Genomic DNA, 98,086 nt, shown 5'->3' on the forward strand with positions numbered 1-98,086 from the left:
TTCGATTCACTCGACGAACTTACAACGGCAATCGATACCGCTCTTGACCAAATTTCTATCCCAAAAGTGAGCAACTATTTCTAACGTCTACTATACTCTGATTACCGAGATCCCATCGCCGACTCTCGGTAAAGTCAGAGTCAGAACACATCTTATAGACATCAACGAAGCAGCGCATGTGACCTCCTCCTCGCCGTAAACGGAGAGGGATCGAAGATCCCTCAGGCAGCCGGCCGTAGGCCGGCGACGGCGAGGCTTCCCACGGCACCGCGCCGCTGAGTTGGGATATTTACTGGTTGACGACCTGTCGGCATGACGGGCCGATGGCGGGGCCACACCGCCGTTACTCCTATCCCGGCGGGGGACTCGGAGTTATCTTCACCGAGACACCACAGCGGTTCGAGAGGGTATCTCGAACGTTTTGAGCCTCGGAGTCCCGATATTGTGCATTTGAGTGGGCGGTAAGACCGCCTCGGCGTACGTTATGTTACGACACGCTGTCACTTAAATACCCGTATTGCTGCTGAACGTGGGTTGTGGAGGCGTTGTCGGATTCACGCCCGTCCTCAGAACGCGTTGCGTTCTGGTGTGCGAACGAGACGCTTTGCGTCTCGTCAACGCCGTGAACGGCGGGATTCTCCCCTCGAAGAAAGATAGCGACTTCCACAGCGGAAGCTGTGTCGCTCCGGTCGGTTCAGTGCGTCGTTCGATTCCGTCAACCGCCTCCGCCACCCGGTACCGGGCCTCGTTCGTGAGACGTGATCTTCCAGACGGCTCTGGATGTAACAGTGGCGATTGCGATCTCCAGCCCGCCGGCGGCGACAAACGCCGGTAGATACCCGTATAGCTCCGTGACGGTCCCACCAATGATGAACCCGCTCAGCATCCCGAGGCTTCCAAACACGTTGAAGCCACCCATCGCAGCGCCCCGTTCTGTCGCCGGCACTATGTCGGTGACGAGGGCCATCGTCGTCGGAGAGACCAACGCGCCGCAGATACCGACAAGAACCATCAGTCCCGCCGCAATCCCGTACGTAGGAGCGAGGACGACAGCGATGATTGTGACCCCGTACAGCACCGATCCGACGACAACGGGGACGAAGCGACCAATCCGATCAGAAAGCGAGCCGACCGGATACTGCAACACTGCGAACGGTACGAAGAACAACGCCAGTGTGAGCCCCGCCTGTGCGGCGTCAACGCCGAACGCTTCTCTGAAGTAAGCGACACCGGTCAGCGCGAAGAACCCCGCAGTTAACCGGTCAATGTAGCCGAACGCGAACGGGACGAGTAACGTCGGGCGAGTTCGCACGCGGTCAACGACCGTACCCACGGGAAGCCCGCCACCGGAACCCCGGTCGGGAACCGTCGCAGCGAGGACAGCTGCACCAGCGAGGAGCGCTGCACCGCCGTACAGGGGCGCGAGCGGGTCGACGCTCGTCAGTTGACCGCCGACGACCGAGCCGAGCGCCGCACCGAGTCCGATAGCCGTCCCGGCCGCGCCCATATTTCGGCCGTGACCGCCCGAGAGATCCATCAGCATCGTGATCGACAGCGAGAACGCACCGATCGTGAACGCACCGCCAATAACGCGCACTAGTAGTACGACGCCGAACCCGAACCCGAGGGTGGGTGCGGACGCGACTACCAGATAACTTGCTGCACCGCCCACAGCGCCAAGTACGATAAGTGGGGACCGTGTGCCGAGTGAATCACTCACGATACCCCACAAGACGGCACAGACGACGAACGCGGCGAACTCGGCGATCAGGAACCACGTCCCCGCGAGAATGCTCTCACTGCCTCCAAGCACCGAGACGATCTCGTCGAGTCCCGGATAGAGAAAGACCTGTGAAACGAGGACACTCCACACGACGAGCGCAAGTCTGGATCGGTCACTCATAGGGATGAATTCCTCGCAGCGGCTGCGGTCCGATTGTTGGTATCGCTCTCTCGGGTTCGGCTACACCGGTACGGGGAGCCACCCTCAGACGGGAAGTAGCGAATGAGACGAGCGAACACCGAAGGGCCCTGATTACTCGGTATCGACTAACGACCCGAACAGTTCTTCGGCGTCCGCTGGCACGTCGAAGTCGTGGAAGTGCTCGCCTTTCTCTTTCGTGAGAATGTTGAGCGCGGCTGCTGCACCGTCACCTGCCGAGATGACCGCCTGCCACTCTTCGGCTCGGACCATCGCGCCGGTCGCGTACGCGTCTTCGACTGACGTTTCCATCGTCACGTCCACGTCAACGACGTCCGCATCGGTGAACGAGCAGCCTAAGTTATCCGCGAGATCGCGGTTCGCCCCCGTCGCTAACACGACATAGTTCGCAGTGTACTCATCATCGCTTGTGGTGACGCGGAACCCATCGTCGGTTGTCGAAACGGACGTGACCTCGGTGGCTTGGTGTCGGGTGACGCCGAAATCATCGACCTGGTCGCGGAGCGTGGCCATATAGTTCGTTCCGTCGATCGACCCGATGCCAGGGTAATTGAACAGGTGGGCCTTGTGCATCCACGTCTCGTCGGTGTCGAAAACAGTCGTTTCGAGGGCGTTCTTCGCCGTGAACAGCGCGGTACTGAGACCAGCCGGACCACCACCGATAACAAGTACGTCTGCCATAGTAGCTAATTATTCAGTCAGTGCGAAAAACCTTCTCAATCCCATCGACACACGACCGTAAGCAGGGTCGTTTCGGGAGTTTATCTCTGAGCGTGTCCCATCGACGGTCTGGCAATTGGTGCGAAAAAGAGACGGACTAACCAAACCGTTAACTCTCGCAGTCTCCGAGTCCGCACATGGATCTCTCTATCGTCGACCTGTCCCCCGTCCCCGACGACGGCACCGCTAGTGATGCGTATGCGAACACCGTCGAGGCTGCCCAGCAGGCCGAACGGCTTGGCTATTCTCGATTCTGGGTGGCCGAACACCACGGTATGGCAGACTCGATCGCCGGCACGACGCCCGAAGTGCTGCTCGGGCACCTTGCCGCCGAAACGGAATCGATTCGGCTGGGGTCGGGAGCGGTGCTGCTCAACCACTACAGCCCGTTCAAGGTCGCCGAACAGTTTAGCGTGCTGGACGCGCTTGCTCCAGGCCGTATCGATGCGGGCCTTGGTCGGGCGAACGGGTCGCCAGCGGCCGACCGTGCACTCGGAACGGACCGGCGCGTACAGAACCCCGATAAGGACCACTCAGAGAAGATCGAAGCCGTCGTCAACCATCTTTACGACGACTATCCCGACGAACACCCGTACAGTGACCTGCAGATCCCACGTTCCGAGGCGGGAACTCCGGATCCATGGGTGCTCGGGTCCAGTCCGTCGAGTGCGGCGATCGCTGCCAAACTCGGGCTCCCGTACTGCTTCGCAGCGTTCATCCGACCACAGCTCGCCACTCAATCATTCGAGGCGTACCGCGAACAGTTCCAACCCTCATCACTGGCCGGTGGCGTCGACGAACCAGAGGGGATGATTGCGGTGAATGCGGTCTGTGCAGAGACTGACGACGAGGCAGCACGGCTCCGGGCCGTGGCCGAGGCGTCGTATAAACGTATGCAACGCGGTGTCGTCGGAACGAGGCCCTCCATCGAAGAAGCCATCGACGAACTCGGTAGTGTTCCCGAACCGACGCCCGCAACACTCGATGCTGGCGACTGGCCACGAGCGATTTCCGGCAGTCCAGAGACGGTCGCGTCACTTCTCGAACAATTCGCGGAACGCGTCGGCATCGACGAAGTGATGATTCAGCATATCCACGCAACCCACGACGACGCACTCCGATCGCACGAACTGATTGCCGACGGAGTTGGACTCAATTACCAATAGTTCCAATGTCTGACAACAATCATTACGATATAGTGATCGCTGGTGCAGGACCTGCAGGGGCTCAGTGCGCACGCGACCTCGCCGGCCGTGGATATGACGTGGTGGTTCTGGAGATAGAAACAGAAGAAGAGTTCCCGGCACAAAGCAACAAGTCTACGGGTGGCACATTCGCATCGATGATGGCTTCATTCGGCATTCCAGATGACGTAGTCATGCATGAGACCAGCTTAGTAGTTCTCGAGTCCCCTAATAATTACCTCACCCAGGATCAACCAGGATTTATTCTTGACTTTGCAGCTTTCAAAGAGTTCCTGGTCGAAGATGGTCGTAAAAAAGGGGCAGAATACCGGTTTAACGCTCGCGTTAGGGATCCGATCGTCAAAGGTGGGGATGTTGTTGGCGTCCGGTACAATGGTGACGAGGAAATCTACGCAGAGATAATTATCGATGCTACAGGACCAGCTGCACCGTTAGCCAAAAGTTTGAGCATCGTTGATCTTGAGCGGAAAAACCACGCGGTTGGCATTGAGTACCAGTTTGAGGGCATCAACACCAATCCTCCCGGGTATGCCGACCTCACTGACGCGATGATGCTGCGGCTAGATCACGAGTACGCTCCCGGAGGCTATTCCTGGCTCTTCCACACCGGCGAAGACGAGGCAAAAGTCGGTGTTTGCTTCATCCAAAACGAACGATATCGAGAGAATGACACCCACGATCGAACTATAGATGGCTTCCTTGAACACTGGCTTGAGACTGACCCACGCTTTGAGAATGCCAGTCGAATCCCTGATACCCAGGTTCGCGGTTCCGCACACGTACAATCCCCCGGGTCAATGAGTACGACGTCGTTCATGGCTATTGGCGATACGGTCCCTTCGATCGATCCCGTATGGGGTGAAGGTGTGTACAAGTGTATGAAATCAGCTCGTATGGCAGCGCTGACTGCTGATCGCTGTCTCACAGGTTCGGTGGATACGTCTACAAGAGAAATGGCGGTCTACGACGATCTCTGGCACAAGCAGGTCGCACCTCAACAAGATCGTCGTCTGATGATGACCAAGATGCTGTATCTCGCATCGAATGAACGGTACGATCAGCTTATGAAGGATCTAAACAAGATTGACCGGGACACTCTCTCAGCGATCAACAACGGGAACAAGCGCGAGATCGCCAAATTATTGCACCCAAGTGACTTGTCCCTACTCTGGAGATTCTGGCGAGAAACACAGGCTCAGTAGCGGAACCACCAGCAATCCGACAACAATCGTATCAGCACAACGTCTCCGATGCTATGTTTCTCGTCGATGACGCCACCGATCTCGCCGGTACGCTCCGTCGAAAAGGACTTGAGTACCGCGTCGAGATCCACGGCTATACAAACCAAGTTGAACGTGTATTTCGTGGGGTACAACGTACTTCTTCATTATCAAAGTGCTTCAGCAACTCCGGTCCCCTGACCGCAGGAACGTGGTTACAAGCCCACGCAGTCTGGTGGGATCATGCTTAAGTCAACACGACGACCACCAGCGTCGTTGCAGTGTAAATCCATCTGACTCCGGTTTACTTAGAACGAAATCCAAGATCAAGACGCTGTATCAGGTGTTGGATTGCCTCTTGTTTACGATAACAAATCACCGACAATGATGGCGTCCGCCATCAGTGATTTAGTCTCGCTCGTTGATTTCGAGGACCTTCCCAGCCGCGATTGTCTGGCCCATATCGCGGATGGCGAAGCTCCCTAGCTCGGGGATTTCGCTCGATGGTTCGATGCTGAGGGGCTTCTGTGGTCGGATCGTGACGACTGCAGCATCGCCGGATTTGATAAAGTCAGGTTCCTCTTCGGCAACTTCGCCGGAGGAGGGATCGATCTTCTGGTCGATGGATTCGATGGTGCCGGCGACCTGCGCCGTATGTGCGTGGAGAACCGGCGTGTATCCGGCAGTAATCACGCTCGGGTGCTGCATAACGACGATCTGTGCCTGGAAGGTCTCGGCGACCGTTGGCGGGTCGTCAGCAGGACCGACGACGTCGCCTCGGCGGATGTCGTCCTTGCCGATACCGCGAACGTTGAACCCGACGTTGTCACCGGGATCGGCCTTCGGAACTTCCTCGTGGTGCATCTCGATGGTCTTCACTTCGCCGCTGACATCCGATGGCTGGAACGAGACATTGTCGCCGGTGTTGACGACGCCCGTCTCGACGCGGCCGACCGGGACCGTACCGATGCCGTCGATTGTGTAGACATCCTGGATCGGCAGTCGAAGGGGCGCATCCGACGGCGGTTCCGGTTCAGGTAAGTCGTTCAGCGCCTCCAGTAGCGTCTCACCGCCGTACCAGTCCGTGTTTTCGGAGGGCTCGGCAACGTTGTCGCCCTCGAAGGCGGATACGGGGATAAACGAGGCATCGCCGGTATCGAACTGAACTTGCTGTAGCAACTGGGTTACTTCGTTGACGACCTCGTCGTATGTGGATTCCTTGTAGTCGACGAGATCCATCTTGTTTACCGCGATGATCAGTTCGTTAATGCCGAGCGTGCGGCCCAGAAAGACGTGTTCTTGGGTCTGGGGAGCGACGCCGTCGTCAGCGGCGACGACAAGGACGGCGTGGTCAGCCTGGGACGCGCCCGTGATCATGTTCTTGACGAAGTCTCGGTGGCCGGGTGTATCGACGATAGTAAAGTCGTACGTCTCCGTCGAGAACTCTTGGTGGGCGATGTCTATCGTGACACCTCGCTCGCGCTCTTCGGCGAGGTTGTCCATGACATAGGCGAATTCGAACCCGCCTTTACCCTTCTCCACAGCTTCCTCGCGGTGCTGTTTGATGACGTGCTCGGGGACGCTCCCTGTCTCGTAGAGAAGTCGCCCCACGAGTGTACTCTTGCCGTGGTCGACGTGGCCAATGATGGCCAGGTTCTGGTGGGGTTTGTCAGTACTCACTGTATCCCAAACTACGAATTTAGAAGTTAAAAGCTACTAAGTTAGAAGTACGGTAGGAACTACCAGATATGGAAGTGTTGGAGCATACTCGCACAGTTTGGGTATGGGAATGTAGACTTGGTTTCTCACAACATACATTACTACTGAAATCGTAGTAATGCTATGAGCAAATCCGACCGGGCGGAAACGCAACATAACCATAGGATGAGTACGGTTTTTTCCTTACTCGGGAAGGCTCACACGCTGGCGATTCTCAAGGAATTCGTCTTGGACGACGATGCACCGATTCGGTTTGGGGAACTCGAAGATGAGCTCGATATCTCCCCGAATACGCTGTCTCGGCGGCTTGATGAACTCGTCGAAGCTGGATTCTTGGAACGCACACAATACGACGAGATCCCTCCCCGCGTGGAATACGAGATGACACAGATGTTAAACGACCTCGAACCGATGTTCCGAGAACTGGATGAGTGGATGGATCGTTACTGCTCAGAGTAAAGTGAGTATCTTGAGTCCGAGGGTGTATCGCTCGCTGTATCCGGTTTAGTTTCGTTCGGAAACGCGAACTGTATCCGGGGTCACGCTCACCTGGCAGCCGTTATAGTGGAATACAACTGTACTCTCGGGTAAGATGTTCTCATCGAACAGGCCATCAAGGTGTTCCGGATCAATGGCCTCGTATAGCAGTTCAAGGTTCGTTCCGGACGTGTTCATAACGGAGGCGACAGCCCGGATGACAGCCTGGCTGTGTGATTCATCCGCCCGGATCTCGTAGACGTAAGTATCATTATGTGGCGGTCCGGAGGTGTCGTTCCCGTTCTCGTCGGGGGGATGGTCAGTCATTGCGTATTGGAGGAGTTTGTTCTGTCTTTCACCAGGAATCCGTTACTACGGTACTGAGAGTGAAAAGCTACTAAGTTAGAAGTGGAGTAGTAACTACGAGATATGGAAGTGTTGAGGTGTCCTCACACAGTTCGGGTATTGGTGTAAGGGATTCACCCTTGGAATCGAACTTCGATCTCATCTGGCCCGGTAACAGCTATTCCGTTATCCCTTGCAGTGACCGTATACTGACTGTCGGAGATTCGCTCTCGGATCACGTCGAGTGCCTCTGTTTCTGGGAGGACGACCTCGAACCAGGACAGTCCTCTACCGCCGACTGGTTTTGATCGATGATTCCACGTGTTCGCTCCGATGTGGTGGTGATATCCACCCGCCGAGACGAAGGATGCGGCGGGCACGGTCGTCTGCACTTCGAACCCGAGCGTGTCCACGTAGAAGCCCCTGAACGCGTCGAGCGAAGAGACCTCGAGGTGGACGTGCCCGACGTCCGTTCCCGACGGGGCCTGATTACCACCTGTGGCAGCAGATTTGATACTGGCGAGGTCGAGCGGTTCGGTGCTGATCCGAACACGACCGTCGTCGGCGATTGGCCAGTCCTCACGGGGGTAGTCGCGGTAGATCTCAATACTGTTCCCTTCCGGGTCAGTGAGATACAGCGCCTCGCTGACCCAGTGATCGGAGGCACCACCGAGTTGCCACTGGTCCCGTATCCGAGCCAGTGCGTCACCGAGAGCCGCACGCGAAGGGACTCTGAACGCGTTGTGATACAGCCCGGCCGCTGATCGGTGACGCTGGAGGGTATCTTCAGTTCCCTCCAGAACGAGGAGTGGTGTGTCGTCAACCCCGAGAACCGACGTAGTATCGGCTGTACGGAGCACACTGAGGCCAACGACGTCCCGGTAGAACTGGGACATCTCCTCGAGGTCACCGACGCGAAGCGCGGTCCGGCCGATACGTGTCCCCTGCGGAAGCGTGTCTGAATTTGCTGACGTCGATTGCGTGGTCATTCTTGTGTGTCTAAAGGCCGATGTTGAGGGCGTACGGCCATGCGGTGCCACTGAGTGCAGCGACTACGAGCGCAGCACCGAAGAGCGTGGCGTTTTTCAGGAAATCCGTCATTTCAGACTGACGCTGTTCGGGATCGTCGACCGTCCAAAAGTCGTGCATCACCGGCGTCACCACGAGGAAGAACAGCGCAATCGCTGCTGCCCCGAGAAGTGGGTAGACACCGAGCGCGATGGCAAGTCCGCCCATGATGAGCATGAGGCCGGACACGATGACGGCCAGTCGTGGGGCGGGCACGCCCTTGGCGTCGGCATAGCCACTCATCCCGTCGAGGCCCGTGAAGTGACTCAGGCCCATAAACGCGAGCAGAATACCGAAGACAAGGCGGCCGACCAGGAAGGCGAGACCACCAGCTGCAGTTTCCAGCGCCATTAGTTTGCCACCTCCGGCTGGCCACCGGTCATCTGAACGATCTGTCCCCTCACGCCCTGGTTCGAGAGCAGGTGGATCACTTCATCGACGATGACCTCTGGGGCCGTCCACTCCGAGAAGTCGGCGTCGGGCATTGCCTCGCGGTTGCCCGGCACGTCGATGAGGAACGGAGCGACGGCGTTGACGCGGGCATCGAGTTCGATATCGAGTGATTCGGTCAACGTCCGGACCGCGCCCTTCCCAACGTCGTATGCAAGCGTTCCGCCGACAGGGTCAATGGCGCGGTCGGAACTGAACAGGACGACACCACTCTGCTCGCCGAGGTGGTTCGCGAAGGCCTTGACAGTCAGGAACGCCGTCGTCGCGTGACGATTCAGAGTAGCCTGGAATGCATCACCGTCGGTATCACTGACGCTGCCCATCGAGAAACCGCCGGCGAGGCCGACGATGTGATCGACTGAGCCGTGTTCGTCGGCCACAGTCTCAGCGAAGTCTTCGGCTGCCGTCTGATCGGTCAGATCTACTTGGTAGTACGACACTGCGTCAGCGTACTCAGCACGATCCTCGACATCAGCTCTCGCAGTTTCGGTAACGTAGGTGCCGACGACATCGGCGCCTTGGTCAACGAGTTGGTCCGTCACGTACGGGCCTATGTTGCCGGTCGCACCGGTCACGAGCACCGTCGCGTTCTGTAGTTCCATTACAATACCTAGTTTGGTTCCAAACCTATTTATAGCTCAGGCAATAATTGTGTAACTAGGTAATGGCGACCCAACCCCAAACGGCCGACTCCGACCACGAATCCGACGTCGAACAGCGGAATGCAGATGTCTGCAACGTCGTCGGGGCTGTCGAGGAGATGGGGGCGAAGTGGAAGCTCATCGTCCTCAACGACCTGCGAGACGGTGAAAAGCGGTTCAACGAACTCAAGCGCTCAACCGGGGCCAGTTCTTACACACTCTCGCGTGTGCTCGACGACTTGGAGGCGGAGGGATTCGTCGACAATCACAAGGAGTTCGAATCGCCGGTCGCGAGCTATTACGCGCTGACCGAGAAGGGTGATGCCCTCTGTCCAGTGTTCGACGCACTCGACGACTGGGGAGAGGACTGGCTGTAAATTCGGTGAGCCACTCGTGCCAGACGACGATCCATTCGACGATCTCGATGTGCCCGAGGATCCGCTCGCTGACCTCGGCCGTGCGACAGAACAGCTGACCGTCCGGAGTGAAGAGCGTCGATATCGCAAGACAATGGTCATCATCGAAGGGTTCGAAGGTGACACCGATCTCGAATCGCTCGCCTCGGAGCTGAAATCTACACTCGGAACTGGAGGCACCGTCAAAGAAGGACACATTGAGATCCAGGGCGACCACGAGGGGCGCGTCCGCGAACTCCTCGAAGAAAGCGGGTACTCCGTCAAGGGATGACTCGAGTGCTGAACACGGTAGATGTCGAACACCCGCAAGGAGAGGAGACAACTGGCTATTTTTCACTGTCGAACTGAAGGTCCAGCGGGCTCTCACGAAAACGCCAATCATTTCCGGAAAATATGATGTCTATCTAGAATCGATCTCTTAGCTATTCTAAATTCTGTACCGTCGGGAGATGCCAGTCGTACGTAACTGCAGCTAACCGAGTCGCAACGGTCACGATCGCACACACCGCGGCAGCCGTACTCCCAGCGGCCCCAAGAGCTCCCACTATCCAGTATGCACTCCCACCCAGGACTGCACAGCTAGCATAGAAGTCTTCGAAGAGAATGAACGGGGACCGATCGAGAAGAATATCTGCGACCGCACCACCACCGACGGCGTTGATCGTCGCAACAGCAATAATACCGAATTCTGATACACCGGCCTCAGTTGCGACGATAGCACCAGTTGTCGCAAAGGCAGCGAGCCCGATCGCATCCGCAACAAGCGCGATTGGGTGCGTTTCTGGAGCTGTAAGGACGACACTCAGTACGATTGCTAACCCAACGCCAAGCAGTCCCAGGCAGATTTCGATTGGGGACTGAAGTGCTAATGGAACCCGTGTCACGAGGAGATCGCGTGTCACACCACCAGCAAATGCCATTGCCAACCCAACGATAGTAATCCCAAGCACGTCGAATTCTTCACGGATTGCCTTCGATGAACCGACGAGCGCGAACGCGATCAAACCGATCGTATTCATCACCGCAAATGGATCACCAAACAAGACTGCAAGAAGATCCTGATCCATTTACTCGACCTACGAGAACGAGTCCCTTGAGTGCTCTGAGACGACGTTCTCTAGATCCACAAACCCCTCACGTATAGTCACTACACAACCTGTATCGAGCAATCCGAAACTTGAAGCGCTAACGTATGTGGCCTGTTCTATGACACCTCGATACTACCGGTTGACCCCCTCCCCGCGAACGCGGAGGATTCCCGAACGTTGGGATAATTAACGCTAACTGGTTAATCAGCTGTATTCGAATCCTGTGTACAAATTATGGGTTCAAGCTGCTATAAGCCATTCAAAGCCACTAATCGAACAGTTAGTTTTTGGTGTGGGAGTGCATAGTATCGTGTATGACGAGATCAGTGAGCCGTCCCCGGACAGACCGTTCGAGCACTGAAATGAGTATGATTGGGTATCTAGTCGCTGCTCCGTTGGTTATCCTGCTCCTCCCTCTTCTTCCCTTCCTGGTACTCCTCTGGATCGGGGACAAAATTACGACGGGATGAGGAACGGATCAGTCATCAAATCAGGAATCTTAGCAGCCTAGACAAACTATCGGTAGAGAACACATCTAGCTACGATCTCGATTCTAGTGCGACCCATGCGACTGCAATCGCGAAGATAGCGAGGATTCCAGCGAGTAAGAATGCAGTATCGAATCCGGCTTGGTCAACAACAATACCGCCTGCAATCGGGGCAAGGAACGCGCCTGTCAACCCAATACTCGTCTGGAACGCAACCGCTGTCGCGGCGACCCGCGAATCAACCACCTCGCTGACGTACGTAAAGGACAGGCTGAGCGTCAACTGGACCGCAAATCCAGTGAGGAGTAGGAGCACGACGAGCAGGGGCAGCGACCGAAACCGAGTAAAGACGAGCACGAGCGGCGCCGCGACTGCGAAGGATCCGAGGACAATGGGTTGACGACGGCCACCGAAGACACGAGCAGACAGGAGGCCACTACCGATCCGGGAGACGACCCGGATCGTCGGGAACACCGCCACCAAGAGGCCACTCACTGCGAGTGATAGGCTAAGTTCGGCGGTGAGATACGACGCGCCCCAGCTATTATGAATAGCCGAGAAAGCCGAGCAGCCCAACCGACCAGACACTCCGGTTCCGGAGGACCGCGCCGAAGTCCTCGAGAGAGGGAGCGTCCCCCTGGTTCGTTCCGAGTCCGCGACTGGCCGGCCAGAACAGGACGGGGCCGACGACTGTGAGGCCTGTGAATGCGACAAAGATGGCGGGCCACCCGAACTGATAAGCGATCAGTGGCCCGGCCCCCTGCCCGAGCGCGAATCCGATTGGGCCACTCGCGGTGAAGATGCCGACAGCTGTCGCTCGATTCTCGCTGGTCGCTGCCCGACTCACGATGTCGATGCCAGCGTTCCATACGACGACGTAGGCGACCCCACCAAGCGCTCGTGATGCGATTACAGATCGATAATCCCCTGGCTGTAGTAGCTCGAATCCAGATGCAAGTGATGCGACGGATACACCTTCGAACGGGGGAGACGAACACGGTCCTGATGGTCACGGAGGGAAGCGACAATTACTTCGCTCCGATTGGGCTCTTCGTCGAATCCGGCGAAACGGTCACGTTTGAGATCGATAGTGGAAGCCACTCTGCAACAGCATACAAGGAAGGGACTGGACAGGCGTCAGTGACACAAATCCCAGACAGGGCTTAGACCTTCGACAGTGGGATCCTCAGTGACCAAGGCGCAACGTTCGAACACACCTTCGAGACCACGGGAACGTACGATTACTTCTGTATCCCGCACAAGAGTCTCGATATGGTCGGCCGCATCGTCGTCGGCGAGCCTGGTGGTCCAGCAGAGGGGAGTATGCCACCGGACGGGGACGTCCCCGAGAGCCAGACGATTGTCGATCAAAGAGCAGTTTCGTCCAGCGATTTTTCTGGGTGACACCCTATACACTAACTGCACGTTTGCGAAGAGACCGATAAGAATTTTCAATCCACTACGTTTTATTTGGTTCTAGCAAATAGCATTGCGGATTCCCAAAGTTTGGGATTCCGCCACATACTCATCGGCTGTCGATCACACCATTGCTAGAGAGACCCATTCAGAGTGAGCGAACGTCGGTACTGAATCCACCAGCATTCATGACTAAAACGCAACTCGATATCGAAGACGGCCGTACAGATGACAGGAAGTCGGTTACTGAATCCCAGCCGCCTTCATCGTGTCCGGAGTGCGACGGGCAGATTGTGCATGACGATGAGCGCGGAGAAACGACCTGCGAAGAGTGTGGCTTGGTCCTTGACGAGGATTTCATCGACCGTGGGCCGGAGTGGCGGGCATTCACTACCGACGAAAAAGACGATAAAAGCCGCGTCGGCGCACCGACCACGCAACTCATGCACGATAAGGGGCTTAGTACGACGATTAGCTGGCAAGACAAGGATGCGTACGGCCAATCTGTATCCGGTCGGAAGCGAGCTCGCCTCCAGCGCCTTCGCACGTGGGACGAACGGTTTCGGACGAAAGACGCCCACGAACGGAATCTCAAACAGGCACTCGGTGAGATCAGTCGGATGGCATCCGCCCTCGATGTTCCGGACCCAGTTCGAGAGACAGCAGGAGCGATCTATCGACGGGCAGTCGAAGAAGATCTCCTGCCGGGACGGTCCATCGAAGGCATGGCAACAGCCGCACTGTACGCCGCGGCCAGACAACATGGGACACCTCGACAGTTGGCTGAATTCGCTGAGGTCAGTAGAGTCGCAGAAATCCGGATTCAGCGAGCCTATCGGTATGTCTCCAGGGAGCTCGGACTAGAGATCAAACCAGCGGATCCGCTGGAATACGTCCCCCAATTCGCGTCAGCACTCGATGTGAGCGACGAGGCCGTTCGTCAAGCGCGCGATCTCCTCACCACGGCAAAGGCAGAAGGGGCACATAGTGGGAAAAGTCCTGCCGGTCTCGCCGCGGCCGCACTCTACGCGGCAACGCACCTCACGAACGAACAACTGACACAAGAGACGGTGAGCGACGCGGCTCTCGTGAGCATGGTAACGATTCGGAATCGCTACCAGGAACTGCTGGAGGTCTACGCAGAGAGCGGAGGCGATACGTAATGACCGAGCAGAGAGAATCGCGTCACGATGAGGGAGCAACCGCTGACCGAGCAACAGATGTATTGAGTGAACTCGGTCACGAAACCGACCGGGAAATCCTCATGATACTCGTCGCGGAGTCGCCGCTCCATATCATGGACATCGCCCGCACTGCAGATCGCCATCCGATCACGATTGACCAAACGTGTGCCCGGCTCTATGAGCACGGCCAGATCCATCCAGTCGGTCGAGGACTCTACGAGATTACTGATGACGGAAAACGGCGAATTGGAGACGACTCCGAGACGTAATCCCTGTGGGATGACAGCGTTCGCAGGCTGCTTCCACTCCCCGCCTGAGACATCGTAATCGGTTAGCATATCCCGAGTACCTGCCAAATTCAGACAATGGTTCGTGATTCAGCGTCATTTGAGGACGCTCCATCGCTGCAGACTGTCCTTGATGCGCTGAACGACGCCGACTGTCGGGCCATCCTCCGCGAAACAGCTGAACCCATGACCGCAACCGAACTCATCGATACCTGTGACATCCCCAAATCAACGTTGTACCGGAAACTCGAACTCCTTAGCGACGCCTTGCTCGTCCGCGAGCAGGATACGATCAACCCCGGCGGCGGTCGGACCACGAAATACGAACGCGATTTTGACGACGTGATGATCTCTATGGACGAGGACAACGACTTCTCGGTAACGGTTGAGCGACCGCCACGGAACGCCGACGAACGGCTTGCGGACCTCTGGTCGAAGATGGGGGATGAACTATGATTTGGGTGGAAACAGCCATCGTCGTCGTCAAGACGGTGATTCTACTCCTCGGAAGCGGGATCACGTATATCGCGTTCAGAGCCTATCGCAACACGGGAACGCCATCACTTCGAGTGCTCGGCATCGGGTTCGGTGTCATCACATTCGGCGTGCTGCTCGCAGGCATCGCCCATCAAATTCTCTCGGTCTCCCTGGAGATGGGTATCCTGATCAACAGCATCCTCTTGGCAATTGGCCTGGCGATCGTCTTGTACTCGCTCTATCTCGAACGTGGTTGAATCCCTGAGGGGCGACGCGATTCGGTTCCTTGTTTCCATCCTATGCATCCCATCGATTCAACTGAGTATCTGTCTCATCTCTGTACGAGATTGAGGATACATATCGTATCGTGAACAACCCTCGAATCGGGGCGCGCTACCGCGTGCACGAAACCACGTTCTCAAGCCGTTACCGAGAAGGATTTCATCGAGGTCCGGGAATCGGTCCACTGACGGATGTGGATCTAACTGCGGACCCGTGGAGGGAGATATTCCAATCGTAATCATCTGCGATCTGCTCGACGATCGTGAGGCCGAAACCAGTCTCATCCGGCGCTGCCGAATAGCACGATTTACTAACGGATGGTATACTTCCTCGGGGATCTCAGGCCATCGTCTGCGGATCAGTACCTGTGTCCAGCATGCTGACCATCACCGTCACATCGACGTCGCCGTGCTCAACGGCATTACGGAACCGGGTTTTCGAACAGTTCTGCACCCTCAACTGAAAGGCAGAGATGCTTAGTCTGCAGCCTGAGCGCTATCGGGTGGTGAGATCCCAGGGAGATCCGGAAGCGAAAGGTCGACACGCCGAAGCAATTGTGCGTTGATCGCGACGATCACCGTACTGAGTGACATCAACAATGCACCGACAGCCGGAGACAGCAGAATCCCGATCGGAGCCAATACGCCCGCTGCAAGCGGGAGTGCGAAGACGTTGTATCCGGCGGCCCACACGATGTTCTCCTGCATCTTCCGGTAGCTCGCCTTGCTGAGTTTCACGAGCCGGACCACGTCCATCGGGTTGTTCTGGACGAGGATGACGTCCGCCGACTGGACGGCAACGTCCGTGCCGCTACCAATAGCGATGCCGATATCGGCCCGCGTCAGCGCCGGTGCGTCGTTGACGCCGTCACCGACCATTCCCACGAGCTTCCCCTGGTCTTGGAGTTCCTGCACTTTCTTGTCTTTGTCTTCGGGGAGGACCTCCGCGAACACTGTATCGATGCCTAGTTCGTCAGCAACAGCTTCGGCGACGTCCTGGGAGTCACCGGTCAGCATCGCCACCTCGATGCCTAGATCTTTGAGGGCGTCGACGACGCGGAAACTCTCCTCGCGGATCACGTCGGCCATCGCGAACGCGGCGATCAACTCTCCGTCGCGAATGAGATACACCACGGTCTGGGCGTCCTCGCCGGCCTCGTCAGCGAATTGTTGAAAGTTGTCTGGAATCTCGCTATCGAGTTGGGTTAACAGGTTCGGCCCGCCGACGTACACCTCGTTTCCGTCGACGCTCGCGCGGACACCCTTGCCTTTAATCGCCTCGAAGTCACTCGCATCAGATGCGCTAAGACCACGCTCGTCGGCTGCCTCGCGAATGGCTCGCGCGATCATATGCTCGGAGTCACTCTCGACGGCTGCCGCCAAGGCGAGTGCGTCGTCCTCGTCGACGCCATCGCCGGTCGCCATATCGACGACGCCGTGCTCGCCCTCGGTGAGCGTCCCGGTCTTGTCAAAGATGATGGCGTCCAGATTCCGAGCGTCCTCCATCGCGATCCGATCACGGACGAGGATCCCGTTGCGAGCCGCGAGTGACGTATTGATCGCGACGACCAACGGGATGGCGAGTCCGAGGGCGTGTGGGCAGGCGATGACGAGTACCGTGACGACACGTTCGATCACGGTCGCATCGAACGAGACTGCGACTGTCCACGCGAGTGCCGTCACGACTGCCGTCCCGAGCGCGACGTAAAACAGCCACCCCGCCGCTCTGTCAGCCAACACCTGAGTCTTGGATTTGCTCTGCTGGGCTTCCTCGACCAGTCGCATGATGCCCGCGAGCGTGGTCTCCTCGCCGGTCGCACCGACGCGCACGCGGAGACTGCCGTCGCCGTTGATGGTACCGCCGATGACCTCGTCGCCAGGTTCTTTCGAAACCGGTTTCGACTCACCCGTGATCATCGACTCGTTGACGTCCGAATCACCTTCCTCGACGGTGCCGTCAGCAGGGACACTTGCGCCCGGCCGGACGAGCACGAGATCGCCTTCCGAGAGCTCCCTGACGGGAACCTCCTCGGTTTCTCCGTCGTCGGTAATACGCTCGGCGGTGTCTGGCATCAGTTTCGCCAGTTCGTCGACCGCGCTGGAGGCCCGCCGGACCGACCGCATCTCGATCCAGTGGCCCAGCAGCATGATGTCGATCAGCGTGACGAGTTCCCAGAAAAACGCAGACTGCGTCGGGAAGACCACGCTCGCGAGACTGTAGACGAACGCGACGGTGATCGCCATCGAGATCAACGTCATCATCCCCGGCGACCGGTCTTTCAGCTCCGGCACCGCCATCTGGAGGAACGGCATCCCACCGTACGCGAAGACGATGACCGCGAAGACGGGGTTGATCCACTCGCTGCCCGGGAACGCGGGGACGGAGAACCCGAGCCACTCCTGCAGCATTTCGCTGTATAGCAGGACTGGGATCGACAGGAGCGTCGAGACGAAGAAGCGCCGGCGGAACATCTGCTCGTGGCCCTCGTGCATCCCGCCATGCCCCTCACCGTGGCCCTCATGGGAACCGTGGTCGTGTCCTTCGCCCTCGTGTCCAGCGTGCTCGTGCTGCTCGTCGAGCACCGTCTCACTCTCCGCAGCAGGGTGTGCCTCTTCTTCCAGTAGCTCCTGTTCTACCCGCTGCTCGTCCGACTCGGCGTCCGATTCATCCTGCTCGCCGTGTTCGTGCTGGTGACTGCTGTCGTCCTGCTGGTGTTCCCCTCCAGGGGGATTCTCATTTGTATCTTTGTGGTCGTCCATAGCCCATATTCTCTGTAGAGGTGGATCCGCTGGCCCCCTGAATCTTCCCCACTGAAACTGTACAGCAGGACCAGCGTAGCGAAGCTTCAAAGACAACGGTTGGCCGTTGTCTCGGAGTGGTCCGCGCGATTCTCAGGCGTAAGCGGTGTACCCGGCGTCTTCGACGGCCTCCACGAGAGCTGTGACATTTGCCTCACCATCGACGCTCGCCTGTTCGCTCTCCCTGTCGACGGTCACGTCAGTCACGCCGGATACCTCTTCGAGGGCCTCTTCGACCGTCTGCTCACAGTGACCGCACGTCATGCCTTCCACGATGATCGTCGTCGTCATACAGGGATACACACGGCCTCCTCTCTTTAGCGGATTTCCCCTTCGATCATACTGATATCGTGGGGCTCAAACTTTAGATTCAAAGTGATACCTGCGGCCGTAACGAACTAGACATCGGATGCGCCAGGTGTCAATAGCGAGGTGGCTCAAGTATCGTTGTGACGCTCTCTGTACGTCTTCGCCGCTAAAAAGACATAGAGTGCGCCGATAGCCCGAATGCCCAAGCGGAATCGCTCGTTCCATTCTATCGACTCTGGACGCTCGTACAGGAACGCGGTGGCAAATCTCTGATACAGGTCGGGAAATAAGAGGACTATCGCACCGAACACGCCGGTAAGATTCATCAGCAATGCGTATGCTCGCCCGTTAAAGAGTGAAAGCGCAGCTATCAGAACACCCTCCGACCGGACTGCTGGACGTATCCACCCTCTCACTGTTCCCTCGTCTGGATTCGAAATGGCGAGTTTCTCGAAGAGCTCGACGATTTCGTCCGGGAACAGCGCTGAGATAGCGCCGAGGACACCGACGAGTGTTCGAATCATACGATATGGTACGACCGATATGGATATAACTCCCACTGCGACGCTACACTATCGAGAACGAGGGGAGTCCGAACAGTAGCGGCTTCGAACCGGGCACGACGCGCAGAGGCCGCTTGTCGAATGGGCGTCCTGAATCCTTATGGATTCGGGGCATACAGGGCGTAGAGGATAGACAGCATCCCGGCTGCGGTGACGAGTGCTGCGACGAATCCTGCTTCGAAGATCGACACCTGGAGGAGTTCGAAGAGGACGCCTTCAAGGAGGCCGCCAAGCCCGACCAATGCGAAGCCGGCGGCGACGTACAGGAGTAACTGCGTGTGATGTCGTTGGTACCCGCGATAGGCCTGATATGCGATGACCAGTGCTAACGCGGTCGTGAACAGTTTGCCGATGACGAATAGCGTGTGGTCCATGATTCAGTCTCCCCGCATTTCCTCGAAGATGGTCGTAATCCGGTCGGCGGGGTCAGGCTGGATGTCGATGTTGACGTCGAAGCCCTCCGCCTGCAGGAGGATTTCGATGCGTTCGAGGCGCGCCTCATACTCGCTGTAGTGCCGTCCCCCGGGGTCGACGTGCGTATACTCCTCGAGGAGGCCCTGCTCGACGAGGCGGGTGACACGGCGCGAGACGGTCGGGCGTGACATGTCACATTCCTCGCTGAGCTCCTTCGCAGACAGGCGGTCGGTCTTCGTCGCCACGAGGATGTCGCGGGCGTACTCGTCGTCGAGTGTCGCGAAGATTTCCGACGGGTCGGCCTCCTCAGTCACACGTCTCTACTCGCGACAGGAGCGTAATATAGCCCGCCGATTTTCTGACCCAGAACGCCGGCTCGCCGTTATATCGTCTCTGCCTCCGTACTGATAGTTGAAGGTGCAATAACTATGTCCACACTCGACTCCGGCATGAATCAGCTCGAGAGCAGAGTCGGCGGTCTGACCGTCGGCGGGAAAGTTCACAGTCTCAGTGCGTGGTTCGTGCTCGCGCTCCGTCTCATGATGGGCTACGCGTTCGCGTACTCCGGGTTCACGAAGATCACCGGCGAGTTCGCCGCGGGCGGTTACCTCACGAACGTCGCGGCGACGAACGGCAACCCGCTCGCGGGGATGTTCGCGTGGATGGGGAGTACGCCGTGGTTCGTCGAGTTCGCGAACGTGGCCGTCCCGTGGGGCGAGCTGTTCATCGGCCTCGGCCTGCTCGTCGGCGCGTTCGTCCGCCTCGCGGCGTTCTTCGGCGCGCTCATGATGCTCATGTTCTACTTCGGGAACTGGGACATGAGCCACGGGTTCATCAACGGGGACTTCGCGTACATGCTCGTGTTCCTCGCGGTCGCCGCGTTCGCCGCGGGCCGCATCCTGGGCCTCGACCAGTACATCGAGAACTACGACGTCGGTGGCGAGACGCTCGTTGAGCGCTACCCCGCCCTCGAATACATCCTCGGCTAACCACGCCGAACTCTCTTCAGGAGTACAATAATGCAAAATCCAATTCAAGCACGCGGGATTCGTTCTCTGGGACTCATCGTCATCGGAGCACTGACGCTAGCCGTCATCATTGGAATGACTCTGACGCACGCTGCTGTTCCAGATACAGTGATGTGGGACTGGCATGACGGGATGTGGAATGATGGTCACATGGCCGGGTGGGGAATATGGAGCTGGGGGATGATGTTGATCGGTTTGCTGTGGATGGCACTTCTGATCGCCCTTCCCGTCTACATCGTCTACTGGCTGACAACGCGGTCGCCATCGGACGGCCCCACCGAGGATAGCGCACTCGCTGTCCTCCAGGAACGGTACGCTCGCGGCGAAATCGACGACGAGGAGTTCGAACGCCGGCGCGCCCGACTCACGCCTGACGGCGGCCGTTACTGACTGTTCTTCCCCTATTCGTCGACTTCCGTCTTCACGACGGTCGCTGGGCGGGTCGTCAATCGAAGGACGCGGTCGGTCACGCTTCCGAGCAAGGCCCGGTATTCTTCCGGCCGGTGTTTCGTTCCAAGTACAAGTAGATCCATATCTTCGGCATCAGCATACCGTACAATCGTCTCAGCCGGTCGGCCGTGCTCAATTGCTTTGACAACATTGACACCGACCTCCTTCGCTTTATATTGGATGTCTGCGATTGTTTCCGTTCCAAGTTCTTCGAGGCCATGTTCTGGGCCTTCGGCTTCATCAACGTACTCGTCACCGCTGTATGCTGTTACGACGTCCTCATCGACTACATACAGAACATGAAGATCGGCATTATGGGCCTCTGCTAGCGCGATAGCATGGGATTCAGCTTCCTCAGAAGCAACTGTCCCGTCAGTCGAGAGCAAAACCGTATCGTACATTTCTCTTTACATATTGAGACTAGATTATAAAAGCCAGCGCTCTTGGATAGTGGCGTAGCTGGTAACACTTTTTGTAACTTCACAAAGTTTGGAGATTGTCGTCTCTCAGGGTTGAAGAGTGGAGGATTTCTATGACGACCAGCTGATGCTAAGCTATTTCCTGTTATGAGTCGTACTGATTAGCATGGGTACCAGACCAACTGACCTCCGGATGGACATTGGTCGTATTGCTGATGAGTCGGTCGCCCGTGTCACGCCTGACGCCACGGTTGCCGAGATCGCTCACACGATGATCTCCCAATCGCGGTGTGCCAGGTACGTGGTCGTCGAAGAATCCGATCAGATCTCTGGTATCATCACCGACCGAGACCTGATTGCTAACCTGCTCACCGAGGAAAGCGAGTTAAGTGTGCTCACAGCCGAGACTAGTGGAGACGACGTACGAGCTGCTGACGTGATGACGCGTGACCCACTTACTGTGCCAGCAGATGCTGAGATTCCAAAAGTCCTGAGACAAATGAACGAAGCGGGTGCTCGACACGTCCCGGTTGTTGAAGACGGGAGCGTTATCGGGATGATCACTCTGGACGATTTAATTACGCATGTTGCTGGTGAGAGTGCACACGTTTCAGCTCAGATGGATAACGTAGCGGGCATCATCCGAACAGAGTCTACGCACGATTGAAACGCTAATTTGGACTCAAAGTTATTCGTGTTGCTTGTGCTTCCAGAAATAGAGTCAGTTGAGAGAGATTATCGCGTGAGGAGCCGTCTAAGGACGTAGTGGAGGATGCCGCCGTGTTCGATATAGGTCACGGCGGCCGGCGTGCCGACCTGTGCTGTGACCGGGAACTCGACAGTCGACCCGTCCGCGCGCTCGGCGATAACGGTCAGTTCGTCCATCACATCGAGCCCGTCATCGAGGCCGTGGATCGTGAAGATCTCAGACCCATCCAGACCGAGAGATTCCCACGAGTCGCCATCATCGAACTGCAGGGGGAGCACACCCATGCCGACGAGGTTGTCGCGGTAGATGCGCTCGTAACTCTCGGCGATGGTTGCGCGAACACCGAGTAGGTCCGTTCCTTTCGCCGCCCAGTCCCGGCTGGAGCCGGTACCGAACTCTTCGCCTGCCATCACGACGAGCGGGACTCCCTCCTCGCGGTAGCGCTGGCTGGCTTCGAACACGGTCGTCTGCTCGTCGGTTGGGTGGTGGATCGTATAGCCACCCTCGACATCGTCGAGCATCTCGTTCTCGATGCGGACATTGGCGAACGTTCCCCGCATCATCACCTCGTGGTTGCCCCGGCGCGCGCCGTAGGTGTTGAACTCGTGCGGCTCAACGCCGTTATCGAGCAGCCACTGGCCGGCAGGGAGGTCAGATCCGAAGGGGCCAGCAGGGCTGATGTGGTCGGTCGTAACGGTATCGCCGAGTGTCAGCAGGCAGCGTGCATCCTCAATATCGGCGACGCCGGGTTTCTCTACCGGGAAGTCCTGGAAGAACGGCGGCTCTCGGATGTATGTCGAGTTGTCGTCCCACTCGTAGACGTCACCTGTGGGCGCGTCGAGAGCAGCCCACCGCTCGTCACCCTCGAACACAGAGGCATACTTCTCCTCGAACATCTCAGGAGAGACGTTCTCGTGGATTGCTGCCTGCACGTCCGCTGCGTCGGGCCAGATGTCCGCCAGATACACCGATCCCCCCTCCTCGTCGGTGCCTAGCGGCTCGTTCTCGAGGTCGACGTCCATCCGCCCTGCGAGGCCGTAGGCGACGACGAGCGGCGGGCTCGCGAGGTAGTTCGCGCGGATCTTCGGGTGAATACGCGCCTCGAAGTTCCGATTTCCGGAGAGGACGCTCGTCGTCCAGAGGTCGTGGTCGTCGATCGCTTGCTCGATGGGATCGGGAAGTGGTCCGGCGTTCCCGATACAAGTGGTACAGCCGTAGCCGACGACCGCGTACCCGAGCTCTTCGAGATACGGAAGCAGGCCCGATTCCTCGAGGTACTGCGTGACGACGCGACTGCCGGGTGCGAGACTCGTCTTGACGTACGGCGGGACATCTAAACCTTTCTCGACGGCGTTCTGGGCAAGCAGACCAGCAGCGATCATCACCGACGGGTTCGAAGTGTTCGTACAGCTCGTGATGGCGCTGACGAGGACGTCTCCGTGTCCAATTTCCACTGTCTCACCGTCGAGGTCGACCTCGACGCGTTTGGTTAACGGGTGCAGTTCCGATTCGGGTTCGACCTGAACACCGCCGTCGGTCTCCGCACCAGCTGCATCACCTTCGCCGAGCCACCGCTGTAGGGCGTCTTCGTCGACATCATCGAGGTCGTCTTCGAACTCCCCGTGGAGAAGTCCCCGGAAGCTCTGTTTCACGTCCCCCATCGGAATCCGGTCCTGTGGCCGCTTATGTCCGGCGAGACTCGGCTCAACAGTCGAAAGATCGAACTCGACCACCTCGGTGTATTCCGGTTCCTGTTCTCCGAATAGCCCTTGCGCTTCGAGGTACTCGCGAACAAGGTCGATGTGGGCGGGGTCACGCCCGGTGAGTTCGAGATACTCGAGCGTCTGCTCGTCGACCGGGAACATACTGATCGTCGAGCCCTGTTCGGGCGCCATATTGGCGATCGTGGCCCGGTCGGGGACTGTGAGATTCTCCACACCAGGACCGAAGAATTCGACGAACCGGTCGACGACGCCGACCTCGCGGAGCCGTTCGGTGATGTGGAGCACGAGATCCGTCGCCGTCGCGCCCTCGGGTAATTCGCCTTCGAGGCGGACGCCGACGACCTCGGGAAGTTTCATCGTGACCGGCTGACCGAGCATTGCCGCTTCCGCTTCAATGCCGCCGACGCCCCAGCCGACCACACCGATGCCACCGATCATCGGGGTGTGGCTGTCCGTACCGACGAGTGTGTCCGGTAGGAGCCAGTTCTCACCGTCTCGCTCGCGGGCGTGGACGACCCGGCCCAGATGCTCGAGATTCACCTGGTGGACGATGCCGGTCCCCGGCGGGACGACGTTGAAGTTCTCGAAGGCGTTCTGCGCCCACTTGATCGCGCGATACCGTTCGGCGTTGCGCTCGTACTCCAGTTCGACGTTCTTCTCGTAGGCGTCCTCGGAGTCGAAGTAGTCGACTTGGACGCTGTGGTCGATTACGAGATCAATAGGGATCTCTGGTTCGACCAGGGTCGGGTCCCGATCTTTGCGGTCGACTTCGGATCGAAGGGCCGCCAGGTCGACAACTGCGGGCACGCCAGTGAGATCCTGTAGGACGACTCGTGATGGAGAGAACGGAACCTCTGCGTCCGGTACGTCTGGCTTCCAGCCAGCAGCATTCTTGACATCCGCTGCAGTAACAGTTTCGCCGTCGGCGTTCCGGAGCACCGACTCAAGCAGAATACGGATGCTCACAGGGAGCGTGTCGAGGTCACAGAGCCCCTGCTCTTCGAGTGCTCGAAGATCGGCCATCTTGTACGTCGTCCCGTCGACGTCGAGCTCGCGGACGGCATCGAACGGAAGTGTATCAGTCATAGTATCTACACCTGGGATTGGCAGTCGTATCAATCCCTCTCCGAATCCGATTCGACGAGAATCGGGATTTGTTACGCAGAGGCATCGTATCCAGCGTCTTCGACCACAGTCACAAGCTCATCCCGTTCAGCGGACCCCTCGACCGTCGCGGATTCTGAGTCACGATCCGCAGTAGCAGACGTAACCCCCTCAACTTCTTCGAGTGCCTCTTCGACGGTCTGCTCGCAATGTTCACAGGTCATTCCTTCGACGGTGATTGTCTGAGTCATATCCATTCGTAGATAGGGGCGAGTATTCTATGTGGTTTTCTGCTTAGAATCCAATGTTGTCGCAGCCCTGGATCACCGATTTCGAAGGTGTGTTGTGGGCAACAATAATGTATCCTGCGAGACGAAGCGGTCGTATGCGCAATTTGGATGAAACCGACTTAGAAATCCTCTCGTTACTCGCTGATGACGCCCGCCGCCCGTTCAGCGATATTGGCGAGGAGGTCGACTTGTCGGGGCCAGCCGTGTCTGACCGGGTAAAGCGATTACAGGAAGCTGGCATCATTAACAACTTCACGATTGACGTCAACCGGGCTCATCTCCGAGCTGGTGTACCGGTATTTATTCAGGCCGAAATCGGCTCAGCGTCGTTGGAGGCCGCCCGCGAGCGGGCTCGAGAGTCAGATGGCGTTGAACACGTCTTCACGACCTCCGAAGGAGATCTTTGGTTCTATGCCCGTGTTGAAGCCCAGAACGTACGTCAGTGGGTAGATGGACTCTTTAACGAGATCGATGTAGCAGATTACACCGTCACGCTAATTGACGAGCTTGAATGGACGCCGTCCGTTGATGGCGTCGAATTTGCACTCACCTGTGCTGAATGTAACAATACCGTTGATAATCAAGGTGAAACGACGAGAATCGACGGAGAGATCTATCACTTCTGTTGTCCGTCCTGTCTCACACGGTTCGACGATCGGTATCAGCGACTCGAAGAGGGAGCGTAACGCTGTCTTTGGAATCCAAATTTTCCTGCAGTCGAAACCCCGCCTCTCGAAGCAGTAAATCGCCTAAACCTAGACCCCGTATAGTAGAACAAGCATGACAAGCCAAACAATCCATCTTGATATCACGGGAATGTCCTGCGCCAACTGTTCGGCGACGATCCAGGACACTCTCGAATCGCTCGACGGGGTATCGGAGGCGGATGCGAACTTCGCCACCGACGAGGGTTCCGTCACCTACGACCCTGAAGAGGTATCGCTCAAAGAAATCTACGACGCGATCGACGAGGCCGGGTACGGCGCAGTCTCTGAGACGGTAACGATTGCCATCTCCGATATGACCTGTGCCAACTGCGCCGAGACCAACCAAACCGCTCTTGAAAATATTCCGGGCGTCGTTAATGCGGAGGTCAATTACGCAACCGACGAAGCACAGGTCACCTACAATCCTGCGGAAGTATCTATTGGTGCGCTGTACGATGCTATCGAGGAGGCTGGCTACTCGCCCGTCCGCGAAGATGGTGCCGACGAAGAGTCGGGCCAGGACGCACGAGATGCCGCCCGTCAAGCCGAAACTCGGAAGCAACTCAGGTTGACCCTCTTTGGGGCAGTGTTATCGGCACCGTTGCTCTTCTTCCTCATCGACAATTATCTGCTCGGTGGCGCGATCGTCCCTGAAGCCGTCTTCGGTGTGGAACTTGGCTGGGTTGAGTTCCTCCTCGCCACGCCGGTACAGGCGATCCTCGGCTGGCCGTTCTATAAGAACTCGTACAAGGCGATCGTGAAGAACGGCCGCGCCAATATGGACGTGCTGATTGCGATCGGTTCAACAACGGCCTATCTATACTCTGTGGCAGTCCTTGCTGAACTCATTGCAGGTGGACTTTATTTCGACACGGCAGCCCTCATCCTCGTGTTCATCACGTTGGGTAACTATCTCGAAGCTCGGTCGAAGGGCCAAGCGGGTGAGGCCCTCCGAAAGCTCCTCGAAATGGAAGCCGAAACGGCGACCATTGTCCGCGAGGACGGCAGTGAAGAAGAAGTTCCGCTTGAAGAGGTCACAACTGGTGACCGGATGAAAATTCGTCCAGGTGAGAAGATTCCCACAGACGGTGTCGTTGTCGACGGTCAGTCTGCCGTCGACGAGTCAATGGTCACTGGCGAATCTGTGCCTGTCGAGAAAGAGGAGGGCGATGAGGTCGTCGGCTCGACGATTAACGAGAACGGCGTCCTTGTCGTGGAGGCGACGAAGGTTGGAGAAGACACGGCCCTCCAACAGATCGTCCAGACAGTCAAGGAGGCCCAGTCGCGCCAGCCCGACATCCAGAATCTCGCCGACCGCATCTCCGCGTACTTCGTGCCTGCGGTCATCGCGAACGCCCTTCTCTGGGGTGTCGTCTGGTTCCTGTTCCCCGAGGCTCTCGCTGGCTTCGTCGACTGGCTCCCGCTGTGGGGTCAGGTTGCTGGCGGCCCGGCCCCGGTCGGTGGGACCGTTTCAGTCTTCGAGTTCGCGATAATTGTCTTCGCGTCCTCGATCCTCATCGCCTGTCCCTGTGCGCTGGGGCTGGCGACGCCCGCAGCGACGATGGTCGGGACGACGATTGGTGCCCAGAACGGCGTCCTGTTCAAGGGCGGTGACATCCTCGAACGAGCGAAAGACGTCGATACAGTCGTCTTCGACAAGACGGGCACACTCACCGAAGGGGAAATGGAACTCACCGACGTGGTCGTCTTTGATAGCGATGGAAATGTGGTGACTGACGGTGGCGAGCCGACCCCAGATGGTGGACAGCTCAGCACCCGTGAGCGCCTCTCAGAGGATGATGTGCTTCGACTGGCGGCGATAGCTGAAAGCGGCAGCGAACACCCGCTCGCCCGTGCAATCGTCGAAGGGGCCGAAGAACGCGGCCTGGACGTGACTGAGCCTGACGACTTCGAGAACGTTCCGGGCCACGGGATCAAAGCAGTCATTGGTGACAGCGAGGTGCTGGTCGGCAACCGCAAGCTGCTGCGGGACAACGGGATCGACCCCTCTCCCGCTGAGGAGACGATGGAACGCCTCGAGAACGAGGGGAAGACGGCGATGCTGGTCGCCTACGAGGGGGAGCTCGTGGGTGTGGTCGCCGACGCCGACACAGTGAAGGAAAGCTCCAAGCAGGCTGTCACAGCACTCCAGGAGCGGGGAGTTGACGTGATGATGATTACGGGCGACAACGAGCGAACTGCCCGTGCGGTCGCTAAACAGGTGGGTATCGACCCGAAGAACGTCCGCGCAGGAGTCCTTCCTGAGGACAAGTCCAACGCGGTCGACAGTATTCAAGACGAGGGCCGGCAGGCGATGATGGTCGGTGACGGCGTCAACGACGCTCCGGCACTCGCGGTCGCACACGTCGGGACAGCAATCGGCTCCGGCACCGACGTCGCCATCGAAGCTGCAGACGTCACGCTGATGCGAGACGACCCGCTCGACGTGGTAAAGGCGATCCGAATCTCAGACGCGACACTCCAGAAGATCAAACAGAACCTCGTGTGGGCGCTCGGTTACAACACGGCGATGATTCCGTTAGCGTCGCTCGGCCTCCTCCAGCCCGTGCTCGCTGCAGCAGCAATGGCGTTCTCGTCGGTGTCGGTGCTGACGAACAGTCTCCTGTTCCGGCGGTACACCCCCGATCACGACTACAAGCTCTTCGGATTTCTTCGCTAACCGTCACCTCTAGATCAATGTCGAATATTTCCCGGCACACGGTTCGAAGGTACCTCGTCGAGACAGCCAGTAGCGAACCGACATACCTCCGGGCTCGCGAGATTGCCAGCGACCTCGACGGATCTCCCAAGGCAGTCGCGCAGTACCTCAGCCAGCTCCAGGACGAACTCACAATCGTTTCACTCGAACAGTGGGGGCGCTCGAAAAGCACGACGTGGCGATTGGAGGTGAACGGGTCGTGAGTACTGTCACCCGCCGCGTCGAGACTGTCCTTCCGGAGACCGGCTCACGCGAGTGGTGGGCGCTGTACCTGCTGGCCCCGCTCGTCCTTCTCGGTGGGGGCATCCTCGTGTTTCCGACGTTGGTCTACGACCGGTTCATCTGGCAGTATCTCTGGGGACCAGTCGTCGCCGATGCGGCCGGTCAGCCAGTCACGCACGAGGGGATTCGTGCTGTCCAGGGCTACAACGCGGTGAACACGGTAATCTACCTCGCGGCAGTCGTATACAGCCTCCCCGGACTACGTGCGTATCTCGACCAACTCGACGTCACGTTCGACGCACGACTGGCCTACGGGTTCGCTCCGATCATCATCGCAGGTGGGGCGATGCGCGCCCTCGAGGATCTCGGGCTGCTCGGGGACTACGCGGTGTGGTTCATCACGCCATCGATTTACATCGTCGTCACCGCTGTCACCATCCTCGCGCTCGGTGTCGGTGCACTCTTGCGTGACCAAAATATCGGATCTATCCCGCTAACAGTCGGGCTCGTCGGGTCGGTGTGGGCTGTCGGGGCCGTCTGGTGGGCTGTTTGGCACGGCCTCTCGACATCGACCCCACTCCGCCTATGGGTTCCTGTCGCGACGACGGGGATAGCGCTCGGCGTAACCGCACTCTACTACTGGGGCACGAGTTTCGCCAATATCACCCACCTTCGACACCCGCTAATTCTGCTGGCCGTTTTCGGCCAGTTGTGGGACGCTGCGCAGAATCTCATCGGTGTGACGTTCCTCGGCTACTCCCCAAAGCTGGTCGTGACGAATCTCGTGTACCAGGCGACTGGATTCTCCGGATCGACGTTCGTGCTGAAACTCGTCGTGACTGTCGGCATCGTGTGGTATCTCGCCGATGCGAAAGAGGAGATGAATCACACGTGGTGGTGGCTTATGACGTTCTTCATCGGAGCGATCGGACTCCCGATGGGCGTTCGTGGGTCACTTCGGATGCTGTTGGGAGCTTAACGATGGCCTCAAAGATTGGCAAAAACCGATGACTCGAACGTCCAAAATTGCGGTAATAGGTGGAGGGATGGCCGGGCTTGCAGCAGCTGCTGGATTCGACGAGTCGTCCGCCCGAGAGTGTTGGTGTAGTGTGTCATTGTGATCGTTGAGTCAGTAAGTCGAATATCTATCGTGTCAGACGAGGATCCGAACAGGGATCGTTAGCAGCCGTACCCCTGTCCGTTCATCCCCGTCGCGGTGTGATTGTCGTCCGCCATATCTTGGGCCATCTCGTCGACGGTCACGCCCATGTGCGCTTCCATCTCGTCAACGGCATTCGGGCCCATGTAGTCGGTCATGTGACCTTCCATCCAGGCCGCCCAGTCTGCTGCACTACCATCGGCTGGCGTCCCTTCAGCTGCCGTCTCGTTCCCCTGGATCGGTTCGTCACCGTGTGCGCTAACTACCGGGGCGGCAAACGCGAGTCCGACAATCGCGAGCACCACGAGCAGCCATCGTCCGAGGTTTCGGTTGGTCATTGTTTTTCGCCTCAAGTAGTCATACGGTGGGTTCGGAGTTATCTTCGTGGGAGTGAACTCAAACAGGAGAGCGTTCAAGAACGTCTATAACGCCATCTAAACGTTTTCTACTGACGGGATCGTTCATACCTGCCGAATTCGAAAGGATCAGAGGAATGGTGAGAGCAAAGGGGATCCGTCGAGACTGTTCACCTCATTGCGGCGATCCAGACAATAACCACGGTTCAGGCGGCGAGGGAGGCTCGGGTATTGCTGACCACGAACGAGATGGATCAGTTCCCTCGGAACTGGTGATACTGCCTCGTGAGTGCCTGACGATGGTAGAGGATTCCAATTGTCATGAGGAACAGAACGGTCGCAATTTCGTAGCCATACGCACCAAGCAATAACATCGTTGAAGAACCACTCAGTCCGCCTGCAAGTAGTACGGCAAACAACGGGCTAACGCAGGCAGGGCACGCCACAATCCCGACTATTCCTCCGACTGCCGACTGCGAGAAATCAAGCAATGCATCATAGACGAGATACGCCAGCGCGAACAGGCCAACCGCTTGGTAAGGAATGAGCGAGACCGTGATCAGGTCACCTGTATAGACGAAGACCGGACTCCATCCCAAAGATCGACCCCACGTTATTCCGAAGCCGCTTGGTCCAGTGAGCTGCCCGAAATGAGAGGTGCTCGGTCCAAGTAATCCTGAAAAATAAAACATCACGATGAGATATAGAGCAACGACAAGTGCGGCACCAATACGATACACTCGACGTTTCGTTACAGGTCGAGTGTGCCAGATCACCCAGACTGAGGCGGTGAACCAAATAAATGGAAGGACGAAATGGGTCCACCGGCTCCCCATATCTCCTGTGAAATATGCGTACACCAACCCGGCGATCAACTGTGCGGCGAGGAGGAGATTGAGCCACGTGCTTGACTTGAGAACCCGGCTAATGCGATCAGTTTCGAGTGTTGCTTGTGACATGATGGGTAGTGTTAGTATGAATTTCTACGTCTGTTAGTTCTGCAGGTCATCACTCGGATACACGCGGTAGGTTCGACCCTGTCGTTCCCGATACAGCAGCCCGCGCTCCTCGAGTGAACTCACGGTCTGGCTCACTTTACTCTTTGAGAACTCAGATCGATCCCGAAGTTCGATCTGCGTGATTCCAGGCGAGTTCAGGACGGGTTCAAGGACGCGTCGTTCATCATCCGGTAAGAGATCGAGAACGCGCGCTTGCGGATCCGATTCAGGATTGATAGGCGTCGCCGGCGAGGCGTCATCGTCTATCGATGTAGGCGTTGCCTCCGATACCTGATCGGGGTCGATGTGATCCGCTGAGTCGGTTGTCGAATCGATGAGATTCCCTCGAACCACGTAATAGATGCCACCGATACTGCCTGCGACCAGAAGGGTTCCAACCACGTACCAGAGAGGATCTGGACCGTGAATCGCCCCCATAGACGAGTCCATCATCGGCCCCATCGACTGCTCGATAGCGCGACGCTGTTGATAGGCCCGCCAACTGAGTAGTCCGCCAGCCAAGAGGACGAACCCAAGGAGCACACCAACGACGGTATCCGCTGGACGTTGGTTCATATGACATCCCCTTGTTTCGATATCTGACTGCTCATACAATCAATTTTGGCGCGACAGGTGTGACAATTGCGGATTGAAGGTGCGATGATGAAGTGCTTCACAGCGGATGAACCACAGTACATCTATCAGTGATCGTGATCGTGGTTTGTTATCTGCGGGCTTTGATCAGCAAATTCCGTGGGCTCTTCCTCGAATGCCCGCTTACAGGTCTTCGAGCAAAAATAGTACGTCATCCCATCATTGGACGCACTCGGCCCCTCATCGTCGGTCCGCATGCCACACACCGGATCACGATACTGACCTGGTGCGCCGATTCCACGTCGGTAGACATACAGGAGGAACCCGGAGAGCGCGAAGGCGATAATATTGAGGTAGAACGTGTAGTTGAGCTCGAAGTACGTCTGTTCGGTCGCCGTCTCGCCACCGGCCAGATCTGGTACGATGCCGAGGGCGTCGAACAGCAACTCCATGAGGAAGCCAGTGAACGCCATCGTCACGAAGAAGACGCCAAGGATGTACAGCATGATCTTCCAGCCGTAGTACTTCCGGTAGACGTTCAGCACGGGCACGGTGATGAGGTCGGCGTAGACGAACGCGATGATCCCGGCGAAGCTGACGCCACCGCCCCACAGCGCGACGGCGAACGGGACGTTGCCCATACTGCCGACGAAACTGAGGACGGCGATGATGACGCCCATGACGGCGTTCTCGGCAGTCACGAGCAGGCCGTCGCCCTGAATGAACAGCGTGTTCCACACCCACTGCGGGACGAAGACGATGACGAACCCAGAAATAAGGAAGCCGGCGACGATGTCTTTCCAGATCATCGACCACTCCTTGCGGTACTGATTCCCGACCTTGTACCAGCCACCCCACGACAGCAACTCGTCACGCCACCCGCCGCTACTCGACGTCTCCTGGCGATAGGTCTCCATACAGCCCTCCGAGCAGAATTTGAGCGTCTCACCGCCGTCGGTCGTGAGCGTGTACTCGTCTTTCCCCTCCATCCCGCAGGTGGGATCTTCCGTGACGCCCGCCTGGCGGTCGCGCTCGTTGAGCTTCTCGCGGACTTCGTTAAACAGGTTTTCGGGAAGCGTGAGGTGGACGATGGCGGCCATGACGGCGATGAGAATCAGGCCGCCGAGCAGTTCCGCGACGAGGAACTCCCAGCCAAGCAGGATGAGAATCATCAGCCCTAGTTCGACGATGAGGTTCGTCGACGCGAACATGAACGCGAGGAAGTTCACCGCGTGCGCCCCCTTCTTGAACAGGCCCTTCCCGATGGCGACGGCGCCGAAACTACAGCCACTGCTTGCTGCTCCGAACACAGTCGCCTTGGTAAGTCCAGTTAGATCGCCCTCACCCAGCACCTGTGCCATCCGCTCCTTCGAGACGTAGACCTGGACGAGACTCGTAATCGTGAGGCCCATGATGATCGCCCACGCCGCCGTCCAGAGAAATCCGACACCGATACGAAGGGATTCAAGAACTCCGTCGATTATCGTCGCCTGCATAGGTGTATCATTGTAGGGATCATCTATTGCGGTTTTGGTTAGAATATACTGCCTATGAGGGTATCAGTACTATGGCATCGTAACCGTCGGCCATAGATGATCTATCGTGAAGAGGGGAAAACATTGCAAACCTCCACAAGCTCCACGGAATCCGACTTCAGATTCAAAAGGGGAATCTGATTAAATCACGCCGACGTATTAGAGGCTAATGGGACCAGTAGAGACCGATGATATCCCAAATGAGGGGAACACCACCTGGAAGAACAGCCTTCGCCGGCCTGCTCGGTTGTCCAGTACGGTAACTGTCACATCCACTTCCTAATTTACGATGGCTGTCGATCTGGCAATCCATGATGCACTCGTTCTCACAGCCGACGAGCGGAACCGCCTGTACGAGCGCGGCACAGTATGCATCACCGATGGCTGTATCGAAGAAGTCCGACCATCACGTGCAGGAGACGGAGAATTAGAAGCATCCACCGTTATCGACGGGAACGGGAAACTGGTGATGCCGGGGTTGGTGAACGCCCACACGCACCTGGAGATGACACCGCTCATCGGTGCGTTTAGCGAACTCGAGCTGACGGAGATGCTCGGGAGTGGGACGGCCTTGTTTAACAGACTAGGGAACGGCGAATTCGAGTACCTCGTCGAGGCAGGCGTCGAGCTCGCAGCGCTCAATTTCCTCCTGGGCGGTGTCACGACCGTGAACTCCATGGACGCACGGCCTGCCGCAGGTGCGGAGACGTTCGGGGAAGCAGGGCTCCGCGGATTTTTCGGCCCGGCGATCTCGGACCTCTTCTGGGACCAACCAGTCGATCAGCAGTTCGCCCGTGCTCGCGAGTTCGTCGAAACGTACCACGACACGTACGACGGCCGAATCAGGGCGACGATCTGCCCGCACGACGACTGGTCGTGTACCCGGCAGCTGTGGGAACGGACCGCATCCCTCGCCGCAGAGTATCCGGACCTGCTCGTCCACACGCACTTGCTCGAACTCGAGGAGAGTAACACGATGGCACGAGCGAACGGTGGCGAGGACTCGGTAGGATTGCTCGACGACGTTGGACTCCTGGACGACCGACTGGTCGCTGCTCACTTCCGCCTCGGCGACGAAGAGGACATCCAGCGAACCGCCGAGGCGGACGCGGCTGTTGCGCACTGCCCGTCCGTCTTCTGTTACTGGAATCCGGACGGGGAGACGCAGTGGACGCCCGTTCCCGAGCTTCGAGCCGCCGGCGTCGACGTCGGAGTAGGGATTGACGACCACTACTGGCACGACTCGTACAGCATGTTCGGTGAAGCGCGGCAAGCTCGGCTGGCGGCAAATCTCAAGCGTTCAGCCGGGCAGTTCGACTCGATGGAACTGATACGAATGCTCACTATCGAGGGCGCACGCGCGCTGGGGATGGGCGACGAGATCGGCAGTATCGAAGCGGGAAAGCGCGCGGATATTATCCTCCTCGACGTCGACAAACCGAAGTTCACGCCACTGACCAACGTTCCCGCACACGTCGTGAACAACGCGGTCCCGGCCGACGTCGAGACAGTGATCGTTGACGGCGACGTCGTCCTCCGGAATGGTGTGCCCGAGACAATGGACTCGGACGACGTGCGACAGCGAGTAAATCAGGCTGTCGAACGCTTCATGGACGAGACAGGCTGGGAGTTAGACATTGGTGGTAGTGAACCGCCGACCAGCATCGAGACTGTACGGGACCTCCCAAAGCGTGGCCCTGCGCGACTCCTGACTCGCCTCGCGATGCAATCCGCGCGTGATCGGTTCTCCTTCTAAGACCCTGCCAGCGTAGGGGTGGTTCCCCCTCAGGAATTTCTGTGGGCGCGAACGAACGCACGTCGCAGGACGGTCAGAAGAACGTACGTCTCGTACTTCTGGGTCTGGCAGTGCTCGCAGGGCTGCATATCCTCGACGATCTCCTCAATAGCGTCGTCGTACTCGTCGGTGAGCGTAGTGAGCGCGTCCGTGATCTGGGGCTGGGCAGCGTCGATCATCTCCTCGACGGCGGCGTCGGCCGAATCTGGTAGTGAGTACGAGAGGACGATCGTGTTCGCGTGGTAGTACTTCGTCGTCCCACCACGCCCCTCCTCGAAGCGAACGACGTCGACGAGGCCCGCATCCCGGAGCTCGTTGATGTGATGGCGGACCGTGTTCTCCGTCCGGTCGATGCCGCGATCGTCGAGGCGTTCGTGGACCTCGGTCGCAGTTAGGGCTTCCTCGGACAGAATGTCGAGGACCATCGCCCGCATCGGCTCGTCGATGGCGTCCGAAATCCGAGTGTCTCGCACCGCGATGTCGTCGAGACGGTGGTCGGTATCGGAATCACTCATACGAGGACTGAGCGCGAGCACGCGGGAAAAGGTAGCGGGGCAGGAGTCGGGTAGGTGTCTGTCGAGGTATCCAGTACAGGATGGACCCGCGATAGCGAAAGCCCTAGACGACCCGTTTGACTGTTCCAACGACTCGTATCCGAATTCAAACATATCATATAAAAAATACTTATTGAGGTACGGGCACTATCTCAAACTGTAATGAGCGACACAACCCAATTCCGCGTCCTCGACTTCGACTGCCCGACCTGCGCGAGTACCGTCGAACGCGCCCTGTCGAACGTCGACGGCGTCCAGCACGTCGAAGTCCACTACGCGACCGGCCGCGTCGAGATCGAGTACGACGACAGCGTCGCTGACCCCGACGCCTTCGCAGAGACCATCGAAAACCAGGGGTACACTCCCCAGCCCGCCTAACACTATGAACAAACAATCGATCACGCAGTACTACCGGAACCACCGGAAGGCCATCGTCACGGCGACAAGCGGCCTGCTGTACGGCGGTGGCTGGAGTCTCGGCTACCTCACGAGTTTCGAGATGGCAAGCGCCGCCATCCTCGTCCTCGCGACGGTCGTGGGTGGCTACGACATCGCCAAGACCGCTTACCACGAGGTCACCAACCGGACGCTCGGCATCAAGACGCTGGTGACGCTGGCCGCCATCGGTGCTATCGTCATCGGGGAGTACTGGGAAGCCGCCGCCGTCGTCTTCCTGTTCAGCCTTGGCAGCTACCTCGAAGGCCGGACGATGCGGAAGACCCGGACGGCACTTCAGGAGCTACTGGAGATGACGCCCGACACGGCGACCGTCCGTCGCGACGGGACACTCCAAAAGGTCTCCGCCCGCGATGTCGAAGAGGGCGAAGTCGTCGTCGTAAAGCCGGGCGGGAAGATCCCGGTCGACGGAACCGTCGTCGACGGCGAGAGCGCAGTCAACCAGGCGCCGGTCACCGGCGAGAGCGCGCCCGTCCACAAGGCCGACAGCGACGAGGTGTACGCCGGGACGGTCAACCAGGAGGGCGCGCTAGAAATCCGGACGACGGGAGCGGGATCGGATACGACTCTCGAACGGATCATCCGTCGCGTCGAGGAGGCCCAGGAGGCTCAGTCGCCCACGGAGAGTCTCATCGACCGGTTCGCGAAGTACTACACGCCGGCCGTCATTGCCCTGGCTATCGGCGCGTACGCGGTCACGCAGAACGCGATCCTGTCGCTGACGCTGCTGGTCATCGGCTGTCCGGGCGCGCTGGTCATCGGGCCACCGGTCAGCATCGTCTCGGCCATCGGTAACGCCGCCCGGTCGGGCGTGCTGATGAAGGGCGGCGAACACCTCGAACGCGCCGGCAAGATCGATCTCGTCGCCTTCGACAAGACGGGGACGCTCACGAAGGGCGAGACCACCGTCTCCGGTATCGAGGGGTTCGGCGTCGCCGCCGCCGACGTCCTCTCGCTCGCAGCGACCGCCGAGAAGAAGAGCGAACACCACCTCGCGGACGCCATCGTCGACATGGCCCGCGAACGCCAGACGGCTGCGACGGACGGTGGAGCGACGGTCGCCCAAGCGGACGATACGGACGTGGGGCGCAGGTCGGTCCCCGATCCCGACGACTTCGACGTGGTCGCCGGCAAGGGCGTCATCGCCCATGCCGATGGCCAGGAAGTCGTCGTCGGCAACCGCGCGCTGCTGGACGACCGCGACGTCGATGTCCCCGATCGGGTCGCCGACTACGTCCGCGAGCGTGAGGGGCGCGGCGAGACAGTCGTCCACGTCGTTCGGGACGGGGACATCATCGGCGCGATTGCGATGCGGGACGAGCTCCGGGAGGCCGCTCCTGGGGTCGTCGCGGCGCTCCAAGACGCTGGCATCGAGACGGTGATGCTCACCGGCGACAACGAGCGGACGGCCGCTGCCGTTGCCGAGGAGGTCGGTATCGACGAGTACCGTGCCGAACTCCTCCCCGAGGACAAGCAGTCCGTCATCGAGGGCTACCAGGCCGACGGCCACGTCGTCGCGATGGTCGGCGACGGCATCAACGACGCGCCATCGCTGGCCACTGCCGATGTCGGCATCGCGATGGGTGCTGCGGGAACGGACACCGCTATCGAAACGGCTGACATGGCGTTGATGGCCGACGACCTCGAACGCATCCCGTACGCGGTCAAACTCAGCAAGGCGACGCGCTGGAACGTCCTCGAGAACGTCGGGCTCGCGGTGCTGACCGTGACCGTCCTCCTCACGGGCGTGCTCACCAGCTACGTCACCCTCGCGTCGGGAATGCTGGTCCACGAGGCCAGCGTCCTCCTCGTCATCCTCAACGGGATGCGACTGCTCCGCTACTGACCACGAGACACGATCACAACCACAACTCATGACATCGAATTCGACTGCGACTGACACGACCCAGACGAGAACCAATTGGCAGGTCGACTACGACGCCGACCCGATCGAAATCCGCGACCCCGTCGCGGAGGCCCTCGGCGTCCTCGAACCGGGCGAGCCGTTCGTCGTCACCTACCGGGACGCGGTGAAAGAGGCAGGACACTCCTGTCCGACTGCCTCGGGCGCCTACCGGATCGTCCAGCTCGGGCTCGACGCCCTGTATCCCGACGACTATCCAGTCCGGAGCGAAATCGAGGTCCAGACGGCCGGCCCGCAGGAGGATGCTGCGTACGGCGTGATGAGCCGTATCATCTCGTACGTGACTGGCGCGACCGGCGATGACGGATTCAGCGGGCTCGCCGGCGGCTATGGCGGCCGCCGCGACCTCCTGTGCTTCGACGGGTTCGACCCGGACACGGCGGACCCGACGTTCCGGTTCCGGCGAACCGACACGGACGAGACCGTCGAAGTGGCCTACCACGTCAGCGACGTTCCTAGCGGTGGACCCGCAATCGGGAACCTCCAGAGGATTCTCGACGGATCGGCAAGCGACCAGCAACGGGAGGCCTTCGCTGACGCTTGGCACCGCCGCGTGCAGGCTGTTCTCAGAGACGCCACCCTATTCTCCGTCGAAGGGGTATGAACGCGGCGGTGTACCCCTCACACTCGTAATGAGAGTTACCGCGATATACTGTTGGGCTCCTTGGGTACCTTGGTAGCGCCATCACCTAACTCGCCGACATCGATATGAGAGTACCCCACGCAAACCATCCCCTCAGAGTTGTCCAAGTATCGAGCTACAACCGCCAACCCAAATACTCAAACAAGAATCTCGCCCATCCCGCGTCAACTGCCATATGGAGCAAGGTAATCGTGTTTCCAATGGTCGATATCGATCTCCACAGCCTCTGAAGTCGTTGGAGAACCGACCGTGACCCATCAGTCATAATCTGCGGCAACGTCTACGGACACATCTATGCCGTTGTATGAGTCGTCGGAGCGCCCTGTCGGTGCCGTCGATATTGACGGGGTACAAGAGGTCAACTATGATTTATTTCCAGTTCATTTCGAACTGATTCGAAGGCACGCATCAAATCTATCCTCCGAGGTTGTGGGGGAGTTCACAGTATCGGAAAGTAGAACGCTACCAATCGCTTGGTTTCCACCTCTATCGGCTCGAATCCATCCTCTCGTCTCTGTTCGGCACTTTTCATACTTGATCTGACGCCTGTATTCGGGACAATATGAGGGAGTCGCGTCTATGACAAAGATATGGGATTTTCAGCAAGCGAGTCACTGTCGACCACATTTCCAACACTACCCCTTTCCGACCCGGAAGAGAACGAACAGCCATGCCCAGCGATTCCGACTCGAACGGTGTCCGCGTCTGGCTCGTCGAGCGGACGTACTCCGACGACGAGCAGAATCTCATCATCCTCACCTATGCAACCCCAGACGGTGAACGATACTTCCGGAAAGAACGGGCGCTCACTTCCTTCACCGACGTCCGCGACACGACGGCCGCCGTCGACGCCGACCCGGACAATCTCGGCTCGGTCAATGACGCCGATCTGCAGGAGCAGTACGCCGCCGAGGCCCAGCGAATGCGGGAGGAACACGACCCCGACGACGTGATCTGACTCCAGTCGACACGATGGCAGCACCGAGCCCACGTGTTATATCCAGCCGCCCTCTACGCGTGGGTATGCGCGAACTCGTCTTCGCCCTCGAATACGAGCCGGGGTGTAACAGGGTGGCGGACGCCCTCGCTGACCACCCCGACGCCCGCGTCCGCTCGCTCTCGCTGCACGCCACTGCGGAGCAGCTCTGGCGAGTCGACCACGCGACCGGCATTCCGGACGCACTCGACGCCATCGAGGACGCCTTTCTCACCAGCGACTACTACGCCGACTGTCTGGCTACCGAGGACTGCGGCGCCACACAGACCACTCGCGTCCTCGACCGCACGGACGACACGCTCGTCCTGTACTCCGACTGGGAGCGCACCCCCTCCTGCGCGTCCGTCCCCCACATCGCCCGCGACCATCTCGGCAAGAGCGTGTTGTTCGAGACCCGTCACGAGGGCCGCCACTACACGTGGCGACTCATCCACTCCGGAGAGGGCGACGTGGCCGCGTTCTTCGACGCCCTCGAAGTCGCCGTCGGGGACTGCGCCCGGATGGAGATGCTCCGAACCGCGGACACGACTGCGTCGGTGGGGGGAAGCGACGAGACGCAAAGTGGTCTGTCGCCGGAGCAGGAGGCCGCACTCCGGGCAGCCGTCGAACACGGGTACTACGAGTCCCCACGCGAAGTCGACGTCGGCGAACTGGCCGAGCATCTCGACGTGCCGCGGTCGACGCTCACCTACCGACTCCGCCGGGCGGAGGAACACTTGGCGAAGCAGCACGTCGCCGACGAACGGTTGCCCGAAGATCCCCCGGCAACACGCTGAACCTCGATTTGGAATATTCCAACAAAGGCTTATCGAACTGACGCCCCTACTGTGAGGTGATGACAGAGAATCCGGACGCAGCGGGGGAGACGAGCGGGGGCGGGCAGCGACGGGAGCTGACCGCCCGCCTCGTCGTCCCCGAGATGGACTGTCCATCCTGCGCCCAGAAAGTCGACAAGAGCCTCCAGCGCGTCGACGGCGTCGTTGACGCCACGCTCCAGCCGACCACCGGTACGGCCAACGTCACGTACGACTCAGACCGCATCAGCGAGGCCGATGTGGTCGACGCAATCGAAGGCGCCGGCTACGAGGTCGTCAGAGAGTCGGATTCCGACCACGATGAGTCAGAGGATGCGGCCGGTGGCGCCGACATCGCGCCACCGTCGGAGGTCTGGACGAGTCCTCGCGCGAAGAAGACGTGGCTCGGCGCGGCGTTCGTCACGCTCGGCCTCCTCTTCGAGTTCCTCCTCACCGGGCAGAACGTCACGGTGGCGAGCGTCCTCGAGTACCCGCTCCACATCGCCGACGTCCTGTTCCTCGGCGCTGTCGCCGCCAGCGGCATCCCCGTCGTCCGCAGCGGGTACTACTCCGCGAAGAACCGAAGCCTCGACATCGACCTGCTGATGGGGACGGCGATCATCGCGGCGACCGGTATCGGCTACTTCGTCGAGGCGGCGACGCTGGCCGTCCTGTTCAGCATCGCCGAGCTGCTCGAGGATTACGCGATGGACAGGGCGCGGGACTCCCTGCGCGAGCTGATGGAACTCTCGCCCGACGAGGCCACCGTCGTGCGCGACGGCGAGGAAGTCACGGTGCCCGCCGACGAAGTGGAGGTGGGTGAGACCGTGGTCGTTCGCCCCGGTGACAAGATTCCGTTGGACGGCACGGTCGTCGAGGGCGAGAGCGCGGTCGACCAGTCGCCGATTACCGGCGAGAGCGTCCCCGTCGACAAGACCGCCGGCGACGAGGTGTACGCGGGCGCGATCAACGAGGAGGGCTACCTCGAAGTCGAAGTCACGTCGACGGCGGGCGACTCGACGCTCTCGCGCATCATCGAGATGGTGCAGGGCGCACAGGCGAAGAAGACCGACACCGAGCAGTTCGTCGACCGCTTCTCGGGCTACTACACGCCGGTCGTGGTCGTGTTGGCAATCCTGACCGCCGCCATTCCACCGTTGGTCATCGCCGACCCCGTCTCGGTGGACGTGGCCGGGTACGGGTTCACCTTCGCCGGCGACTGGCAGACGTGGTTCATCCGCGGACTCACCCTGCTGGTGATTGCCTGCCCGTGCGCGTTCGTCATCTCGACGCCCGTCTCCGTGGTGTCGGGGATCACCAGCGCCGCGAAGAACGGCGTGCTGATCAAGGGCGGCAACTACCTCGAAGCGATGGGCGAAGTCGATGCCGTCGCGCTCGACAAGACGGGGACGCTCACGAAGGGCGAACTCGCCGTCACCGACGTCGTCCCGGTCGGCGACACCACTGAGGACGATCTGCTCCGTCGCGCCGCCGGGCTGGAGCGGCGCAGTGAGCATCCCATCGCCGCAGCGATTCTCGCCCGTGCCGACGAGGCGGGCGTGGGCAACCTGCCCGACCCGACTGGCTTCGAGAGCCTCACCGGGAAGGGCATCCGCGGGGAGATCGACGGCGAGACGTACTACGCGGGCAAGCCCGCACTCTTCGAGGAGTTGGGCTTCGACCTCGCTCGGGCACGCCGCGAGACGGACGGCGGCGTCGTGGCGGAAGAGGCGGCCGAGTCCGACGACGGGGCGTTCGCCGAGGACGCGCTCGCCGCGCTGGAGCGGGAGGGCAAGACGGTCGTTATCGTCGGAACGGAGTCGGAGTTGCTGGGTGCCATCGCCATCGCCGACGAGGTGCGCCCGGCCTCGAAGCGGGCCGTCCAGCGCCTGCAGGAGCTTGGTGTCGAGCGCGTCGTGATGCTGACGGGCGACAACGAGGGCACCGCCCGCGCCATCGCCGAGCAGGTCGGCGTCGACGAGTACCGCGCCGAACTCTTGCCGGAGGAGAAGGTCGACGCCGTCGAGGAGTTGCAGGCGGAGTACGGCGAGGTGGCGATGGTCGGCGATGGCATCAACGACGCGCCCGCGCTCGCCACCGCGGAGGTCGGTATTGCGATGGGAGCCGCCGGCACCGACACCGCGCTCGAGACCGCCGACATCGCGCTGATGGGCGACGACGTCGGGAAGCTGCCGTACCTCTACGAACTGTCGCACACGGCCAACGGCGTCATCCGGCAGAACATCTGGACGAGCCTCGGCGTGAAGGCGCTGCTTGCCGTCGGCGTGCCGATTGGGCTCGTCAGCGTCGCCGTCGCTGTCGTCGTCGGCGACATGGGGATGAGTCTCGGCGTCACCGGGAACGCGATGCGGCTGTCACGGATCGAGCCCGACCGGTTCTCCGACACCTGACGGCCTCCTTCACTCTCCAAGTCTGCTGTACTCCCGGAGCTGTTCCCGGAGGCCGTCTTCCTCGACTGGAGGATCGAACTCTCCCTCGTTCTCTCGTGCCCACTCCGTCAGCTCCCCGACGTCTTCGTCGAAGTGCCGGCGTAACGCTTTGATCGTGCGGTACCGCTCCGTGAGACCTGTGTGGTCGAGGTAGAGGCGGAGCTTTGCGCCCGCCTCGGTCAGGCGGTATGCGTGGGAGGTGCCGCGCCCCTCGATTTCTCGGCGCTCGTACAGTCCGAGTTCCTCGCCCTCCCGCAGGCGGGTCGAGACCGTCGACCGGCTGACCGTCGATTCCTCCACTAACCGTGTGAACTGGCTCCCGTTTGGTTCGATTTCACAGAGCAGTTCGACCGCGCCCTTGGCCTCGAGGTAGGCCGACAGGGGTGCGTCCGAGCCGTCTTCACCACTCATGGCACCAATAGTACAGTACATACTATACTAATACTTGGGGATTGTGCCGCCGCTGAACGGTGCAGAGCGGATAGAATACCGACACGCGTTTACGCGTCCCTCCACTTCACAGGCATCAGTCACCGACGGGGTCTGCTTCCCGGAAACACGGAAACGACACGCCCTCAGTTTAGTACAAATCATACCATTGATCGGCAAAATGATGCTCGCGAACGCGGCGGACGCGGCGACAGCCGACCCGAGGAGACACCGAGTCGTCACCGTCTCGAACCCTCCATAGATGCCGCTGGACGACTCCCTCCGAGACGCCGTGAACGACGTGCGGCTGCAGGCGGAGGAACTCTTCCCCGAACACGGCAATCTCACGTACGTCATCGGAAAGATCGTCCTCCCGACCCACCTCCTCGCGGACGGACACGACCACCAGACCAACACCCCCTTCGACTTCGAGGGGATGCTCAAACTGGCCATCTACAGGCGCGTGACCGGGATGAGTCAGGAGGCCATCTCCGACCAGCTCGAAAGCTGGCCCTACCTCCAGCAGCGGTTCGGCTTGGACGGTGCCCCGTCGCAGGAGACCATCTCCTACACGAAGCGACACCGGTTCGAGGATCTGGACACGCGCCATTTCCTGCGGGCGGTCGCCGACGAGTTTGCCGAGTTGACCGAGGAACACGACTCCACGTACAGCCCCGACCAGCCGCCAGACAGCGATCCGTCACCGGAGGAGGTCGCGGCGAGCGGCGAGCCGATTCACCACTACGTGGATCGGCACGCCAAGCACGTCATCACCGGGGCGCAAAACGAGGTCTGGCCGGTGCTTGACACCGGCCGCGCCGACAACACCAAGCACGCCGACAGGCGGGTGTGGGAACACCAGACCGCGATGAGCCTCTCGAAACGCGCGGGGACGCACAGCGTGTTCCGGACGTTCAACAAGTTCCGCCGGGACGCACTCCACCACGACACCCACCTGTACGCAGTCCAGATGCTCGGCCTCCCCGACGATCACGACTACGACCTCTCCGAGTACCCCGGAGCCCGCCTCCCCACGCCCGACTGGCGAGACGTCGCCTCCTCTGTCACGAACCAGTTCAACGCCGCCGTCGACAGGCAGATGGCCAACATCGCGCCGACCGCGCTGTTCACAGAGCCGGTGGTGGCCGCCCTCGACACGACCCACGACCCGTTCAACGTCTCCCCGTGGAAGGACGAAGAGGACATCGAGCCGGAGGACGACCGGATCGCGGTCGGCAGAGACACGGGAAGGACGAAGGTGCCAAAGGACGACTACCCCGAGATGGTGAACGGCGGCGAGGACAGCCACACCTACCAGTACGAGTACGCGACGCTCACGGTCGTCGGTCGGAACGCACCCATCGTGCTGGCGGTCGAACCCGTCCGTCACGACTCGACGTGGGAAGGGGAGGAGGGGGAGACCGTCAGCTGGGCCGAAGTGGTCGACCGCTTGCTCACACAGGCGCGGAAGCACGTCGACATCCAGCTCGTGATGGCCGACCGGGCGTTCGACGGACACGCCGTCGGCCACGTCATCGACCAGTACCACGGCGTGAACTACCTGATTCCCAAAAAGAAGAACGCGACCGTCGGGGGCGAGAACGTCGCCGACAAGTTGGGCGACGTGAAGGAAGACATGACGCTGCGGAGTCGCGTCGAACGGGACGCGTCCCTGTACCTGACCTCGGACACCCCGTACGTGGACGTGGCGGACGACCCGACCGTGGGCGAGGACGGCTACAGCCACGACGCGAGCTTTCTGTACGTGCCGGCGGAGGACGAGGACTGGGCCGTGGACGAGGACAACGAGTACGCCGTGTTCGTGACGAACGCGGACGACGTGTCGCCGATGGAGGCCATCGGGCTCTCTGACGAGTACTCCAAGCGGTGGGACATCGAAATCGAGTACAAGATGGTCAAGCCGCTGCTGCCGTCGATCCGGTCGACGGACTACCGGATGCGGTTCTTCACGTTCGCGTACAGCCTGCTGCTGTACAATCTGTGGCGGATGGTGGATCACTCGCTGAAGACGTTGGTGTCGGAGGTGTACGACGAGTACGGCCGAGGGCCGCACGAGGAGCGGTTGGATCCGTTGCTGACGCTGGCCGACCTCCACATGACCGTGGTGGCGTTGATGCTGTTGCCGGACGGGGTCGACCCGCCGTTCTGACGGGGGCAACTTTCTAGTAATTATTCTGACCGATTAGCGACTCGTAGCTCTGCCACACTCCGTTTTCGCCGGTATTTATCGGAAAGAGTATGTTTTCGTCGGTGGTGGCCGGAGCAAGTCCCGACTGACCTCCCAAATACCGATTCACCCCCGATAATCGGTTGATTCGGTTGGTAGCTACCCCTACTTTCCGAAACTATGGGGGAGTTGAGACTACAACGGTTTTAGAGGGACTGTGATGCGTGGTTTCGGACGAATAGATGAGCAGAAACTGATTCAGATCGCTTTCTGACCGAGCGTTATTGTTGGATAGTCAACTAAGCCAGCGTGTTTCCGAGACCGTGGGTAGTGTAGCCACTCAGACGCCATGCTACCACGGGTAGAGGGCCTTACTATCCGATTCCGGTTTCCTTCTTCAGCAGCGTCAGCGTATTGTCGGCTGTTACGATCGGCGAATGTTCGTACTCACCAGTCAACTGTACCTGCACGAGTAGATCGACCGCTCGCCAGATCGAGTACAGGAGACAGGCGAACGCGAAGTAGAAGAATCGCAGTCCAAAATGCTTCGAGGTCGTCGCACCCATGAACCGCTTGATCGACTTGTACCCACTCTCGATCTCCCATCTGTACCCGTACTCTGTGAGATGCCCGGTTCCCGTATTCGTCATGAACAGGGGCCCACATATCGCTCTACTCGCGGAAGTACTCACCAGCTGCCAAGAATACCGTGCGAGATATGTGGGTGAATTCATCAGTGGGGTCAGACCATATTCTGCGACCATTTCAACGACTATGCCCTCTGGAATCACGAATCCATCTTGTTCTTCCACATTCAGTGAACTTATTACATACGTGAGGCTCTGAAGAGCGCTACCCTCGATTCACCACAGAGATAATATATGATTGCCTGAAAATAAGGCTATGCGAAATGACGACCCAGATGAAGTTGGCAACACAGTCTACCAACTTCTAACAAAATTCGACCACACATCACTTACTTATTTAATTGAAAATCTGTGTCAACTTCAAGGGCTAGTGACGGAAATGACAAAAGGAGACCCATCTACAGGCGGAGACTTAGTCGTCCGTAACGTGCTCCCATACCCTCAGTCGATTATTATTTCAAATCAAATTGATACACGAGTTGATGAAGCGTCGCTGCAGGACCTACTCGCAGAGTCTACACAGAACTACGAGACAAAGTATACTGTGGTCACTACACAGCAGCCTACTGAGAGTGCGCTTGCTTTTGCGAGCGACCACGATATTGGGATAATTGGTGTTGGGGATCTTGTCGAAGTGGTTCTCACACAGGGTGCAATTGAGTTGGTTGTCGAGTATGCTAAGGAAGATGACCATATCGTATCGACGCACGAAGACCTGCTTTTGGCGCTTGATGATGTTTCACAGGGATTTACTGACGAACAAGGTCCAGAAGAGACAGCCACTGGTGAAGAGTCGGCTAAACGCCCCCGAAATCGTCCGATTTCGGAGAATGACCGGCTAAGCCTTGGTCTGGTCGGCTATGATATGTACGCGCCAGATGGCACTGTCGAGGGAGTGCTGATTGCCGTCAAACTTACAGCCAAGGAAGAAACCGAGATCAACGCATCAGCGTTCTCGCTTACATTCGCTGACGGAACAACCGTAGAAACCATCAGTGAAGCAGAATCGCCGCTGGTCAGCAAACTAGAGGGTATACTTCAGCCGGAATGGGCGGTGGGAAGTGTGTCAATCGGTGAGAACGAAAGTCGCCGATATATCCTGTATGTACCTACTACTACTGAATCACCGCCAGAGACGCTTTCATTCAAGGATCTTCAGTTACCTATGCAGCCACCGATTAGTGCACAGACATTCCGAGGTCTTCCCGGCTCTGTCGTTGGTATTTTCAATGATATATTGGGAAGTTCACTAACAGAAGGGCACGAAGAGAGTTACGTCAGCTACGGACTCGACGACCAAACGGGCCATACGAATCGAGAAGAACAGAGTATAATGGCTCAGAACGACATTCTCAGCATTTCGCTTATCGGATATAAATATGTAGAGGATGATGAATTCAAAGGCGTTCTTGTCGGTATCGAATTGAAATCAGAGGACTATAACTTGAGAGTGACACCCGACGACTTCGAATTTCACTCTGCCGACCAGTTCACGTATTCGGGGACAGGCCCATCGGGTGTTGACGTGACCGCAAGTATCGCAGATGAACTGCCGCAGAAGTGGCGAACAAGTAAGGCCAGTATCTCTGGTGGCGGACGAATCAACTACTTGGTGCTCTTTCCGACGGAAGAGCGACCTGATTTTTCAAAGCTCAGCTATTCCAACGAGGTTTATGACCTGGTGAATATTCCAAATAGGGATATGAAAGAAGCGACTGGCTACGAGTGGGACGATATGATCAGTCTTGAATTACCCCTCTCCGAGGAATCTCGAATGCAATACCACGGTGCATTGCCGGAAGCAGTCATAGACAACATACCCACATAGTTACGACGAGTCGCTCCCCACTTCTAAGACCGGTAGTGGGTATTCATCTATCGGTTTATGAAGTAACTGTTTGATTTCAGGGTCGTTCAGGGGAGATCAACTGACTGGTCTCTGGTATCGGTGTGTTATGGGTTGTTTCACCCCATATAAATTTTCACCTGTCTTTTCTCTTTGGTGTCCGTTAGGTCCAAGAAATGTGTATTCTGCGTAAACAATTCATATTCGCTGAATGAGAATCAACCCAGTTGCGAGATACGCGATGTGTATGCAGCACGAGGTCACTCATTTTATTCATATCTGACAAATTATGTAGCAATAGCTACGCAGTCCTTCCTAGCGGGTGTTTCATACACAAAGTAGTGAATAGAATGTGTGGGTCAAATCTATCCTCAGAGATTCTGAGTAGTTGTGACAGTGCAATCACCCACTCTACTATTTTGATTTAGCACCAAAAATGCCAATAGTGGCCAGCGTATTTGTTGGAATGCCACTAATGGAGCGAGATAACTTCGACGAGACGGCTCCCGGTGAAATCGTTCCCACGACGACACCGAAGGGATGATGGGATACTTGAAGAACTCACCGGGAAAAAGCGTAATCGGTTCTATCGGGCGATCGAAGCCTTCAAAATAATCAACAAGCCGATCGACCAACTCTAGATATTTGACCTGATCAGAGCGGGCCATATGCATTGAGAAGGCCGGCCTCAACTACTGTTGAGAAAGACTACGAAGACGGTTGATCGGTTGGACACCCAAATTCCCTTTAGTCAGCCCATCATACAGCCGGTAATGACAGAGATACCTAATTCACTACGCCTTCTCTATGAAACAACACTTGAAAAGCACGATGACAAGTACACGATTTCGATCCCGAAGGAGATAGTCGACGGAAGCTCACTTACCACTGATGATGTCTACCGAGTGGCGTTGCTCGCCTCAACAAACGGAGCTCAGGATGAAGCGGCCTCAGACCTCGCGACCAACGACAGTGATCCGGATCGCCACGACACCGGGGCACCGCCGGTAGAAGAGGGAGAAGTACGGTCAGTGACCATTGATACGCTAGGTGACCAAGGTGATGGAATCGCGAAAGTCGAACGAGGGTTCATCGTAATTGTTCCCGGGACTCAACCCGGCGATAAGGCTGACGTCGAGATCACGGACGTGAAGAATTCGGTCGCTTTCGCCGAGCCGGTGACCGAGCCCGAGGTTAGATAACGACATCGATCCCTACGACGCCCCCGAATTCACTAGTATCGACTGGTAAATGAATCCATTGTTTACTCCCAATATATACATTCATTAGATATGTTCATTGTATGTATTCATTAGTTGTGTTCATTGATTGTTCTAGGCACACGATATAATGAACAACAAAGATGAATGAATACACAGAACTTTAAAGATGAATTGGGTCTATTACGTGAGTATGCTAGCGTACTCAACGTACAGTGAAGCTGGTGGGGTAGGCAAGACGACGACGGCCGCAAACTTGGCAGTGGCACACGCACGGGCTGGTCTGAGACCGCTCGTCGTGCCGCTTGATCCCCAAGATGGGGACCTATCCCGGTTATTCGGTGTCGACACTGACCGCACGGAATCTGTCGACAACCTTGTCCGGCATATGATTCGTCGACCAAGCGGAGATTTCGACGATCTCGTCCGGACCGTCGAAGGCGTCGATATCATTCCGGAACATAATATGCTCTCAGACCTCGCCGAGTATCTCCAGCGAGAGAAGGATCAGGCAGAGGCGATGGGAGAGGCATTCGGAATGCACGCACAGTTACTCCGCGTTCTCCGTGAAGCCGGTGTCCCTGACAAATATGATGTGCTCATTTGTGATCCGCCAGCGACAGAGGGACCCCACCTCTACAATGCGATCCATGCCACTCGATCACTCATAATTCCCGTTGAACCGAGCGCGAAGGGGAGAGCTGCCGTTGAAGGCCTTGAATCGCTTGTTGCAGGTCTTGAGGATCAATTGGATGTCGAAGTTGGCGTTCTTGCTGCGGTCCCAATTGGATTCAAAAATACACGAGATCAGCGGACGATTCTGGATGAGATCGACTATCCAATTCCAGAAGTTATCGGGGAGCGTGCGTCGTTGATGGAAGGCTGTTGGATGCAGCAGTGTTCGGCATTTGAGTACGTTCGCGAACACCGAGACCGGCAGCGAGAGTACGAAATTGAGACGCTTGCACAATTCGACCGTATCGCGCGTCATATCGAACAGCAGGGAGGGATTGAAGCGCCGAATCCACCGGAACCTGGAGACCTCGAACACGAGGTGCTATCCGTATGACGGGTATGAAAGAGGGTGCCGGCGAAGATCCCTTCACATCAAGCGATGAAGATACAGATAAAACCGGTGAATCAACGTCGGCTGAAACGTCCACGAACGAGTTGGAAACCGAGACAGCTGAGTCTACCCAGTCGTCTCAACAGCAGCGATCAGTACAGATCCCGTACAAATTTCGTCGAGACGGTGTTCAAGATGGCCGTGAGCGCGTTCCATTGTTCCTCCAGAGTGAAACCAAGAGTGCCGAACGCGACGCCCAGCGAGAACTCGAAGATCGTTTCAACGACGACGTCTCGATCACCGACCTTCGGGAAGCTCTGATGAAGGCTGGTCTGGACCATCTTGATGAGGTCGAAGCACATCTTGAAGAGTGGGGATACGGGATGACGTTCGAAGAGTAGACCAGACATAGGATGAGATTGCGTCGGGAAGAACAACCTACAAACTAGAGAGGATGGCACATATGAGGAAGGATCCGATCTAAACTTTCTCACCGTAAAGCACGTCGTCATCGAGTTAACAAAGACCGATATCCCGAACGCCAGACCGATGTGCGCGTGAACGCCGTCCATCCTGGGTCTATCGAAAAACTCTCCTTCGAGGAAGACGGAATCACCGGGATCCCAAAGTTCGTAAGCAGATCGAGAGCTACAACGTGGTGAAGCGGCTGAGAACACCGAAGGGCGCAAGGTGAGGCATTAGCCTGTGACGTCAGATAGTCCTTCCACCAACAGTCTACACGCCGTATTCCAGGGAGAGGTGGTGATCAATATGTGACATCCCTATAACTGAAAAAATACGTTCAGAGTGGCTACTGGCGGTATATTCAATTATATGTAGTCTCAATAATAGAGTGAAATGGCGGAATTCCGCCGAGCAGGTGACGAACGGGTCAACGTCTTCGTCGTCGACGATGTCCATCTCTTCAAGCATTTCTTCGATGACGACGAGGTATTCGATCGGCTGAAGCAGTACTACAACAACCACCAGTATCGGTTCGAAGTTCCTGCGAACGAGTTTGAAGAACTCCGGGAATTTCTCGAGGAGCACGGATATGGACTCGTGGACGTCGACGTGACCGAGGAGTTCGTCGTGGTGGTGAAGAAATATACCGATCATCCAGACAATATCTTCAAAGAATCCGTCGTCCAGCGGACAATCAATGGCTACAACTGTTTTCTAATGACCGATCAGTCGGCTGTCGAAAACGCAGTCCAACAAGGGGCCATTCGACTAACGCAAACAGATCTAGCGAACCCGTTTTGAAGGAACACTATCGTGCCAGACGACTGTCTAGAGCTGGTTGATCAGATTGTCCAGTACAAGCAGTGTGGCGTCAGTATGGAGGAACCGGTTCTGGTTCCCACATTGAGAGTCCATTATACAAGCGGGACAACCACTCGTTCCGTTACAGTCACACTGGCTCACTCGCTCGCGAGTCCGTTCAGCGATCGTCGCTGTTTGGTCAAAGATTCGTTTGGTAAAGCCGAGCCCTCCTTCGACGGCGTCGTGGATGAACCACGTTGGAACGCCCGTCTCCGGGTGCGCGATAGTACTCAAGCCGCCAAGGTCGGATTTGTCCATCCGCAGTTCGAGGGGTGTGAGCTTGATCATTCCGTGTTCGGCGCCGTGGAGGCCACCACCAAAGACTTCCATTACGTCGCTGTCCGTTAGCGTCGAAGAATCTTCACCCGTGATCTCGCGAAGGACGTCATCCTGCAGTGACGGTGGAGTTTCGATCCACATCAACTGTGTATTGAGTTCGATCGGCGGAAGGCCCGTGGGTCGTAACGGTTGGGTCGCTGAGCCAGAATTGATGTCCTTCCGCCGAAAGTGGGTATAATGGATCTCGACGGTACCCGTTCCCCAAGAGAGCTGGTATCCGTTCCCGAGCTCTCGGGTCGCCTCCGGATCGATATTACGAACGGTCTTTTCGGAGATCGTCTCGGTATACTCGTTTGTCCGAACCTCTTCGACGGTGATGGAGGGGTTCGGAACGTCTTCGACGAAGTCAACGACCTCGTACTGGACCCCGTTGTGGAGAAAGAGCGCGCCTTCGTGATGGTCTCGATATGCTCGTTCACGGTCGATCGGCTCCATATCGATGTCCCGATCCTGACAGCGGACGTCGAACTGGATATCTGAGGACGTATACATCGAGATGTCGGATTGCGGTCGCGGAGAGCCGGTATAGCGGACGCTTCGCGACAGATCTCCTGCGAGTTTTCCGGCATCGATCCACATCTCGACGGCACGATCGAGGCGATCTCCATCGAACCACTCCCGATCGGCGGCCGTCAGCGGGTGTTCTTGTGCAGCGCACAGGATATGCTGTGCGTAGACAGGGTTGTTCTCGAGCCCAATGACGGCATCCTCGATCGCATCGCCGAGAACGTACGCAGGATCATCGAGGATGTACTGGTCGATCGCGTCTGCACGAGCAACGAACACCGAGAGGGCATCAGAATCGCCACGGCCGGATCGTCCGATCTGCTGCCAGAACGACTGTCGGGTACCCGGATATCCCGTGAGTATCGTTGCATCCATCGAACCGATGTCGATCCCGAGCTCGAGGGCATTCGTCGACGTGACGCCGTCAAGTTGCTCGCTCTTGAACTGGTATTCGGTTCCACGACGTGTCTCCTTCCCCAGGCCGGCGTGGTACGGTTCGACGCTTAGATAGCCGGAGTTTGGGTGAGAACTCGCCGCGTTACTGGCGTATTTCGCTCCGAGCTCCGCGTTCTTCCGACTCCGAGTGAACATCAGCGTCTGGGTGCCGTTGAGTCCAAGATGCGCAAGAACGGAACTCGCTTCGCGAACAGGATTCGTTTGCGCCTGTTGAAACTCCTCGAAGTCGGCATCAGGACCCAACAGCCCGTCGTCGACGGGTGGCTTCCAGAACGCGATGTCACGCTTGCCTCGAGGCGAGCCGTCTTCATCAACGACGGTAAACGATTTCCCGGTCAGTCGCCGCGAGTGTTCAGAGGGATTCCCGATCGTTGCGGAGGTACAGACGATCTGCGGGTCACTGTCGTAGTGTTCCAGGATCCGTCGTAATCGGCGGATCGTCCACGCAACGTGCATCCCGTGGACGCCCGTGTACGTGTGGGATTCGTCGATCGCGAGAAGGTCGCAGTTTGCCCAGAACGTGTGCCATCGCGTGTGGTGTGCCAAGTAGACGTTGATCCCGACGAAGTTCGTGATGATAACGTCGGCCGTTTCCCGAATCTGCTTTCGGCGATTCTGGGGAGTATCGCCGTCGTATACTCGAACGGAAATGTTCAATCCCAGCGTGCTGAAGAACTCGTTGAGTTCCTGTTCCTGATCTCGAGATAACGCCTTCGTCGGGTAGACGAGAAGTGCCGTCGAATCCGGATCCGCGAGATAGTTCCGAGCAATTTGAAGGGCATAGACGTAGGTTTTTCCCGATGACGTCGAGGTTGCGACACAGACATCATCACCATCTGCTAAGTGACGGAGGGCAGATGCCTGGTGGGTGTAGAGATCCCCCACAGACTCACTGATCGAATCAGCGAGCCCAGCACCGAGTACTTCGTGCGGATCAACGTATGCACCGGCTTGTGCAGATACGGATTCGGCGTGTTGTAACTGACCCTCGTACTGGGGAAACGTTCGTTCGAGTCCTCGAGCAGTAATTGGGGCGTACTCCGGTGGGTCTGGATCTGAGCTCATAGTTACCAATCAGAGAGACGTTGCTGTGTGGTTGTTTCCGTGATATCGCGAGATGGTTCGTTGGTCGATACGATACGGTTACTCTTCGCGAGTGACTCATAGATCACAGCGAGTCCGCGGACATCGTCTTCACAGTAGGACTCGAATCGGTCCCAATCCGGCTCCGTCGACGGGGATCGGTCCGCCATCCATTGTTGATATGTCCTGGCAACTGCAGCTCCAGTCAATCCGGTCTCGTCACGTTCGTAACCAAGCGCTGCGGCGACATCTTCGAGTTTATTCGTGCGGCCAGGAAGGATCGCGTTCTGCTTCTCAACTGCCCACTGGTAGGGATCGAAGCGATAGGTACTGTTCCAGTCGTCCTCGTAGTGTGGGCAATACTCGATGATGTGATCAAGAATAACGCTGAAGTCGAACTTCCAACCACGGTACGCGACGAGAGGACGATGGCTCGCATTCGCTGTATACCACGCTAGAAAGTCCTCGATCGCCCGGCCTGGCTCGTCAGGGTTCGTCTGGATAAACGACAGATATCGGCCATCCGTTGCTGTGCCGTCCAAGACACCGATAAGCCACGTGATCGTGGGAGAGAGTCCATCCGTTTCGATGTCGATGTACACAGGATCTCCGTTTGGAAGCGGGTCGTCAGATTTGCGTACGATCTCGTCGTGAGCGATCGCCGTTGCGCTTTGCTGGATGCGGTCGGCGATCGTCTGCCCGAGCCCAGGAAGATCGGACAGCGAACTCGTGGAGGTGCTGGCAATATCTTCACGACTCGTGAAACCTGCTTCTCGGAGCTGTTGTGCACGTTTTCCTCCAACCTGATCCAACGCTCGAAGCCCGAGTTGCGATCGTGTTACTGAACGCGTGAGTACACGTCCGTCATCGCGACAGTCAAGTGCAACCAGAGGAGTGCCGGCATATCCCGAATCGATCCCCCCACCAATAACGGAGAGCCCATCCCACTCACGGCGGTAGTCAGCCGGAAGGGACGCCGAGATGTGGACGTACTCACCCTCAAGTTGGTTCGTTTGAAGGGACGAGACATACTCTTCGCGACCGACAAGTGTGGTCGAAAGTGATGTTGTATCCACATCCAGTTCGAGGAGTCCACTAAGGACGAACGATGGCCGATCGACATTGAGATCTCGGTGTTCATACTCACGGAGTTTGCAAAGGGTCTGTTCAGTGGGAGAGAGTACGAACTGAACACCATCGATACGACGTGGACCACTCGCTGGTGCGTCACTCGCAGGATGATACAGAAGAGTTTCTGAATCGAGTTGTCGTCGAAGATGACTTGCAGCACGCGGTTCGGGAGAGCGGCCCGTTAAGAGGACGATCGACGGATCGTAGTAGGTGAGCCAGTCATCCAGTAGCGATGGCTCAGCCTGGTCAACAAATTGTGGAGATGCACACGCGATACGAGCTGAAGCAGACATCGACATTGCTAGAGAGGGAGTGGGTATTGATACGGGATCCACGGTCTTGAGTGTCTGGTTCAACGAAAATAGCAACCATACGTGAAATCGGCAGTGCTGTCGAGCGAGGTGAGTGAAGTACCTCGGGGTCAAGCCCAGTGCTTTCTCCTTGAATTCTGTTAACTCAACAGATTAGGACAGAACATATCTGCTAGTCACTGGGTCACCAATCTTCAACTGACATATACAGAAAAACCAGTGTGTTCAACTCATTCTTATTGAAATTTTCCCCTCAATGTTGCATAATAGTTATCAACAATCGCGGTGTGTGTTCACATATGAAGAGCATTGCGAGAGAAGACGCAACTAAATACGAGTTTGGTCGTGACATGGAACCCCTTCTGGAAGTAAGTCCAGGTGAGTCATTCAGAGTTGAAACGTGGGATGCATTTGAAGGAGTACTCTTTGACCACGGATTCGGAGAGTTCACAGCCGAAGATGTACCCAATATGCAGGCACCACCGCCAGTGTTCGATGCCAATCCCCTAGCTGGCCCCATCTACGTGGATGGTGCCGAACGAGGCGACACCCTAGCAGTAACTGTAGAAGAGATTCGCCCCCAACGAGGCGTAACAACGACAATGGAAGGATTTGGAAGTCTCGCAGGAAGGAGTGGTTGGGAAGAATGCCCAGTTAACCACGCCCACGAGGTGACGCTCAAGCCAGGTCCAAGTGGAACAACAGCTGATGGAACTGCTCATCTTGAAATAGAAGATCACGAATGGGCCTGGGATCTGAATCCGCACATCGGAACGATCACCACTGCACCGGGACGAACCGTTCAAGAGTCAGTTACCTCCCAAGGTCCCTGGGGTGGTAATATGGACGTCCGGGATCTCAACCAGGGAAGTACTGTCTATCTCACATCGTTTAACGATGGTGGGCTACTCTTTGTCGGAGATGTACACGCTTCGCAGAGTGATTCCGAATATACCGGGATTGCAGTTGAGTCAACTGCCGAGATTGTACTTAGTATCGACATCGTCGAGACACCTGTCCCCGGTGTCTTTCGAATTGAAGACGACGAATCAATAATCCACGTTGATTCTGCGTTGAATGCTGGAACAGTTGAAGAAGCGGTTAACGGTTGTTTTGTTGCTATGATGGAGGAGCTAGTCTCAGAACACGGGTTGAGCAAACGCGAGGCATATGTTCAGATGAGTGTGAATCCTGCAGTTACTGTTCGTCTCTACCAGTTTGTTTATCCCGGGTTTGCAACATTTGGAGTCAAGCTAGACAAGTCGTTCCTCGATCAATTTGCGTGAACAAATCGGAGGGTTTGCTAACTTTTGAAGAAGAAAATTTCACTCAGAGACTGCCCCCTTGTATTCCCAGTCAAGACTTCCTCCCTGTCGACGGACGATGTACTTGTAAGGACCGTGTAAATTGCCTTGTTGGCATTTACAACCATCTTTGCCACAGCTGACTTTCTTGATCACGACTGTCCCGTCGCTTGAGTCCTCAACTGCTTCGATCGATTCATTCTCGGTAACGTCGATCTCGTCAGCATTGACATCGTGGCGGTATGCGAGAAGATCGTCGATCCATTCCTGGAGGTCGTGGAGAGTGGGATTGTCCTGTTTGGGGATTCCCTCAGCGAGATAGTTCGGTAATGAATCGGGCGCCGGTGGTTGAGTAGACATTATCTTACCAAACAAACAGACGTAATCGTAATTAAACGTTAGGTAAGACTAGAGGTTAAGCACTCCGCAGTTTCCGAAGCTTATCTGGTTAAGAAGACCTATATCGAGGAATAGACAACGATCAGGTTGCTACGGATACAATGGTACTCCGGAGCGACTCAATACGCGAAGAGTTGCAAATATCCTCGAAAGACGGCGAGACACACCACTGTTTCCGAAGCTCTGGAGTTTGGTATGAGCTGCATCTTCGGTCAACGTGTGTGAAAACGAACGATTAGACGTGTTGAGCGTTTCTTTGAACAGGTACTCTTTGCCGAGAACTTCTCTGGGACGTGATTCTCGTATCGAATTATGAGTTACCCTCCACTGTTTCCTAAGCTTTTCTTGACGAAAGACGACTAAGACCCTCACTCCACTGTTTCCGAAGCTATCGTCTAGAGAAAGAGGGTGAGGGCGTAGGATACAGAAGATATTGCCGGAGAACGTTGAATCATCTCGGATCCTAATATAATAAAATAAATATATTTTATTTATTACTGTTCTTTTCTAGGGTACTACGGACACTGTTTCTAGCATAGTATCTTAATACTTTCCCTTATTAACTGAGTTCGTCAGAGGGGTGGGTGCGTTTCAACAATAGCTTCGGAAATAGTGGAGTGAGTGTGTTATAAAAAGAAAGGTATCTTAGGAAACGGTGGTGGGTGTTTGTTTATATACTACCGAGCTTGGGACGCTTCGGAAACTAAGGAAGCGGTGGTTTTATAGCATCGTGGTGTGAGGCCACCTTTCATGGGGATGTTTCAGCGAGATCGTCAGGTGTTTGCGGATGCTGAACCCCTTGACGACTCCTACGAGCCGGAAGACATCCGTGAACGCGACGAGGAACTCGAGAAGTACAAGCGTGCCCTCCAACCGATCATCGACAATCGCCCGACATCGAACATCTTTCTCTACGGGAAGACGGGGACGGGAAAGACTGTCGCGACGAAGTTTATGCTCTCCCACCTCGAGAACGATGCGACCGAGTATGACGATGTCGAGCTCTCGACTGTCTGGGTCAGCTGCGAGAATCTCTCCTCATCCTACCAGGTGGCGGTTACTCTCGTTAATGAACTCCGAGAGAGCAAGGACAAAGACCGCATCAGTACAACAGGGTATTCGCAACAACGAGTCTTCGATATTCTATACGAAGAACTCGATGAATTCGGTGGAACTGTCGTGATCGTCCTCGACGAGATCGACAATATCGGTCACTCCGACGATATCCTCTATGGTCTCCCCCGAGCACGATCGAACGGCTACGTCGAGGATGTCCGACCGGTGATCGTCGGAATCAGTAACGATTTCCAGTTCCGAGAAAATCTCTCACCGAAAGTTAAGGACACATTAGCTGAAAAGGAGATTCTCTTCCCACCGTATGACGCGAATCAGCTTCGATCGATCCTTAACCCGCGTGCCGAGAAAGCTTTTCACGACGATGTCCTCAATGACGATGTCGTTCCACTTTGTGCGGCGTTTGCTGCACAGGATACTGGGTCCGCCCGGCAAGCGATCCGGCTTCTTCGCGAAGCCGGCGAGCTAGCCCAAGCAGACGATACTGAAACTGTTTCTGAAGAGCATGTCCGGAATGCCCAGGACGAACTCGAAAAGAACCAACTCTACGAGGGGATGCAGGAACTCACGACGCAAGGCCATGCAGTGCTTTGTGCGCTCGCATACCATCAGGCGATTGGTGAGGTTCCAGTGCGATCTCGTGACCTGTACCAACGATATGTGAAAATCTGTGAACGTCTCGACGCTGATAACGTCAGTGAACGCCGTGTTCGCGATCACCTCTCCGATATGAACATGCTTGGTCTCATCAGCGTGTATGAACGGAATGAAGGACTCTCCGCTGGTCGCTATCATGAATACGATCTGGATGTTCCATTGAAGGCCGTTCTGGAGGTTCTTCTCTCGACGAACCGTTTTGAAGGACCTGCAAAGATCATCCGGTCGACAGCTGATGAAAACAACCTCCTGCAGTCCGATATTTCCGATTATTGAATCTTATCCATGGATTAATGTTGTTGTTAGGATATCAATTTTAATTGACTGTTTAATCTGGAAAAAGCTCCGGAAACGGTGGAGGGGGTTGGTTCTCTCGAAGCTTCGGAAACAGTGGAGGAGACGGATGTTGTGACTTGAGGATCTCTCTAAGTTGGAGTTCTCGGTCTGCGATTGAGTTAAGCAAAGCTCCGGAAATAGTGGAGTGTTCCAACCTCCGAAAGCTCCGGAAACAGTGCTGTAGTTCGGTGGAGCAGATCTTTCGGATGAACGAATATCCATTTACGATTTTTGAGTGCCACCACACCACTACGTCGAGTGAAGAACAGGCTGTGAACTGCTCTACTAGCCGATTTCTGATTCAAACCGCAAAAATATGATCGGTTCTTATCTAACAAATCTAATCAAATAACCAGGCGTTGTTTGGTAAGAAATTCTCTTCATAGACGTCGAGATCTTGGCTCTCTGTGAGTATCACGCATACCCGGGTCCTCCGATAATCACATCGCGAAAAGCTTCGGAAACAGTGGAGGGTGTCTACAGAGATTCAGCGAGAGTGCCGCGGGGTTTGCTTCCTCGGTATTTCACGCAAGACGTTGACGTCTGGGGGCGTTCAGTATGTGGATTGACCTTCGGTATTTGTGATTATCCTCTATGGAAATGTAACCAATCGGTGCCCGGCCATCCTGATGGTAGCTTAAGTAGTCAACAAGCCGTGACAGATTGAGCTGAAATCACTCAGTAGTAACTGCCAAGATACGCAGTTCTCCGTTGCCGTGATCCTCAATACTTCGATCGACACCAATATTTTCAAGTTTTACTTCAAATGCCCGTTGGGATATGTCCGTTCCCGCTTCACACACACCAAGTCGATTCAGTTGAGATTACCTCTGTGGCGGCCGAATATAGAGCATCCGACCACACGACTACCTTATTCCTACTTAACACGGCTCACCGCAGTCAAATATTTATTATACACTAGATACTCAACCCGTAATCGTGGATCTTAGCTCAATCCCAACCGATCCAGGTGTTTATTGTATGTTTGACCTAGACGATACGCCAGCATACGCGGGTCAAACTAGTAACCTTCGCAACCGACTACGCCAACATTTCGTTCGCCAAGATTCGAGTGTCTCAAGCTATGGCCGACTCGATCCCTGGGACATTGCTACAGTCGCTTGGTGGATCACGGACCAGACTGACCGCGCAGAACAAAAGTTGCTAGCCGATTTCGAACCGTATCTGAACTTTGCGGATGGGAACAATATCACGGTTCAGATAGATACGATCGATACTGGAACACCAAATGGTACTTTCGCACTTATGTCTAAGGATGAGCAATCGTTCCGCCGTCAGCCCTACAATCGCGTCAAGCAAAAGATCGAGCATATCAATCGAATGGTAGACAAGATTAAATATGCAAATCACAGCGACGATACTCGGCGAACTCTGTACGAACACAAAAGGATCTTAGAGCAGAACCTTGAGGAATTTCTTGGAGTTGAGGAATCTGACAACTAAAAGTGGGATCTATTTTTTGAGAATCTATATTTTATTTAGTTTAACCAAGAGGCTCGAGTTCTTCTCCTGTGCTTGTCTAAGTGTATTGGGCTGCATTATTCAGAGGCTTAATGTTCGTTTGAGGTTCCAGTGATTTCTCCTAGTATAGACTCTCGAAATGTTTGAACATACTTTGTTGAATCCGATGAATGCGTCGAGATTATTGTTTGACGTTGAAGACGGCGGCACGTCAACACCGTTCACAGAATTCGCGATACCACCTACGAAGATGGACCGTCTAAATTGATGCTTGATAGACGGAAATGGAAGCAACACAGATTACGTGTCAGCCGGAAAGAGGTAATGAGAATACGTTTATTTAAATCGATCGCTTTACACGATTTTTACTCTAATTCCCCCTCATCATACAGGGACTTCATATCCTCCCACCATTCATCCAGAATTATTTCTGGACGCATATTCCCGTCTAAATACTCAGTAGCCCATTCGGCTGCATCTACTCTATTGAGGTCGTACACCTTCTTTTCCGTCAGCTTTCCACCATCAGTAGAAATGTCTGATTCTAAAAGCTCATAGAAGGTTTTATTCTTAATTTTTTTCCCGAGAGAGCCATTCTCGGACATCTTCTGGAGATCGTTGCTATGGAATAGCTCGTCTTTGTAGTAGTAATCTGAACCCTCGGCGAAGGTACCATCAATATGTCCTATCTTCCAGTCAACTCGACGATTTCCTTCCATCACAGTCTGAACAGCGTAGACAGTTCCTTTACCCTTATGAGAAACATTGGTATTGATCTCAGTTTGGATCTCCTCGGTCTTTGATTCGTCTTGATCGTCGGTCGGCAGTTCTGTCATACTAACTTGGATTGGCAGATAGGTAATAATACTTGTTGCACTATATGGACGCTTGTTCCAGCTTTTAATTCATCAAACCGCGGATAAACAAAATTTTGAATCAACAGCTCAATTGAAATCCTCAATAGTTGATAGTCTTCTACACCCTCGATTGCTGAGAAGGAACAGATGCTATATTATTTTAGCATCCTTGCGAAGTGTGGATCTGATTCAAGTAACCTTGAACTGCCGGAGAGCAATTGGCGATTGGATCAACCGATATGATATATTAGAGCCTCGAAGATATCAATAATGGGCCCAGCGATTACTGGGGTGGTGTCGATGGGAGCACGTCATTTAGGTGCTCAGATAGCTCTTCAAGATTAGTTGCTCTGAAGTGTTCAGTGAGCGCGCGCATTTTCGGATCTTTTGGAAGGACAACGCCATTTCCGTACTCGGAGAACGCTTGCTCTATTATGGTGCGGTAGGTTTTGCTGGTCGCATAGCCAACAATGGCATCGAACTGTGAGCCGTATTCCTCGAGGTAGGAGACCAAACGGTCCGCGACGAGTTGTTTGCGCTGTTTCTCAGCGTTTGTCAGCACGTACTCGTATGATTTAATCTGCGAGAGACTCTCGTACTGCTCGGGTACGGGGCCGTACATACCGGAGACAGTTACTTTGTGAATCTTACTGCTCCACTCAGCGGTTGCGTCTGCCACGACACGGTGTGTTCGGGAATTAGAATACGGCTTAGTTTGGCTACACGGGAGAACGAGTAGTACGCGCTCATCACCGACCTGGTAGTCCTTCCGTTGAAGAATGTTGAAGTCTTCCGGTGTGTGTTCAAGCGAGATCTCTTGGTCATCGACTGGAATATCCAAATCAAGCCGTTCCTGCTCTGCATCACTTTGATCGGCGGTTAGTCGATTGTAGCCGCGCTCACGGAGCTGCTGTGCCAATTCACGGTCTCGGACTGTTGCCCGTTTTAATGCCCGCTTGATGTTCCCCACATCGTTGCGAGCCATCTTGGCAACGTATTCAAGCAACTTGCCGTCACCGTCGTTGATCAGCTCCCGCACATAATTCATTTCATCTTGGTAAACACAGAAGTTATGATAACTCATTAGTGCATAAAAATCGCTCTTCATATACTTTCCATCTGGATCATACGACTCGCTGTCGTACATCGTGACCTGTAGTTGCTCGAAACCTATCCGCCGTAGATGCTCACATGCGGGACATTGACAGCCCCAGTCGTCGGGAATCTGATCCGCAGTGAATTTCGACCAGTCCGCTACCCATCGTGCGTCGGCTGTCCGGTCGACATCGACACCAAAATCACCCAAGTCGTGTGTCGAAGCGTTCGGATTCCGGACGAATTTCTCATCTGAAACTCCAATCTCTCGATTGATGAATTTCTTGAACTGTGCTGCTTGCATATAGCTTGACGAGTCAAATGAATCCGCGCCAAGAAGCGTCAGGAGCGCCGTGAACTTCCCACTAATCCCGAATAAATGAAGCCCGAGATCATTTTTTCTATCCGCAGGAATCGCATCCTTCGCACCTTGCACGATGTCAACCAGCATTTCGACGTTCGTTCGGAGTGGGACGAGTGACCCGATTGCAAATCCCTCAAATGACTTGTCAATGTGCGTCGCACGGTCAAGGAATGTCCCAACGTACCAATTGATCGTTTCGTAGTCGTGACCATGAATAGCGACATATACCGCGGGCGGATCTGACTGATCCTCCAAGAGTTCAAGACAGCGTATGGCGCTGTCAATACTGTCTTCCATTCGTTGAGTCGTCTCCTCATCGTTCAGATTCGGTGGGATCGGGTAGTCTAGGGTAGCGATAATGTCAGCGCCATAATCGAGCTGTAAGTCTAGAATACTCTCTGGATTCGTGTAGATGGCCCACTCATTGTCATCGCCTCCCTCCGTTGGCGGGTCACCGAACGTGTCGGAGTTTAGAAGCTTGAATCCGCCTGAGTCTACAAACAACGGCTTGGTGAAATTCTCCGGCTGTGAGTGATACGGCTTGACCGGTTTATGATCAGTGAAGTGATTATGGATCGGTTTCGAGCGCCAGTTCTCAAGCGATTCGGGAGTGATATTGAAATCCAAAAAACTCATCGCTTGGAACATCGCACCTTGAAACTCGGGTTCTCCGAAGAGATGATTCCTCAATCGACTCCAAATTCCGCCGGACTTTTCGTTGGGTCCACCGATGAAATTGACTACGGGAAAGAACGCTGGTGTCTGAACATCGCCGTGTGGTGTGTGGATAGTACCGCGGCGTGCGTTGCCAGCATCGTCAGTCGTGTCGGTCTCAAACGATGCCATTCTCTACACTCCATTGACGATGGGATGTGATAAGTTCGGTCGTTCCGCGATGAGACGGTCTCAATTGGATCTGCTACAGTCTGTCCTGAACCGTGACAATATGGATATTATGCCGACGACCATTATTATATATCAGTCGGTTCTTCTCGAGGTCAATCGTAACCTCTCCACTATGATATCCTGAACGCTCAAGCTCGCTCAGCTCATCGCGGTCGCCGTACGACCAACAAATGATTTTATCGACGCTCTCAAGCGGTTTATCTGCCTTAAAATGATCTGTGAGCCGACGATGGATCGAACTCGCATAGAGGTTGGTATCTTGACGCACCAACGCATTGACCTCTGCATTTGGGTCGTAATCTTCAATTGTAATCTCCGGCTCAGCTCCAAAGCGGTTCGAGCGCTCTAATCCAAGGACGACTTCGGCGTCGTTCGATGGCGTGAACCGATCACGCTCGTGAATCCGTTGCTCGCGCTTTTCGATGGAAGATTGTTGGGATTCTGCGCGACGGGTGAGTTTCGCCTTACGACGGTGGGACAAGTAGTCTTTGAACCACGGATCTGATGCGATCTTCGAAAGGTAGTGACTGAGTTCCTCTACGATTGTCTGATACACCGGGCTAGACTTGTTCCGTATCTTTTCGCGGTTTGCCGACAACTCAAGGTCTTGGCAGTTTGCAATGAAGAAGAAATGGAGGAACTCGTTGTCGTGTGAGATGGTGTCATTGACTCGTTCAACTTTGATATGATCTTTTGCCAGCCAGACGCCGAACTGTGCCGAGTGCTTCCCGTAAGTAGGAAGCTCGTTACGAGCGTCTTTACCTCCTACCATTCCAACCACTTCTACAGTTGTTTCAGTTCCATTTTCGGTCTCGGCGGTGAGTTCCCGTGGCGGGTAGTGTTTACACATCCGCGATTCCGAGAATTGGCCTTCTCCGGGCTCCCGCTGCTCGGACGGGAACTCAAGCTTGTTGTTCATTACCAGTCGGTCTCGTGTGTCATCAATCTCGTCTCCGAGGATGACCGTTATCTCCATTTCTCGGAAATCATCTGTGAAGAAGTGACCTGTTGATCCGGCGAGCGTCTTCCATTTCAGGTAGTGCTCGATCTTGTTGTAGGTAAGCGATGCTGGCGAGAAACCGTAGCCGGATTTAAATCCGGTAATACGAATATGTGTCCCGGAGTTCCCTTCTTTGACTGTCTCCTCATTCAGCACATACTCGGGCATAGTCCGGTTATTGAGCTTTTCCCACGGCTGATCCATCTGTGCGCGTAAGTTGGTCCCGTTCTTCGTGGTATTGACGAGTACCTCTTCGCTTTTGTAGAAAATTTTTGTTCCGTGACCTTTGTACCCGATCGAGCCGTTTTGGTGGCCTCGTTTCGTGGAATTTCCGAGATCAAAGAACGACTCAAGATCAGCGTGATCCATTCCCTCTCCGTCGTCTTCGATAACGATTTCTGATCCAATCGATCGGTCTCGAATGGTAATTTCCACTTCCGTCGCACCGGCATCATAACTGTTCGACAGCGACTCGCGGATTACTTCAAGTGGGTCCTCAAAGTCGCTAGCGATCTCTAAAAATTCGTTTACTTCGTTTACTTGTGGTGTTTTCGTCGTTGACATTCAGAAGTACCCCCCGAGTGATTCGTTTACAACGCGATGCGCGTGCTGTTGCATCGACTTTTCTCGGCCCAGAGACTGCTCGATATACGAAATCAGCGCTTCGTCTCCCGGAGTTTGAATTGCGGATTGGATACGTTTTATTTCCTCTTTTTGGATGATCAGGTTATGCATTGCAACGGTACCGAGTTTGTCCTTCTGGTACTCCACGTTCCCTTCCATCCGATTAACTAACACGTCATCACTACAGACCTGACAGTCACATTCTGTAAAATCGACTTCGTCTATGGGCTCTGAATTGTACAATGATGTATCGTATTTCCCGTTAATCGCGGAGTGAATATATGATGATGAATCAAACGTGTCTGCACCGACTGCTGCCAAGAGAGGAATCGCACTAGATGAGATCCCAAGCACGTGGAGTGGGAGTTCCTCAAACCCCCAGTCACTCAAAACTTCACGGCAATCACTCACTGCAGTGATCAGCTTCCCCTTATTATCTTTGAGTGGAACGAGACTCCCGAGGGCGACCCCATCAAATTCACGATGGACACGGTCCTGACCGATGACTTTCTCAATTTCTGTGAGAAATGTATCGAGCATTGAATAGTTGTACCCATGGAGTGTCAGATATCGCGTGTCGTCTCGAGTTGTGAGGTTAAGGAACTCGTCGACGTTTTCGGCTGTAAGTCGTGCTTTCTCGACACGAGTCAAGTAGTCATCGTCCGGCTCAATTGGTCGATCAAGATTTACAAGAACGTCTCCACCAAGTTTCCGTTGTATTTCAACGATTGCTTCTTGATCGACTTCGACCTCAAAGTCGCTGCCATCTAAAGTTCCGTCTCCGAGAAATTTGAACCCACCTGAGTCAAGGAAAAGGGTGCCATTAAAATCGAACACATCGCGGTCTCTGATTGGTTCGGAGATGTAGTCTTCGTACCGTTCTCTTGAGATACCGTAGTCCGTGAGTGACGAAACAGAGGTCATCACACCATCGAAATATCGACTGTAATCACCACCGTTTACGACATCGTCGCCGTTTATGAACTCCTTTATTGTACGGTGGATCCCACCGCCGTAAAGGCTGGAATCGGTGCCACCGGCGTAGAAGTTCACCACCGGTAGCAGGTTGGGTGTTTCCAACTCGGTATCGTCAATCCTGAGCACACCGCTTCGAGCGTCTCCAGCCTCGCTAATAATCTCGAACAGTCCGTCATCAAGACGTTGTGAGCCGGAAGGGGCCATCAGGTAATCACCGCGGGAACAGTGTCCGACCGAACGAATCGCTTCAGCTGTTTTCCCTTCTCCCCGATACCGTCCCCTTGGACTGTCGATATGTCGACATCACACCGATCGGATAAATCACCAACCGCTTGTAGGTACTCCTTTCCCAAGTTTAGGACAATCTCGTCGTATCTCTTTTCTTCGATACGTTTACGAATAGCATCGGTCACCTGATCTCGGAGTTCCTCAGCGCGAGAAGTGGTCATCCGTCGGTCGTACGTAGTTATCGCGTCCTCAGTGTCGATGATTCCGTATTCTGCAGAGAGTATACAGATGTCGATATCGGGATCGAAGGCCTCCTCTCGTTTCGCCTTTTTGATAATTCTGAAAAAGTATCCGTCGTAGACGTCTAGTGCCTGTGTCGGCTCCGTCACCTGATTCTTTGTGGCCGAGCAGGACTGTACCAGCAGTGAAGGCATTGAGAGTTTATCCAACGCGGGGGACCTAAAATCTTCCCACGTACCGGCCCGGCGACTAATCAAAGAAGTACGCCTGTTCATAGAGTTCCTACGGGAGGGCGTTTCCTACCCTCCTACTAGTTACTTTACTGTCATCTCCTAACGACTGAAACTTCAGATGAACGATCCGTATATCATAGTCGATATAAGCCGAGGCGTCCGTCGTTCCCGTTGGTCCGAACTTGTCGAGAACGTTGAGGAAAGTCTCTAACCGGTACTCTTCGGCAAACTGATCGCTTTCCTTGTCACGCTTTTTGTTTACCATATCGTGTCCACCCGCGCGTTTCACATAGCGTATTGGACTCGAATACCGGATCTAGAGGCTCACACCAATAAGTGCTCTCTTGATGAGTATCCCAGTTAGTACCAACGAGTTCTCGGAGGCTCCGGCACCCGAACCGAGCCTTCAGATACGAGGACGAATCCGTAGTCGACTCAACGACGTTCTTCATCCTGTCGCGAACGATCTTCCTCGGTGAAGTTCGACATCGTTCCAGTTGAGCGAGCATCACTGATACGCTGGGATGTCGAGTCGTATGCGGCTCTGGCACCATCTCCCGAATGGGCCATATCAAGAGATTTGTTTGCATCAATACCCATTCCTTCAGCAGTTAGTGCAGCATCCTGGTTCGCGCCGATAAAAAGAAACTCCCAACTGTCCACCTGCTTCCTCGTTTCTATCTGCTCTCGAATGGCACTCTGAGGTATTTCTGAGGCATTCTCTTTTCCATCAGTCAGAATCACGATAGTGATTATTTCGGGTCGGTTCTCTGGGTCGATATCGTCGATGAAGCTTGCAGTATTTTCGATTGCAGTGTAGATCGCGTCGTAGAGTGCGGTCTGACCGCCTGGCGTATACGTATTTTTCGACAACTCAGGGGCACTTTCTATTGTCGTCCCGCGATACGTTATATCAACTGTCGAGTCGAAATCGACGAGCGAGACAGTTGCACTCCCCTTTTCATTGCGCTGATCCACGAGGAATGTATTGAACCCACCGATGGTATCTTCTCCAATGGCTGACATTGATCCCGACGAATCGAGGACAAAGGTGATATGTGCATCCATAGTGCACTCGGCGGAGGGTAATTATATCCCATAAAAAGATATTCGCAAGTATCTCCTGGATGATATTAGTGATAAATTTCTTTGAGCGGATGTTGACTATCCGTCTCGTGGGACGTAATCACCTGCAAATACACCAGTTTGTGCTCTACTTTCTAGATCAGATAAGCAAGTGATTGCTTGGCCGTCAGTTTTTAAATCGTGCCTACCAGTTAATATATTGAAACTGGATGCCGGTAACCAATCAGTCTAGTGTGATCGATAACAACTTGAACTCAGAATGACCCGAGAAAGGGGGGACACATCTCCGAATATGAAGCCCGGGCCTAGAGAGATGCGTTCAAAAGCTCGAGGGAAGATCTCGAAAGCAGCGTTCACGAACCGAGAGGCCGGACCTTTCTCGAAAGAGTATCTCTCAGGGAGGTCTATCTATGCGCGTCTCCAAAAGGGCGAGGTCATCCAATATCTTCTTGTCAACAAGTCTGATGGTGTTATGGTCCATTCAGCAGACGGCGCGGAAAGTGAGTCGATAACCGCTGGTTCCAACTATCGGTCGGTTATGGCTATTACTGATCGTCGAATCCAGTTTGCGCTTGGGGGACACGAGGACACTATATTAGAAATCAAGGACAAAGAAGTGACTGGGGCAGATTTTCAAACCAACCCATGGGAAAGAAGTATTACTGTCACAACAGAGTCGAAACAGTACAAATTTCCCGTTAGCATAGAGGAATCATCAGATCACGAAGACGCTGTCAAGTACATTCAGGATTACCTTGTTCTTGAGACATCTATCACAGAAACCGGCGTCACATCAGATAGCTCTTCTACATTGGTTAGCGAAAGTAAGGTATCTGAGCCGCAGTCTCCCCCCGACAAGATCCCCCCTGGAGAACTGCAAGAAGTGAACGGCATAACCGATACGATTGAAAGATCACTTCGCGGATCTGGATTCGAGACTCGGAGCGACCTGAAGAAAGCGTCACTAAACGACCTCGCCGAAGTCGCGGATATCAGCGAACAGGTTGCGATGCGAATCAAACTTGACGTCGGCGGAGAATCGAGAGAGTGAAGAAATATAATCATAGAAACATATCGTAGTAATTATCGAAACTATCCCAATGCACTCACCACAGCGAACACTCGACTCCGCGATTGACCGTGCAGCAGAGATTACCTGGTGGAACCGCCAGATGACTCGGCTCGACGAAGTCGTCGGCGAGGATGAAGCAACATCGTTCGTTCGGAATGAAACCGTCGAACAAAAGGGTCCATACGTCGAGTTCGTCGACGCTCCGAAGTTCCATACGCGATCAGCAGTAGAGTTCCTCGGTGATCTCGACTACAGTGACGAACTCATCAACGCGATCGTCGATGACCTATTTGATGGCGACTCGAGCGGATCACTCTATGAACATCAAGCAGAGACGATCGAGTCGATTTCGGCTGATTCGAGCGACAACGTCTTGGCGGTACCAACTGCGACGGGAAAGACGGAGTCGTTCTTTTTCCCGATCCTTGATCACTGTATCTCCACGGACGAACCGGGGTTAAAGTCGCTAATCATCTACCCAATGAAGACTCTCGGTGTCGACCAGCTCAACCGGTTTATTTCGTACCTTGACCGGATCAACCGCCACCGTGACCCCGAAGACAGGATTACGATCGGGATTTGGGATTCCGACACACCGACTCGAATCGGGACCCGTGAACACGAAATAGAGGAGGGCTCGTACGTCCGAGGACTCGAATGTCCACGAGAGGCGGGTGAGAAACTCCGGATGCTTGGCGATATGACGGTGGGAACGGAAGATAACAAATATTCGTGGATCCGAGTAACACGAGACGCTATCAGGAACGGCGCAGATATCCTGCTCACGAATCCCGAGGCGCTCGACCATATGTTTGTGAGCAATAACTCGGAAACGCGTCAGATACTCGGGGAAGACCCAGGTCAACATCCCGTGGAGCACGTTGTCTTCGACGAAGCGCACATTTGGAGCGGAATCTCCGGTGCCTCAGTTCGCCTCCTCTCGGAGCGGCTCAAATCGTTCTACGCGGAGAGAGATCCCCAGATCACGATGGTCTCTGCCACCGTGGACAACCCCAGGGAGCTCGCGCACAAACTCACTGGAACGCCCGAAGCCGAAATCAACTCAATCGATTTCACGCCACGGAAGTTCTCGATCCAATCATCGCCCTCGTTCGATCGGTTTGCGCCGTGTGACCTCGGTGAGGTTGCCGCTGTACTCGCCCTCGCCGACCTCGGCGAATTCACCCCAACTGACCTTGCCGAAGCCGGGCTCGGGGACGCCTACGAGACGGTCAACAAGATCGGTCTCGTGTCTGTCAGTGCTGCTGATCTCGTGACTCTCCCAACAAGTCTCGATTGGGTTCGGAACCCCATCGCTGACGAAGTCGATGAACTTCTCGCGGACAACACGTTTGACTCGGTGGCGGAGATTGCGTCCACTGAAGCGGGACAAAATCATCTTGCCGAAACGCTGCTTAAGACCGGCGGTCTCGATAGCGAGTGGTTCGATTTCGTCAGCTCTGAGGTGCCAGAGGCTGCTGCGTTCGCCAGTTGGTTCGACGAAGGAACGACCGGTGACGTTGGGTTCAGACACTACGACGGCCTCTTGGCAGAACTCGCCGACGAAGGTGTCGACGAGACTGCCGGGGTGCTGGACGCAGTGATGGCGTTCGGCCGCCTTGCGGGAATGGTGACGGAGAAGTACCACGTCTTCCTGAAGCCGCCGACTCAGGCGTACCTCTGTGAGTGCTGCAGCGACGTTACGCGGGATAAACATTGTACGTCGTGCGATACACGAAACGCGGAAATCCAGTTCTGTAAGCGGTGTCACTATCCGTTTGTCGAATACGATACGGATGACGACGAGGAGCATTTCCGACCCTTCGACCAGGCTGCTCCCGTTGACGACTGCCCGGGCTGTGGTCAGTGGCCCCGGCTCACAGATATCGGCGTACCGACGACGAGCCTCCTGTCGTATATGTTGACGGAGATATGCCGAACGAGCCCGTCGAAGAAAACGCTCGTCTTCTCGGATTCTCACAGCGCCGCTGAGTCTGTAGGTGACAGTATCATCGGAACAGAGTACGGCTTGATGGCGGAGACACTCTACGTACAACATCTGATCGAGAACGGAGGCAGCGCCGGTAACTACGAGGCGTTCCGTGCAGTCGCCGACGAACTCCGGGAAGCGTACTGGGAGCCACTCATTCAGAACGAAATCGACGAGGACGGGACAGCGTACAACTTCCTCCGCACGCTTCTTGACGATATCGAGGCTCACGCGATGCTTCACAACGCGGAAAATCTTCTCGATAGCGCACTTGTCACCGCGGAGTCTGTCACGCAGTTCGATGATCCGGTCGAACGTGTCGTTGCGCACGAGGCTTACAAGCTGTTCGTGAAGGATCCTCGGGTGGGGTTCTCGAAGAACACCATCGAGATCGAGGGGCTCTCGCTCCCCAAAATTGCCGAGCGAATTTCGTCTCGCTCTGGCTACGATACTGACACCGTCCACAACGTCCTCCCTGACGTCCTTGATGCGTTGCTTGACGATTCGATCGTCGTCGAGCAATCGTGGGAAGAGGTCAGGCAAACGATAGCGAACGCGAACGTTAGTGAAGACCGGAAAGAGGAAACCGTCGAATACGTCGAGCGGGTCCGCGACGAGTTCAACGAGGCCGAAATTCGTGACGAGGAATCAGAAACGGGAATTCTCACCCGTGTTGTACGCCGCGACAAGTCGACGCTTACACTCCTAGAGCGGGCGTCATTCTGTACTGACTGCTACCGCTCGTACCCCATCGGCGACGCCTCACTCTCGGCTTGTCCCGACTGTGGGACCCCGATCGAATCGTACCAGCGGTTCACTCGTGACGAGGACGGAATGCTCGTCGCCGACCCTGGATACGCGGACGTCGACTCTGGCTGGTCGTATGCCGTCGACCACTGGGCTCACGACGTCACGACGCCGATAAGGAATGGTGCCGATCCGGAGTTCATCAGTGTCGGCATTCACAAGGGAAACGTTCCACACACGCTTCGCGGAGCGATCGAGGAGGGGTTTCGTAAAGACGACCCGGACGTCAACATCGTCAGCGCGACGCCGACGATGGAACTGGGAGTCGACATCGGGAGCCTCGATACCGTCGCCCAAGTGGGTATTCCACCCACGCTTACGAACTACGTCCAGCGAAGCGGTCGAACCGGCCGGACACGCGGGAGTTCCTCACTCGTCGCCACCGCCATTCGGGGTGAACACCCGGTGGACGGGCATTACTACGGAAATCTCGAAATGTTTCTCGATGACTTCGAACCCGTACGTGTCCCTGATCCTTACGAGTTTGAAGAGCTCCTCGCTGGTCATATCGTGACTGAGACGTTCGCGTATCTGGCCCGTAACCCACACCCCTCCAACGTCTTCGAGAGGAAATACCTCCTGAATGAGACCAACCAGAACTTGGACGCGTTCGTTCACAGTGTCGAGGAGAGTCTCGACATTCTACAGGAGTTCCTGCTTGCAGAACGCCGAGAAGCGCTCGAGCGGCATCTGCAGTCAATCTTCGGGCAGCAGGGTATCGATGCGTTCGAGTCGGTGTTCGTCGACAGTGGACCTCTTTCGATGCCTCACCGTATCGAAAAAACATTCTCACAGATCATATCGATGTCGGGGTCGGCGGAGACCAACAAAGCGTTCACTGAATCAAACAACCGCCTCGATCAGTGGCTGGGCCGGCTCGGTTATTTAGCGAACTACCGCAGCTTCGGCCAGCAGTTCCCTGTGAAGTTCTCTGGACGTTCCGAGGGGATCGAGTTCGAGGGATCCGGTCGACTCTACGATATGTTCCCCGGCCCGGAGAATGACTTGGGATCGCTCGTCACCCTCCACGGTACGGACTATATCGTGGATGACGTCCGCGGAAGTTCGACACCGCTCACGACGGTTATGGTGTGTACGAACGAAGACTGTGAACGTCCGTTCGAAAGCTATGAACTCGACACGGAACGGTGTCCGTACTGTGATACTCCCCTCGAAGAAACGAACGTTCATGGGGTGAGTTCGGTCGAGTGTAAACCGGCACGTGGGGGACAGAAGCGGTACAACACCCAGGGACTGATGACGACTGCTGTCTCCGATAGCGAAATTCCCCCCGAAAAGACTGCCTCGATGACTGTGTTTGGACTGGATTGCGAGGCGAGCTACGGGGAACTTGACGTGACGGACTTCGTGTACGCGTACGAGCGCCGTCACTCGGCGAGCCCCGACAAGTCGATCTTCCGGTCGCAAGCACTCATCGAGCGCGACCCGTCTTCATCGTCGCCCGACAGCGGGAAGTCGTGGGAGGACCGCCTCGAGGAGAGCGAGACCGAAGAGTACGCACCGGTCGGCCAGCAGTATCACACGCAGGGTCTGACTCTCGAATTCGGACAGAAGGACGTTGCCGAACGACTCGATGTCGCTGGCGATGACGCGATATGGCCACAGGCGCTCGTCAGCCTGAAACAGGCCCTCGAGAAAGCGATCGCCGTCGTGGCACAGTGTGAACGAACGGATTTCCGAGTCGACACAGACAAGACTGAATCGACGATTACCGTTCGCGTCGTGGATAGCCGCCAGGGTGGGAACGGGATCGCTTGGCAGGTCTGGAACGCGCTTGATGACATCCAGGCCCGGGTCGGAGAGGTCGCCGACTGCGACCGATGTGAGGACTTCTGTGACGAGTGCTTACTCCTTTCGCGCACGCCCGCCTACTACCTCGAGAACGACTTACTCGATAATCAGGTGCTCAGTGCCCTAACCACCGTTCCCTCCAACATATGACGAAGCCATCGACGTTCAATCGGCTCAGGAACGCCGATATCGCAGCCGTCCACGACGACACCGGACAGACGTACTGGTGGATGCTTCGTTCGCTTCCGGCCATCAACTATCTCGGGTTCCAGACGTTCACCTACCCTACGTCGTGGCGCTCGCTCAACACCGGTGGGGAGTTCCCGTCGTACACGAATCAGTACGACTACCTCGACTATGACTACAAAGTCCTCGGGCAACTCGAAGAGGACGCGTTTCGCAACGATTTGGTCGTCACGACGAGCGAGTATTATGAGAGGGAAACCCAGTACTCAATCGACCATCTCGTCAGCCGCTACGCAACTCGTTCAGAGACGCTCATCGTGGTCACGGACTCACATCGGTTCACGCCACGCGGTGGGCAACGTCCGCTCTACCAGGAACAGTTCGTCGAAAACGTTGGCTCTTATCAGCGTCTGTACACTGCATTCGAGCAGGTCTACGAGGACGTCGGGTGGAATCTCCCGCTACTGGACACAAAGAACCTCTTCATCCATGACAACGCGAACCTCTATGAGTTTATCACCGGGGAGGAACTCGAGGATACCGAAGGCCTGTTCAAAGTTCTTCCTGATGCACCGTTCCTGCCCCTTTACACCGTATTTGGGCAGATCTTTGCGCGACCAGACGAGTATGGTTCCGTTCCACTCGACGAGGATGACGTGACGGGCCTTGAACGGTGGCTACGCCGGCGTATCGAGTGGGATCGGGAAACTGCGTCCGGGGTCGCTCGAAGCCTCAACCGTGCGGTGAGCGACGATGGACAGACGTTCGACCCGTCCTACGCGGCACGGACGCCGATAGTTAAGGATGCCGCAGACAGGGCAACCGAAATCAACCCCGACGAATCATCAATTCATAAACGATACCATACCTGGTTACAACAGCCTAACAGATGAGTAGTAGCGAAGGATATCTCCTCAACGCGATTCAGACGCCGGGACCACTCCTCCCAGTATATCGATCGATCAGTCACGGGAGCGAGACGAAGTCTCACATCAAGAGCGACACCCAGATTGACTCTGGGCTTGATTCCATCCTAGACGGGCTTAGGCTCCTTCGAATGATCGGCAAAGAAGAAGAAGCGTACTACGCTCGTGACTATGAGTGGGATGTGGGAGACGAGCGCTGGAACTTCCGACTCACCGCCCTCCATAACCTTGCACAAGAATGCCAACCAAGTGACTGGGGCAAGCAAGCCTCCGTCTTGCTCAACTACAAGTACTTACTCGATAAGGATATCCAGCATTTCGAAAATAACGAAGAACAGGTTTACTCCGATATCGACGACTGGTACGCCGAAATCAATTATCGGCCACAGTCCCAGCAGGGACTAATAGTACATAATGATAATAAGTTCGCAAACTGGACACGGCTCGTTCATTTCCTCGGACTGGTTCATAAAGTGAGTGGCCGAGAACATACTGTCTACCCTGACCCGACTTTGATCCGACACTCGCTTGAACTCGCTGCTGAAGACAGAGGGATAAATATCGATGGGACGCCCGGCATCGTAATTGGACAGTATCTCCGCTGGCTTCGTGAGAATCTGATCTATGTCGAAATGACATCTGACGGCGTGATCCCTGAAGGGATTGCTCGTATCCTGTTCGAACTCATTCGGGACGGTGAAATCCGGGCAACCGAGTACGGAGACGCCGGTGCCGTTGGCCTCGGTGGTATCCCTCCGTACGACGGAATCGACGGCGAAGCAAACGCAATCAAACTGATCTGATATGAGTACAATTCAGGAAGATACAGAGCTCCAGTGTCCGCACTTCGAGGCAGTCGACGAGAAGACGCTTCGGCAACTGTTCTCGAAAGTCGCAGCGGTACGCTCAGACAACAAGGACCTATTCGAGTACACACACCGTCCGATCAAGGTATTTCGGTCGCCGCAGGGAACTCGCTCAGAAGAAGAGGTCGTCGGGGAGGAGGAAGTGTACCGCGAATTCACCGACCAACGAGTCGGGAATTTCTCCGTCGTTATCGAGGGAGAGGTCGGAACCGGAAAGTCAGAGTTGTGTGCTTTCTTATCACACCAGCTTGAGCAAGACGGTCGACCAATCCTTCACGTCGATAAAGACGACGACCTAATGACACTCCTCTCGGAACGAATTCCCGAGTTCTACGAGAAGCATTTCAATGAAGAACTGCCCGGTGCATCGAACTTTCAGCAACTCCGAGAAGATCTCAAGAAAAACGGGAGTGTCGTCGCCAACAATGCAACGTCCGGTGCGATTCTTAACCTCAGTGCGCGCGGTAACGAAGTTGACGCAGAGGGGAAAGAAGAGAAGATCCGAGAATTCGTTCAGGACCAACTCTCACTCCTCGTCGAGAAGGGTGAATATGCGAAAGAGATCAAGTTTGTTACCGAGCAAGCGTATCGCCGGAACGATTTCCTGCAGGTCATTGAGGACTCGATCGATGTCGAAGACGCAGTTGAAGCGTTTAACGAGGAGCTCTGGCGGGAGATTCGAGAGCGATATCAGACGGCATCCCTCGGCGATGTCCTTGAACGTGTGGGCGACCGGTTCACGGATACGCGGCCGGTAATCATCTTTGAGGACTTCGCTATCACGGCAATGGAGGGGAAGCGGCTCCGGAACTATATGGAACGCGATAAGCCAAGCGACAATTGGGACTTCGTGGTCGCTGGCACTCGAGACTCGACAGACGTTCTCCACACGCAGACTGCTGAGGACCGTTTCGAGTTTTATCGAACGAATCGTCAGAACTCGAATAGCGTCCTCTTCCTCGACGAGGACTCCGCTGTTGGTTTTATTCGGCCGTATCTCGGCTACTTCAAGTCCTTCGACGGGAGCGTGGAGTACGACCGTAGTGGGGACGGGCTTGACCTCTCGTTAAACCCTGCTCCTTCTGAGTCTATCTGTGCTGACTGCGGGTTCTGTGATGAATCATTTCGAGATCTCTTCCCGTTCAACGAGCCGTTCCTTGAACGCGTCTACGCTGGGCTCCAAGACGACGAGCAGTCCCCGCGAGAGTACGTTATGGCTGTATTCGATGTACTCCGTGATTACTACGAAGGGTACATCGACGCGCCGTCGAGTGCTGATCGTCTAGCAGTGTTAACTAACAAAGTTGATCCAGCCACCCCAATCTACGAGAGCGCAGAATCTCTCGCAAACCTTGCGCGGTGGTACGGGGTTCCGACAGCTGACGGGATTGAGGTTGACGCCAGGTTCATCTCTGCCTTCGGAGAATCCAAGGCAGTGGAAGAAACTGACGGGGTCACCCGTTCGGATGGTATTGTCACAATTCCGACTGACCTCGGATCCACGGATCCACCTGGACCGAAACCTACAGGACCGAAACCGCCTGACCCGCCAAAGCCCAGCAAAGCTGAGCGGCTAATCCAAGACCTCCAACCGAACGTCCAGCCGTGGCAGAGCAATCCGGGGGAGTTCTCTGATATCACCCGATACCTCCGTATCGGTCTGCGTGCTGCAATCAAACATCTCACCGATGACTTCGAACTTTTCGATGGGATGGGACTGCGGTATAATCTGAGCAGCCAGAAAGATCCGTTCGTCTTCAGGAGTCAACAGCAGTCCCCTGATCAAAATCAAATCGTCATCGATCCGCAGGAATTTCGGCTATCCGATCTGAAGAACCTCCTAGAGTTCGGTATTTACCGAGAGGAGAAGAGATCACAGGCTGACTTTGACGAGTTGCTGCGAGGACTCGGAACGCAATTGACAGGATATGCACGACAGTGGCAGCAGGAGATCATCGAACAGGACCTTCGTTCGGATCTAAAGTTCTTCAAAAAGAACGCGGGGCACAAATTCGAAGACTTCGCTCTCGCGGGCTACGCGTATGTGGTTCTTCTAAGCTCTCCGTTCGAGGAAGTCACCGCCGAGAGGTTGAGCGGACGGTTCAGCAAGTCCGGTTCGTACACCCTCGATTCGGAGCTTCGAGAAGCATTGAAACAAGAACTCTCGACAGATGGGTTCAATAATCTCGTCAAGTTTATGAACCAAGCTGACCGGTTCGAAGAGATGGTCAGTGCCTTCTTCGGGGCGAACGCGAACACGCTCGATGTGGCTCGTGTTCGTGAACGGCTCGAAGAGCATCCCCCTACTGCCGTCTTCGAAGGGCTTGGTCGGGGTCGAATCCAGCGTGTCTCCTCTCGTGTACGTTTCGATACGGACAGCAAAATCAGGGATATTGCTGATGTCTCGTACGACCTCAACCGCGTGTTTGAGGAGCTGGAAGACGAGTATAGAGAGAATACGATCACCACAATCTCCGATGAACTCGCGTCTGTCTCTATCTCGAATATCACTAGCATTCTCGAAACACTTCGGACGTATGACCATGTGGACACTGATATGGTTGAGTCACTCGGTAAGTTCGTGGCGTTAGATCAGCAAGCTATCGACGAAGCCGCGGACGCCGCTCGTCTCGCTAGTGACCTTGAGAACAGGTCAGATGACGAACAGCTACAAGCAATATTGATTAGCCTAAAACTAACGACAACCAACGTCTACAAGCGTTACAACAATATTTCCATTGTCGGCGGCGGCACCGGACCCGACTTTGCGAAGAACTTCCTCGAGATTGGAGGATATTATGTCGACTGACAGTGAGTCGCTCGAAGCCAAGCTGCAAAGCGTACAGAAGCAGTACCGACGTCAGCACCTCGCTAATGAACTTGACGAACTAGCGGAAACGATGGAGGAAACACTCCTTCAGCGTGAACTCGCAAGTGCGTTCTTCGACGAGTGTGTCGAGATCGATACCTCGGCGCGCCAGTCTGTCGATGAGGTTATGGATCTACTCGAACGAGGGGAGTACGAAACCATCGAGGAACGTCTCCCGGGGCTCGAATCAGAGGTAGAGAGTGCAGAGACGACAGTACAGAACCGGATCCAGGAGCTTCGACTGAAGCATAATTCAACGGTTACCGCGATGCAGCGGCTGAACGATCGCGTCGAACGCGTGGACGAGTTGCGTCTCCGAGCTCTCGGCGGCCTCCTTGACGACTGGCGGTGGAAGGAGCACGTCTATTCGAAGGAGGATGTGACGTTTGAAGAGTTATCTCAGAATGCCCGCGAATACGGTCAGGAGATGCGTGAGGCGTTTGATGAACTTCAAGAGACGTTATTTGGCCACTATCCTCCGGATATCAGGTCGCTGATCGAGCGGATGATCGATGACGAACGCCTCTCGTACGCCGATCTTAAACCCGAACAGCGGACGCTACTCGCTGAGTCAGATATCGGCGAATATATAGAGCTGACACTCTCGTAGGCTCTTCCCTCCCGCCGTTACAAGGTGTTAGTAAGCTTGAAGAACGGGCGGGTGAACGACAATAGTATCCCCCTCTTCTTATGCAATTCGTAGATCGGAACACGAAGCCATCTCGACTGAACGATGATATTCAGCCACTGATCGAAGCGATACTTCATAACCGCCGAATCTTCAGGACGGAGCAAGATGATCCTCCGTTCGTCACAGAGGCGCTCAAGTACAGGCGTGAGCGGCAGAAGCGACGACAGACGAGCCCGTACACCGGGTCCGATGAATTCGTCCAAGAGATCATCGACCTGTTCGGATTCGATCCACTCGACTTCCAAGTCGAGAGTTGGCAGACGGTCGATGAACTCGACCGGGAACGTCGAGAGTTGAATCAGAACAAGGCCGCTGTGTTTTCTGCACCCACCGGATTCGGCAAGACGGAGGCGTTCTTGGGTCCACTCTACCAGCTGCTTCGTGATGGACGACAGGAGTCGACGGCCATCGTCTACCCGAGTCGGGCGTTGCTACAGGACCAACTGGGCCGTGTCCTCGAACATATCCACCAGATCAATTCAAACACCGACGATCAGCTCTCCGTCGGTGTCTACGTCGGTGGTATGCCATACAAAATGAACGAGGTTGAGGGTGACCGGACCTTCTTCACCGGTAATAGCGGCCGCCCTCGGTTCAAACTTGCCAACTGCTGGTGTGGCGAGGAAGGCAGTCCGAACGCGTTCGAGTACCACGGAACGTCCCAGAGTTACACGCTCCGTTGTGAAGCCAACCCGGATCACTCGTTTACCGATCGTGAGCTGATCTTGTCGCGCCACGATATGGTATTCAACAACCGTCCCGACATCGTTCTCACGACACTTGAGTCACTGGAAGGGTTCGCCCTCAAACCTCACTATTCGCTGGTCGATCACTTCGAAACAATCGTCCTAGACGAGGTCCATATGAACACCCAGATTCGAGGGGCTCATGCGTCGAAGATTATCGATAACGTCAACGCGATCACCGATCAGCCCATCCTCTGGTTGGGGTCGAGCGCTACCATCGACAGTGCGGCTCGGTTCGGAAAGCGCCTCTTCGGTGTGTCGAACGACGACATCCGCACGGTCGAACCTGGCGCATCTGATTTCGATGACGATCACGACGATTACGAACACTACTACTTTATGCTCGCCGCGCCTGACGGTCCGGGGGCGTCGTCGATGTCGATCCAACAGCACCTTCTCCTCGGACACAGCCTCCTTGAGAACTCTTCCGGGCAGCGTGGGAAGATGCTCGCCTTCATCGATAGTATCTCGCAAATCAATCAAAAATATACGCAGCTTCTCGACGCGGACCACAACCGAGAGCTCTGGCGCTACCACCTCGGCGACGGCGATGATGATGTCGAAGACTGGGCGGCCGTTGCTGAGGCGATGGATCACAGGTTCCTCAATGAACACCTCTCGTTTATGCCGGTCTCTGCCGAACACGGTTTCGACTCGGGGGACGTCGGTGCCAGCGATGTCCTTCTGTCCACGTCGTTCTTAGAAGTGGGAATCGACGTCGGCGAAATAAAGACGATTACGCAGTATAGGACGCCTTGGGATCTTTCCTCGTTCAAGCAACGTGCCGGTCGCGCCGCGCGGAAGGAAGGGATGGACGCACACGTTGCGGTGATGCTCTCGAGTCTCACTGGGGACTCGAATATGTTCTACCGGGCGGACCGGTTCCTCGACTCTGATATCCGTACACCGCTCAAGACAGACAACGATGTCATTGAATGGGTCCACTCACGGTTCCGTGAGTACTACGAGGTATCACTCGGGATCGCAGACCAGCCCAATCTCAGCCTTCGTGACCCCGGTGAACAGTTCCTCGACGAATATATAGGCGATCGACTCGAGTTCGACGCCTACCGTGATTTATTGCTTTCGCCGGAAGAATTCTTTGACGAAGAGTTCGGAATCGACGTCGCTCCACAGCCCTTACTCTCAGAGGAACTCGTAGGCGAGGCGCGTACGGCGCTCAGGTCACACCTCGAAAACCAACGTGAGACGTTCGAGGAGATTGAGTCATTCTTCGAGCTCGATGACGGAAACGTAGTACGGGGCGAGGAAACGGTCAACACCTATGTCCATAAGGTCCAAGATCAGGTACTCGAACTGATCAACGCCTTTTCCGGGCAGGTATCGGGTTATGAGAACGAACTCGAGGCGCTCGGGGAAACGGGATATGAGGAGGAAGTAGCATCGCTTGAATCGAGTTTAGCAGACCTTCGAGAGACTGCGTCGGAAATCCCTGAGGGAGATACACAGACCCAGATACGACATTTCGATGACTTGCTCGCGGACCTGTTCAGCCTGACCGGTCCGCTGATGAAATTCCGGAGCCGGCTTGATCGTGCTACAGATCGGACGATACCACAAGTTCGGACGGACAGGCTTAGTGACGTACAAGACGCGGCTATGCAGCTGGGCAGTCTAAGCGATGATGAACGGATCAAGGAGTACTACCGCACACAGAAACGTATCCACTACCTCATCGAGGCACTCGACGAATTAGAGGAATACGTCGCGTTTAGCAACCCCCACCTCAGTCTCTACGCCGTCAAGCGGCTCCTTCGGGGTGCGTATTACTTTGAACAGTACCTCGGTGTGACCGACCGTAGCCTCGGGGAGGTTTGGTATATCCCCCAGAACTACTTCGGTGGTGCTGGGCGCTTCTTTAGCGTCTTCAATCCCGATAAAGGCGACAGCACTGATGAGTCGATTGACAAGCTCGTCAGTACATACACGCCATATCGTTCGGAGTACCAATCGGAGACCAACCAGATGTACGCGTTCCTACCGCGTACTCGCGTTACAGAAGACGGCGTCGAACTGGACTACTCCCAGCACGTCAGTGGAGAGATTCAGGACGGCATCCTCATCCCTGACTCAATCGAGCTGTCCGCGATGGCCGATTTGAGTGAGGATGCGATGAATATCGTCCGGTACTGTCCCGTCTGCTACCAGGTAATCACCGATATCGATAGCTGCCTACGCCACAACAAAAGTGAACTGGGAAAAATTCATTCTAACCCTCAGGTGAGTACGAACGTCGAACTCCGCTCGGAAACGGAGCGGGCAGGTTCGGTAACGCTTGCAGACGTCTCCTCGGAGGTAACACTTGACGGAGTTACGTTGAGTATTCGTCCTGCTCAGTCATGGGGGACAGAGGTGAGTTTCGATCAGCGGGACCCGTTCGAGGTAGAACTCGACAGCCCGGAAGAGAAACTCGGCTTCCAAATCGATACACGAGGACTCGTGTTCAATCTCGAGTCGTTCCTTGAGAGAGTCGCCGACGAGGATGTTCGTTCGCTCGTCGAACGCTACCACGAGTTTGAGGAAATCGACTACGAGTACGTCGCGTATCACACGGCAGCACACTTCTACCTCCAGATCGTTTCGGATATCAGTGCCGTTAACACCTCGATGCTGTTCTACGGCTTCGACCGCGATGCAGGCGAGGTGTACATCTTCGAACGAACAGAGGGTGGCCAGGGAATCGTCGACTTGGTTTTCGAGGACCTCTCGAACGATCCTGGGACAGTGCTGGAAGCGATTAACCGGGTTGGATACAATTCACAAGTTATCAACGAACGCCTGTGGGCAAGTGAACCCTTCGTCGACCAGCTCTGTACATCGACCGCTGAATCCGATGTTGAGGCGGCGGTTAGAGAAACACTCGATACCCCGTTCGAGTCAGTCGTGGACCGGGTTGTTCAAGAAGTCCTGTCCAGTGTTGACAAAGCCGAACAGTTCGCAATCGACGAGGAAATCGACGCCACCGACGCGTATCGGGTCAAGCAGACAATCGCTCAGAAGCAAGTGTCCGGCGTGGACGAGTTCCCCGATACTGCCGTCGATGCGCTAAGTGTCGATCTCTCCGATGTCGATCGAGCAAAAACGGTATTCTTCTCCCCCGATATCGACGGCTGCGTGGAAAATCTTCACCTCGGAGACTGCATCGCCGCGACGGATCAGAGTAACTCACTCAGTTACGTCCTGCTTGAAGCCCTTCGAGAGGATATTACTGAAACAGTTCCCGCCGACCAGACTAGCACCGAAATGTTCGACCGAGAACTTCCCCCAGCAGGTGAATTCGATGACAAGAGCGTTTTCCTTACCTTCTGAGAGCCTCTCGTACTTCATTGGGTTCACGCTGCTGCATTGCGACCCTGTCGTTGTGGTCTCGCCTTGGCTGAGCGACGTCTCCCTCAGTCTCCCGATCAACGACCGATTCGAGTCTCGGGAGGTGTCCCTCGTTGAAGCGCTGGAAACGCTCTCAGAGAAGGAGATCCATCTTCTGGTTCGTTCTGGGGAGTCACACAACGATTACATCAAACGGAGACTCCCTGAGCACGTCCACGTTCAGGAGATTGAGGGCCTTCACGCGAAGGCTGTCGTCTCGGACTCATTTGTCTACCTCGGCTCAGCAAACATCACACGTGGCGGTCTGACCCTCAACCGTGAACTTTGTGAGATAATAGAGAACGAGTACGGTTCAGCGACCGAGTACGTCAAGCTGACACTCGATCTTACTGTGTGACGGGCGCGATCGGTTCCGTTGAGAGTGGCAGGTGATTTGGCTCTGTTAAAATACACGGGATCTGATAGAGCTTGGTACAAGATATCGAGAATGTAGTCAACACAAGAACTTCGTTATTTTTCCCAAACAAATCCTGAATCAGCCGATAGAATGTGCCTGTGAAGCTACCGATAGAGGTGGTGTTCCCCGCCTATGAATGACCCACAATAGAGGTCTGATTTTACTACTTAGACTGCCAAATCACGAAATAGGCACCTGCTATAGGAGGTATAATTCCAAATGTCCAAGTTGGTATGATATTAGGGATTGAAGAGGAGAATACGAACGGCACCACCCCGAGAGCAGCGATATACAAACCGATTGTCGCATCAAAGTTCTTTGAGATCAGATTATGCCAAGTATAGGAGAGAATAGTACCCAATGCGGCGACTAAGCCGATTGCAATTACAGACAGACCTCTACCTCCCTGTACCATATCCGCCGCACCATCCAACCAGAGGGAGACTGTTCCCTGGGGCGAAAAGGGGGAACCATCAACTAAGGTCTGTAGTAGAGTAGTAGCGGAATTTGTGAGCAGAAAAGCGGAGATAATCGCCAGAATGAAGGCTTTCCACCCCCGACGGATCGCCTCCCGAATCCAGTCCCCAATATTCATATCTAGTATTTATCTGTTTAAATATATTATTAACGGTATATGAGCCACTCGTATAACCGCTCTATCAAACACCATTTCCGAGAACTCGGGGGAGCCAGTAAATACAGAGGATAGATGTAACACCACCGCCGAAAAATATCTCCGGCTGAGGATTTCAATAGAACCGGCCATTTAGAAGAAGACCCCGAGATGGAACCAATTCACGAGGTAGAAGAACCAAATGGTTGAATCTCATCGACGACTGAGAGGTCTTTTGGGTGGACAATCGTGATCGTCCACTCCTCACCCTTCGCGCCTTTGAGAACCTCGTTGATCTCGTCCGCGAGATCGAGCAAGTCATCTCGGTCAGTCGTGGTAAACACGCCCGAACTCTCCTCAGCCTCTGCTGACCAGAGCGCAGCATCGCCAACGACGCTTCGATCCTTGTCGTTCGGAATAACGTTCTGCAGCGCGAACAGTACGGTCAATCCTGGCTGTTGGTCGAACAAGCCGTCCGGAACGACTTCATCGGCAAGATAGCAAAGTCGACGCTCGATCGAACGAAGTGTATGGCGGAGATCGCGTTGGATCTTACGCCGGTCGTCCAACTGAGCAAGCTTCATCTGGATGTTTCGAATGTGTCGCTCATCGTTCGCCTGAAAATATGGACGCCGTGACGCCGGATCATACTCACCGATCTCTTCCGTGTCGTCGATAAGGTATGCGAGGAAGTCCTCGTAGATGTGTTCACGGCGTTTCCGGACCTCCTCGAGTTCGTCGGCGACGGTTATTCCGACGACAACCTCAACATCGTCACTATCGAATAACGGAGACGTGTGGTCGCGTTCAATAACCCGCTGGGCGTAGTTGAGAAGGACACTCGTATCAACGAAGACGTTGTCGGGACTCAGTGTTCCCACCCCTGCATTGTCATCTCCGATGCCGGACATATTCTCTCATTCGAGATATTGTGTTGATAAATCGTGTAGTCTTTCGGCCAGGACACTATCGTCGATCGGTTCGTAGTCGCCCGGTGCCGGGAGAAGGTCGACCGAAGCGAGATCGGCCGAAATTGTGCTTCGTTCGTCGAGGACGCGATCGTCAAACTCTTCGAAGGCGGCGAGCTGCTCTGCCCGCAAGTGGTCGGCCTGAGAGCCACTCGCGGTGTTCGCTGAGATGAGGAGACAGGGATATTTCCAGACGTAGTAGTAGAAGAAGTCCTGAAGGCGTTCGATGGCCGACCGGTGTTCAGGAGTGAGATCCGCCGTCGAATGTTGATCGAGTCGTATTACGGCATCCTCGATGAGGTTGGTACCCTCAACAACGATATCGAGAGTCTGACTGAGGCCGTCGTGGCGACCAATATAGTAATGGAGGTCAGAAATCGAGAGTCCGATAGACTCCCGAACCGAAGCGATCGACCGTTCCGGGGTGCGGCCCTCGATGAAGGCGTCAATCGCGTCGACGAGGTCAGCGAGATGCGTCCGGAGATGTGTGCTCTCGATATACAGCAGACGGTACTCATCAGGAGCTGTCTCTTGGTAGAAGTTTTGGAGAAATCGCATCGTCCGTTCGTGCCAGAGGTCGGGGATCTCTTGGCGGTAGAACGATAGCAGATCGCTTCGGGAGACGTACGTTTCGAGGTCCGACGAGGGCTCCGAATCGAATTCTGGTCTTGACGAGTCGGTAAACAGAATCGGATCGACCGTGCTCACGTTTCCAGTCGCGTCCTCAGAATCCGTTTCCGGAACCGATGGACTGCTTGGTCCTGTCGGTCCGTCAGCCGTTTGTAGTGCATCCGGACCGATCGACTGATCAGGGACGACAGCACCGGCGAGATACCAGCTATGAGTGACCGGGATCTCGAACTCGTCGATTGCGAAGTACAGGAGCTTTTGTATTTTTGTCTTGTTCGCGTAACTCTCATCGATTTCTGAGAGTGAATCTATCGCCTCCTCAAGGATGTCGAGAAGTTGATTAACGAGTTCGGATTCAGTTTCAGTGAGATCAATCATCAGTTCTCGACGGTAGTGGTGTTTGTGCCGATAATCGCATCGAGGGTGTGCAGCAGTAAATCTCTTCGGTCGTTTAGTCATCCTGATCGGAGGTTTTCGGGCAGGTACCGTTCAGTCAGTCGAGAGGGCACACTCCATTTAAACTGATAGCCAACGAAAATGACTGGTCTTGGCGTTCAGTCTTCCTCCCAGGAAGTGCGACCCAGTCGCCGACACGCTTCGGCGAGTTCAGTGCGTTCTTCCAACGAACGATTCAGAGCATATCGACAGACTGCAGTACGAACAGACGGTGTTTCGGTTCGGTGCGTATATTTCTGTGCTTCTCTCTGACACAATCAGCGACATAGACGCCCACCTGAACGAGCTGGAGAACGCTATCCCGAGCGTGTACGAGTCTTCTGGTTTCGCACTCACATCTGATTCCGCTTGAGGGTTCGAATACTGGTTTCGGTTATCAATTTAAGTCAGATACTGCTGCTCTGTCGTACCGGGCGACCCGGTATGTAGTGTGCCTCTGACAATCGCCCACCCTTTCACGCGTCGAACGAGGGTAAAACTAAAGAGAACGTCGGACTCATAACAGGATAAGCACCGAACTGCTGCATCAGCAGCACCGGCTTGTTGGCACCGACAACGAATTCCCGTCAGCCCCAACGTCTTGCCAGTAGTGCAGCTTCGGCCACAACAGCCGGGCCCAACCCCAGAAATCGCAGTGAAACCACTCCGGGGACAAATTGCCCGGATTGCGTCGACGGCAAACTCGTTACGGACGATGGAGTTACTTATTGTAACGGCTGCGGCGTCGTAGTCGAAGACTCCCCGATCGAGCACAGCGAGCCCCAGTGGCGCGACTACAAAGACCGCCGACTCGGGCCGGAGCAGAGTCAACAGTGGGCGAACACCGGCACAACGATAACTCGATCTCTTAACGGTGACACGGACCGACTCAGCCGGTACAACGAGCGGCTGCAGAGTGATGAACGTTCACTCGTAAGCGGCCTTCGTGAACTCCGCGATATCGCGGCAGCAGTCGAACTATCTCAGCCGATCCGTGAGCAGGCAGCGTACTGGTACCGAAAAACCGTCCAGAAGGGATTACTAAAGGGCCGATCAATTGAGGGGTTCTCCGCCGCGTGTGTGTTCCTTTCAGCACGAGAGAGTCGACATCCCATAACGCTCAGCCGACTTGCTCCATACTCTCCCCTCTCGGAGTCAAAAATCCGTAAACACGTGAGTGTCATTCGCATCGAGTTCGAACTGTCGATTCCCCCCGCCCGACCACAGGATTTCCTCCCCCGTATCGTCTCTGAGCTTGAGTTTGGCCCAGACGTCGAACGCAGCGCAGGCGCATATCTCACCCAGGCAACTGACGAGGAACTACACGTCGGTAAACATCCCGCCGCAGTCGCTGCGACAGCTGTGTACGCCGCCGCAACCGGCCTAGATCTGCCGGTTAACCAGCAGGCAGTAGCGGACGCGGCTGACGTCTCGGCGGTCACCATTTCACGTCAATACCAGGAAATCCAAGAGCTCTCCCCGTTAGAGTCCACTTCCTAGTTCGATAGCACCGTGCCGATGTTCGTTGGGAAGTTGTTCAGGGGGATTTCAGACGCTAGCTGACTTGGTTCGCATCTCGGATATCTATTTAAGTAAGGTGCTGTTCGACTAATGTACTGATGACGAAAGATCTATCTCAATATCCGATCGAGGGGCACCTTACACCGGTTGGTGCACTCACGTTTAGCAAATCCGGTGGGTGGTGGCGCGCTATTGTCCATTCCGAGGACGAATACGGGAACGAGAAGGTTCGATTGTATCTCTGGCACGACAACGACGCCAAGGGATGGGTTACAAAACATAAGTGGAACATCGACCCAGAGCACTGGCCAGCGGAACGACGCGTCGTCGCAGATCACGTCGGTGCAGCCGTTGATGCCGATACACCCTACTTCCCTGTCCAACACTACAACGTGGTCGGCGGGCAGACGGTCAAAAAGACGGACGAGTGGTGGACTGCCGTCGTCCAGTACGAGGACAACTACTCATCAACGCATAAGACGCGTCTGTATATGTGGCAACTCGAAAATGACGATGCCAAAGGGACTGGCTACAAATGGAACGTTCGCAGCGACACCTGGCCGGAGGAACGTGACGCCGTCAATCGCTATGTAGAGCACCTACAGTGACAGCGATAGCCGCGAGTAAGAGCCAGCAGGCTCTTAAACGACACATTTCCGACGTATGAACAACTCTCAGCGCACGACTGTCAGTCCGAGTGCAATCGCACAGTTCTACAAGCTTCAGCAGTGTCCGATGTACCTCTACCATCGCTACGTCGACGAGAACCTCGGTTCCATCTCCGATATCTCCTTAAGCCCTCTTCTCGCCGCAACAGGCCAAGCGTTTGAAGCCGGGCAGCTCCGTCATCTTCTTGATGCCGACATTTACAGCATCGGTCCGGTAGATGAGGACCACCCATTCGACGAACGCTGGAGCGGCGATCCAGAGACGGACATCGAACGGCTTCGAGCGGTCGTCGAAGACCTTGCGACAGGCGATAGGACGAATCCAATCGTCTTCTTCCAGCCACGGATCGAGGGAACTGTCGGTGCGTGGCCCATTCGTGGTGATGCGGATATCGTCATCGCAAGCCCGGATACAACTGCCCCTGGTCCCCGCAGCGTGGAAGTGCGCGTCGTCGAACTCAAGTCTTCGAGTTCGGTGAAAACCCACCACCAGCTGCAAGCTGCCATCTACTCGCTTCTGCTCGAGTCTCTGTTGGCGGATATTAATACGAGCGTCTCAGCGAGTATCGTTTCACAGGAACCGGAACGGAACGACCTCGCGGACCTCGTGACATCCACCGGCAATCTCGACCTGCGACGAGTCGGCACCTTCGACTTAAGCACGCGCCAGAACGATATCCAACTCCTCCTTGAACCCGACGGTGCACTCGACGCTGAGCTCCTTGACGGCGACGAGATGCGAGAACCCGGCAATCCGCCCACCTACCGAATCGATGCCCGTTGTGACGCCTGTGCCAAGCAGTCGAAGTGTATCGCCCACTCGGTGACGAACCACAACCTCTCCTTGCTTGGGCTCAGTGAGGGCGTACAGGAGTCTCTCAATAGTCTCGGCATCCAAGATCTCCACGACCTCGCAACGCTCTATGACTGGCCGATCGAGGAGCGTAATCGGAAAGCGACTTCTTATGTCCACCCACGCCCTAGGGAGCCGGAACTTGTCACGCGCATCCTACGGGAAACGGAGATCTCGAATCTCCGCGATACCGCACAGATCGCCCACCGCTTCCTGCGACAGATCGATCCAGATTACGAAGATCAGTGGCAACAACAATCTGACAAGGCTGGTCCGTGGGGGGACTACCTCATCGGCTCCGGCCGAAACCTTCCCGATGATAACCCGCCGGAGAGCTTCAACCTCAATTATCCTCGAAAGTCGCTCGTGCGAGTCTACCCCTACGTCCAGTACGATTTCGTACGCAATCGAGTCGTACTCCTCGCGGCGAAGGTAACGTCCAGTCAATACGAGGATGAGCACGACACTGGGCAGTTCATCATCAGCCACCCAGATGAGCTTCCGAACCTAAACAACGAACGCAAAGATCAAGAGGAGCGCCGGTTGATCGAGCGGTTCTTCGAGCGGCTCTCCTCTGCGGTCAACGAGGTTCGCCCTGACCTCCGTGAGGAAGGGTATAGCGATACGGAAGGTTTTATTCACATATATCCATATGGAGACTCCCAGCGGCGGACGCTTATTGACGCTGTCAAGCGTCATCCAGAATCGGCTGCCGCACAGGCAATTCGGACGCTTCTCGGGTACCGTGAAGAAATCGATCAGACGAGTGTGAGTGTCCTTCGTGACGAGTTCCGCGACAGACACGCGTTCCGATACCCGGGACTAGGCGTTGTTCAAACGGCAGCCCAGTTCTACTCGGGAGATACTGAACTCGACTGGGAACGTCCACGGGACACTGAAGAGGTGCCACTCAAGCAGGTATTCGCCCTTGGCTTCTTTGAGACGACTGTTTCATACGATCAGATAGGCTCCCGCATCCTCCTCGATTTTGATGATGGTCTCCAAATTGCCTCGGACCACTTGAGCGGTGAATTCCCCATTCTCGGTCGGAACCAAGACACGATTCCGCTAGAGTACATCTACGCTACCGAGGAATTTGATCTCCTCAAACCCAATCTGGCTGAGGATCCTGAGATGCAGTCACAGATCGAGCGATACCGTCATCACACCGATGCGGGGTCCTCACGAGTGACACTGGACGACGTTGAGGACATCGTTCACTCCATCTGTGACGCCTATGAGCACATCGAGCGCTCGATTCGAGATAAGGACGCGACGATGACGAAACAGCCGATTGAGCTTGAGGACCTCCGCGAGAATACGCTCGGCGTATCCGAGCTTCAGTCGACCTGCCTTGAGTATCAGGAACTCGAATTCGGCGCGAATCGACGCGAAATCGTGTCCCACTACCGGAAACCGCTCAGTCAACGCACGGCAGCTGGCCGGGCGATCCCGTTCGAGGTTACCGAACCGCCTGAAGAAGGCGATGATGACTCAGAGTCACGGATGTGGCTCAGTGGCTCGATACTTCGGTCGCTCGGAGACGATTCACAGGATGGGATTCAGGCCGACACCCCCCTCTCGCTTGAAGAAAGGAGTTTCGTCGTAATGACGCCGTTGAAACGTAACGGCGACGGGACCCTAACAGAGGACGTGAGACCGCCACGGCGGATCGCAAATCAGGTACTGGGACGACTCACTCGTGTTGATACCGAGACGGGCGCGGTCCGGGTTTCATTCCTTGGATCCCAAAGCAGGTCCAGGGAGAAATTCAAACCGAACCATTCCGGCTGGACGACCGACGAGGACGACGAGTGGGACCGACAACTCATCGAAGAAGGGATGCAGTTCGTGCTGGACCCGGCACTCGATGACTTCGTCGCCCACCGTGCTCACGCCGCGTTGGAACATGCCGGCCAAAACGACGTACATAATCGGCTGGTCAATCTGTACGACGACGAGATCGCAGACGCGCTCCGACTGAACTCCCCGCAGTTCGACCCTACAACCGTCCGATCCTTCCTCGAGAAGTTCGACCAAGTAATGCCAGAATCGACGAACTACGACCAAACCGCGTTCGTCTCACAGACAGATCACACGGTTGCCGCGCTCCAAGGACCGCCCGGAACCGGGAAAACGAGGTATGCATCTGCTCCGGCGATACTCGCACGTGCCAACGCGGCGACCGGATCGTTTTCGGGGATTGCAACGGCCCATTCACACAACGCCGTCGACGAACTCGCCAGGTCCGTTGCGGACGCCCAGCGACGGCTCGCCGAGGATGGAGTACTTGAGAACGCACTTCTCATTCGGGTGCAATCCGGATCTCATTCGGGTGACCTCCCCGGAAACGTCCGAGAGTATAGGGCCTACGACGACCGTGACGAACTGCAAGATATCTTTGAGAAATACGTCCTCGGAAACGAGGCGCCTGGTTCCCTCATCGTGTTCACGACGCCGGTAACCCTTCGGAACTTCGTGAACGCTGTCCGCTGGACTATCGACGACGAGGCTGATTCGGTCGAAGATTTCATGACTGATGGCCGTTGTCGGCTCTTCGACTTCGCCCTCGTCGACGAGGCGAGTATGATGGATCTCCCCCTGCTATTTCTCGTCGGCGCGTTCCTCGGACGAGACAAGCAGCTGATGCTCGTCGGTGACCACCGTCAGATGCAGCCTATCCAGGCACACGACTGGGAGAGCGAGGATCGCCAGACTATCGAAGAGAACACGCCTGCAGTCTCCGCGCTTGATTTCGTCCGGTTCCTCCGCGGTGACCAAGACAGTAACTTCGAACGGTTCGATCGTGAACCGCCGACTTGGAGTGAAAAGGATGCGGTGCTCCCGATGGACCGCCTGAAACGGACCTATCGGCTTCCTCCCGCAATGGCCCGTTTCGAAACCGAGTTGTTCTACCACCGGGACAACATCACGCTCGAGTCAGCCGGGTCGGCACAAACGATTCCGGATGTCCGCAGTGACGATATCCCTCCCTGGGTGAACGCCGCACTTGACCCGGAGACACGTGTTACTGTCTTGCTGCATGACGATAACGTCTACACCAAAGACAGCCCTGTCGAGGCGTACCTGGCTGACAGGATGTTAGATCCGCTTCCAGTTGTCGCCCAAGAGCCCGAATCAGACGAACTGAGCGCGGGTGTCGTGGTTCCCTTCCGCTTGATGCGTCGGCGAATGCAAAATCACGTTGACTTAACTGTCGATACCGTTGAACGGTTCCAGGGTGGCGAACGTGACGTAATGGCGCTGGCGATGACTGCCGGCAACCAAGGGTACGTGAATCAGATTTCTGAGTTTCTGCTGGATGCGAATCGGTTTAATGTCGGTGCCAGTCGGATGAAGCGGAAGCTCTTCATCGTCGTCTCGAAATCTCTGTTTCGGGCTGTCAGTAGCGATCCCGAAAAATACGAGCAACAGAAAGCATGGAAGCAGCTCTACCAAGCGCTCATCGCTGACCGAGACCCCGTCGAGACGATACACCTCACCAACACGGAGGTTCCCGAACTCGACGGACGGACCGTCTCTGTACAGGTGTATACAGGATTCCGAGATTGACTGAATCTAGTCTGTTCCAGTTTTAGAATACGCCTTGCTAGCACTCACACTAGAATTTATCATTCGACTAAAACATATTCAAAACAATTCTTTGACTGTAGAGCTAAGCGGGCCGTTCTACGAATTCTGTGACGGCGTAGAACGGGAGCGTATCGATCAGTGCGACAAGCAGTTTCACGATGTACTGTCCGACGACTATTGACACGAGCGCCCAACCCCACGTCGGCTCCCCACCAAGGCCGAGTGACGGAAAAATAGCGAAGCCGAGTATGATGAACACAACCGTGTCCACGCCTTGACTAATTGCAGTGGACCCGCAGTTCCGGAGCCAACGATGACGACCAGCAGTGCGAATCTTCAGATTGGCGAAGAGTCGGACGTCGAGATGCTGGGCCACTGCGAGCGCCACGACTGAGGCGAGGATGATCGATGCGGAGCCTCCAAGCGTCGACACGAACGCTTCTTGGCCGTCGTAGAACGGCGCAGTTGGCATCCAAATTGCGAGGAATACGAGCGCATACGCGATGACGAGCGTGACGACGGTTCCGTTGACCACGGTCGCAGCGTATTCTTTTCCGTGGTACTCGACGAGCAGGTCTGAAGCGAGATACGCGACGCCAAAGGCAACAAAACCGGCGGGGACAGCAACACCGCCAAGCCCGGGCAGTTCGATCCACGTCAGTTTCGCTGCGAGGACGTTTGCGAGGACGATTGATCCGGCGAATACGGCGGTGAAGATCGCACGCGTATCGTCAGTCTCCATCAACTGTCACCACCGTCTGTGACCATACAAGTACGCGCAGTGCTGCGTTGCGACTCGGCCCGGTTGGATGCCGGTGGGCAACGAGGGACCTGGTGGAGATGGGATAATTGTGAGTGTGAGTGGTACTGCTGTTCCATCGATTGAGTAACGAAACTCAATATTTATATATTCTCCGAATATTCTCCGAATATGGGTCGAAGTTTATCGAGAGACGAATCCGAATCAGATGTGCTTCAGGAAGCAGGCCAATGCACACTCCAAATCGGGGAGGACAACCCAATTCGGATCAGTTCGGGCCATCGCATCCTTCAGCACGACGGGAAGTGCTCGCGGCCACACGGTCACAACTACGAGATTACCGTCGAAGTGACCGGCCAACTCACCGAGGAGGGGTGGGTCGTCGACAAAGGGGACGTCACAGCCGTCATTGACGCGTGGGACCACCGGTTCCTCGTTGAAGAGGGTGACCCCCTCGTCGACGCATTCGAAGCGGCCGGCGACGGAGATGCGCTCGTCGTCTTGGACCACCCACCAACGGCAGAGGTAATGAGCGTCTTGCTCGAACAGCGAATGCGTAAGTCGTTCCCGGACACCGTTTCGGACGTGTCGGTGTCGGTGAGCGAAACCGGCGAGCTCTGTGTGACGTACTGATGCCGGTTGCAAGTGACGTCGAGGAATCTGCAACGGACACTGACGCGGCTGGTGAGGGGCTCCCGATCAATGAGGTGTTCTACTCGCTGCAGGGCGAGGGAACGCTTGCTGGCATCCCCTCGGTGTTTGTGCGGACCTCTGGGTGTAACCTGCGGTGCTGGTTCTGTGATTCGTACCATACGTCGTGGGAGCCGACCGGGGCGTGGCGCGACGTCAACTCTATCCTGGAGGAAGTCCAGTCCCACGAGCAGGCCAATCACGTCGTGCTTACGGGCGGGGAGCCACTCATCCACGAGCAGTCAGTCGAGCTCTTAGAGCGACTGGCTGCGGAAGGTTATCACACGACGGTAGAGACGAACGGGACGATCTACCGGGATGCACCCATTGATTTGACGAGTATCAGTCCGAAACTGGCGAGCAGCACGCCGACGCCGGATCGTGACCCGAAAGGCGACGGTGAATGGGAAGAGAAACACGAAGAAAATCGGATCGATATGGATGCGTTGTCCCTGATGGTGGATGCGTATGAGACGCAGTTGAAGTTCGTCGTGACCGACGAGTCGGACCTCCTGGAGATCACGGATCTGGTTGAGCGGGTGCGGGCGGCGACGGCAACGACCGTGGCGGACGATGACGTGTTGTTGATGCCGGAGGGTATGACGCGGGAGCAACTCGATGGGACGCGCAGCGAGGTGGCAGAGTTGGCGATGGAGTACGGGTACCGGTACACGCCACGGCTCCACGTGGACTTGTGGAACGACGCGCCGGGAACATAAGTGTCGCCCAAGGACAGCCCGGTCGACGGAGTGCGGTGTCGCGGGTATGGTGCGGACGTCACACGCGGCGTGGTGAACAGAGCAACAATTAATTCGACGCAACTGAGCAGATATGAGCAACAAAAGCGCGGTAATTCTGGTTTCCGGCGGGATGGATAGTGCGACAGCTGTGTACGAGGCGATAGAGCAGGGGTACGAGCCGTACTTCCTACACACGTCGTACGGGCAGCGTACCGAAGACAAGGAGTACGAGTGTGCGAAAGCGCTTGCTGAGGAGGTTGCTGCAGCTGACTTCCTGCATATCGAAACAGGGCACCTCTCGCAAATCGGCGGGTCGAGCCTGACAGATGAAGAGATGAGCGTGGCTGACGCGGATCTCGAGAGTGACGAAATTCCGACCTCGTACGTCCCCTTCCGGAACGCAAACCTGTTGTCGATGGCGACATCGTACGCGGAAGCGACTGACTCGAAGGCTCTGTTTATCGGGGCGCATTCCGAAGATTTCTCCGGGTACCCTGACTGTCGGCCAGCGTTCTTCGACGCCTTTCAGAACGTGATCGACGTCGGGACGAAACCGGGGACAGAAATCGAGTTGAAAGCGCCATTCGTCGAATGGTCAAAAACCGAGATCGCTGACCGTGGACTGGAACTCGGCGTGCCGTACGAGATGACGTGGTCGTGTTACCGTGATAAGGAGCCGGCGTGTGGGACGTGTGATGCGTGTGCGTTCCGGCTTGAGGCATTCCGAAATGTCGAGTCGCGGGACCCCATCACGTATGCAGAGCGGCCGAAGTTCTCGTGACTCGTCAGCTAATACGCGTCTCACTTTTGTAGCGGTGCTGTGTGGGAGCGGCCTATGGGTGAGCCTATTGCCCTGTGCGACACTATGAAGATATTCCTCTACGAATACACGTGTATGCCGAAGGTAAGCGTTGAAATTCCCCAGGAACTGCTTAATGATCTCGATGAGCACGTCGGTGACGAGGGAAAATTTGTCAACCGAAGTGACGCAATTCGTGCATCGATCCGCAAAACACTCGATACGCTCGATCAGATCGATAAACGACATGGACGGGTCAACTCATCTGAGAGTGAAGACACCGAGCTAGAAAGTACCGAGTGAGTTTTCGGACGTTTCCGGAAATGGTGTATTTCCACGATCAGAATCAAGGGACAGCAGAGCAATAAAAATAGGTATTCAATGGCGATCAGAGCCTTTCCGGAATCTACCCAGTCACACTTTTATCGTTTACCCAGAGAATAGTTACCCACCGACAGATGATCCGCGATGCTCGTGTCCTCCGTGCCGGATTCGTCCCTCGAGAGGTTGAGCATCGCGACGCCGAAGTAACCACCTCTCTAGCGTCCTCGATCCCATCACGAATGGAGAACCAGCCGACACAGCTATCTTCACCGGACCCAGCGGGACGGGGAAGACGTGTATCTCGAAATTCGTCACGGAACGGCTGCGTGAAGAGGTCCTCAACGACCTTGGCGCCACGATCGATATCCACCGGCAGTCGACGCCCCACGACGAACTCGTCGATCGCCTCCAGCAGCACGACGGCCCGCGAACCGTCGTCATCCTCGACGAGGTCGACCAGCTCGAAGACCCGAGCGTCATCTACGACCTCCACAGCCTCCCGCAGTTCGCGATCATCTGCATCGCGAACAAGGAAGAGGAGCTGTTCAGCCGCGTCGACGACCGCCTCGTGAGCCGCCTGCGCTCCAGCGAGCACGTCCGGATGGACAAGTACCACGATGAGCAGCTGTACGATATCCTGAGTGCGCGGGCGAAGTGGGGGCTCGACGAGGACGTCATCACCGACGACCAGCTCTACCGGATCGCCGACGCGGCCGCCGGCGACGCCCGCCTCGCAATCGGCATCCTCCGAACGGCTGCCGGCAAGGCCGATCGCGAGAACCACGAGCGAATCGGTGACGACATCCTCCTGGACGCTGCCGAGGATGCTCAGGTCCAGATCAAGCAGAAGAGCCTCGACTCGCTCACGCCGCACCAGCGCGTTGTCTACGACATCGTTCGCGAGCACGGCCCGATCGGGCCGATCGAAATCCACGAACGCTATTCCGAGGACGTCGATGACCCACGGACGAAGCGGACTGTTCGGGCGTATCTATCAAAGATGACTCAATACAACCTCCTTGAAGCAGATGGGTCCAGCCGAGATCGGGAATACACAGCCATCGACCAACTATCTCCCACGCTCGCTGAGTAGGTGGCTAAGGAACTGATAGGTCCCGTTTTGGTGAACGGAAAATGCACCCCCGTGATTTATTACTGCAGGAGCGATTATGT

General features: G+C 55.9%; 85 protein-coding genes and 5 pseudogenes. 51 read left to right on the top strand and 39 right to left on the bottom strand.

What is annotated here, in order from left to right; translation table 11 throughout:
- Window positions 1-715 precede the first annotated feature (715 nt).
- Window positions 716-1,903 (bottom strand): MFS transporter, encoded by a 1,188-nt coding sequence (locus tag BLW38_RS10805; protein WP_092817261.1) that lies wholly within the window; start codon window positions 1,901-1,903, stop codon window positions 716-718.
- A 132-nt stretch (window positions 1,904-2,035) separates the two neighbouring features.
- Entirely contained in the window at window positions 2,036-2,623 is a 588-nt protein-coding gene (locus BLW38_RS10810) for an NAD(P)/FAD-dependent oxidoreductase (RefSeq protein WP_092817262.1), read from the bottom strand.
- 176 nt (window positions 2,624-2,799) lie between these two features.
- Here BLW38_RS10810 and BLW38_RS10815 point away from each other — a divergent pair, with 176 nt between their 5' ends.
- From BLW38_RS10815 to BLW38_RS16945, 3 genes and pseudogenes are all read left to right on the top strand, one after another.
- Window positions 2,800-3,828, top strand: coding sequence for an LLM class flavin-dependent oxidoreductase (locus BLW38_RS10815; RefSeq protein ID WP_092817263.1), 1,029 nt, complete (start codon window positions 2,800-2,802; stop codon window positions 3,826-3,828).
- Between the two features lie 5 nt (window positions 3,829-3,833).
- Window positions 3,834-5,069, top strand: coding sequence for a digeranylgeranylglycerophospholipid reductase (locus tag BLW38_RS10820; protein ID WP_092817264.1), 1,236 nt, complete (start codon window positions 3,834-3,836; stop codon window positions 5,067-5,069).
- 32 nt (window positions 5,070-5,101) lie between these two features.
- A pseudogene (locus BLW38_RS16945) lies at window positions 5,102-5,338 on the top strand (IS6 family transposase); the annotation flags it as partial.
- Between the two features lie 157 nt (window positions 5,339-5,495).
- On the opposite strand, the gene tuf reads toward BLW38_RS16945, so the two are convergent.
- Window positions 5,496-6,767 carry a translation elongation factor EF-1 subunit alpha gene (tuf, locus tag BLW38_RS10825; RefSeq protein ID WP_092817265.1) on the bottom strand — a complete coding sequence of 424 codons (1,272 nt, stop codon included), beginning with the start codon at window positions 6,765-6,767 and terminating at the stop codon, window positions 5,496-5,498.
- A gap of 162 nt (window positions 6,768-6,929) precedes the next feature.
- Here tuf and BLW38_RS10830 point away from each other — a divergent pair, with 162 nt between their 5' ends.
- Window positions 6,930-7,265, top strand: coding sequence for a winged helix-turn-helix transcriptional regulator (locus tag BLW38_RS10830; protein ID WP_218143054.1), 336 nt, complete (start codon window positions 6,930-6,932; stop codon window positions 7,263-7,265).
- 45 nt (window positions 7,266-7,310) lie between these two features.
- Here BLW38_RS10830 and BLW38_RS10835 read toward each other — a convergent pair whose 3' ends face one another.
- The 4 genes from BLW38_RS10835 to BLW38_RS10850 all read right to left on the bottom strand — a co-directional run bounded on the left by BLW38_RS10835 (window position 7,311) and on the right by BLW38_RS10850 (window position 9,748).
- Entirely contained in the window at window positions 7,311-7,610 is a 300-nt protein-coding gene (locus tag BLW38_RS10835; protein ID WP_092817267.1) for a HalOD1 output domain-containing protein, read from the bottom strand.
- A 152-nt stretch (window positions 7,611-7,762) separates the two neighbouring features.
- Complete coding sequence (locus BLW38_RS10840; RefSeq protein ID WP_092817268.1) at window positions 7,763-8,617, bottom strand: VOC family protein; 855 nt, start codon at window positions 8,615-8,617, stop codon at window positions 7,763-7,765.
- Between the two features lie 10 nt (window positions 8,618-8,627).
- Entirely contained in the window at window positions 8,628-9,047 is a 420-nt protein-coding gene (locus BLW38_RS10845) for a DoxX family protein (RefSeq protein WP_092817269.1), read from the bottom strand.
- Entirely contained in the window at window positions 9,047-9,748 is a 702-nt protein-coding gene (locus tag BLW38_RS10850; RefSeq protein ID WP_092817270.1) for an SDR family NAD(P)-dependent oxidoreductase, read from the bottom strand. Before BLW38_RS10850 ends, BLW38_RS10845 begins: the two co-directional genes overlap by 1 nt.
- A 62-nt stretch (window positions 9,749-9,810) precedes the next feature.
- On the opposite strand from BLW38_RS10850, the gene BLW38_RS10855 reads away from it, so the two are divergent.
- Window positions 9,811-10,164, top strand: coding sequence for a winged helix-turn-helix transcriptional regulator (locus BLW38_RS10855; RefSeq protein ID WP_092817271.1), 354 nt, complete (start codon window positions 9,811-9,813; stop codon window positions 10,162-10,164).
- A gap of 16 nt (window positions 10,165-10,180) precedes the next feature.
- On the top strand, window positions 10,181-10,474 hold the full coding sequence (locus tag BLW38_RS10860; RefSeq protein WP_092817272.1) for an SUI1 family translation initiation factor: 294 nt from the start codon (window positions 10,181-10,183) through the stop codon (window positions 10,472-10,474).
- Between the two features lie 151 nt (window positions 10,475-10,625).
- Here BLW38_RS10860 and BLW38_RS10865 read toward each other — a convergent pair whose 3' ends face one another.
- Entirely contained in the window at window positions 10,626-11,270 is a 645-nt protein-coding gene (locus tag BLW38_RS10865) for a trimeric intracellular cation channel family protein (RefSeq protein ID WP_092817273.1), read from the bottom strand.
- Between the two features lie 335 nt (window positions 11,271-11,605).
- On the opposite strand from BLW38_RS10865, the gene BLW38_RS16950 reads away from it, so the two are divergent.
- On the top strand, window positions 11,606-11,761 hold the full coding sequence (locus BLW38_RS16950) for a DUF7535 family protein (RefSeq protein WP_449404969.1): 156 nt from the start codon (window positions 11,606-11,608) through the stop codon (window positions 11,759-11,761).
- A gap of 69 nt (window positions 11,762-11,830) precedes the next feature.
- On the opposite strand, the pseudogene BLW38_RS16850 reads toward BLW38_RS16950, so the two are convergent.
- A pseudogene (locus BLW38_RS16850) lies at window positions 11,831-12,707 on the bottom strand (MFS transporter); the annotation flags it as partial.
- A 254-nt stretch (window positions 12,708-12,961) separates the two neighbouring features.
- Between BLW38_RS16850 and BLW38_RS16530 the strand changes: the two are divergent.
- The 5 genes from BLW38_RS16530 to BLW38_RS10895 all read left to right on the top strand — a co-directional run bounded on the left by BLW38_RS16530 (window position 12,962) and on the right by BLW38_RS10895 (window position 15,400).
- Window positions 12,962-13,183, top strand: a complete 222-nt coding sequence (locus tag BLW38_RS16530; protein WP_245710178.1) for a plastocyanin/azurin family copper-binding protein — start codon at window positions 12,962-12,964, stop codon at window positions 13,181-13,183.
- 200 nt (window positions 13,184-13,383) lie between these two features.
- Entirely contained in the window at window positions 13,384-14,358 is a 975-nt protein-coding gene (locus tag BLW38_RS10880; protein WP_092817274.1) for a transcription initiation factor IIB, read from the top strand.
- Window positions 14,358-14,648, top strand: coding sequence for a helix-turn-helix domain-containing protein (locus BLW38_RS16535; RefSeq protein ID WP_245710168.1), 291 nt, complete (start codon window positions 14,358-14,360; stop codon window positions 14,646-14,648). Before BLW38_RS10880 ends, BLW38_RS16535 begins: the two co-directional genes overlap by 1 nt.
- Before the next feature lie 96 nt (window positions 14,649-14,744).
- Window positions 14,745-15,122, top strand: coding sequence for a winged helix-turn-helix domain-containing protein (locus BLW38_RS10890; protein ID WP_092817275.1), 378 nt, complete (start codon window positions 14,745-14,747; stop codon window positions 15,120-15,122).
- Entirely contained in the window at window positions 15,119-15,400 is a 282-nt protein-coding gene (locus tag BLW38_RS10895; protein ID WP_092817276.1) for a DUF7521 family protein, read from the top strand. The genes BLW38_RS10890 and BLW38_RS10895 overlap by 4 nt, the downstream gene beginning before the upstream one ends.
- Window positions 15,401-15,901: 501 nt before the next feature.
- Here the strand turns inward: BLW38_RS10895 and BLW38_RS10900 are convergent.
- The 5 genes from BLW38_RS10900 to BLW38_RS10920 form a co-directional block, all read right to left on the bottom strand.
- Complete coding sequence (locus tag BLW38_RS10900) at window positions 15,902-18,184, bottom strand: heavy metal translocating P-type ATPase (RefSeq protein ID WP_092817277.1); 2,283 nt, start codon at window positions 18,182-18,184, stop codon at window positions 15,902-15,904.
- Window positions 18,185-18,316: 132 nt separating this feature from the next.
- Entirely contained in the window at window positions 18,317-18,514 is a 198-nt protein-coding gene (locus tag BLW38_RS10905; protein WP_004594582.1) for a heavy-metal-associated domain-containing protein, read from the bottom strand.
- Window positions 18,515-18,660: 146 nt separating this feature from the next.
- Window positions 18,661-19,056: a hypothetical protein gene (locus tag BLW38_RS10910; protein ID WP_004594583.1), complete on the bottom strand. Its 396-nt coding sequence runs from the start codon at window positions 19,054-19,056 to the stop codon at window positions 18,661-18,663.
- Window positions 19,057-19,193: 137 nt separating this feature from the next.
- Window positions 19,194-19,469 (bottom strand): DUF7521 family protein, encoded by a 276-nt coding sequence (locus BLW38_RS10915; protein ID WP_004594584.1) that lies wholly within the window; start codon window positions 19,467-19,469, stop codon window positions 19,194-19,196.
- A 3-nt stretch (window positions 19,470-19,472) separates the two neighbouring features.
- Window positions 19,473-19,823 carry an ArsR/SmtB family transcription factor gene (locus tag BLW38_RS10920; protein ID WP_092817278.1) on the bottom strand — a complete coding sequence of 117 codons (351 nt, stop codon included), beginning with the start codon at window positions 19,821-19,823 and terminating at the stop codon, window positions 19,473-19,475.
- A 114-nt stretch (window positions 19,824-19,937) separates the two neighbouring features.
- Here BLW38_RS10920 and BLW38_RS10925 point away from each other — a divergent pair, with 114 nt between their 5' ends.
- Together BLW38_RS10925 and BLW38_RS10930 are read left to right on the top strand one after the other, a co-directional pair.
- A complete protein-coding gene (locus tag BLW38_RS10925) occupies window positions 19,938-20,498 on the top strand; it encodes a DoxX family protein (RefSeq protein WP_092817279.1) in 561 nt (186 codons plus the stop codon).
- Window positions 20,499-20,528: 30 nt separating this feature from the next.
- Complete coding sequence (locus BLW38_RS10930) at window positions 20,529-20,927, top strand: SHOCT domain-containing protein (protein WP_049986209.1); 399 nt, start codon at window positions 20,529-20,531, stop codon at window positions 20,925-20,927.
- Between the two features lie 11 nt (window positions 20,928-20,938).
- On the opposite strand, the gene BLW38_RS10935 is transcribed toward BLW38_RS10930, so the two are convergent.
- Window positions 20,939-21,388 carry a universal stress protein gene (locus BLW38_RS10935; RefSeq protein ID WP_092817280.1) on the bottom strand — a complete coding sequence of 150 codons (450 nt, stop codon included), beginning with the start codon at window positions 21,386-21,388 and terminating at the stop codon, window positions 20,939-20,941.
- A 184-nt stretch (window positions 21,389-21,572) separates the two neighbouring features.
- Here BLW38_RS10935 and BLW38_RS10940 point away from each other — a divergent pair, with 184 nt between their 5' ends.
- Window positions 21,573-22,073, top strand: a complete 501-nt coding sequence (locus BLW38_RS10940) for a CBS domain-containing protein (protein ID WP_004594590.1) — start codon at window positions 21,573-21,575, stop codon at window positions 22,071-22,073.
- A gap of 68 nt (window positions 22,074-22,141) precedes the next feature.
- Here the strand turns inward: BLW38_RS10940 and acnA are convergent, their stop codons facing one another.
- Window positions 22,142-24,925: an aconitate hydratase AcnA gene (gene acnA, locus BLW38_RS10945; RefSeq protein ID WP_092817281.1), complete on the bottom strand. Its 2,784-nt coding sequence runs from the start codon at window positions 24,923-24,925 to the stop codon at window positions 22,142-22,144.
- Between the two features lie 71 nt (window positions 24,926-24,996).
- Complete coding sequence (locus BLW38_RS10950) at window positions 24,997-25,194, bottom strand: heavy-metal-associated domain-containing protein (RefSeq protein ID WP_049938510.1); 198 nt, start codon at window positions 25,192-25,194, stop codon at window positions 24,997-24,999.
- 134 nt (window positions 25,195-25,328) lie between these two features.
- Between BLW38_RS10950 and BLW38_RS10955 the strand changes: the two genes are divergently transcribed.
- The 4 genes from BLW38_RS10955 (at window position 25,329) to BLW38_RS10970 (ending at window position 29,860) form a co-directional block, all read left to right on the top strand.
- Window positions 25,329-25,919, top strand: coding sequence for an AsnC family transcriptional regulator (locus BLW38_RS10955; RefSeq protein WP_049986206.1), 591 nt, complete (start codon window positions 25,329-25,331; stop codon window positions 25,917-25,919).
- Between the two features lie 94 nt (window positions 25,920-26,013).
- Complete coding sequence (locus tag BLW38_RS10960) at window positions 26,014-28,620, top strand: heavy metal translocating P-type ATPase (protein WP_004594598.1); 2,607 nt, start codon at window positions 26,014-26,016, stop codon at window positions 28,618-28,620.
- A gap of 17 nt (window positions 28,621-28,637) precedes the next feature.
- Entirely contained in the window at window positions 28,638-28,862 is a 225-nt protein-coding gene (locus BLW38_RS16955) for a DUF7123 family protein (protein WP_004594599.1), read from the top strand.
- Window positions 28,811-29,860 (top strand): DUF63 family protein, encoded by a 1,050-nt coding sequence (locus tag BLW38_RS10970; protein ID WP_245710169.1) that lies wholly within the window; start codon window positions 28,811-28,813, stop codon window positions 29,858-29,860. Before BLW38_RS16955 ends, BLW38_RS10970 begins: the two co-directional genes overlap by 52 nt.
- Before the next feature lie 200 nt (window positions 29,861-30,060).
- Here the strand turns inward: BLW38_RS10970 and BLW38_RS10975 are convergent, their stop codons facing one another.
- The 4 genes from BLW38_RS10975 to BLW38_RS10990 form a co-directional block, all read right to left on the bottom strand.
- A complete protein-coding gene (locus tag BLW38_RS10975) occupies window positions 30,061-30,378 on the bottom strand; it encodes a hypothetical protein (protein WP_004048656.1) in 318 nt (105 codons plus the stop codon).
- A gap of 272 nt (window positions 30,379-30,650) precedes the next feature.
- On the bottom strand, window positions 30,651-31,355 hold the full coding sequence (locus BLW38_RS15895) for a DUF7546 family protein (protein WP_123624180.1): 705 nt from the start codon (window positions 31,353-31,355) through the stop codon (window positions 30,651-30,653).
- Between the two features lie 33 nt (window positions 31,356-31,388).
- Entirely contained in the window at window positions 31,389-31,970 is a 582-nt protein-coding gene (locus BLW38_RS10985; protein ID WP_004048657.1) for a helix-turn-helix transcriptional regulator, read from the bottom strand.
- A 125-nt stretch (window positions 31,971-32,095) separates the two neighbouring features.
- A complete protein-coding gene (locus BLW38_RS10990) occupies window positions 32,096-33,484 on the bottom strand; it encodes a permease (protein ID WP_049986199.1) in 1,389 nt (462 codons plus the stop codon).
- Window positions 33,485-33,812: 328 nt separating this feature from the next.
- On the opposite strand from BLW38_RS10990, the gene BLW38_RS10995 reads away from it, so the two are divergent.
- The gene (locus BLW38_RS10995) at window positions 33,813-35,279 is read left to right on the top strand and encodes an amidohydrolase family protein (RefSeq protein ID WP_004594621.1); all 1,467 of its coding nucleotides are present in this window, start codon (window positions 33,813-33,815) and stop codon (window positions 35,277-35,279) included.
- A 29-nt stretch (window positions 35,280-35,308) separates the two neighbouring features.
- Here BLW38_RS10995 and BLW38_RS11000 read toward each other — a convergent pair whose 3' ends face one another.
- Window positions 35,309-35,833, bottom strand: a complete 525-nt coding sequence (locus tag BLW38_RS11000; protein ID WP_004048660.1) for an ArsR/SmtB family transcription factor — start codon at window positions 35,831-35,833, stop codon at window positions 35,309-35,311.
- 201 nt (window positions 35,834-36,034) lie between these two features.
- Here BLW38_RS11000 and BLW38_RS11005 point away from each other — a divergent pair, with 201 nt between their 5' ends.
- The 3 genes from BLW38_RS11005 to BLW38_RS11015 are packed head-to-tail and all read left to right on the top strand — an operon-like array spanning window position 36,035 to window position 38,856.
- Entirely contained in the window at window positions 36,035-36,250 is a 216-nt protein-coding gene (locus BLW38_RS11005) for a heavy-metal-associated domain-containing protein (protein WP_004594622.1), read from the top strand.
- A 4-nt stretch (window positions 36,251-36,254) separates the two neighbouring features.
- Complete coding sequence (locus BLW38_RS11010) at window positions 36,255-38,174, top strand: heavy metal translocating P-type ATPase (protein WP_092817282.1); 1,920 nt, start codon at window positions 36,255-36,257, stop codon at window positions 38,172-38,174.
- 28 nt (window positions 38,175-38,202) lie between these two features.
- A complete protein-coding gene (locus BLW38_RS11015) occupies window positions 38,203-38,856 on the top strand; it encodes a hypothetical protein (protein WP_092817283.1) in 654 nt (217 codons plus the stop codon).
- A 35-nt stretch (window positions 38,857-38,891) separates the two neighbouring features.
- Here the strand turns inward: BLW38_RS11015 and BLW38_RS16540 are convergent.
- A pseudogene (locus BLW38_RS16540) lies at window positions 38,892-39,169 on the bottom strand (site-specific integrase); the annotation flags it as partial.
- Between the two features lie 396 nt (window positions 39,170-39,565).
- Between BLW38_RS16540 and BLW38_RS11020 the strand changes: the two are divergent.
- The 3 genes from BLW38_RS11020 (at window position 39,566) to BLW38_RS11030 (ending at window position 43,097) form a co-directional block, all read left to right on the top strand.
- A complete protein-coding gene (locus tag BLW38_RS11020) occupies window positions 39,566-39,853 on the top strand; it encodes a hypothetical protein (protein ID WP_092817284.1) in 288 nt (95 codons plus the stop codon).
- A 65-nt stretch (window positions 39,854-39,918) separates the two neighbouring features.
- Complete coding sequence (locus tag BLW38_RS11025; protein WP_092817285.1) at window positions 39,919-40,668, top strand: helix-turn-helix domain-containing protein; 750 nt, start codon at window positions 39,919-39,921, stop codon at window positions 40,666-40,668.
- 59 nt (window positions 40,669-40,727) lie between these two features.
- Window positions 40,728-43,097: a heavy metal translocating P-type ATPase gene (locus tag BLW38_RS11030; RefSeq protein ID WP_177167484.1), complete on the top strand. Its 2,370-nt coding sequence runs from the start codon at window positions 40,728-40,730 to the stop codon at window positions 43,095-43,097.
- A gap of 9 nt (window positions 43,098-43,106) precedes the next feature.
- On the opposite strand, the gene BLW38_RS11035 is transcribed toward BLW38_RS11030, so the two are convergent.
- On the bottom strand, window positions 43,107-43,547 hold the full coding sequence (locus BLW38_RS11035; RefSeq protein ID WP_162498094.1) for a winged helix-turn-helix transcriptional regulator: 441 nt from the start codon (window positions 43,545-43,547) through the stop codon (window positions 43,107-43,109).
- Between the two features lie 280 nt (window positions 43,548-43,827).
- Here BLW38_RS11035 and BLW38_RS11040 point away from each other — a divergent pair, with 280 nt between their 5' ends.
- A complete protein-coding gene (locus tag BLW38_RS11040) occupies window positions 43,828-45,735 on the top strand; it encodes a hypothetical protein (protein WP_092817287.1) in 1,908 nt (635 codons plus the stop codon).
- Between the two features lie 392 nt (window positions 45,736-46,127).
- Here the strand turns inward: BLW38_RS11040 and BLW38_RS11045 are convergent.
- Window positions 46,128-46,409, bottom strand: a pseudogene (locus BLW38_RS11045) (transposase); the annotation flags it as partial.
- A 247-nt stretch (window positions 46,410-46,656) separates the two neighbouring features.
- On the opposite strand from BLW38_RS11045, the gene BLW38_RS15905 reads away from it, so the two are divergent.
- From BLW38_RS15905 to BLW38_RS11075, 5 genes are all read left to right on the top strand, one after another.
- Window positions 46,657-48,228, top strand: a complete 1,572-nt coding sequence (locus BLW38_RS15905) for a restriction endonuclease (RefSeq protein ID WP_143040864.1) — start codon at window positions 46,657-46,659, stop codon at window positions 48,226-48,228.
- 791 nt (window positions 48,229-49,019) lie between these two features.
- Window positions 49,020-49,448 carry a TRAM domain-containing protein gene (locus tag BLW38_RS11060; RefSeq protein WP_092817290.1) on the top strand — a complete coding sequence of 143 codons (429 nt, stop codon included), beginning with the start codon at window positions 49,020-49,022 and terminating at the stop codon, window positions 49,446-49,448.
- 211 nt (window positions 49,449-49,659) lie between these two features.
- Window positions 49,660-50,535, top strand: coding sequence for a ParA family protein (locus BLW38_RS11065; protein WP_092817322.1), 876 nt, complete (start codon window positions 49,660-49,662; stop codon window positions 50,533-50,535).
- A complete protein-coding gene (locus tag BLW38_RS11070) occupies window positions 50,532-50,933 on the top strand; it encodes a hypothetical protein (protein WP_092817291.1) in 402 nt (133 codons plus the stop codon). The genes BLW38_RS11065 and BLW38_RS11070 overlap by 4 nt, the downstream gene beginning before the upstream one ends.
- A 457-nt stretch (window positions 50,934-51,390) precedes the next feature.
- A complete protein-coding gene (locus BLW38_RS11075; protein ID WP_092817292.1) occupies window positions 51,391-51,798 on the top strand; it encodes a hypothetical protein in 408 nt (135 codons plus the stop codon).
- Window positions 51,799-51,825: 27 nt separating this feature from the next.
- On the opposite strand, the gene BLW38_RS11080 is transcribed toward BLW38_RS11075, so the two are convergent.
- Both BLW38_RS11080 and BLW38_RS11085 read right to left on the bottom strand, forming a co-directional pair.
- Window positions 51,826-54,225 carry a DEAD/DEAH box helicase gene (locus BLW38_RS11080; protein ID WP_092817293.1) on the bottom strand — a complete coding sequence of 800 codons (2,400 nt, stop codon included), beginning with the start codon at window positions 54,223-54,225 and terminating at the stop codon, window positions 51,826-51,828.
- 2 nt (window positions 54,226-54,227) lie between these two features.
- A complete protein-coding gene (locus BLW38_RS11085; protein ID WP_177167485.1) occupies window positions 54,228-55,667 on the bottom strand; it encodes a ribonuclease H-like domain-containing protein in 1,440 nt (479 codons plus the stop codon).
- 317 nt (window positions 55,668-55,984) lie between these two features.
- Here BLW38_RS11085 and BLW38_RS11090 point away from each other — a divergent pair, with 317 nt between their 5' ends.
- Entirely contained in the window at window positions 55,985-56,971 is a 987-nt protein-coding gene (locus BLW38_RS11090) for an acetamidase/formamidase family protein (RefSeq protein ID WP_092817295.1), read from the top strand.
- A 39-nt stretch (window positions 56,972-57,010) separates the two neighbouring features.
- Here BLW38_RS11090 and BLW38_RS11095 read toward each other — a convergent pair whose 3' ends face one another.
- Window positions 57,011-57,349 carry a DUF6788 family protein gene (locus tag BLW38_RS11095; RefSeq protein ID WP_092817296.1) on the bottom strand — a complete coding sequence of 113 codons (339 nt, stop codon included), beginning with the start codon at window positions 57,347-57,349 and terminating at the stop codon, window positions 57,011-57,013.
- Between the two features lie 789 nt (window positions 57,350-58,138).
- On the opposite strand from BLW38_RS11095, the gene BLW38_RS11100 reads away from it, so the two are divergent.
- On the top strand, window positions 58,139-59,395 hold the full coding sequence (locus BLW38_RS11100) for a Cdc6/Cdc18 family protein (RefSeq protein ID WP_092817297.1): 1,257 nt from the start codon (window positions 58,139-58,141) through the stop codon (window positions 59,393-59,395).
- Between the two features lie 1,041 nt (window positions 59,396-60,436).
- Window positions 60,437-60,919: a GIY-YIG nuclease family protein gene (locus BLW38_RS11105; RefSeq protein WP_092817298.1), complete on the top strand. Its 483-nt coding sequence runs from the start codon at window positions 60,437-60,439 to the stop codon at window positions 60,917-60,919.
- A gap of 383 nt (window positions 60,920-61,302) precedes the next feature.
- Here the strand turns inward: BLW38_RS11105 and BLW38_RS11110 are convergent, their stop codons facing one another.
- The 7 genes from BLW38_RS11110 to BLW38_RS11140 form a co-directional block, all read right to left on the bottom strand.
- The gene (locus BLW38_RS11110; protein ID WP_092817299.1) at window positions 61,303-61,773 is read right to left on the bottom strand and encodes a hypothetical protein; all 471 of its coding nucleotides are present in this window, start codon (window positions 61,771-61,773) and stop codon (window positions 61,303-61,305) included.
- Window positions 61,774-62,077: 304 nt separating this feature from the next.
- On the bottom strand, window positions 62,078-64,099 hold the full coding sequence (locus BLW38_RS11115) for a tRNA-guanine transglycosylase (RefSeq protein WP_245710173.1): 2,022 nt from the start codon (window positions 64,097-64,099) through the stop codon (window positions 62,078-62,080).
- 73 nt (window positions 64,100-64,172) lie between these two features.
- Window positions 64,173-65,723, bottom strand: coding sequence for an ATP-binding protein (locus BLW38_RS11120; RefSeq protein ID WP_092817301.1), 1,551 nt, complete (start codon window positions 65,721-65,723; stop codon window positions 64,173-64,175).
- Window positions 65,724-66,965, bottom strand: a complete 1,242-nt coding sequence (locus tag BLW38_RS11125) for a tRNA-guanine transglycosylase (RefSeq protein ID WP_245710175.1) — start codon at window positions 66,963-66,965, stop codon at window positions 65,724-65,726.
- Window positions 66,965-67,423, bottom strand: a complete 459-nt coding sequence (gene yaaA / locus BLW38_RS11130; protein ID WP_092817302.1) for a peroxide stress protein YaaA — start codon at window positions 67,421-67,423, stop codon at window positions 66,965-66,967. The genes BLW38_RS11125 and yaaA overlap by 1 nt, the downstream gene beginning before the upstream one ends.
- An 88-nt stretch (window positions 67,424-67,511) precedes the next feature.
- A complete protein-coding gene (locus tag BLW38_RS11135; protein ID WP_092817303.1) occupies window positions 67,512-67,727 on the bottom strand; it encodes a hypothetical protein in 216 nt (71 codons plus the stop codon).
- Window positions 67,728-67,897: 170 nt separating this feature from the next.
- Entirely contained in the window at window positions 67,898-68,530 is a 633-nt protein-coding gene (locus BLW38_RS11140; protein WP_092817304.1) for a vWA domain-containing protein, read from the bottom strand.
- Window positions 68,531-68,840: 310 nt separating this feature from the next.
- On the opposite strand from BLW38_RS11140, the gene BLW38_RS11145 reads away from it, so the two are divergent.
- The 8 genes from BLW38_RS11145 (at window position 68,841) to BLW38_RS11180 (ending at window position 84,258) form a co-directional block, all read left to right on the top strand.
- Window positions 68,841-69,599, top strand: a complete 759-nt coding sequence (locus BLW38_RS11145) for a helix-hairpin-helix domain-containing protein (protein ID WP_177167486.1) — start codon at window positions 68,841-68,843, stop codon at window positions 69,597-69,599.
- 121 nt (window positions 69,600-69,720) lie between these two features.
- Window positions 69,721-74,379, top strand: a complete 4,659-nt coding sequence (locus BLW38_RS11150) for a DEAD/DEAH box helicase (protein ID WP_092817324.1) — start codon at window positions 69,721-69,723, stop codon at window positions 74,377-74,379.
- Window positions 74,376-75,308, top strand: a complete 933-nt coding sequence (locus tag BLW38_RS11155) for a hypothetical protein (RefSeq protein WP_092817306.1) — start codon at window positions 74,376-74,378, stop codon at window positions 75,306-75,308. The genes BLW38_RS11150 and BLW38_RS11155 overlap by 4 nt, the downstream gene beginning before the upstream one ends.
- Window positions 75,305-76,144 (top strand): hypothetical protein, encoded by an 840-nt coding sequence (locus tag BLW38_RS11160; protein WP_092817307.1) that lies wholly within the window; start codon window positions 75,305-75,307, stop codon window positions 76,142-76,144. The genes BLW38_RS11155 and BLW38_RS11160 overlap by 4 nt, the downstream gene beginning before the upstream one ends.
- Window position 76,145: 1 nt before the next feature.
- Window positions 76,146-79,016, top strand: coding sequence for a P-loop NTPase family protein (locus tag BLW38_RS11165; RefSeq protein WP_092817308.1), 2,871 nt, complete (start codon window positions 76,146-76,148; stop codon window positions 79,014-79,016).
- 91 nt (window positions 79,017-79,107) lie between these two features.
- The gene (locus BLW38_RS11170) at window positions 79,108-79,686 is read left to right on the top strand and encodes a hypothetical protein (protein ID WP_143040866.1); all 579 of its coding nucleotides are present in this window, start codon (window positions 79,108-79,110) and stop codon (window positions 79,684-79,686) included.
- Window positions 79,687-79,766: 80 nt separating this feature from the next.
- Entirely contained in the window at window positions 79,767-83,843 is a 4,077-nt protein-coding gene (locus BLW38_RS11175) for a DEAD/DEAH box helicase (protein ID WP_092817310.1), read from the top strand.
- A complete protein-coding gene (locus BLW38_RS11180) occupies window positions 83,815-84,258 on the top strand; it encodes a phospholipase D-like domain-containing protein (RefSeq protein WP_245710176.1) in 444 nt (147 codons plus the stop codon). The genes BLW38_RS11175 and BLW38_RS11180 overlap by 29 nt, the downstream gene beginning before the upstream one ends.
- Before the next feature lie 223 nt (window positions 84,259-84,481).
- Here the strand turns inward: BLW38_RS11180 and BLW38_RS15915 are convergent, their stop codons facing one another.
- The 3 genes from BLW38_RS15915 to BLW38_RS11190 form a co-directional block, all read right to left on the bottom strand.
- Complete coding sequence (locus BLW38_RS15915; protein WP_143040867.1) at window positions 84,482-84,913, bottom strand: hypothetical protein; 432 nt, start codon at window positions 84,911-84,913, stop codon at window positions 84,482-84,484.
- Between the two features lie 200 nt (window positions 84,914-85,113).
- Entirely contained in the window at window positions 85,114-85,842 is a 729-nt protein-coding gene (locus BLW38_RS11185) for a hypothetical protein (protein ID WP_092817311.1), read from the bottom strand.
- Window positions 85,843-85,848: 6 nt separating this feature from the next.
- Window positions 85,849-86,907, bottom strand: coding sequence for a hypothetical protein (locus BLW38_RS11190; RefSeq protein WP_092817312.1), 1,059 nt, complete (start codon window positions 86,905-86,907; stop codon window positions 85,849-85,851).
- A gap of 621 nt (window positions 86,908-87,528) precedes the next feature.
- Here BLW38_RS11190 and BLW38_RS11195 point away from each other — a divergent pair.
- The 3 genes from BLW38_RS11195 (at window position 87,529) to BLW38_RS11205 (ending at window position 93,579) form a co-directional block, all read left to right on the top strand.
- On the top strand, window positions 87,529-88,464 hold the full coding sequence (locus BLW38_RS11195) for a transcription initiation factor IIB (RefSeq protein ID WP_143040868.1): 936 nt from the start codon (window positions 87,529-87,531) through the stop codon (window positions 88,462-88,464).
- A 119-nt stretch (window positions 88,465-88,583) separates the two neighbouring features.
- A complete protein-coding gene (locus tag BLW38_RS11200; protein WP_092817314.1) occupies window positions 88,584-89,093 on the top strand; it encodes a hypothetical protein in 510 nt (169 codons plus the stop codon).
- Window positions 89,094-89,220: 127 nt separating this feature from the next.
- Window positions 89,221-93,579, top strand: coding sequence for an AAA domain-containing protein (locus BLW38_RS11205; RefSeq protein WP_177167487.1), 4,359 nt, complete (start codon window positions 89,221-89,223; stop codon window positions 93,577-93,579).
- A 103-nt stretch (window positions 93,580-93,682) separates the two neighbouring features.
- Here BLW38_RS11205 and BLW38_RS11210 read toward each other — a convergent pair whose 3' ends face one another.
- Window positions 93,683-94,342 (bottom strand): queuosine precursor transporter, encoded by a 660-nt coding sequence (locus tag BLW38_RS11210; RefSeq protein ID WP_092817316.1) that lies wholly within the window; start codon window positions 94,340-94,342, stop codon window positions 93,683-93,685.
- Window positions 94,343-94,531: 189 nt separating this feature from the next.
- On the opposite strand from BLW38_RS11210, the gene BLW38_RS11215 reads away from it, so the two are divergent.
- From BLW38_RS11215 to BLW38_RS11235, 5 genes and pseudogenes are all read left to right on the top strand, one after another.
- Complete coding sequence (locus tag BLW38_RS11215; RefSeq protein WP_092817317.1) at window positions 94,532-94,993, top strand: 6-pyruvoyl trahydropterin synthase family protein; 462 nt, start codon at window positions 94,532-94,534, stop codon at window positions 94,991-94,993.
- Window positions 94,993-95,769 carry a 7-carboxy-7-deazaguanine synthase QueE gene (locus tag BLW38_RS11220; protein WP_092817318.1) on the top strand — a complete coding sequence of 259 codons (777 nt, stop codon included), beginning with the start codon at window positions 94,993-94,995 and terminating at the stop codon, window positions 95,767-95,769. Before BLW38_RS11215 ends, BLW38_RS11220 begins: the two co-directional genes overlap by 1 nt.
- 112 nt (window positions 95,770-95,881) lie before the next feature.
- The gene (gene queC, locus BLW38_RS11225; protein WP_092817319.1) at window positions 95,882-96,571 is read left to right on the top strand and encodes a 7-cyano-7-deazaguanine synthase QueC; all 690 of its coding nucleotides are present in this window, start codon (window positions 95,882-95,884) and stop codon (window positions 96,569-96,571) included.
- A gap of 114 nt (window positions 96,572-96,685) precedes the next feature.
- On the top strand, window positions 96,686-96,892 hold the full coding sequence (locus tag BLW38_RS11230; RefSeq protein WP_092817326.1) for a ribbon-helix-helix domain-containing protein: 207 nt from the start codon (window positions 96,686-96,688) through the stop codon (window positions 96,890-96,892).
- Window positions 96,893-97,047: 155 nt separating this feature from the next.
- Window positions 97,048-98,006, top strand: a pseudogene (locus BLW38_RS11235) (Cdc6/Cdc18 family protein).
- Window positions 98,007-98,086: the final 80 nt, after the last annotated feature.

It is taken from the genome of Halopenitus malekzadehii (genome assembly GCF_900108505.1).
In the GTDB taxonomy this organism is placed as follows: Archaea; Halobacteriota; Halobacteria; order Halobacteriales; family Haloferacaceae; genus Halopenitus; species Halopenitus malekzadehii.

Excerpts from the sequence above, each read along its gene's own strand:
- BLW38_RS10805 (WP_092817261.1), bottom strand. The coding sequence starts at position 1,903 with ATGAGTGACCGATCCAGACTTGCGCTCGTCGTGTGGAGTGTCCTCGTT.
- BLW38_RS10810 (WP_092817262.1), bottom strand. The coding sequence starts at position 2,623 with ATGGCAGACGTACTTGTTATCGGTGGTGGTCCGGCTGGTCTCAGTACC.
- BLW38_RS10815 (WP_092817263.1), top strand. The coding sequence starts at position 2,800 with ATGGATCTCTCTATCGTCGACCTGTCCCCCGTCCCCGACGACGGCACC.
- BLW38_RS10820 (WP_092817264.1), top strand. The coding sequence starts at position 3,834 with ATGTCTGACAACAATCATTACGATATAGTGATCGCTGGTGCAGGACCT.
- BLW38_RS10830 (WP_218143054.1), top strand. The coding sequence starts at position 6,930 with ATGAGCAAATCCGACCGGGCGGAAACGCAACATAACCATAGGATGAGT.
- BLW38_RS10835 (WP_092817267.1), bottom strand. The coding sequence starts at position 7,610 with ATGACTGACCATCCCCCCGACGAGAACGGGAACGACACCTCCGGACCG.
- BLW38_RS10840 (WP_092817268.1), bottom strand. The coding sequence starts at position 8,617 with ATGACCACGCAATCGACGTCAGCAAATTCAGACACGCTTCCGCAGGGG.
- BLW38_RS10845 (WP_092817269.1), bottom strand. The coding sequence starts at position 9,047 with ATGGCGCTGGAAACTGCAGCTGGTGGTCTCGCCTTCCTGGTCGGCCGC.
- BLW38_RS10850 (WP_092817270.1), bottom strand. The coding sequence starts at position 9,748 with ATGGAACTACAGAACGCGACGGTGCTCGTGACCGGTGCGACCGGCAAC.
- BLW38_RS10855 (WP_092817271.1), top strand. The coding sequence starts at position 9,811 with ATGGCGACCCAACCCCAAACGGCCGACTCCGACCACGAATCCGACGTC.
- BLW38_RS10865 (WP_092817273.1), bottom strand. The coding sequence starts at position 11,270 with ATGGATCAGGATCTTCTTGCAGTCTTGTTTGGTGATCCATTTGCGGTG.
- BLW38_RS16950 (WP_449404969.1), top strand. The coding sequence starts at position 11,606 with ATGACGAGATCAGTGAGCCGTCCCCGGACAGACCGTTCGAGCACTGAA.
- BLW38_RS10880 (WP_092817274.1), top strand. The coding sequence starts at position 13,384 with ATGACTAAAACGCAACTCGATATCGAAGACGGCCGTACAGATGACAGG.
- BLW38_RS16535 (WP_245710168.1), top strand. The coding sequence starts at position 14,358 with ATGACCGAGCAGAGAGAATCGCGTCACGATGAGGGAGCAACCGCTGAC.
- BLW38_RS10890 (WP_092817275.1), top strand. The coding sequence starts at position 14,745 with ATGGTTCGTGATTCAGCGTCATTTGAGGACGCTCCATCGCTGCAGACT.
- BLW38_RS10895 (WP_092817276.1), top strand. The coding sequence starts at position 15,119 with ATGATTTGGGTGGAAACAGCCATCGTCGTCGTCAAGACGGTGATTCTA.
- BLW38_RS10900 (WP_092817277.1), bottom strand. The coding sequence starts at position 18,184 with ATGGACGACCACAAAGATACAAATGAGAATCCCCCTGGAGGGGAACAC.
- BLW38_RS10905 (WP_004594582.1), bottom strand. The coding sequence starts at position 18,514 with ATGACGACGACGATCATCGTGGAAGGCATGACGTGCGGTCACTGTGAG.
- BLW38_RS10910 (WP_004594583.1), bottom strand. The coding sequence starts at position 19,056 with ATGATTCGAACACTCGTCGGTGTCCTCGGCGCTATCTCAGCGCTGTTC.
- BLW38_RS10915 (WP_004594584.1), bottom strand. The coding sequence starts at position 19,469 with ATGGACCACACGCTATTCGTCATCGGCAAACTGTTCACGACCGCGTTA.
- BLW38_RS10925 (WP_092817279.1), top strand. The coding sequence starts at position 19,938 with ATGTCCACACTCGACTCCGGCATGAATCAGCTCGAGAGCAGAGTCGGC.
- BLW38_RS10930 (WP_049986209.1), top strand. The coding sequence starts at position 20,529 with ATGCAAAATCCAATTCAAGCACGCGGGATTCGTTCTCTGGGACTCATC.
- BLW38_RS10935 (WP_092817280.1), bottom strand. The coding sequence starts at position 21,388 with ATGTACGATACGGTTTTGCTCTCGACTGACGGGACAGTTGCTTCTGAG.
- BLW38_RS10940 (WP_004594590.1), top strand. The coding sequence starts at position 21,573 with ATGGGTACCAGACCAACTGACCTCCGGATGGACATTGGTCGTATTGCT.
- acnA (WP_092817281.1), bottom strand. The coding sequence starts at position 24,925 with ATGACTGATACACTTCCGTTCGATGCCGTCCGCGAGCTCGACGTCGAC.
- BLW38_RS10950 (WP_049938510.1), bottom strand. The coding sequence starts at position 25,194 with ATGACTCAGACAATCACCGTCGAAGGAATGACCTGTGAACATTGCGAG.
- BLW38_RS10955 (WP_049986206.1), top strand. The coding sequence starts at position 25,329 with ATGCGCAATTTGGATGAAACCGACTTAGAAATCCTCTCGTTACTCGCT.
- BLW38_RS10960 (WP_004594598.1), top strand. The coding sequence starts at position 26,014 with ATGACAAGCCAAACAATCCATCTTGATATCACGGGAATGTCCTGCGCC.
- BLW38_RS16955 (WP_004594599.1), top strand. The coding sequence starts at position 28,638 with ATGTCGAATATTTCCCGGCACACGGTTCGAAGGTACCTCGTCGAGACA.
- BLW38_RS10975 (WP_004048656.1), bottom strand. The coding sequence starts at position 30,378 with ATGACCAACCGAAACCTCGGACGATGGCTGCTCGTGGTGCTCGCGATT.
- BLW38_RS15895 (WP_123624180.1), bottom strand. The coding sequence starts at position 31,355 with ATGTCACAAGCAACACTCGAAACTGATCGCATTAGCCGGGTTCTCAAG.
- BLW38_RS10985 (WP_004048657.1), bottom strand. The coding sequence starts at position 31,970 with ATGAACCAACGTCCAGCGGATACCGTCGTTGGTGTGCTCCTTGGGTTC.
- BLW38_RS10990 (WP_049986199.1), bottom strand. The coding sequence starts at position 33,484 with ATGCAGGCGACGATAATCGACGGAGTTCTTGAATCCCTTCGTATCGGT.
- BLW38_RS10995 (WP_004594621.1), top strand. The coding sequence starts at position 33,813 with ATGGCTGTCGATCTGGCAATCCATGATGCACTCGTTCTCACAGCCGAC.
- BLW38_RS11000 (WP_004048660.1), bottom strand. The coding sequence starts at position 35,833 with ATGAGTGATTCCGATACCGACCACCGTCTCGACGACATCGCGGTGCGA.
- BLW38_RS11005 (WP_004594622.1), top strand. The coding sequence starts at position 36,035 with ATGAGCGACACAACCCAATTCCGCGTCCTCGACTTCGACTGCCCGACC.
- BLW38_RS11010 (WP_092817282.1), top strand. The coding sequence starts at position 36,255 with ATGAACAAACAATCGATCACGCAGTACTACCGGAACCACCGGAAGGCC.
- BLW38_RS11015 (WP_092817283.1), top strand. The coding sequence starts at position 38,203 with ATGACATCGAATTCGACTGCGACTGACACGACCCAGACGAGAACCAAT.
- BLW38_RS11020 (WP_092817284.1), top strand. The coding sequence starts at position 39,566 with ATGCCCAGCGATTCCGACTCGAACGGTGTCCGCGTCTGGCTCGTCGAG.
- BLW38_RS11025 (WP_092817285.1), top strand. The coding sequence starts at position 39,919 with ATGCGCGAACTCGTCTTCGCCCTCGAATACGAGCCGGGGTGTAACAGG.
- BLW38_RS11030 (WP_177167484.1), top strand. The coding sequence starts at position 40,728 with ATGACAGAGAATCCGGACGCAGCGGGGGAGACGAGCGGGGGCGGGCAG.
- BLW38_RS11035 (WP_162498094.1), bottom strand. The coding sequence starts at position 43,547 with ATGAGTGGTGAAGACGGCTCGGACGCACCCCTGTCGGCCTACCTCGAG.
- BLW38_RS11040 (WP_092817287.1), top strand. The coding sequence starts at position 43,828 with ATGCCGCTGGACGACTCCCTCCGAGACGCCGTGAACGACGTGCGGCTG.
- BLW38_RS15905 (WP_143040864.1), top strand. The coding sequence starts at position 46,657 with ATGCGAAATGACGACCCAGATGAAGTTGGCAACACAGTCTACCAACTT.
- BLW38_RS11060 (WP_092817290.1), top strand. The coding sequence starts at position 49,020 with ATGACAGAGATACCTAATTCACTACGCCTTCTCTATGAAACAACACTT.
- BLW38_RS11065 (WP_092817322.1), top strand. The coding sequence starts at position 49,660 with ATGCTAGCGTACTCAACGTACAGTGAAGCTGGTGGGGTAGGCAAGACG.
- BLW38_RS11070 (WP_092817291.1), top strand. The coding sequence starts at position 50,532 with ATGACGGGTATGAAAGAGGGTGCCGGCGAAGATCCCTTCACATCAAGC.
- BLW38_RS11075 (WP_092817292.1), top strand. The coding sequence starts at position 51,391 with ATGGCGGAATTCCGCCGAGCAGGTGACGAACGGGTCAACGTCTTCGTC.
- BLW38_RS11080 (WP_092817293.1), bottom strand. The coding sequence starts at position 54,225 with ATGAGCTCAGATCCAGACCCACCGGAGTACGCCCCAATTACTGCTCGA.
- BLW38_RS11085 (WP_177167485.1), bottom strand. The coding sequence starts at position 55,667 with ATGTCTGCTTCAGCTCGTATCGCGTGTGCATCTCCACAATTTGTTGAC.
- BLW38_RS11090 (WP_092817295.1), top strand. The coding sequence starts at position 55,985 with ATGAAGAGCATTGCGAGAGAAGACGCAACTAAATACGAGTTTGGTCGT.
- BLW38_RS11095 (WP_092817296.1), bottom strand. The coding sequence starts at position 57,349 with ATGTCTACTCAACCACCGGCGCCCGATTCATTACCGAACTATCTCGCT.
- BLW38_RS11100 (WP_092817297.1), top strand. The coding sequence starts at position 58,139 with ATGGGGATGTTTCAGCGAGATCGTCAGGTGTTTGCGGATGCTGAACCC.
- BLW38_RS11105 (WP_092817298.1), top strand. The coding sequence starts at position 60,437 with ATGTTTGACCTAGACGATACGCCAGCATACGCGGGTCAAACTAGTAAC.
- BLW38_RS11110 (WP_092817299.1), bottom strand. The coding sequence starts at position 61,773 with ATGACAGAACTGCCGACCGACGATCAAGACGAATCAAAGACCGAGGAG.
- BLW38_RS11115 (WP_245710173.1), bottom strand. The coding sequence starts at position 64,099 with ATGGCATCGTTTGAGACCGACACGACTGACGATGCTGGCAACGCACGC.
- BLW38_RS11120 (WP_092817301.1), bottom strand. The coding sequence starts at position 65,723 with ATGTCAACGACGAAAACACCACAAGTAAACGAAGTAAACGAATTTTTA.
- BLW38_RS11125 (WP_245710175.1), bottom strand. The coding sequence starts at position 66,965 with ATGGCCCCTTCCGGCTCACAACGTCTTGATGACGGACTGTTCGAGATT.
- yaaA (WP_092817302.1), bottom strand. The coding sequence starts at position 67,423 with ATGCCTTCACTGCTGGTACAGTCCTGCTCGGCCACAAAGAATCAGGTG.
- BLW38_RS11135 (WP_092817303.1), bottom strand. The coding sequence starts at position 67,727 with ATGGTAAACAAAAAGCGTGACAAGGAAAGCGATCAGTTTGCCGAAGAG.
- BLW38_RS11140 (WP_092817304.1), bottom strand. The coding sequence starts at position 68,530 with ATGGATGCACATATCACCTTTGTCCTCGATTCGTCGGGATCAATGTCA.
- BLW38_RS11145 (WP_177167486.1), top strand. The coding sequence starts at position 68,841 with ATGAAGCCCGGGCCTAGAGAGATGCGTTCAAAAGCTCGAGGGAAGATC.
- BLW38_RS11150 (WP_092817324.1), top strand. The coding sequence starts at position 69,721 with ATGACTCGGCTCGACGAAGTCGTCGGCGAGGATGAAGCAACATCGTTC.
- BLW38_RS11155 (WP_092817306.1), top strand. The coding sequence starts at position 74,376 with ATGACGAAGCCATCGACGTTCAATCGGCTCAGGAACGCCGATATCGCA.
- BLW38_RS11160 (WP_092817307.1), top strand. The coding sequence starts at position 75,305 with ATGAGTAGTAGCGAAGGATATCTCCTCAACGCGATTCAGACGCCGGGA.
- BLW38_RS11165 (WP_092817308.1), top strand. The coding sequence starts at position 76,146 with ATGAGTACAATTCAGGAAGATACAGAGCTCCAGTGTCCGCACTTCGAG.
- BLW38_RS11170 (WP_143040866.1), top strand. The coding sequence starts at position 79,108 with ATGGAGGAAACACTCCTTCAGCGTGAACTCGCAAGTGCGTTCTTCGAC.
- BLW38_RS11175 (WP_092817310.1), top strand. The coding sequence starts at position 79,767 with ATGCAATTCGTAGATCGGAACACGAAGCCATCTCGACTGAACGATGAT.
- BLW38_RS11180 (WP_245710176.1), top strand. The coding sequence starts at position 83,815 with ATGACAAGAGCGTTTTCCTTACCTTCTGAGAGCCTCTCGTACTTCATT.
- BLW38_RS15915 (WP_143040867.1), bottom strand. The coding sequence starts at position 84,913 with ATGAATATTGGGGACTGGATTCGGGAGGCGATCCGTCGGGGGTGGAAA.
- BLW38_RS11185 (WP_092817311.1), bottom strand. The coding sequence starts at position 85,842 with ATGTCCGGCATCGGAGATGACAATGCAGGGGTGGGAACACTGAGTCCC.
- BLW38_RS11190 (WP_092817312.1), bottom strand. The coding sequence starts at position 86,907 with ATGATTGATCTCACTGAAACTGAATCCGAACTCGTTAATCAACTTCTC.
- BLW38_RS11200 (WP_092817314.1), top strand. The coding sequence starts at position 88,584 with ATGACGAAAGATCTATCTCAATATCCGATCGAGGGGCACCTTACACCG.
- BLW38_RS11205 (WP_177167487.1), top strand. The coding sequence starts at position 89,221 with ATGTACCTCTACCATCGCTACGTCGACGAGAACCTCGGTTCCATCTCC.
- BLW38_RS11210 (WP_092817316.1), bottom strand. The coding sequence starts at position 94,342 with ATGGAGACTGACGATACGCGTGCGATCTTCACCGCCGTATTCGCCGGA.
- BLW38_RS11215 (WP_092817317.1), top strand. The coding sequence starts at position 94,532 with ATGGGTCGAAGTTTATCGAGAGACGAATCCGAATCAGATGTGCTTCAG.
- BLW38_RS11220 (WP_092817318.1), top strand. The coding sequence starts at position 94,993 with ATGCCGGTTGCAAGTGACGTCGAGGAATCTGCAACGGACACTGACGCG.
- queC (WP_092817319.1), top strand. The coding sequence starts at position 95,882 with ATGAGCAACAAAAGCGCGGTAATTCTGGTTTCCGGCGGGATGGATAGT.
- BLW38_RS11230 (WP_092817326.1), top strand. The coding sequence starts at position 96,686 with ATGCCGAAGGTAAGCGTTGAAATTCCCCAGGAACTGCTTAATGATCTC.